The organism is Pseudomonas sp. GW456-L13 (genome assembly GCF_017350115.1).
Lineage (GTDB): Bacteria > Pseudomonadota > Gammaproteobacteria > Pseudomonadales > Pseudomonadaceae > Aquipseudomonas > Aquipseudomonas jessenii.
The window spans coordinates 1,748,644-1,835,000 of record NZ_JACNAS010000002.1 but is presented as its reverse complement, the minus strand read 5'-3'; the positions used below and the strand labels follow the sequence as shown (position 1 = coordinate 1,835,000).

At 59.1% G+C, this 86,357-nt stretch carries 92 protein-coding genes, 4 tRNA genes and 2 rRNA genes (2 of these 98 only partly in view); 77 read left to right on the top strand and 21 right to left on the bottom strand.

The genetic code is table 11. The features are described from left to right. From J4D25_RS22550 to bfr, 51 genes are all read left to right on the top strand, one after another. Positions 1-475: ribosomal RNA gene (locus tag J4D25_RS22550) — 23S ribosomal RNA — on the top strand (it extends 2,417 nt beyond the left edge of the window). Positions 476-633: 158 nt separating this feature from the next. Next, positions 634-749: ribosomal RNA gene (gene rrf / locus J4D25_RS22545) — 5S ribosomal RNA — on the top strand. A gap of 137 nt (positions 750-886) precedes the next feature. After that, complete coding sequence (birA, locus tag J4D25_RS22540) at positions 887-1,846, top strand: bifunctional biotin--[acetyl-CoA-carboxylase] ligase/biotin operon repressor BirA (protein ID WP_057713096.1); 960 nt, start codon at positions 887-889, stop codon at positions 1,844-1,846. Beyond that, positions 1,836-2,585 (top strand): pantothenate kinase, encoded by a 750-nt coding sequence (locus J4D25_RS22535; protein ID WP_057713097.1) that lies wholly within the window; start codon positions 1,836-1,838, stop codon positions 2,583-2,585. Before birA ends, J4D25_RS22535 begins: the two co-directional genes overlap by 11 nt. Before the next feature lie 7 nt (positions 2,586-2,592). After that, entirely contained in the window at positions 2,593-3,033 is a 441-nt protein-coding gene (locus J4D25_RS22530) for a hypothetical protein (protein ID WP_057713098.1), read from the top strand. A 143-nt stretch (positions 3,034-3,176) separates the two neighbouring features. Next, a tRNA-Tyr gene (locus J4D25_RS22525) sits at positions 3,177-3,261 on the top strand. Between the two features lie 24 nt (positions 3,262-3,285). Further along, positions 3,286-3,359: transfer RNA gene (locus J4D25_RS22520), tRNA-Gly, on the top strand. Between the two features lie 26 nt (positions 3,360-3,385). After that, positions 3,386-3,461, top strand: a tRNA-Thr gene (locus tag J4D25_RS22515). Positions 3,462-3,635: 174 nt separating this feature from the next. Beyond that, a tRNA-Trp gene (locus J4D25_RS22510) sits at positions 3,636-3,711 on the top strand. A gap of 45 nt (positions 3,712-3,756) precedes the next feature. Beyond that, entirely contained in the window at positions 3,757-4,125 is a 369-nt protein-coding gene (gene secE, locus J4D25_RS22505) for a preprotein translocase subunit SecE (RefSeq protein ID WP_007984402.1), read from the top strand. A 9-nt stretch (positions 4,126-4,134) separates the two neighbouring features. Beyond that, entirely contained in the window at positions 4,135-4,668 is a 534-nt protein-coding gene (gene nusG, locus J4D25_RS22500) for a transcription termination/antitermination protein NusG (RefSeq protein WP_007984405.1), read from the top strand. A gap of 117 nt (positions 4,669-4,785) precedes the next feature. Further along, positions 4,786-5,217, top strand: a complete 432-nt coding sequence (gene rplK / locus J4D25_RS22495) for a 50S ribosomal protein L11 (RefSeq protein WP_007933726.1) — start codon at positions 4,786-4,788, stop codon at positions 5,215-5,217. Beyond that, on the top strand, positions 5,217-5,912 hold the full coding sequence (gene rplA / locus J4D25_RS22490) for a 50S ribosomal protein L1 (protein ID WP_003186095.1): 696 nt from the start codon (positions 5,217-5,219) through the stop codon (positions 5,910-5,912). Before rplK ends, rplA begins: the two co-directional genes overlap by 1 nt. Before the next feature lie 198 nt (positions 5,913-6,110). Next, positions 6,111-6,611: a 50S ribosomal protein L10 gene (gene rplJ, locus J4D25_RS22485; RefSeq protein WP_007970413.1), complete on the top strand. Its 501-nt coding sequence runs from the start codon at positions 6,111-6,113 to the stop codon at positions 6,609-6,611. 75 nt (positions 6,612-6,686) lie between these two features. Then, the gene (gene rplL / locus J4D25_RS22480; RefSeq protein WP_007970414.1) at positions 6,687-7,052 is read left to right on the top strand and encodes a 50S ribosomal protein L7/L12; all 366 of its coding nucleotides are present in this window, start codon (positions 6,687-6,689) and stop codon (positions 7,050-7,052) included. Between the two features lie 220 nt (positions 7,053-7,272). Continuing rightward, positions 7,273-11,346, top strand: coding sequence for a DNA-directed RNA polymerase subunit beta (gene rpoB / locus J4D25_RS22475; protein ID WP_007984407.1), 4,074 nt, complete (start codon positions 7,273-7,275; stop codon positions 11,344-11,346). A 64-nt stretch (positions 11,347-11,410) separates the two neighbouring features. Further along, positions 11,411-15,610, top strand: a complete 4,200-nt coding sequence (rpoC, locus tag J4D25_RS22470; RefSeq protein WP_008053876.1) for a DNA-directed RNA polymerase subunit beta' — start codon at positions 11,411-11,413, stop codon at positions 15,608-15,610. Positions 15,611-15,826: 216 nt separating this feature from the next. Then, entirely contained in the window at positions 15,827-16,198 is a 372-nt protein-coding gene (gene rpsL, locus J4D25_RS22465) for a 30S ribosomal protein S12 (RefSeq protein ID WP_003186084.1), read from the top strand. Positions 16,199-16,306: 108 nt separating this feature from the next. After that, on the top strand, positions 16,307-16,780 hold the full coding sequence (gene rpsG, locus J4D25_RS22460) for a 30S ribosomal protein S7 (RefSeq protein ID WP_007994653.1): 474 nt from the start codon (positions 16,307-16,309) through the stop codon (positions 16,778-16,780). 30 nt (positions 16,781-16,810) lie between these two features. After that, positions 16,811-18,916 carry an elongation factor G gene (fusA, locus tag J4D25_RS22455; protein WP_057713099.1) on the top strand — a complete coding sequence of 702 codons (2,106 nt, stop codon included), beginning with the start codon at positions 16,811-16,813 and terminating at the stop codon, positions 18,914-18,916. 30 nt (positions 18,917-18,946) lie between these two features. Next, complete coding sequence (tuf, locus tag J4D25_RS22450) at positions 18,947-20,140, top strand: elongation factor Tu (RefSeq protein WP_008053875.1); 1,194 nt, start codon at positions 18,947-18,949, stop codon at positions 20,138-20,140. A 157-nt stretch (positions 20,141-20,297) separates the two neighbouring features. Then, a complete protein-coding gene (gene rpsJ / locus J4D25_RS22445) occupies positions 20,298-20,609 on the top strand; it encodes a 30S ribosomal protein S10 (RefSeq protein WP_003186070.1) in 312 nt (103 codons plus the stop codon). Positions 20,610-20,689: 80 nt separating this feature from the next. Then, the gene (gene rplC, locus J4D25_RS22440) at positions 20,690-21,325 is read left to right on the top strand and encodes a 50S ribosomal protein L3 (protein ID WP_007955641.1); all 636 of its coding nucleotides are present in this window, start codon (positions 20,690-20,692) and stop codon (positions 21,323-21,325) included. A gap of 12 nt (positions 21,326-21,337) precedes the next feature. Beyond that, positions 21,338-21,940 (top strand): 50S ribosomal protein L4, encoded by a 603-nt coding sequence (gene rplD, locus J4D25_RS22435; RefSeq protein ID WP_003228735.1) that lies wholly within the window; start codon positions 21,338-21,340, stop codon positions 21,938-21,940. Then, positions 21,937-22,236, top strand: coding sequence for a 50S ribosomal protein L23 (rplW, locus tag J4D25_RS22430; protein WP_002555488.1), 300 nt, complete (start codon positions 21,937-21,939; stop codon positions 22,234-22,236). Before rplD ends, rplW begins: the two co-directional genes overlap by 4 nt. 14 nt (positions 22,237-22,250) lie before the next feature. Further along, entirely contained in the window at positions 22,251-23,075 is an 825-nt protein-coding gene (rplB, locus tag J4D25_RS22425; protein ID WP_008018194.1) for a 50S ribosomal protein L2, read from the top strand. 16 nt (positions 23,076-23,091) lie between these two features. After that, positions 23,092-23,367, top strand: coding sequence for a 30S ribosomal protein S19 (gene rpsS / locus J4D25_RS22420; protein WP_002555486.1), 276 nt, complete (start codon positions 23,092-23,094; stop codon positions 23,365-23,367). An 11-nt stretch (positions 23,368-23,378) separates the two neighbouring features. After that, a complete protein-coding gene (gene rplV / locus J4D25_RS22415; RefSeq protein WP_003103908.1) occupies positions 23,379-23,711 on the top strand; it encodes a 50S ribosomal protein L22 in 333 nt (110 codons plus the stop codon). A gap of 13 nt (positions 23,712-23,724) precedes the next feature. Next, positions 23,725-24,411 carry a 30S ribosomal protein S3 gene (gene rpsC / locus J4D25_RS22410; protein WP_007970424.1) on the top strand — a complete coding sequence of 229 codons (687 nt, stop codon included), beginning with the start codon at positions 23,725-23,727 and terminating at the stop codon, positions 24,409-24,411. A gap of 12 nt (positions 24,412-24,423) precedes the next feature. Next, positions 24,424-24,837, top strand: a complete 414-nt coding sequence (rplP, locus tag J4D25_RS22405; RefSeq protein WP_003228729.1) for a 50S ribosomal protein L16 — start codon at positions 24,424-24,426, stop codon at positions 24,835-24,837. After that, complete coding sequence (gene rpmC, locus J4D25_RS22400) at positions 24,837-25,028, top strand: 50S ribosomal protein L29 (RefSeq protein ID WP_002555481.1); 192 nt, start codon at positions 24,837-24,839, stop codon at positions 25,026-25,028. The genes rplP and rpmC overlap by 1 nt, the downstream gene beginning before the upstream one ends. Positions 25,029-25,030: 2 nt before the next feature. Then, complete coding sequence (rpsQ, locus tag J4D25_RS22395) at positions 25,031-25,297, top strand: 30S ribosomal protein S17 (protein ID WP_003176419.1); 267 nt, start codon at positions 25,031-25,033, stop codon at positions 25,295-25,297. A 23-nt stretch (positions 25,298-25,320) separates the two neighbouring features. Further along, positions 25,321-25,689, top strand: coding sequence for a 50S ribosomal protein L14 (gene rplN, locus J4D25_RS22390; protein WP_002555479.1), 369 nt, complete (start codon positions 25,321-25,323; stop codon positions 25,687-25,689). An 11-nt stretch (positions 25,690-25,700) separates the two neighbouring features. Next, positions 25,701-26,015, top strand: coding sequence for a 50S ribosomal protein L24 (gene rplX, locus J4D25_RS22385; RefSeq protein WP_003176416.1), 315 nt, complete (start codon positions 25,701-25,703; stop codon positions 26,013-26,015). A 22-nt stretch (positions 26,016-26,037) separates the two neighbouring features. Further along, complete coding sequence (gene rplE, locus J4D25_RS22380) at positions 26,038-26,577, top strand: 50S ribosomal protein L5 (protein WP_003210069.1); 540 nt, start codon at positions 26,038-26,040, stop codon at positions 26,575-26,577. A gap of 13 nt (positions 26,578-26,590) precedes the next feature. After that, positions 26,591-26,896 (top strand): 30S ribosomal protein S14, encoded by a 306-nt coding sequence (rpsN, locus tag J4D25_RS22375; RefSeq protein WP_003176414.1) that lies wholly within the window; start codon positions 26,591-26,593, stop codon positions 26,894-26,896. A gap of 209 nt (positions 26,897-27,105) precedes the next feature. After that, on the top strand, positions 27,106-27,498 hold the full coding sequence (gene rpsH / locus J4D25_RS22370) for a 30S ribosomal protein S8 (RefSeq protein ID WP_003186040.1): 393 nt from the start codon (positions 27,106-27,108) through the stop codon (positions 27,496-27,498). A 12-nt stretch (positions 27,499-27,510) separates the two neighbouring features. Next, a complete protein-coding gene (gene rplF / locus J4D25_RS22365; protein ID WP_003176412.1) occupies positions 27,511-28,044 on the top strand; it encodes a 50S ribosomal protein L6 in 534 nt (177 codons plus the stop codon). Positions 28,045-28,054: 10 nt separating this feature from the next. Beyond that, positions 28,055-28,405 carry a 50S ribosomal protein L18 gene (gene rplR, locus J4D25_RS22360; protein ID WP_003186037.1) on the top strand — a complete coding sequence of 117 codons (351 nt, stop codon included), beginning with the start codon at positions 28,055-28,057 and terminating at the stop codon, positions 28,403-28,405. Between the two features lie 3 nt (positions 28,406-28,408). Next, positions 28,409-28,909: a 30S ribosomal protein S5 gene (gene rpsE / locus J4D25_RS22355; RefSeq protein ID WP_003186035.1), complete on the top strand. Its 501-nt coding sequence runs from the start codon at positions 28,409-28,411 to the stop codon at positions 28,907-28,909. 2 nt (positions 28,910-28,911) lie between these two features. Next, positions 28,912-29,088, top strand: a complete 177-nt coding sequence (rpmD, locus tag J4D25_RS22350) for a 50S ribosomal protein L30 (RefSeq protein ID WP_003176408.1) — start codon at positions 28,912-28,914, stop codon at positions 29,086-29,088. Between the two features lie 3 nt (positions 29,089-29,091). Continuing rightward, a complete protein-coding gene (gene rplO / locus J4D25_RS22345) occupies positions 29,092-29,529 on the top strand; it encodes a 50S ribosomal protein L15 (protein WP_003228720.1) in 438 nt (145 codons plus the stop codon). Beyond that, positions 29,530-30,858, top strand: coding sequence for a preprotein translocase subunit SecY (secY, locus tag J4D25_RS22340; RefSeq protein WP_003210064.1), 1,329 nt, complete (start codon positions 29,530-29,532; stop codon positions 30,856-30,858). A gap of 24 nt (positions 30,859-30,882) precedes the next feature. Continuing rightward, positions 30,883-30,999: a 50S ribosomal protein L36 gene (rpmJ, locus tag J4D25_RS22335; RefSeq protein WP_002555468.1), complete on the top strand. Its 117-nt coding sequence runs from the start codon at positions 30,883-30,885 to the stop codon at positions 30,997-30,999. 130 nt (positions 31,000-31,129) lie between these two features. Continuing rightward, on the top strand, positions 31,130-31,486 hold the full coding sequence (gene rpsM / locus J4D25_RS22330) for a 30S ribosomal protein S13 (RefSeq protein WP_009045849.1): 357 nt from the start codon (positions 31,130-31,132) through the stop codon (positions 31,484-31,486). 30 nt (positions 31,487-31,516) lie between these two features. Further along, positions 31,517-31,906: a 30S ribosomal protein S11 gene (rpsK, locus tag J4D25_RS22325; protein ID WP_002555466.1), complete on the top strand. Its 390-nt coding sequence runs from the start codon at positions 31,517-31,519 to the stop codon at positions 31,904-31,906. Positions 31,907-31,924: 18 nt separating this feature from the next. Then, entirely contained in the window at positions 31,925-32,545 is a 621-nt protein-coding gene (rpsD, locus tag J4D25_RS22320) for a 30S ribosomal protein S4 (protein WP_003176404.1), read from the top strand. A gap of 22 nt (positions 32,546-32,567) precedes the next feature. Then, entirely contained in the window at positions 32,568-33,569 is a 1,002-nt protein-coding gene (locus tag J4D25_RS22315; protein ID WP_007970428.1) for a DNA-directed RNA polymerase subunit alpha, read from the top strand. A 42-nt stretch (positions 33,570-33,611) separates the two neighbouring features. Continuing rightward, complete coding sequence (rplQ, locus tag J4D25_RS22310) at positions 33,612-33,998, top strand: 50S ribosomal protein L17 (RefSeq protein ID WP_007970429.1); 387 nt, start codon at positions 33,612-33,614, stop codon at positions 33,996-33,998. 237 nt (positions 33,999-34,235) lie between these two features. Next, positions 34,236-35,690 carry a catalase gene (locus J4D25_RS22305; protein WP_057713100.1) on the top strand — a complete coding sequence of 485 codons (1,455 nt, stop codon included), beginning with the start codon at positions 34,236-34,238 and terminating at the stop codon, positions 35,688-35,690. Positions 35,691-35,838: 148 nt separating this feature from the next. Continuing rightward, positions 35,839-36,303, top strand: coding sequence for a bacterioferritin (gene bfr, locus J4D25_RS22300; RefSeq protein WP_008053867.1), 465 nt, complete (start codon positions 35,839-35,841; stop codon positions 36,301-36,303). 66 nt (positions 36,304-36,369) lie between these two features. On the opposite strand, the gene uvrA is transcribed toward bfr, so the two are convergent. Further along, on the bottom strand, positions 36,370-39,204 hold the full coding sequence (gene uvrA, locus J4D25_RS22295) for an excinuclease ABC subunit UvrA (protein WP_057713101.1): 2,835 nt from the start codon (positions 39,202-39,204) through the stop codon (positions 36,370-36,372). Between the two features lie 191 nt (positions 39,205-39,395). Between uvrA and J4D25_RS22290 the strand changes: the two genes are divergently transcribed. From J4D25_RS22290 to J4D25_RS22280, 3 genes are all read left to right on the top strand, one after another. Then, the gene (locus J4D25_RS22290) at positions 39,396-40,793 is read left to right on the top strand and encodes an MFS transporter (protein WP_057713102.1); all 1,398 of its coding nucleotides are present in this window, start codon (positions 39,396-39,398) and stop codon (positions 40,791-40,793) included. Positions 40,794-40,802: 9 nt separating this feature from the next. Further along, positions 40,803-41,321 carry a single-stranded DNA-binding protein gene (locus J4D25_RS22285; RefSeq protein ID WP_007984430.1) on the top strand — a complete coding sequence of 173 codons (519 nt, stop codon included), beginning with the start codon at positions 40,803-40,805 and terminating at the stop codon, positions 41,319-41,321. A gap of 162 nt (positions 41,322-41,483) precedes the next feature. Next, the gene (locus tag J4D25_RS22280) at positions 41,484-42,356 is read left to right on the top strand and encodes an AraC family transcriptional regulator (RefSeq protein WP_057713103.1); all 873 of its coding nucleotides are present in this window, start codon (positions 41,484-41,486) and stop codon (positions 42,354-42,356) included. 30 nt (positions 42,357-42,386) lie between these two features. Here J4D25_RS22280 and J4D25_RS22275 read toward each other — a convergent pair whose 3' ends face one another. Both J4D25_RS22275 and J4D25_RS22270 read right to left on the bottom strand, forming a co-directional pair. Next, positions 42,387-42,887, bottom strand: a complete 501-nt coding sequence (locus tag J4D25_RS22275; RefSeq protein WP_057713104.1) for a YkgB family protein — start codon at positions 42,885-42,887, stop codon at positions 42,387-42,389. A 221-nt stretch (positions 42,888-43,108) separates the two neighbouring features. Continuing rightward, positions 43,109-43,669, bottom strand: coding sequence for a cysteine hydrolase family protein (locus J4D25_RS22270; RefSeq protein WP_057713105.1), 561 nt, complete (start codon positions 43,667-43,669; stop codon positions 43,109-43,111). 101 nt (positions 43,670-43,770) lie between these two features. On the opposite strand from J4D25_RS22270, the gene J4D25_RS22265 reads away from it, so the two are divergent. The 3 genes from J4D25_RS22265 (at position 43,771) to J4D25_RS22255 (ending at position 46,921) form a co-directional block, all read left to right on the top strand. After that, positions 43,771-44,763, top strand: a complete 993-nt coding sequence (locus J4D25_RS22265) for a GlxA family transcriptional regulator (protein ID WP_057713106.1) — start codon at positions 43,771-43,773, stop codon at positions 44,761-44,763. Positions 44,764-45,063: 300 nt separating this feature from the next. After that, entirely contained in the window at positions 45,064-46,173 is a 1,110-nt protein-coding gene (locus J4D25_RS22260; RefSeq protein WP_057713107.1) for a DUF3182 family protein, read from the top strand. After that, entirely contained in the window at positions 46,163-46,921 is a 759-nt protein-coding gene (locus J4D25_RS22255; protein WP_057713108.1) for a S9 family peptidase, read from the top strand. The genes J4D25_RS22260 and J4D25_RS22255 overlap by 11 nt, the downstream gene beginning before the upstream one ends. A 139-nt stretch (positions 46,922-47,060) precedes the next feature. Here the strand turns inward: J4D25_RS22255 and J4D25_RS22250 are convergent, their stop codons facing one another. The 5 genes from J4D25_RS22250 to J4D25_RS22230 form a co-directional block, all read right to left on the bottom strand. Continuing rightward, positions 47,061-48,047: a lysylphosphatidylglycerol synthase domain-containing protein gene (locus J4D25_RS22250; protein ID WP_057713109.1), complete on the bottom strand. Its 987-nt coding sequence runs from the start codon at positions 48,045-48,047 to the stop codon at positions 47,061-47,063. Then, positions 48,034-49,326: a cardiolipin synthase ClsB gene (clsB, locus tag J4D25_RS22245; RefSeq protein WP_057713110.1), complete on the bottom strand. Its 1,293-nt coding sequence runs from the start codon at positions 49,324-49,326 to the stop codon at positions 48,034-48,036. The genes J4D25_RS22250 and clsB overlap by 14 nt, the downstream gene beginning before the upstream one ends. Then, positions 49,323-50,120: an endonuclease/exonuclease/phosphatase family protein gene (locus J4D25_RS22240; RefSeq protein ID WP_057713111.1), complete on the bottom strand. Its 798-nt coding sequence runs from the start codon at positions 50,118-50,120 to the stop codon at positions 49,323-49,325. Before J4D25_RS22240 ends, clsB begins: the two co-directional genes overlap by 4 nt. Further along, positions 50,117-50,719 carry a DUF72 domain-containing protein gene (locus J4D25_RS22235; RefSeq protein WP_057713112.1) on the bottom strand — a complete coding sequence of 201 codons (603 nt, stop codon included), beginning with the start codon at positions 50,717-50,719 and terminating at the stop codon, positions 50,117-50,119. Before J4D25_RS22235 ends, J4D25_RS22240 begins: the two co-directional genes overlap by 4 nt. A gap of 203 nt (positions 50,720-50,922) precedes the next feature. Next, entirely contained in the window at positions 50,923-52,134 is a 1,212-nt protein-coding gene (locus J4D25_RS22230; protein WP_057713113.1) for an MFS transporter, read from the bottom strand. A gap of 354 nt (positions 52,135-52,488) precedes the next feature. Here J4D25_RS22230 and J4D25_RS22225 point away from each other — a divergent pair, with 354 nt between their 5' ends. Further along, the gene (locus J4D25_RS22225) at positions 52,489-54,618 is read left to right on the top strand and encodes a mechanosensitive ion channel family protein (protein WP_057713114.1); all 2,130 of its coding nucleotides are present in this window, start codon (positions 52,489-52,491) and stop codon (positions 54,616-54,618) included. Between the two features lie 152 nt (positions 54,619-54,770). On the opposite strand, the gene J4D25_RS22220 is transcribed toward J4D25_RS22225, so the two are convergent. Then, positions 54,771-59,078: a DEAD/DEAH box helicase gene (locus J4D25_RS22220; protein ID WP_057713115.1), complete on the bottom strand. Its 4,308-nt coding sequence runs from the start codon at positions 59,076-59,078 to the stop codon at positions 54,771-54,773. 355 nt (positions 59,079-59,433) lie between these two features. Here J4D25_RS22220 and J4D25_RS22215 point away from each other — a divergent pair, with 355 nt between their 5' ends. Both J4D25_RS22215 and J4D25_RS22210 read left to right on the top strand, forming a co-directional pair. After that, positions 59,434-60,318, top strand: a complete 885-nt coding sequence (locus J4D25_RS22215; RefSeq protein ID WP_008053852.1) for a sugar nucleotide-binding protein — start codon at positions 59,434-59,436, stop codon at positions 60,316-60,318. Next, positions 60,311-61,240 (top strand): NAD-dependent epimerase/dehydratase family protein, encoded by a 930-nt coding sequence (locus tag J4D25_RS22210; protein WP_057713116.1) that lies wholly within the window; start codon positions 60,311-60,313, stop codon positions 61,238-61,240. Before J4D25_RS22215 ends, J4D25_RS22210 begins: the two co-directional genes overlap by 8 nt. A 184-nt stretch (positions 61,241-61,424) precedes the next feature. On the opposite strand, the gene J4D25_RS22205 is transcribed toward J4D25_RS22210, so the two are convergent. The 5 genes from J4D25_RS22205 to J4D25_RS22185 form a co-directional block, all read right to left on the bottom strand. Beyond that, positions 61,425-62,123: an OmpW family protein gene (locus J4D25_RS22205; RefSeq protein ID WP_057713117.1), complete on the bottom strand. Its 699-nt coding sequence runs from the start codon at positions 62,121-62,123 to the stop codon at positions 61,425-61,427. 221 nt (positions 62,124-62,344) lie between these two features. After that, the gene (locus J4D25_RS22200; protein WP_057713118.1) at positions 62,345-62,863 is read right to left on the bottom strand and encodes a DUF3299 domain-containing protein; all 519 of its coding nucleotides are present in this window, start codon (positions 62,861-62,863) and stop codon (positions 62,345-62,347) included. Between the two features lie 11 nt (positions 62,864-62,874). Next, the gene (locus tag J4D25_RS22195; protein WP_057713119.1) at positions 62,875-64,140 is read right to left on the bottom strand and encodes an ABC transporter permease; all 1,266 of its coding nucleotides are present in this window, start codon (positions 64,138-64,140) and stop codon (positions 62,875-62,877) included. A 1-nt stretch (position 64,141) separates the two neighbouring features. Further along, positions 64,142-64,852, bottom strand: coding sequence for an ABC transporter ATP-binding protein (locus J4D25_RS22190; RefSeq protein ID WP_057713120.1), 711 nt, complete (start codon positions 64,850-64,852; stop codon positions 64,142-64,144). Between the two features lie 135 nt (positions 64,853-64,987). After that, the gene (locus tag J4D25_RS22185) at positions 64,988-65,578 is read right to left on the bottom strand and encodes a DUF2796 domain-containing protein (protein ID WP_057713121.1); all 591 of its coding nucleotides are present in this window, start codon (positions 65,576-65,578) and stop codon (positions 64,988-64,990) included. Positions 65,579-65,713: 135 nt separating this feature from the next. Between J4D25_RS22185 and J4D25_RS22180 the strand changes: the two genes are divergently transcribed. After that, entirely contained in the window at positions 65,714-66,055 is a 342-nt protein-coding gene (locus J4D25_RS22180) for a hypothetical protein (RefSeq protein WP_057713122.1), read from the top strand. A 103-nt stretch (positions 66,056-66,158) separates the two neighbouring features. Here the strand turns inward: J4D25_RS22180 and trxA are convergent, their stop codons facing one another. From trxA to J4D25_RS22165, 3 genes are all read right to left on the bottom strand, one after another. After that, positions 66,159-67,031 (bottom strand): thioredoxin, encoded by an 873-nt coding sequence (trxA, locus tag J4D25_RS22175; protein WP_057713123.1) that lies wholly within the window; start codon positions 67,029-67,031, stop codon positions 66,159-66,161. 183 nt (positions 67,032-67,214) lie between these two features. Then, entirely contained in the window at positions 67,215-67,868 is a 654-nt protein-coding gene (locus J4D25_RS22170) for a methyltransferase (RefSeq protein ID WP_057713124.1), read from the bottom strand. Then, positions 67,865-68,329 carry a YbaY family lipoprotein gene (locus J4D25_RS22165; protein WP_057713125.1) on the bottom strand — a complete coding sequence of 155 codons (465 nt, stop codon included), beginning with the start codon at positions 68,327-68,329 and terminating at the stop codon, positions 67,865-67,867. The genes J4D25_RS22170 and J4D25_RS22165 overlap by 4 nt, the downstream gene beginning before the upstream one ends. Before the next feature lie 127 nt (positions 68,330-68,456). On the opposite strand from J4D25_RS22165, the gene nrdR reads away from it, so the two are divergent. The 12 genes from nrdR to J4D25_RS22105 all read left to right on the top strand — a co-directional run bounded on the left by nrdR (position 68,457) and on the right by J4D25_RS22105 (position 77,262). Then, entirely contained in the window at positions 68,457-68,921 is a 465-nt protein-coding gene (gene nrdR, locus J4D25_RS22160) for a transcriptional regulator NrdR (protein WP_003228656.1), read from the top strand. Then, entirely contained in the window at positions 68,918-70,051 is a 1,134-nt protein-coding gene (ribD, locus tag J4D25_RS22155) for a bifunctional diaminohydroxyphosphoribosylaminopyrimidine deaminase/5-amino-6-(5-phosphoribosylamino)uracil reductase RibD (protein ID WP_057713126.1), read from the top strand. The genes nrdR and ribD overlap by 4 nt, the downstream gene beginning before the upstream one ends. A 47-nt stretch (positions 70,052-70,098) precedes the next feature. Next, complete coding sequence (locus tag J4D25_RS22150) at positions 70,099-70,764, top strand: riboflavin synthase (protein WP_008018158.1); 666 nt, start codon at positions 70,099-70,101, stop codon at positions 70,762-70,764. A gap of 16 nt (positions 70,765-70,780) precedes the next feature. Further along, positions 70,781-71,872, top strand: coding sequence for a bifunctional 3,4-dihydroxy-2-butanone-4-phosphate synthase/GTP cyclohydrolase II (gene ribBA / locus J4D25_RS22145; protein ID WP_007970163.1), 1,092 nt, complete (start codon positions 70,781-70,783; stop codon positions 71,870-71,872). Positions 71,873-71,963: 91 nt separating this feature from the next. Further along, positions 71,964-72,440, top strand: a complete 477-nt coding sequence (gene ribE / locus J4D25_RS22140) for a 6,7-dimethyl-8-ribityllumazine synthase (protein ID WP_003228649.1) — start codon at positions 71,964-71,966, stop codon at positions 72,438-72,440. Next, the gene (nusB, locus tag J4D25_RS22135) at positions 72,437-72,937 is read left to right on the top strand and encodes a transcription antitermination factor NusB (protein ID WP_057713127.1); all 501 of its coding nucleotides are present in this window, start codon (positions 72,437-72,439) and stop codon (positions 72,935-72,937) included. Before ribE ends, nusB begins: the two co-directional genes overlap by 4 nt. Positions 72,938-72,960: 23 nt before the next feature. Then, positions 72,961-73,926, top strand: a complete 966-nt coding sequence (gene thiL, locus J4D25_RS22130; protein WP_057713128.1) for a thiamine-phosphate kinase — start codon at positions 72,961-72,963, stop codon at positions 73,924-73,926. Beyond that, the gene (locus J4D25_RS22125; protein ID WP_007970166.1) at positions 73,923-74,426 is read left to right on the top strand and encodes a phosphatidylglycerophosphatase A; all 504 of its coding nucleotides are present in this window, start codon (positions 73,923-73,925) and stop codon (positions 74,424-74,426) included. Before thiL ends, J4D25_RS22125 begins: the two co-directional genes overlap by 4 nt. Before the next feature lie 53 nt (positions 74,427-74,479). Further along, positions 74,480-75,220, top strand: a complete 741-nt coding sequence (locus J4D25_RS22120) for an ABC transporter substrate-binding protein (RefSeq protein ID WP_057713129.1) — start codon at positions 74,480-74,482, stop codon at positions 75,218-75,220. A 163-nt stretch (positions 75,221-75,383) separates the two neighbouring features. After that, on the top strand, positions 75,384-76,001 hold the full coding sequence (gene ribA / locus J4D25_RS22115; protein ID WP_008053837.1) for a GTP cyclohydrolase II: 618 nt from the start codon (positions 75,384-75,386) through the stop codon (positions 75,999-76,001). Then, positions 75,998-76,417 carry a hypothetical protein gene (locus tag J4D25_RS22110; RefSeq protein ID WP_057713130.1) on the top strand — a complete coding sequence of 140 codons (420 nt, stop codon included), beginning with the start codon at positions 75,998-76,000 and terminating at the stop codon, positions 76,415-76,417. The genes ribA and J4D25_RS22110 overlap by 4 nt, the downstream gene beginning before the upstream one ends. Beyond that, positions 76,417-77,262, top strand: coding sequence for a cobalamin-binding protein (locus tag J4D25_RS22105; protein WP_057713131.1), 846 nt, complete (start codon positions 76,417-76,419; stop codon positions 77,260-77,262). The genes J4D25_RS22110 and J4D25_RS22105 overlap by 1 nt, the downstream gene beginning before the upstream one ends. A gap of 95 nt (positions 77,263-77,357) precedes the next feature. On the opposite strand, the gene J4D25_RS22100 is transcribed toward J4D25_RS22105, so the two are convergent. The 4 genes from J4D25_RS22100 to J4D25_RS22085 all read right to left on the bottom strand — a co-directional run bounded on the left by J4D25_RS22100 (position 77,358) and on the right by J4D25_RS22085 (position 82,515). Then, positions 77,358-79,241 (bottom strand): TonB-dependent receptor domain-containing protein, encoded by a 1,884-nt coding sequence (locus J4D25_RS22100; RefSeq protein WP_057713132.1) that lies wholly within the window; start codon positions 79,239-79,241, stop codon positions 77,358-77,360. Between the two features lie 157 nt (positions 79,242-79,398). After that, positions 79,399-81,297, bottom strand: a complete 1,899-nt coding sequence (gene dxs / locus J4D25_RS22095) for a 1-deoxy-D-xylulose-5-phosphate synthase (RefSeq protein WP_057713133.1) — start codon at positions 81,295-81,297, stop codon at positions 79,399-79,401. A 91-nt stretch (positions 81,298-81,388) separates the two neighbouring features. Further along, positions 81,389-82,276 carry a (2E,6E)-farnesyl diphosphate synthase gene (ispA, locus tag J4D25_RS22090; RefSeq protein ID WP_057713134.1) on the bottom strand — a complete coding sequence of 296 codons (888 nt, stop codon included), beginning with the start codon at positions 82,274-82,276 and terminating at the stop codon, positions 81,389-81,391. Beyond that, positions 82,273-82,515 (bottom strand): exodeoxyribonuclease VII small subunit, encoded by a 243-nt coding sequence (locus J4D25_RS22085; RefSeq protein ID WP_007970180.1) that lies wholly within the window; start codon positions 82,513-82,515, stop codon positions 82,273-82,275. The genes ispA and J4D25_RS22085 overlap by 4 nt, the downstream gene beginning before the upstream one ends. Before the next feature lie 409 nt (positions 82,516-82,924). On the opposite strand from J4D25_RS22085, the gene J4D25_RS22080 reads away from it, so the two are divergent. The 4 genes in view from J4D25_RS22080 to J4D25_RS22065 are tightly spaced (at most 39 nt apart) and all read left to right on the top strand, a layout consistent with a single transcriptional unit that may run on beyond the window. Beyond that, a complete protein-coding gene (locus tag J4D25_RS22080) occupies positions 82,925-83,713 on the top strand; it encodes a YfaP family protein (RefSeq protein WP_057713135.1) in 789 nt (262 codons plus the stop codon). A 39-nt stretch (positions 83,714-83,752) separates the two neighbouring features. Further along, positions 83,753-85,465: a DUF2138 domain-containing protein gene (locus J4D25_RS22075; protein ID WP_057713136.1), complete on the top strand. Its 1,713-nt coding sequence runs from the start codon at positions 83,753-83,755 to the stop codon at positions 85,463-85,465. Continuing rightward, on the top strand, positions 85,462-86,100 hold the full coding sequence (locus tag J4D25_RS22070; RefSeq protein WP_057713137.1) for a DUF1175 domain-containing protein: 639 nt from the start codon (positions 85,462-85,464) through the stop codon (positions 86,098-86,100). The genes J4D25_RS22075 and J4D25_RS22070 overlap by 4 nt, the downstream gene beginning before the upstream one ends. After that, positions 86,097-86,357: the 5' end (the start) of an alpha-2-macroglobulin gene (locus J4D25_RS22065; protein ID WP_079246708.1), read on the top strand. Its footprint extends 4,299 nt past the window's final position; 261 of the gene's 4,560 nt are visible here — the first part of the coding sequence; it begins with the start codon at positions 86,097-86,099; its stop codon lies off the right edge, out of view. Before J4D25_RS22070 ends, J4D25_RS22065 begins: the two co-directional genes overlap by 4 nt.

Genomic DNA, 86,357 nt, shown 5'->3' with positions numbered 1-86,357 from the left:
ATAAAAGGTACTCCGGGGATAACAGGCTGATACCGCCCAAGAGTTCATATCGACGGCGGTGTTTGGCACCTCGATGTCGGCTCATCACATCCTGGGGCTGAAGCCGGTCCCAAGGGTATGGCTGTTCGCCATTTAAAGTGGTACGCGAGCTGGGTTTAGAACGTCGTGAGACAGTTCGGTCCCTATCTGCCGTGGACGTTTGAGATTTGAGAGGGGCTGCTCCTAGTACGAGAGGACCGGAGTGGACGAACCTCTGGTGTTCCGGTTGTCACGCCAGTGGCATTGCCGGGTAGCTATGTTCGGAAAAGATAACCGCTGAAAGCATCTAAGCGGGAAACTTGCCTCAAGATGAGATCTCACTGGGACCTTGAGTCCCCTGAAGGGCCGTCGAAGACTACGACGTTGATAGGTTGGGTGTGTAAGCGCTGTGAGGCGTTGAGCTAACCAATACTAATTGCCCGTGAGGCTTGACCATATAACACCCAAGCAATTTGCTTACTTCGAAAGAAGCATCAGATTGCGGTGTGTGAAGACGAAAGAACCGAAAGTTCGACGCTCACAAAACACCGAAAGCTGTCACATACCCAATTTGCTGAAGCGAGGCCAACCGGCCACGACTCAGTACCCGAATTTCTTGACGACCATAGAGCGTTGGAACCACCTGATCCCATCCCGAACTCAGCAGTGAAACGATGCATCGCCGATGGTAGTGTGGGGTTTCCCCATGTGAGAGTAGGTCATCGTCAAGATTAAATTCCGAAACCCCTATCTGCGTATGCAGGTAGGGGTTTTGTTTTTGTCCGCGGGAAAGTCACGGCTACTGGATTTCTATGCAATCGCTCGGTGCGTGGCTATCATGCGGGCCTCATTGTGAGGCGAGACCTGCATGCTGACGTTGTTAAAGCTTCTTAAAGATGGCCGATTCCATTCGGGTCAAGCATTAGGTGCTGCCCTGGGCGTCAGCCGTAGTGCTGTGTGGAAGCAGCTTCAGCATTTGGAAGCTGAGCTGGGTTTGTCTATTCATAAGGTTCGTGGGCGCGGCTATCAATTGTCCGCGCCATTGGCGCTGCTCGATCCTGCCGAGATAAGCGCTCAGGCGCTTTCTTGCAACTGGCCCGTCCGGGTTTACGATTCAATCGACTCCACTAATGCCGAGGCGCTGCGCGCTATTGAGCGTGGGCAAGCGGCGCCGTTTGTGGTGCTTTCGGAGCGGCAGACAGCCGGGCGTGGGCGACGTGGTCGCAAGTGGGTTAGTCCATTCGCAGAAAACGTCTATTACAGCCTGGTGCTACGCATTGATGGTGGGATGCGTCAGTTGGAGGGCTTGAGTCTCGTCGTTGGGCTCGCTGTCTTGCAGACGTTGCGTGAACTCGGTATTGCAGCCGCTGGATTGAAATGGCCTAACGATGTCCTTGTAGGTCAGAAAAAAATCGCGGGGATACTGCTCGAGTTGGTTGGTGATCCTGCAGATGTGTGTCACGTGGTCCTGGGAGTGGGAATCAATGTGAACATGCAGTCCGCTGACGAAGTGGACCAGCAATGGACATCCCTGCGGCTCGAGTCAGGCAAATTGTTTGATCGCAACCAATTGGTCGCGGTGTTGGGGGAGATGCTGCAGCGATACCTGGCTCGTCACCAGGCGGGTGGTTTTTTGGCCATCCAGTCGGAGTGGGAGCAAAATCATCTGTGGCAGGGGCGAAGCGTGTCGTTGATTGCCGGTGTCAATCAAATTGATGGTGAGGTACTTGGTATCGATGGCCAAGGCGCCTTGCGCCTGAAGGTGGATGGTGTGGAGAAAGTCTTCAGTGGTGGTGAGTTGAGCCTGAGGTTGCGTGATGATTCTTGAGCTCGATTGTGGGAATAGTTTCATCAAGTGGCGTGTGCTTGCCGTTGATGCCGGGCGGGTGCTTGGTGAGGGAGTCGTCGATTCCAATCTCGCATTGCTGGAGGGGTTGGGGGGGCTCAAAGGGCTTACCCTCACGTTTTGCCGGCTGGTGAGCGTCAGGACCGCGGAGGAAACCGCTGCGCTTACGTCTTTGCTCAGGGATACCTTTGATGTGCCGGTTGTGTGCGCAACGCCAGCGCGCGAAATGTCAGGTGTGCGCAATGGGTATGAGGAGTTTGAGCGGCTGGGTCTGGACCGGTGGCTTGCAATGCTCGGAGGCTTTCATCTGGCTTCGGGTGCGTGCCTGGTGCTCGACTTCGGTACGGCGGTGACTGCTGACTTTATCGCGGCGGATGGAGAGCACCTGGGTGGTTTCATCTGTCCGGGGATGCCGTTGATGCGAAACCAATTGCGCACCCACACTCGCAAAATTCGTTATGGGGATCTGGCGGCCGAGCAGGCTCTGGAAAGTCTTGTCCCGGGGCGCGCGACTGTCGAGGCTGTAGAGCGTGGCTGTCTGTTGATGTTGCGCGGCTTCGTAATGACTCAGCTCGAGTTGGCGCGCAGCTATTGGGGTGAGGACTTTGTCGTATTCCTCACCGGGGGGGATGCGAGCCTGGTTACTGAGGCCGTGCCTCAGGCCAGGGTTGTTCCGGACTTGGTGTTTGTCGGATTGGCCATGGCCTGTCCCTTGTCCTGAGGTTTTTATGCGTTGGTTGTTTCTGCTGCTGCTTGTCCTCAATGGCTTCTACTACATCTGGCATCAACAAGAGGCTCCTCTGCGCGCGAAGGATGTCACGCCTTTGAGTCTGTATCGCGGGTCTCAACAAGATATCCGCTTGTTGAGCGAAGCAGGTGACGTCTCCAAGGATAAGGGTAAGGCTGTCTCGACAGACAATGGCTGCCTTTATCTGGGCGGCTATACGCGCCAGGAGGCCGCGCAGGCGGTTGAGCGTCGTTTGAGCGGGATGGAGGTCAAGTATCAGTCTCTGCCGAAAGCTGCGACCGAAGGGGCAGGGTATTGGGTGCGTATCGCGCCGGAAAGCCGGCGTTGGCTGGACGATTTGCAGCTGCTAAACCTTTCTAAAGAATTCAATGAGTTAAAACATAAAATAATGCCGTGCGAGGGGGTTGCACCCATCGAATAGTTTGCATAGAATGGCGCCCGCTCCACAGCGAACACCGGAAACGGTTAACGGTGTGAAGCGAGGTCAACGCAGCTAAGCTCAGGTTTTTAATGAGAAAAATGCTTGACAGAAGGCTGGCATGATGTAGAATGCCGGCTCGCTTAGGAGGGGTTCCCGAGCGGCCAAAGGGATCAGACTGTAAATCTGACGTCTACGACTTCGAAGGTTCGAATCCTTCCCCCTCCACCATTTTTAGCGAGAGCTGTAAGCCTCGCGGGTATAGTTTAGTGGTAGAACCTCAGCCTTCCAAGCTGATGATGCGGGTTCGATTCCCGCTACCCGCTCCAAGTTTACAGGTTTTGCACAGTGTTACGCTCTTGTAGCTCAGTTGGTAGAGCACACCCTTGGTAAGGGTGAGGTCAGCGGTTCAAATCCGCTCAAGAGCTCCATATAACAAGGCAGATATGAAAATATCTGCCTTTGTTTTAGGTGGTAGTGGTTGCGCCTGATTGTGTTTCTGAAGGTTGCCGGTGTCGAGAATGCCGGCGTTGCAACCAGGATTGCCTGGTAAGTGTTGTAAAGTCTTTTTCGGGTCGGCATAATGGTCGGCCTGATTTTGTTTTAGGTCAGTAGCTCAATTGGCAGAGCGACGGTCTCCAAAACCGTAGGTTGGGGGTTCGATTCCCTCCTGACCTGCCAGATTCACTCGGTGTGTCTGGCTTTCTTTTCACAGGATCTTCATAGATGACTCCTAAAGCTGAAGCTCAAGGCTCTCGTTTCGACCTCCTCAAGTGGCTTGTAGTAGTCGCTCTGGTGGTTGTTGGCGTTGTTGGCAATCAGTACTTTTCTGCTTCGCCGATCCTGTACCGCGTACTCGCATTGCTTGCTATTGCTGCTGTAGCTGCCTTTGTAGGCCTGCAGACGGTCAAGGGCAAGTCTTTCTTTGTACTGGTTAAGGAAGCGCGCACCGAAATTCGTAAAGTCGTTTGGCCAACTCGCCAAGAAACCACGCAGACCACGTTGATCGTTGTGGCTGTTGTCCTGGTTATGGCGTTGCTGTTGTGGGGGCTTGATTCCCTGCTCGGCTGGCTTGTTTCCTTGATCGTCGGCTAAGGGTGTCCCGTGGCTAAGCGTTGGTATGTTGTGCATGCTTACTCCGGTTACGAGAAGCATGTAATGCGCTCGCTGATCGAGCGCGTAAAGCTGGCCGGTATGGAAGATGGCTTCGGCGAGATTCTGGTTCCCACTGAAGAAGTGGTTGAAATGCGCAATGGCCAGAAGCGCAAAAGCGAACGCAAATTCTTCCCTGGCTATGTGCTGGTGCAGATGGATATGAACGAGGGTACTTGGCACTTGGTCAAGGATACTCCTCGGGTGATGGGTTTCATCGGCGGTACTGCTGATAAGCCTGCGCCAATCACCGATAAAGAAGCAGAAGCCATTCTGCGTCGCGTTGCCGATGGCAGCGACAAGCCAAAGCCGAAGACGTTGTTCGAGCCGGGTGAGTCGGTGCGTGTCAACGACGGTCCGTTTGCGGACTTTACCGGTGTTGTTGAAGAAGTTAACTACGAAAAGAGCCGGATTCAGGTCGCAGTGCTCATTTTCGGTCGCTCTACTCCGGTGGAGCTCGAGTTCAGCCAGGTCGAAAAGGTCTAGTTGAACAAAAATCCCAACCCCGCAGCCGTAGGCTGTGGGGTTTTGTCGTCACTGGGATAAACGCGCAAGTAACCGGGGAGCCTCTCGAGGCGTTCGAACCCGTAATTGGAGTGCCTCATGGCCAAGAAGATTACCGCTTACATCAAGCTGCAAGTGAAGGCCGCTCAGGCTAACCCAAGCCCACCTGTTGGTCCTGCTCTGGGTCAGCACGGCGTGAACATCATGGAATTCTGCAAGGCTTTCAACGCCCGTACTCAGGGTCTTGAGCCAGGTCTGCCGACTCCAGTGATCATCACTGTCTACAGCGACCGTAGCTTCACTTTCGAAACCAAATCCACCCCTGCTTCGGTTCTGCTGAAGAAGGCGGCCGGTCTGACCAGCGGTTCCGCTCGTCCGAACACCGTTAAGGTTGGCACCGTGACCCGTGCTCAGCTGGAAGAAATCGCGAAAACCAAAAACGCGGATCTGACTGCAGCTGATATGGAAGCAGCCGTGCGTACCATCGCCGGTTCTGCTCGTAGCATGGGCCTTAACGTGGAGGGTGTGTAATGGCTAAGCTGACCAAGCGTCAAAAGGCTATCGCCGGCAAAATCGAAGCAGGCAAGGCCTACAACTTTGTAGACGCTGCTGCCCTGCTGGCCGAGCTGTCGACTGTCAAGTTCAGCGAGTCGTTCGACGTAGCTGTAAACCTGGGTGTTGACCCGCGTAAATCCGACCAGGTCGTTCGTAGCGCTACTGTGCTGCCACACGGCACTGGCAAGACCGTTCGCGTTGCTGTGTTCACCCAGGGTCCAGCTGCTGAAGCCGCTCTGGCTGCCGGCGCTGACCGCGTAGGCATGGACGACCTGGCTGCCGAAATGAAAGGCGGCGACCTGAACTATGACGTAGTGATCGCATCCCCGGATGCAATGCGCGTTGTAGGTCAGTTGGGTCAGATCCTCGGTCCACGTGGCCTGATGCCTAACCCTAAAGTCGGCACCGTAACCCCAGACGTAGCTACCGCGGTTAAAAACGCCAAGGCTGGTCAGGTTCGTTATCGCACCGACAAAAACGGCATCATCCACACTTCCGTTGGCAAGATCGGCTTCGACGCCGTCAAGCTGAAGGAAAACGTTGAAGCCCTGATCGCTGATCTGAAGCGTATCAAGCCAGCTTCCTCGAAAGGCATTTACGTCAAGCGCGTTACCCTGAGCACCACTATGGGCCCAGGTCTGGTCATCGACCAAAGCTCGCTCGACGCGTAAGACACAGATTGGTGCAAGCGATTGCGCCAATTGAAAAATTGGGGTCCCTGCCTGGCGGGGGCTATCCAAGACCGTAGGCGACGCAAGTCTTAAACCACAAGCCTACGCAGATGGTGCTCCCGGTTCCTTACCGAATCAGACACCAAAACGACATCCGGTTTCGACCAGATGAAACGGTAACAAGCAGGAGTTAAACCCGTGGCAATTAAACTCGAAGACAAGAAGGCCATCGTCGCTGAAGTCAACGAGGCTGCCAAAGTCGCTCTGTCCGCTGTCGTGGCTGATGCCCGTGGCGTAACAGTAGGCGCGATGACCGGACTCCGTAAAGAGGCTCGTGAAGCTGGCGTTTACGTACGTGTTGTACGTAACACCCTGCTCAAGCGCGCTGTTGCGGACACTGAATTCAGTGTCCTCAACGACGTGTTCACTGGCCCTACCCTGATTGCGTTCTCCAAAGAACATCCAGGCGCTGCTGCTCGGATCTTCAAGGAATTCGCAAAGGGTCAGGACAAGTTCGAGATCAAGGCAGCTGCGTTCGAGGGCAAGTTCCTCGCAGCTAACCAAATCGACGTACTGGCAACTCTGCCGACCCGTGACGAAGCAATTTCTCAGCTGATGAGCGTGATTCAAGGCGCTACCAGCAAGTTGGCTCGTACTCTGGCGGCAATTCGCGACCAGAAAGAAGCTGCTGCAGCCTAAGGCTCGTCAACTTCTCGCGTTTTTTGTTTTTTTCGATGGTCGCGTAGGCCGTCCCCAATATCAGGAATTAGATTCATGTCTATCTCTCAGAACGATATCCTTGAAGCAGTTGGCAACATGTCCGTAATGGAAGTTGTTGAGCTGATCAAAGCTTTCGAAGAAAAATTCGGCGTTACCGCTGCTGCTGCATCGGCTGGTCCAGCTGTTGCTGCTGCCGTTGCTGAAGAGCAAACCGAATTCAACGTCATGCTGACCGAAGCTGGCGAGAAGAAAGTTAACGTGATCAAGGCTGTACGTGAACTGACCGGTCTGGGCTTGAAAGAAGCCAAGGCTGTAGTTGACGGCGCACCTGCCATGGTTCTGGAAGCTGTTGCCAAAGACGCAGCTGACAAAGCCAAAGCAGCTCTGGAAGAAGCAGGCGCTAAAGTCGAGCTGAAGTAAGCATCGACTTTGCTCCTCCAGCCCGAGCGTTAAGCGACAGGCTGATGGCTGGTGGCTCTTGCCACCGGCCTTTTTCCGTTATTGGCAGCCGACTGGGTCGGTGCTGATAACGTGCTGTAACCACCCGATGCGGTGGCGCAAACCATGGGGTTTGCACGATTTTCTGGCTGCTCCCGTCGGGAGGGGCCAAACAAGCAGGTGACCAAGCTGGGGAACGCTGATGGCTTACTCATATACTGAGAAAAAACGTATCCGCAAGGACTTTAGCAAGTTGCCGGACGTCATGGATGTGCCGTACCTCCTGGCCATCCAGCTGGATTCGTATCGTGAATTCTTGCAAGCGGGAGCGACTAAAGATCAGTTCCGCGACGTGGGCCTGCATGCGGCCTTCAAATCCGTTTTCCCGATCATCAGCTACTCCGGCAATGCTGCGCTGGAGTACGTCGGTTATCGCCTGGGCGAACCGGCATTTGATGTCAAAGAATGCGTATTGCGCGGTGTAACTTACGCCGTACCTTTGCGGGTAAAAGTGCGCCTGATCATTTTCGACAAAGAGTCGTCGAACAAAGCGATCAAGGACATCAAAGAGCAAGAAGTCTACATGGGTGAAATCCCCCTGATGACTGAGAACGGTACCTTCGTAATCAACGGTACCGAGCGTGTAATCGTTTCCCAGCTGCACCGTTCGCCAGGCGTGTTCTTCGACCACGACCGTGGCAAGACGCACAGCTCCGGTAAACTGCTGTACTCCGCGCGCATCATCCCTTACCGCGGTTCGTGGCTGGACTTCGAGTTCGACCCGAAAGACTGCGTATTCGTGCGTATCGACCGTCGTCGCAAGCTGCCTGCCTCGGTACTGCTGCGCGCGCTGGGCTATACCACTGAAGAAGTGCTGGACGCGTTCTATACCACCAACGTATTCCACGTGAAGGGCGAGACCCTGAGCCTGGAGCTGGTGCCTCAGCGCCTGCGCGGTGAAATCGCTGTCCTCGATATTCAGGATGACAAAGGCAAGGTTATTGTCGAGCAGGGTCGTCGTATCACCGCTCGCCACATCAACCAGCTGGAAAAAGCCGGGATCAAAGAGCTGGATGTGCCTCTGGACTACGTCCTGGGTCGTACAACCGCCAAGGTCATCGTGCACCCGGCAACCGGCGAAATCCTGGCAGAGTGCAACACCGAGCTGAACACCGAGATCCTGGCCAAAATCGCCAAGGCTCAGGTTGTTCGCATCGAAACTCTGTACACCAACGATATCGACTGCGGTCCGTTCGTCTCCGACACCCTGAAGATCGACTCCACCAGCAACCAACTGGAAGCGCTGGTCGAGATCTATCGCATGATGCGTCCTGGCGAGCCGCCAACCAAGGACGCTGCCGAGACCCTGTTCAACAACCTGTTCTTCAGCCCTGAGCGCTATGACCTGTCTGCGGTCGGCCGGATGAAGTTCAACCGTCGTATCGGTCGTACCGAGATCGAAGGTTCGGGCGTGCTGTGCAAGGAAGACATCGTCGCGGTACTGAAGACCCTGGTCGACATCCGTAACGGTAAAGGCATCGTCGATGACATCGACCACCTGGGTAACCGTCGTGTTCGCTGCGTAGGCGAAATGGCCGAGAACCAGTTCCGCGTTGGCCTGGTACGTGTTGAGCGTGCGGTCAAAGAGCGTCTGTCGATGGCTGAAAGCGAAGGCCTGATGCCGCAAGACCTGATCAACGCCAAGCCAGTGGCTGCGGCGGTGAAGGAGTTCTTCGGTTCCAGCCAGCTGTCCCAGTTCATGGACCAGAACAACCCGCTGTCCGAGATCACCCACAAGCGTCGTGTTTCTGCACTCGGCCCTGGCGGTCTGACTCGTGAGCGTGCCGGCTTTGAAGTGCGTGACGTACACCCGACTCACTACGGTCGTGTATGCCCGATTGAAACGCCGGAAGGTCCGAACATCGGTCTGATCAACTCCCTGGCCGCTTATGCGCGCACCAACCAGTACGGCTTCCTCGAGAGCCCGTACCGTGTGGTGAAAGACGCTCTGGTCACCGACGAGATCGTGTTCCTGTCCGCCATCGAAGAAGCCGATCACGTGATCGCTCAGGCCTCGGCCACGATGAACGACAAGAAAGTCCTGATCGATGAGCTGGTAGCTGTTCGTCACTTGAACGAATTCACCGTCAAGGCGCCGGAAGACGTCACCTTGATGGACGTATCGCCGAAGCAGGTAGTTTCGGTTGCTGCGTCGCTGATTCCGTTCCTCGAGCACGACGACGCCAACCGTGCGTTGATGGGTTCGAACATGCAGCGTCAAGCTGTACCAACCCTGCGCGCTGACAAGCCGCTGGTAGGTACCGGCATGGAGCGTAACGTAGCCCGTGACTCCGGCGTTTGCGTCGTGGCTCGTCGTGGCGGCGTGATCGACTCCGTCGACGCCAGCCGTATCGTGGTTCGTGTTGCCGACGACGAAGTTGAAACCGGTGAAGCCGGTGTCGACATCTACAACCTGACCAAGTACACCCGCTCCAACCAGAACACCTGCATCAACCAGCGTCCGCTGGTGCGTAAGGGTGATCGGGTTCAGCGTAGCGACATCATGGCCGACGGTCCGTCCACCGACATGGGTGAACTGGCACTGGGTCAGAACATGCGCATCGCGTTCATGGCATGGAACGGCTTCAACTTCGAAGACTCCATCTGCCTGTCCGAGCGTGTTGTTCAGGAAGACCGTTTCACCACGATCCACATCCAGGAACTGACCTGTGTGGCCCGTGACACCAAGCTTGGCCCAGAGGAAATCACTGCCGACATCCCGAACGTGGGTGAAGCGGCTCTGAACAAGCTGGACGAAGCCGGTATCGTTTACGTAGGTGCTGAAGTTGGCGCAGGCGACATCCTGGTCGGTAAGGTCACTCCGAAAGGCGAGACCCAGCTGACTCCGGAAGAAAAACTGCTGCGTGCGATCTTCGGTGAAAAAGCCAGCGACGTTAAAGACACTTCCCTGCGTGTACCTACCGGTACCAAAGGTACTGTCATCGACGTACAGGTCTTCACCCGCGACGGCGTTGAGCGTGATGCTCGTGCCCTGTCGATCGAGAAGTCCCAGCTGGACGAGATCCGCAAGGACCTGAACGAAGAGTTCCGTATCGTTGAAGGTGCTACTTTCGAACGTCTGCGTTCCGCTCTGGTCGGCCACAAAGCCGAAGGCGGCGCCGGTCTGAAGAAAGGCCAGGACATCACCGACGAAGTTCTCGACGGTCTTGAGCACGGCCAGTGGTTCAAACTGCGCATGGCTGAAGATGCTCTGAACGAGCAGCTCGAGAAGGCCCAGGCCTACATCGTTGATCGTCGCCGTCTGCTGGACGACAAGTTCGAAGACAAGAAGCGCAAACTGCAGCAGGGCGATGACCTGGCTCCAGGCGTGCTGAAAATCGTCAAGGTTTACCTGGCAATCCGTCGTCGCATCCAGCCGGGCGACAAGATGGCCGGTCGTCACGGTAACAAGGGTGTGGTCTCCGTGATCATGCCGGTTGAAGACATGCCGCACGATGCCAATGGCACCCCGGTTGACGTCGTCCTCAACCCGTTGGGCGTACCTTCGCGTATGAACGTCGGTCAGATCCTTGAAACCCACCTGGGCCTCGCGGCCAAAGGTCTGGGCGAGAAGATCAACCGCATGGTTGAAGAGCAGCGCAAGGTCGCCGAGCTTCGCAAGTTCCTGCACGAGATCTATAACGAGATCGGCGGTCGTCAGGAAAGCCTTGATGACTTCTCGGACCAGGAAATCCTGGATCTGGCTCAAAACCTGCGTGGCGGCGTTCCAATGGCCACTCCAGTGTTCGACGGTGCCAAGGAAAGCGAAATCAAGGCCATGCTGAAACTGGCGGACCTGCCAGAAAGCGGCCAGATGCAGCTGACCGACGGCCGTACCGGCAACAAGTTCGAGCGCCCGGTTACCGTTGGCTACATGTACATGCTGAAGCTGAACCACTTGGTAGACGACAAGATGCACGCTCGTTCTACCGGTTCGTACAGCCTGGTTACCCAGCAGCCGCTGGGTGGTAAGGCGCAGTTCGGTGGTCAGCGTTTCGGGGAGATGGAGGTCTGGGCACTGGAAGCATACGGTGCCGCTTACACTCTGCAAGAAATGCTCACAGTGAAGTCGGACGATGTGAACGGCCGTACCAAGATGTACAAGAACATCGTGGATGGCGATCACCGTATGGAGCCGGGCATGCCCGAGTCCTTCAACGTGTTGATCAAGGAAATTCGTTCCCTCGGCATCGATATCGATCTGGAAACCGAATAACACGTGACGCGAATCGAGAGCGGGGCAGGATTGCCCGCTCTCTGCTCCGCCAGGAGGAAAGGCCTTGAAAGACCTACTGAATTTGCTGAAAAACCAGGGTCAAGTCGAAGAGTTCGACGCCATCCGTATCGGATTGGCATCGCCTGAGATGATCCGTTCGTGGTCGTTCGGTGAAGTTAAAAAGCCGGAAACCATCAACTACCGTACGTTCAAACCTGAGCGTGACGGCCTGTTCTGCGCCAAGATCTTTGGCCCGGTAAAGGATTACGAGTGCCTGTGCGGTAAGTACAAGCGCTTGAAGCACCGTGGTGTGATCTGCGAGAAGTGCGGCGTTGAAGTCGCGCTGGCAAAAGTTCGTCGTGAGCGCATGGCGCACATCGAACTGGCCTCGCCAGTTGCCCACATCTGGTTCCTGAAATCGCTGCCGTCCCGTATCGGCTTGCTGATGGACATGACCCTGCGTGATATCGAACGCGTTCTCTACTTCGAGAGCTATGTCGTTATCGATCCAGGCATGACCACCCTTGAAAAAGGTCAGCTGCTCAACGACGAGCAGTACTTCGAAGCGCTGGAAGAGTTCGGCGACGATTTCGATGCCCGCATGGGTGCCGAAGCTGTCCGCGAACTGCTGCACGCTATCGACCTGGAGCACGAGATTGGCCGTCTGCGTGAAGAGATTCCGCAAACCAACTCCGAAACCAAGATCAAGAAGCTGTCCAAGCGTCTGAAGTTGATGGAAGCCTTCCAGGGTTCCGGCAACCTGCCAGAGTGGATGGTGCTGACCGTTCTGCCGGTTCTGCCGCCAGATCTGCGTCCACTGGTCCCGCTGGATGGCGGTCGCTTCGCGACTTCCGACCTCAACGATCTGTATCGTCGAGTGATCAACCGTAACAACCGCTTGAAGCGCCTGCTGGATCTGTCCGCTCCGGACATCATCGTGCGCAACGAAAAGCGTATGTTGCAGGAAGCCGTCGACGCACTGCTCGACAACGGTCGTCGTGGCCGCGCTATCACCGGTTCCAACAAGCGTCCTCTGAAATCCCTGGCTGACATGATCAAGGGTAAGCAGGGTCGTTTCCGTCAGAACTTGCTCGGTAAGCGTGTTGACTACTCCGGCCGTTCGGTAATTACCGTAGGTCCGACCCTGCGTCTGCACCAGTGCGGTCTGCCGAAGAAAATGGCTCTCGAGCTGTTCAAGCCGTTCATTTTCGGCAAGCTTGAAATGCGTGGTCTCGCTACCACCATCAAGGCTGCCAAGAAGATGGTCGAGCGCGAACTGCCAGAGGTTTGGGACGTTCTCGCTGAAGTGATTCGCGAACACCCGGTTCTTCTCAACCGTGCACCGACCCTTCACCGTCTGGGTATCCAGGCGTTTGAACCGGTACTGATCGAAGGTAAGGCTATCCAGCTGCACCCTCTGGTCTGCGCCGCGTACAACGCCGACTTCGACGGCGACCAAATGGCCGTGCACGTACCGCTGACGCTGGAAGCCCAGCTTGAAGCGCGTGCGTTGATGATGTCGACCAACAACATTCTGTCGCCAGCCAACGGTGAGCCAATCATCGTTCCGTCGCAGGACGTTGTATTGGGTTTGTACTACATGACTCGTGAAGCGATCAACGCCAAGGGCGAAGGTCGTGTGTTCGCGGATCTGCAGGAAGTTGACCGTGTGTTCCGTGCCGGCGAAGCCGCACTGCACGCCAAGGTCAAGGTGCGGATCAACGAAACCGTCAACGACCGTGATGGCGGCAGCGTGACCAACACCCGTATCGTCGACACCACTGTCGGCCGTGCGCTGTTGTTCCAGGTTGTGCCAAAAGGTCTGTCGTACGACGTCGTCAACCTGCCGATGAAGAAAAAGGCGATCTCCAAGCTGATCAACCAGTGCTACCGCGTGGTTGGTCTGAAAGAGACCGTGATCTTCGCTGACCAGTTGATGTACACCGGTTTTGCCTATTCGACTATTTCCGGCGTTTCCATCGGTGTTAACGACTTCGTTATCCCGGACGAAAAAGCCCGCATCATCGGTGCAGCCACCGACGAAGTGAAAGAGATCGAAAGTCAGTACGCCTCCGGCCTGGTAACCCAGGGCGAGAAGTACAACAAAGTGATCGACCTTTGGTCCAAGGCGAACGACGAAGTTTCCAAGGCGATGATGGCCAACCTCTCGAAAGAGAAAGTCATCGACCGTCATGGCGTCGAAGTCGACCAAGAGTCTTTCAACTCGATGTACATGATGGCCGACTCGGGTGCGCGGGGTTCCGCAGCACAGATTCGTCAGCTGGCCGGTATGCGTGGTCTGATGGCCAAGCCGGACGGTTCCATCATTGAAACGCCGATTACCGCGAACTTCCGTGAAGGTTTGAGCGTACTCCAGTACTTCATCTCCACTCACGGTGCTCGTAAAGGTCTGGCGGATACCGCGTTGAAAACGGCGAACTCGGGTTATCTGACTCGTCGTCTGGTAGACGTGGCGCAGGATCTGGTTGTAACCGAGATCGATTGCGGCACCGAACACGGTCTGCTGATGACTCCGCACATTGAAGGCGGTGACGTTGTGGAGCCGCTGGGTGAGCGCGTATTGGGTCGAGTTATCGCCCGTGACGTATTCAAGCCAGGTACCGAGGACGTCATCGTTCCTGCCGGCACTCTGGTAGACGAGAAGTGGGTCGAGTTCATCGAGCTCAACAGCATCGACGAAGTGATCGTGCGTTCGCCGATCAGCTGCGAAACCCGTTTCGGTATTTGCGCCAAGTGCTACGGTCGCGATCTGGCTCGTGGTCACCAGGTGAACATCGGTGAAGCGGTCGGCGTTATCGCTGCCCAGTCCATCGGTGAGCCAGGTACCCAGCTGACGATGCGTACGTTCCACATCGGTGGTGCGGCAAGCCGGACCTCCGCAGCCGACAGCGTTCAGGTGAAGAATGGCGGTACCGTCCGTCTGCACAACCTGAAGCATGTTGAGCGAGTGGATGGTCACCTGGTTGCCGTGTCCCGTTCCGGTGAGCTGGCCATCGCTGATGACTTCGGTCGTGAGCGTGAGCGTTACAAGCTGCCGTACGGTGCCGTGATTTCGGTTAAAGAAGGTGACAAGGTCGAAGCTGGCGCCATCGTGGCCAAGTGGGATCCGCACACTCACCCGATCGTTACCGAAATGAAAGGTACCGTGACCTACGTGGGCATGGAAGAAGGCATCACGATCAAGCGTCAGACTGACGAATTGACCGGTATGACCAACATTGAAGTACTCGACGCCAAAGATCGTCCAGCTGCCGGTAAAGACATCCGTCCTGCCGTGAAGATGGTCGACGACAACGGCAAGGATCTGTTGCTGCCAGGAACTGACGTTATCGCTCAGTACTTCCTGCCAGCCAACGCCCTGGTCGGTGTAGCGGATGGTGCGAAGATCGCGATCGGTGATGTTATCGCTCGTATCCCGCAAGAGACTTCGAAAACTCGAGACATCACCGGTGGTCTGCCGCGTGTTGCCGACTTGTTCGAAGCCCGTCGTCCGAAAGAAGCGTCGATTCTGGCTGAAGTCAGCGGCACCATCGCGTTCGGTAAAGAGACCAAGGGCAAGCGCCGTCTGGTTATCACCCCGAACGACGGTAGCGATCCGTACGAAGAGCTGATTCCGAAGTGGCGTCACCTGAACGTGTTCGAAGGCGAACAGGTAAACCGCGGCGAAGTTATCTCCGACGGTCCGAGCGATCCACACGACATCCTGCGTCTGCTGGGTGTGAGTGCGCTGGCCAAGTACATCGTCAACGAGATCCAGGACGTTTACCGTCTGCAAGGCGTGAAGATCAACGACAAGCACATCGAGACCATCCTGCGTCAGATGCTGCGTAAAGTTGAGATCGCTGAATCCGGCGATTCCAGTTTCATCAAGGGCGACCAGATGGAATTGACTCACGTACTGGTAGAGAACGAGCGTCTGAGCGGCGAAGACAAGTTTGTCTCCAAGTTCACTCGTGTTCTGCTGGGTATCACCAAGGCGTCGTTGTCCACCGAATCGTTCATCTCGGCGGCTTCCTTCCAGGAAACCACTCGCGTACTGACCGAAGCGGCGGTAACCGGCAAGCGCGATTACCTGCGCGGCCTGAAAGAAAACGTGGTCGTGGGTCGTCTGATCCCGGCTGGTACCGGCCTGGCTTATCACAGCGAGCGTAAGCGCCGCCGTGATGCAGACAAGCCGTTGCGCGTCAGCGCCAGTGAAGTGGAAGCTGCACTGACCGAAGCGCTGAACTCGAGCGGTAACTGAGTTCTGCGGTAAATGAGTGTGAGGCCCTGGTCACTCCGTTCATCGAATCGAGACAAATTGTCGAGATTGGATGAGCGGGGAGGGCGGGGCCTTGCCTTGACTGGGGACAAGATCCTCTTTAGACTCTTGTACCCCTAAATTTGGCGGGAACTCGTTCCTGCCATTTTGCTTTTCTTGCAAGACAATAGCGTCGCAAGACAACAGTGGAGCTAGTAGATGGCAACTATCAACCAGCTGGTACGTCAGCCGCGTAAGCGTATCGTCGAGAAATCCGACGTGCCTGCGCTGCAGAACTGCCCGCAACGCCGTGGCGTGTGCACCCGTGTGTACACCACCACGCCGAAAAAACCTAACTCGGCACTGCGTAAAGTATGCCGTGTGCGCCTGACCAACGGTTTCGAGGTTTCCTCGTACATCGGCGGTGAAGGCCACAACCTGCAAGAGCACAGCGTGGTACTGATCCGCGGCGGTCGTGTAAAAGACTTGCCAGGTGTTCGTTACCACACCGTTCGCGGTTCGTTGGATACTTCCGGTGTTAAAGGTCGTAACCAGGGTCGTTCGAAGTACGGTACCAAGCGTCCGAAGTAATCGGCCGTTTTGCAGTTTTTCATTTTATTGAGTCGATAAGAGTAAGGTCGGGCACGCATCCATAGGAGCTGTCCCGGGCTAACCTGAAGACCGTTTGAGGGCTTATCAATGCCAAGACGTCGCGTAGCAGCCAAGCGTGAGATTCTGGACGATCCGAAATACGGAAGCCAAATCCTCGCCAAATTCATGAACCACGTAATGGAAAGCGGCAAGAAAGCCGTTGCCGAGCGTATCGTTTATGGTGCCCTGGATACCGTGAAGGCTCGTAAGGCCGGCACCGATCCCCTGGAACTCTTCGAAAAAGCACTCGACGCCATCGCTCCGCTGGTCGAAGTGAAGTCGCGCCGCGTTGGTGGTGCTACTTACCAGGTTCCGGTCGAGGTTCGTCCTTCCCGTCGTAACGCTCTGGCAATGCGCTGGTTGGTAGACTACGCCCGCAAGCGCGGCGAGAAGTCTATGGCTCTGCGTTTGGCTGGCGAACTGTTGGACGCTGCCGAAGGTAAAGGTGCTGCAGTTAAGAAGCGTGAAGACGTTCACCGTATGGCTGAAGCCAACAAGGCTTTCTCGCACTACCGCTTCTAATTTTAGCGTCACTAATTTTGCGAGGGCTTTATGGCTCGTACAACACCGATTAATCGCTACCGTAACATTGGTATCGTTGCACACGTGGATGCTGGTAAAACCACCACCACTGAGCGCGTCCTTTTTTACACTGGCAAAAGTCACAAAATGGGCGAGGTGCATGACGGCGCCGCGACCACAGACTGGATGGTGCAGGAGCAGGAGCGTGGTATTACCATTACTTCTGCTGCCATTACCGCCTTCTGGCAGGGTTCCGCCAAGCAGCACAAAGACCAGTACCGTTTCAACGTCATCGATACCCCGGGCCACGTAGACTTCACCATTGAAGTTGAACGTTCCCTGCGTGTACTCGACGGCGCGGTCGTTGTGTTCTGCGGTACTTCCGGCGTTGAGCCTCAGTCCGAAACCGTATGGCGTCAAGCCAACAAGTACGGTGTTCCACGTATCGTTTACGTGAACAAGATGGACCGTGCCGGTGCGAACTTCCTGCGCGTGATCGCTCAGATCAAGCAGCGTCTGGGTCACACTCCGGTGCCTATCCAGCTGGCTATCGGTTCCGAAGACAACTTCCAGGGTCAGATCGATCTGATGACCATGGAAGCTGTTTACTGGAACGATGCCGACAAGGGTATGACCCCTCGTCGTGAAGCCATCCCTGCTGAATTGCAGGAACTGGCTGAAGAGTGGCGCAACAACATGGTTGAGGCTGCGGCCGAAGCCAGCGAAGAACTGATGAACAAGTACCTTGAAGGTGAAGAACTCACCGTCGAGGAAATCAAGGGTGCTCTGCGTCAGCGTACTATCGCTGGTGAGATCGTTCTGGCTGTTTGCGGTTCTTCCTTCAAGAACAAGGGTGTTCCCCTGGTTCTCGACGCCGTTATCGACTACCTGCCGGCTCCAACCGACATTCCTGCCATCAAGGGTACTGACCCGGATGACGAGGAAAAGCAGATGGAGCGTCATGCAGACGACAACGAGCCGTTCTCGGCTCTGGCGTTCAAGATCGCTACCGACCCATTCGTGGGTACCTTGACTTTCGTCCGTGTTTACTCGGGCGTGTTGGCCTCCGGCGACGGCGTGATCAACTCGGTCAAAGGCAAGAAAGAGCGCGTGGGTCGTATGGTGCAAATGCACGCAAACGCCCGTGAAGAGATCAAGGAAGTACGCGCTGGTGACATCGCGGCCCTGATCGGCATGAAGGACGTCACCACTGGTGAAACCTTGTGCAACGCTGACAAGCCAATCATCCTGGTTCGCATGGACTTCCCGGAGCCGGTTATTTCGGTTGCCGTAGAGCCTAAGACCAAGGATGACCAGGAAAAAATGGGTATCGCTCTGGGCAAACTTGCTCAGGAAGACCCGTCTTTCCGCGTCAAGACTGATGAAGAGACTGGTCAAACGATCATCTCTGGCATGGGCGAGTTGCACCTGGACATCCTGGTTGACCGGATGCGCCGTGAGTTCAACGTCGAAGCCAACATCGGTAAGCCTCAGGTTTCGTATCGTGAGCGCATCACGAAGAATTGCGAAATCGAAGGCAAGTTCGTTCGTCAGTCCGGCGGTCGTGGCCAGTTCGGCCATTGCTGGATCCGTTTTGCTCCTGCTGACGAAGGTCAGGAAGGTCTGCAATTCGTGAACGAAGTAGTGGGTGGTGTGGTTCCTAAGGAATACATCCCGGCTATCCAGAAGGGTATCGAAGAGCAGATGAAGAACGGCGTAGTTGCCGGCTATCCGCTGATCGGCCTGAAGGCTACCGTGTTTGATGGTTCTTACCACGACGTCGACTCGAACGAGATGGCGTTTAAGGTGGCTGCTTCCATGGCGACCAAGCAACTGGCCCAGAAGGGCGGTGGTGAGTTGCTCGAGCCGATCATGGCGGTAGAGGTTGTTACGCCTGAAGACTATATGGGTGACGTGATGGGCGACCTTAACCGTCGTCGCGGCATGATTCTGGGTATGGAAGACACGGTCTCCGGTAAGGTGATCCGTGCTGAAGTTCCGTTGGGCGAGATGTTCGGTTATGCGACCGACGTTCGTTCGATGTCTCAGGGTCGCGCAAGCTACTCTATGGAATTCAAAAAATACAATACAGCTCCGTCGCACATCGTCGAAACTGTAACCAAAAAACAAGGCTGATTCAGTCCTTTAGGCAAGGAGTTAATTGTCGTGGCTAAAGAAAAATTTGATCGTTCCCTACCGCACGTCAACGTTGGCACCATCGGTCACGTTGACCACGGTAAAACCACTCTGACCGCAGCTCTGACTCGCGTTTGCTCCGAAGTTTTCGGTTCCGCAATCGTTGATTTCGATAAAATCGACAGCGCGCCAGAAGAAAAAGCTCGTGGTATCACCATCAACACCGCGCACGTCGAGTACAACTCGAAGATCCGTCACTACGCTCACGTTGACTGCCCAGGTCACGCTGACTATGTGAAGAACATGATCACCGGTGCTGCCCAGATGGACGGCGCGATCCTGGTTTGCTCGGCCGCTGATGGTCCGATGCCACAAACCCGTGAGCACATCCTGCTGTCCCGTCAGGTAGGCGTTCCGTACATCGTGGTTTTCCTGAACAAGGCTGACCTGGTAGACGACGCTGAGCTGCTGGAACTGGTCGAGATGGAAGTTCGCGACCTGCTGTCCACCTACGACTTCCCGGGCGATGACACTCCAATCATCATCGGTTCGGCTCGTATGGCGCTGGAAGGCAAAGACGACAACGAAATGGGCACCACTGCCGTTCGTAAACTGGTTGAAACCCTGGACAGCTACATCCCAGAACCAGAGCGTGCTATCGACAAGCCATTCCTGATGCCAATCGAAGACGTATTCTCGATCTCGGGTCGTGGTACTGTTGTGACTGGTCGTATCGAGCGCGGTATCGTTCGCGTTCAAGATGCACTGGAAATCGTTGGTCTGCGTGACACCACCACCACCACCTGCACCGGTGTTGAAATGTTCCGCAAGCTGCTCGACGAAGGTCGTGCTGGCGAGAACTGCGGCGTTCTGCTGCGTGGTACCAAGCGTGACGACGTTGAGCGTGGCCAGGTTCTGGTTAAGCCAGGTTCGGTTAAGCCGCACACCAAGTTCACCGCAGAAGTTTACGTTCTGAGCAAGGAAGAAGGCGGTCGTCACACTCCGTTCTTCAAAGGCTACCGTCCACAGTTCTACTTCCGTACTACTGACGTGACTGGTAACTGCCAGCTGCCAGAAGGCGTTGAAATGGTAATGCCAGGTGACAACATCCAGATGGAAGTTACCCTGATCAAGACCATCGCAATGGAAGACGGCCTGCGTTTCGCTATCCGTGAAGGCGGTCGTACCGTCGGCGCTGGCGTCGTAGCCAAAATCATCGAGTAAGCATCTCTTTTGAGATAGCTTCGATGCTTTGAAAGGCCCCCGCTCAGCGGGGGCTTTTTTATTGGGTTGACACCCATCTGGGGCGTCTATAGAATTGCGCCTCCTTTTAACGGGCGTATTGCGCCCGGTGGGAATAGCAGCCGGAGTCTGAAATCCAATGCAAAATCAGCAAATCCGTATCAGGTTGAAGGCTTTCGACCATCGCCTGATCGACCAATCAACCCAGGAAATCGTGGAAACCGCGAAACGTACTGGTGCTCAAGTGCGTGGTCCAATTCCACTGCCTACCCGTAAAGAGCGGTTCACCGTTCTGGTCTCCCCGCACGTCAACAAAGACGCGCGTGACCAGTACGAGATCCGTACTCATAAGCGCGTTCTGGACATCGTCCAGCCAACGGATAAAACCGTTGATGCTCTTATGAAGCTTGATCTTGCGGCCGGTGTGGAAGTGCAGATCAGCCTCGGCTAAGACTCGGTCTTAGTCGTGTAACGCTCTGAAATGGGCGGCCATAGCGGGTGAAAGCCCCGTACACTCATGAGGTTTACAACATGACTATTGGTGTAGTCGGTCGTAAAGCGGGTATGACCCGTATTTTCACCGAAGAAGGTGTCTCCATTCCGGTCACGGTCATTGAGATCGAACCGAATCGCGTCACCCAGTTCAAAACTGAAGAGACCGATGGCTATCGTGCAGTGCAAGTCACTGTCGGCGAGCGTCGTGCTTCGCGTGTAACAGCAGCTCAGGCTGGCCACTTCGCTAAAGCGAACGTTGCCGCTGGTCGTACCGTAATGGAATTCCGCCTTGAAGAAGGCGAGTACCAGGCCGGCGATCTGATCAACGCTGAAATCTTCGCCGCTGGTCAACTGGTTGATGTAACCGGTCAGTCCAAGGGTAAAGGCTTCCAGGGTACGATCAAGCGTTGGAATTTCCGCGGGCAAGATAACACCCACGGTAACTCCGTATCCCACCGCGTTCCAGGCTCTATCGGCCAGTGCCAGACTCCTGGTCGTGTATTCAAGGGCAAAAAAATGTCCGGTCATATGGGCGCTGAGCGCGTGACCGTGCAGTCCCTCGAAGTAGTGCGCGTGGACGCTGAACGCAATCTGTTGTTGGTCAAGGGCGCTGTTCCTGGCGCTACTGGCGGCAACTTGGTTGTACGTCCAGCAGCCAAGGCTCGCGGTTAAGGGGAAGCTGACATGCAATTAAATGTAAATGACGCTCAAGCGATCGAAGTTTCCGAACTGACATTTGGCGGCGAATTCAACGAGACGCTGGTTCACCAAGCAGTCGTAGCCTACATGGCTGGCGGTCGTCAGGGTTCCAAGCAGCAAAAGACCCGTTCCGACGTTCGTGGTGGCGGTAAGCGCCCATGGCGTCAGAAAGGTACTGGCCGTGCTCGTGCCGGTACTATCCGTAGCCCAATCTGGCGTGGCGGCGGTACCACTTTCGCAGCTCGTCCTCAGGATCACTCCCAGAAGCTGAACAAGAAGATGTACCGCGCAGCAATGCGTTCCATCCTTGCTGAGCTGGTGCGTACTGATCGTCTGGTCGTGGTTCAGGATTTCGCCGTTGAAACGCCGAAAACCAAAGACCTGCTGGGCAAACTGAACAACATGAGCCTGACCGATGTTCTGATCGTGTCCGACGCTGTTGATCAGAACCTGTACCTGGCTGCTCGTAACCTGCCACACGTAGATGTACGTGACGTGCAAGGTTCCGATCCAGTTAGTCTGATCGCATACGACAAGGTGTTGATCACCGTGTCGGCCGTGAAGAAATTCGAGGAGCTGCTGGGATGAACCAGGAACGCGTATTTAAAGTTCTGCTTGGCCCGCACGTTTCCGAGAAGGCTACGGTTCTGGCAGACAAGAAAGGCCAGTTCGTTTTCAAGGTTGCTACCGACGCAACCAAGCTGGAAATCAAGAAGGCCGTCGAAAGCCTGTTCAGCGTGAAAGTAGAGCGTGTTACTACCCTGAATGTTCTGGGTAAGAGCAAGCGCACTGCTCGCGGTCTGGGCAAGCGTAATGACTGGAAGAAGGCAGTTATCTCCCTTCAGCCAGGCCAAGATCTCGATTTCAGCAGCAGTGCTGAGTAAGGAAGGGGTGCATCATGGCAATCGTTAAATGCAAACCGACTTCCCCTGGCCGCCGTTTTGTGGTCAAGGTGGTCAACCAGGAGCTGCATAAAGGCGCTCCTCACGCACCGCTGCTCGAGAAGAAATCGAAGACTGGTGGTCGTAACAACAATGGCCGTATTACCACTCGTCACATCGGTGGTGGTCATAAGCAGCATTACCGTATGGTCGATTTCCGTCGCAACGACAAAGATGGCATCGTCGCCACTGTCGAGCGTATCGAATACGATCCAAACCGTACTGCTCACATCGCACTGCTCTGCTACGCAGACGGCGAGCGCCGCTACATCATCGCCCCTAAAGGCGTGAGTGCTGGCGACACGCTGATCGCAGGCGCTCTGGCTCCAATCAAGCCAGGTAACGCTCTGCAACTGCGCAACATTCCAGTCGGTTCTACCGTACACGGCATCGAACTGAAGCCAGGTAAAGGCGCACAGATCGCTCGTTCCGCTGGTGCTTCGGCTCAGCTGATCGCTCGTGAAGGCGTGTACGTTACCCTGCGTCTGCGTTCCGGTGAAATGCGTAAAGTCCTGGCTGAATGCCGTGCGACCCTGGGCGAAGTCTCGAACTCCGAGCACAGCCTGCGTTCGCTGGGTAAAGCTGGTGCCAAACGCTGGCGTGGCGTTCGCCCAACCGTTCGTGGTGTTGCCATGAACCCGGTTGACCACCCACATGGTGGTGGTGAAGGTCGTACCTCTGGTGGTCGTCATCCGGTATCGCCATGGGGCTTCCCGACTAAGGGCGCGAAGACTCGTGGTAATAAGCGTACCGACAAAATGATCGTCCGTCGTCGCAAGTAAATAGAGGGATACGACAGTGCCACGTTCTCTGAAAAAAGGTCCTTTTATCGATCTTCACCTACTGAAGAAGATCGAAGTGGCGGCGGAAAAGAACGATCGCAAACCGGTGAAAACCTGGTCGCGTCGTTCGATGATCCTGCCACAAATGGTCGGTCTGACCATCGCAGTACACAACGGTCGTCAGCACGTCCCAGTTCTCGTGAACGAAGACATGGTCGGCCACAAACTGGGCGAGTTCGCCGGTACCCGCACTTATCGCGGGCACGTGGCAGACAAGAAAGCCAAGCGTTAAGGGGTTAGGAAATGGAAGTAGCCGCTAAGTTGTCGGGCGCTCGAATCTCCGCCCAGAAAGCCCGCTTGGTCGCCGACCAGATCCGCGGGAAGAAGGTGGGCGAAGCGCTCAACCTGTTGGCTTTCAGCAGTAAGAAAGCCGCCGAGATCATGAAGAAAGTGCTGGAGTCGGCCGTAGCCAACGCCGAGCATAACGAAGGCGCAGACGTTGATGACCTGAAGGTCAGCACTGTTTTCGTCAACGAAGGGCGTTCGCTGAAGCGCATCATGCCACGTGCCAAAGGCCGTGCTGATCGCATCGTCAAGCGGTCTTGCCATATCACTGTCAAGGTTGCTGACAAGTAACGGAGTCGAAGAGATGGGTCAGAAAGTACATCCCATTGGCATTCGCCTGGGAATCGTCAAGGAGCACACCTCCGTCTGGTACGCAGACGGTCGGACTTATGCGGACTATTTGCTCGCAGATCTGAATGTGCGTGAGTACCTCCAAGACAAACTAAAAAGCGCGTCCGTAAGCCGTATCGATATCCATCGTCCGGCCCAAACTGCACGCATCACCATCCACACCGCTCGTCCAGGTATCGTTATCGGGAAGAAAGGTGAAGATGTTGAGAAACTGCGTCAGGACCTGACCAAGCAAATGGGTGTGCCTGTGCACATCAATATCGAAGAGATCCGCAAGCCGGAGCTCGACGGTATGCTGGTTGCGCAGAGCGTAGCTCAGCAGCTGGAGCGTCGCGTAATGTTCCGTCGCGCTATGAAGCGCGCAGTACAGAACGCCATGCGCATTGGTGCCAAAGGCATCAAAATCCAAGTGAGCGGTCGTCTCGGCGGTGCTGAAATCGCACGTACTGAATGGTATCGCGAAGGTCGTGTGCCATTGCACACCCTGCGTGCCGACATCGACTATGCCAACTACGAAGCTCACACCACTTACGGTGTGATCGGTGTAAAGGTTTGGATCTTCAAAGGCGAAGTAATTGGTGGTCGCCAAGAAGAACTGAAACCACAAGCACCAGCGCCTCGTAAAAAAGCTGCTAAGTAAGGGGTACGCCAAATGTTGCAACCAAAGCGTACGAAGTTCCGCAAGCAGATGACTGGTCACAACCGTGGCCTGGCATTGCGCGGTAGCAAAGTCAGCTTCGGCGAGTTCGCGCTGAAGTCTGTTGCTCGTGGTCGTCTCACCGCTCGTCAGATCGAGTCAGCGCGTCGTGCTCTGACCCGTCACGTAAAACGTGGCGGCAAGATCTGGATCCGTGTATTCCCGGACAAGCCGATCTCCAAAAAACCTCTCGAGGTTCGGATGGGTAAAGGTAAGGGTAACGTGGAATACTGGGTTGCCCAGATTCAGCCAGGCAAAGTCCTGTATGAAATCGAGGGTGTTTCTGAAGAGCTGGCGCGTGAGGCTTTCGCCCTGGCTGCTGCAAAGCTGCCGCTCGCCACCTCCTTTGTTAAACGGACGGTGATGTGATGAAAGCGAATGAACTTCGTGAAAAATCCGCACAGCAGCTGAACGAGCAACTGCTCGGCCTGCTGCGCGACCAGTTCAATCTGCGTATGCAGAAAGCAACTGGCCAGTTGGGGCAGTCTCATCTGCTCTCGCAAGTTAAGCGTGACATCGCTCGCGTGAAGACTGTGCTCAACCAGCAGGCAGGTAAGTAATCATGGCTGAAGCCGAAAAAACTGTCCGTACGCTGACTGGCCGTGTTGTCAGCGACAAGATGGACAAAACCATCACCGTTCTGATCGAGCGTCGCGTTAAGCACCCGATCTACGGTAAATACGTTAAGCGTTCGACTAAGCTGCACGCGCACGACGAAACCAATCAGTGCCACATCGGCGACAAAGTCACTATTCGTGAAACTCGTCCTTTGGCCAAGACCAAGTCTTGGGCGCTGGTTGATGTTCTCGAACGCGCTGTGGAAGTCTAAGGACTAGGGGTCGGAGAAATTATATGATTCAGACTCAATCCATGCTCGATGTGGCCGATAACAGCGGCGCTCGCCGCGTTATGTGCATCAAGGTGCTGGGTGGCTCCCATCGTCGTTACGCTGGTATCGGTGACATCATCAAGGTTACCGTCAAGGAAGCAATTCCTCGCGGTAAAGTGAAAAAAGGCCAAGTGATGACTGCTGTTGTAGTCCGCACTCGTCACGGCGTACGTCGTGCTGATGGCTCCATTATCCGCTTTGATGGCAACGCTGCTGTTCTGTTGAACAACAAGCAAGAGCCGATCGGCACCCGTATCTTTGGGCCAGTGACCCGTGAACTTCGTACTGAGAAGTTCATGAAGATCGTCTCGCTCGCCCCAGAAGTGCTGTAAGGAGATCCGACATGCAAAAGATTCGTCGTGACGACGAGATCATCGTGATCGCCGGCAAAGACAAAGGTAAGCGCGGTAAGGTGCTTAAGGTTCTCGCTAACAACCGTTTGGTTATTGGTGGTCTGAACCTGGTCAAGCGTCATACCAAGCCTAACCCGATGTCGGGCGTGCAGGGCGGTATCGTCGAAAAAGAAGCTCCACTGGATGCTTCTAACGTCGCCATTTTCAACGGCGAAACCAACAAGGCTGACCGCGTTGGTTTCAAAGTAGAAGACGGCAAGAAAATTCGTGTCTTCAAGTCGACCCAAAAAGCGGTTGATGCTTGAACACTGCTAGGTAGATGAGACCATGGCACGACTAAAAGAGATTTACCGGAAGGAAATTGCTCCGAAACTTAAGGAAGAACTTAAGCTTTCGAACGTGATGGAAGTTCCGCGCGTTACCAAAATCACCCTGAACATGGGTCTGGGCGAAGCGATCGGCGACAAAAAAGTCATCGAGCACGCTGTTGCTGACCTGGAAAAGATCACCGGCCAGAAAGTCGTTGTGACCTACGCTCGCAAATCCATCGCTGGCTTTAAAGTCCGTGAAGGTTGGCCGATCGGCGTCAAAGTGACCCTGCGCCGTGAGCGTATGTACGAGTTCCTGGATCGTCTGCTGTCGATCTCCCTGCCTCGGGTTCGCGACTTCCGCGGCCTGAATGCCAAGTCCTTCGATGGTCGTGGCAACTACAGCATGGGCGTGAAAGAGCAGATCATCTTCCCGGAAATCGACTACGACAAGATCGATGCTCTCCGCGGTCTGGACATCACCCTGACCACCACTGCCAAGAACGATGATGAAGGCCGCGCTCTGCTGCGTGCGTTCAAATTCCCGTTCCGCAACTGATTGGAGTAGGACCATGGCCAAGATGAGCATGAAAAACCGCGAGCTGAAGCGTCAGCTCACGGTTGCCAAGTACGCCAAGAAGCGTGCAGCACTGAAAGCTATCATCGTTGATCTGAACGCAAGTCCAGAAGCGCGTTGGGAAGCTACAGTAGCCCTGCAGAAGCAGCCACGTGACGCAAGCGCTTCGCGCATGCGTAACCGCTGCCGCCTGACCGGTCGTCCACACGGCGTTTACCGCAAGTTCGGCCTCGGCCGTAACAAGCTGCGTGAAGCTGCCATGCGTGGTGACGTGCCGGGTCTGGTTAAAGCCAGCTGGTAAGTACTGTCAAAGTCTCGGTGTCCAGGATCGCAAGATCCTGACCGCCGGTGGCCTTGAATCTGGATCAAGCCCCTTTTGGGGCTTGATTCATTTCCGGGGTGTGTCTAGAATACCCGGCTCGCCTGAGCCCGTGTTTTTCATGCTCGGAGATTCTCGGCGACACGTAATAGCCGCAAGGCTAATTTTTTTGTATTAGGAGCGTCTAGCCCATGAGTATGCAGGACCCGTTAGCGGACATGCTAACTCGTATCCGTAATGCCCAGATGGCTGAAAAGTCCGTCGTAAGCATGCCATCTTCCACGTTGAAGGTAGCTGTTGCCAAAGTCCTGAAGGACGAAGGTTACATTGCGGGTTATCAGATCAGCAGCGAAATCAAACCACTGCTGTCCATCGAGCTGAAGTACTTCGAAGGCCGTCCGGTTATCGAAGAAGTGAAGCGCGTTAGCCGTCCAGGCCTGCGTCAGTACAAGTCCGTCGATGATCTGCCAAAAGTTCGTGGCGGTCTCGGTGTGTCTATCGTCTCCACCAACAAGGGTGTGATGACTGATCGTGCTGCGCGCGCTGCCGGTGTCGGCGGCGAAGTTCTTTGCACTGTGTTCTAAGGGGGGATAAGCATGTCTCGCGTCGCTAAGAACCCCGTTAAGCTGCCAGCCGGTGTCGAAGTAAAATTCGCAGGCCAACAGCTTTCGGTGAAGGGTGCCAAGGGCACTCTCGAACTGAACATCCACTCGTCCGTTGAGATCGTTGAAGAAGCTGGTGAGCTGCGTTTCGCTGCTCGCAATGGCGATCAACAGACTCGCGCGATGGCTGGTACCACTCGTGCGTTGGTAAACAACATGGTCCAGGGCGTAAGCCAAGGCTTCGAGCGCAAGCTCCAGCTGGTCGGTGTTGGTTACAAAGCGCAAGCAAAAGGCACAGTGCTGAACCTGGCTCTTGGCTTCTCGCACCCAGTGGATTACGAACTGCCGGAAGGCATCACCGCTGAGACTCCTAGCCAGACCGATATCCTGATCAAGGGCATCGACAAGCAGCTGGTAGGTCAAGTGGCCGCCGAGATCCGCGACTTCCGTCCACCAGAGCCGTACAAAGGCAAAGGTGTGCGCTACGCGGACGAAGTCGTCCGTCGTAAAGAAGCCAAGAAGAAGTAGGGCATAGCAAATGACCGACAAAAAAGTTACTCGACTGCGTCGCGCTCGCAAAGCACGCCTGAAAATGCACGAACTCGAAGTCGTGCGTCTCTGCGTGTTCCGCTCTTCGCAGCACATCTACGCCCAGGTCATTTCGGCCGACGGCAACAAAGTCCTGGCAAGCGCCTCGACTTTGGATAAAGAACTGCGTGATGGTGCCACCGGCAACATCGACGCGGCCACTAAGGTTGGCCAGCTGGTCGCTACGCGTGCTAAGGCCGCTGGCGTCTCGCAAGTGGCTTTCGACCGCTCTGGCTTCAAGTACCACGGCCGCGTTAAAGCGCTGGCTGATGCTGCTCGTGAAGCTGGGCTGGAGTTCTAAGTTATGTCAAATAACGACCAAAAGCGCGACGAAGGCTACATCGAGAAGCTGGTTCAAGTTAACCGCGTAGCCAAAACCGTTAAAGGCGGCCGTATCTTCACCTTCACCGCGTTGACCGTGGTTGGTGATGGTAAGGGCCGTGTTGGCTTCGGCCGTGGCAAGTCGCGTGAAGTGCCTGCTGCGATCCAGAAGGCAATGGAAGCTGCTCGCCGCAACATGATCCAGGTTGATCTGAACGGCACCACCCTGCAGTACGCAATGAAGTCCGCTCACGGCGCTTCGAAGGTGTACATGCAGCCTGCTTCTGAAGGTACCGGTATCATCGCTGGCGGCGCTATGCGTGCTGTCCTCGAAGTTGCTGGCGTTCAGAACGTTCTGGCCAAGTGCTACGGCTCGACTAACCCTGTAAACGTGGTTCACGCCACTTTCAAGGGTTTGAAAGCAATGCAGTCTCCTGAATCCATTGCCGCCAAGCGTGGCAAAAGCGTCAAGGAGATCTTCTGATCATGGCTACCGTAAAAGTAACGCTGATCAAAAGCATGACCGGCCGCATCCCTAACCACAAACTGTGCGTTAAGGGTCTGGGTCTGCGTCGCATCGGTCACACTGTAGAAGTCCAGGATACTCCCGAGAATCGCGGGATGATCAACAAGGCTTACTACATGCTGCGTGTCGAGGGTTAATCGATGAAACTCAATGATCTGAGTCCAGCGCCGGGTTCCCGTCGCGAAAAGCATCGTCCGGGCCGTGGTATCGGTAGCGGTTTGGGTAAGACTGGTGGCCGTGGTCACAAAGGTCAGACCTCCCGCTCCGGTGGCACCATTGCTCCAGGCTTTGAAGGCGGTCAACAGCCGCTGCATCGTCGCCTGCCGAAGTTCGGTTTCGTTTCCCTGAAAGCCATGGATCGCGCAGAAGTGCGTTTGTCCGAGCTGGCTAAAGTGGAAGGCGACATCGTCACCGTGCAGTCCCTGAAAGATGCCAACGTGATCAATGTCAACGTACAGCGTGTGAAAATCATGCTGTCCGGTGAAGTGACTCGCGCTGTCACTATCGGCAAGGGAATCGGCGCCACCAAGGGTGCGCGTGCGGCTATCGAAGCAGCTGGCGGCAAGTTCGAGGAATAAATGGCTAAGCAAGGTGCTCTCTCTGCGCTCGGCAAAGGCGGTATGTCTGAACTCTGGGCTCGTCTGCGTTTTCTGTTCCTGGCGATTATCGTCTACCGAATAGGCGCACACATCCCGGTTCCAGGTATCAACCCGGACCGACTCGCGGACCTGTTTCGACAGAATGAGGGGACCATTCTTAGCTTGTTCAACATGTTTTCCGGCGGCGCGCTGGAGCGGATGAGCATCTTTGCACTGGGGATCATGCCGTACATCTCGGCATCGATCATCATGCAACTGATGACCGCCGTCAGCCCGCAGCTGGAGCAGTTGAAGAAGGAAGGTGAAGCTGGCCGTCGCAAGATCAGCCAGTACACCCGCTACGGCACTGTCATCCTCGCCCTGGTTCAGGCTATCGGCATGTCCGTTGGCCTGGCGGGGCAGGGTGTTGCGTTCACTGGTGACTTTGGCTTCCATTTCGTCGCGGTATCCACGTTTGTGGCTGGTGCGATGTTCATGATGTGGCTGGGTGAGCAGATTACTGAGCGTGGTGTTGGCAACGGTATCTCGATGTTGATTTTCGCAGGTATCGTCGCCGGTCTTCCGAGAGCGATCGGGCAGTCTTTCGAGTCTGCACGTCAGGGTGATATCAACATCTTCGCCCTGGTTGCCATCGGTTTGCTGGCAGTAGCGATTATCGGTTTCGTGGTGTTCATTGAGCGTGGTCAGCGTCGTATTGCTGTTCACTACGCCAAGCGTCAGCAGGGCCGCAAGGTCTTCGCTGCGCAGACCAGCCACTTGCCGCTGAAGGTGAACATGGCCGGTGTTATTCCGGCTATTTTCGCGAGCAGCATTTTGCTGTTCCCGGCTTCGTTGGGTGCCTGGTTCGGTCAGTCTGAAGGTATGGGCTGGTTGCAGGACATCTCGCAGTCGATCGCTCCTGGTCAGCCGTTGAATATTCTGCTGTTTAGTGCAGGGATTATTTTCTTCTGCTTCTTCTATACGGCGTTGATGTTCAATCCGAAAGACGTAGCGGAAAACCTGAAGAAGTCCGGTGCCTTTATTCCGGGCATCCGTCCAGGTGAGCAGTCTGCGCGCTACATTGATGGCGTTCTGACTCGCTTGACCATGTTCGGTGCTCTTTACATGACGGCCGTCTGCCTGTTGCCCCAGTTCCTGGTGGTTGCAGCCAACGTACCGTTCTACCTTGGCGGGACCTCGTTGCTGATCGTCGTCGTGGTTGTGATGGACTTCATGTCCCAAGTACAATCGCACCTCGTTTCGCACCAGTACGAATCCCTGATGAAGAAAGCCAACCTGAAGGGTTACGGCAGCGGCATGCTGCGCTGACCCATAAGGTTCGAGGAGTTGGTGATGAAAGTTCGTGCATCGGTGAAAAAGCTGTGCCGTAACTGCAAGATTATTCGCCGCGAAGGTGTTGTTCGAGTAATTTGCAGCGCGGAACCGCGTCACAAACAGCGCCAAGGCTGAGTGTGATTGTGCTTCAAGCCCGGCAGCTAGTGCGCTGCCGGGTTGATTATTTGTTATTACAGCGATATTATCTCGCGCCCTATTTCTTGGCTTCCGGGGCGTAGGTAGCTGTCAATTGGAGTCCCACTGAATGGCCCGTATTGCAGGCGTTAACATTCCAGATAACAAGCATACTGTTATCTCGCTGACCTACATCTATGGTGTTGGTCGCACTACTGCACAGAAAATTTGTGCAGAGACTGGGGTAAACCCAGCAGCAAAGATCAAAGATCTGAGCGACGAGCAAATTGAACAGCTGCGTGGCGAAGTGGCGAAGTTCACCACTGAAGGTGACCTGCGTCGCGAAATCAACATGAAAATCAAGCGCTTGATGGACCTCGGTTGCTATCGCGGTCTGCGTCATCGTCGCGGTCTTCCAGTACGCGGTCAGCGTACCAAGACCAACGCGCGTACCCGTAAAGGTCCGCGTAAGCCGATCCGCAAGTAATCGCCCCAGCGAATCGACAGGAATTTAATCATGGCAAAACCTGCTGCTCGTCCTCGTAAAAAAGTTAAAAAGACAGTGGTTGATGGCATCGCCCACATCCATGCATCTTTTAACAACACCATCGTGACCATCACCGACCGTCAAGGTAACGCTCTTTCCTGGGCTACCTCCGGTGGTTCGGGTTTCCGCGGTTCCCGCAAGTCCACCCCGTTTGCTGCTCAAGTAGCTGCTGAACGTGCTGGTCAAGCTGCGCTGGAATACGGCCTGAAAAACCTCGACGTCAACGTCAAAGGTCCAGGTCCAGGTCGTGAATCCGCAGTCCGCGCTTTGAACGGCTGTGGCTACAAGATCGCCAGCATCACCGACGTGACGCCAATCCCGCACAACGGGTGCCGTCCGCCGAAGAAGCGCCGCGTGTAATCCAGGAGATTGTAAAGAATGGCTCGTTACATTGGTCCAAAATGCAAACTCGCTCGTCGCGAAGGCACCGATCTCTTCCTGAAGAGCGGCGTGCGCGCGATCGAATCGAAGTGCAACATTGAAGCAGCACCTGGTATCCACGGCCAACGCCGCGGTCGCCAGTCCGACTACGGCACCCAACTGCGTGAAAAGCAGAAGGTCCGTCGTATCTACGGCGTTCTCGAGCGTCAATTCAGCGGCTACTACAAAGAAGCTGCTGGCAAGAAAGGTGCAACCGGTGAAAACCTGCTGCAACTGCTCGAATGCCGTCTGGACAACGTTGTATACCGTATGGGCTTTGGTTCGACTCGTGCCGAATCCCGTCAGCTGGTATCGCACAAGTCGATCAGCGTAAACGGTCAGACCGTTAACGTTCCGTCCTACCAGGTTCGTGCTGGTGACGTGGTCGCTGTTCGCGAGAAAGCAAAAAATCAACTTCGCATTGTCCAAGCTCTCGATCTGTGTGCCCAACGTGGCCGCGTAGAATGGGTAGAAGTAGACACTGAGAAGAAGTCGGGCGTTTTCAAGAACGTTCCAGCTCGCAGTGATCTGTCCGCCGACATCAACGAAAGCCTGATTGTCGAGCTCTACTCCAAGTAAGGGCTAGAAAATAGGTGCATCCATGCAGATTTCGGTAAATGAGTTCCTGACACCCCGCCACATTGATGTGCAGGTTGTCAGTCCAACCCGCGCCAAGATCACTCTCGAGCCTCTCGAGCGTGGCTTTGGCCATACCCTGGGCAACGCGCTGCGCCGCATCCTGTTGTCCTCAATGCCCGGCTGTGCAGTAGTCGAGGCCGAGATTGACGGTGTGCTCCACGAGTACAGCGCCATCGAAGGTGTACAGGAAGACGTAATTGAAATCCTGTTGAACCTTAAAGGTCTGGCTATCAAGCTGCACGGTCGTGACGAAGTTACGCTGACCTTGTCGAAGAAGGGTTCGGGGGTGGTTACCGCTGCCGATATTCAGCTGGATCATGATGTCGAGATCGTTAATCCCGATCACGTAATCGCTAACCTGGCGTCTAACGGCGCCCTGAACATGAAGCTCGTAGTAGCTCGTGGTCGTGGTTATGAACCGGCAGACTCGCGTCAGAGCGATGAAGACGAAAGCCGCAGCATCGGTCGCTTGCAGCTTGACTCTTCGTTCAGCCCGGTTCGCCGTATCGCATACGTGGTGGAAAACGCCCGTGTCGAGCAGCGTACTAACCTGGACAAGCTGGTTATTGATCTGGAAACCAACGGTACTCTGGATCCTGAAGAGGCAATTCGCCGCGCTGCAACCATCCTGCAACAGCAGTTGGCTGCGTTCGTCGACCTCAAGGGTGACAGTGAGCCAGTGGTTGTCGAGCAGGAAGACGAGATCGATCCGATCCTGCTTCGCCCGGTTGACGATCTGGAACTGACTGTACGTTCGGCTAACTGCCTTAAGGCGGAAAACATCTACTACATCGGTGACCTGATTCAGCGTACCGAAGTAGAGCTGTTGAAGACTCCGAACCTGGGCAAGAAATCCTTGACTGAAATCAAGGACGTTCTGGCCTCCCGCGGTCTGTCCCTCGGCATGCGCCTCGACAACTGGCCGCCTGCAAGTCTTAAGAAGGACGACAAGGCGACTGCCTGATCGTCGTAATCACCGAACGTAGTGTTTGGTAAGGAATGAACCATGCGTCATCGTAAAAGTGGTCGTCACCTGAGCCGCACCAGCTCGCACCGCAAGGCCATGTTCCAAAACATGGCGGTGTCGCTGTTCGAGCACGAGCTGATCAAAACTACTCTGCCAAAAGCTAAAGAACTGCGCCGCGTTGCCGAGCCGCTGATCACTTTGGCCAAGACAGATAGCGTTGCTAACCGCCGTCTGGCTTTCGACCGTACTCGTTCGAAAGCTATCGTTGGTAAGCTCTTCAACGACCTGGGCAAGCGTTACGCTACCCGTGAGGGTGGCTACCTGCGCATCCTCAAGTGCGGTTTCCGCGCTGGCGACAACGCGCCTATGGCGTACGTCGAGTTGGTTGATCGTGCTACTGCTGGCGAAGCTGTATCTGCCGAGTAAGACGTCAGTCTGAAACAAAGAACCGGGCCTAGTGCCCGGTTTTTTGTGCCTGTAAGAAACGCGCCCTCTGTACAAGCGCCTCCCGCGTCCTCGTCGTCATTATGTGATGGGGATGATCATTAGTTTTTATCTATCGATGTCTGCAAGTTAATGAATTTGTAGCTGTCATATTGATGATCAATACTCCTTCTCAGCCGATAGCCGGCAGTTCAAGACCGACAGAGGAAGGAAGATCGCATGAGCCAAAACAAAACGCTTACCACCGCCAGTGGCGCTCCTGTTGCCGATAACCAGAATTCCCGTTCCGCCGGCCCTCGTGGCCCGCTGCTGCTCGACGACTTTCACCTGATCGAGAAGCTTGCCCACTTCAACCGTGAAAACATCCCTGAGCGCCGTGTACACGCCAAAGGCTCGGGTGCCTACGGTACGTTCACCGTGACGCGCGATATCACTCAATACACCAGCGCGAAGCTGTTTGAGACAGTCGGCAAGCAAACCCCGACTTTCCTGCGGTTTTCCACCGTGGGTGGTGAGCGGGGTTCGGCTGATACCGAGCGTGATCCGCGCGGGTTCGCCTTGAAGTTTTATACCGAGGAAGGCAACTGGGACATCGTCGGCAACAACACCCCCGTGTTCTTCATTCGCGATCCACTGAAGTTCCCGGACTTTATCCACACCCAGAAGCGTTTGCCGCAAAGCAACCTGAAGAGTGCCCAGGCGATGTGGGACTTCTGGTCGCATTCGCCCGAGGCGCTGCACCAGGTCACCATCCTGTTCTCCGACCGGGGTATCCCTGATGGATACCGTCACATGCATGGCTTCGGCAGCCACACTTACAGCCTCATCAACGCTCAAGGTGAGCGTCACTGGGTGAAGTGGCACTACAAGACCAGGCAGGGGATCAAGAACCTTGCTTCAGCGGAGGCTGCGCGCCTGGCGGGCACTGATCCGGATTACGCCCAGCGCGACCTGTTCAATGCCATCGAGCAGGGTGATTTCCCGAAATGGCGCGTATGCGTCCAGATCATGAGCGAAGCTCAGGCAGCGGCGCACTACGAGAACCCCTTTGATGTCACCAAGACCTGGTCGCAGAAAGAGTTTCCACTGATTGAGGTCGGAGAGCTGGAGCTCAATCGCAATCCGCTGAACTACTTTGCTGAAGTCGAGCAAGCGGCATTCGGTCCCAGCAACATGGTCCCAGGTGTTGGCTTATCGCCTGACCGCATGCTGCAAGGTCGAGTATTCGCTTACGCGGATGCTCACCGCTACCGTGTTGGCACCAATCACCAGCAATTGCCGGTTAATGCGCCTCGCAGTCCGGTGAACAGCTACCAGCGTGATGGTTCGATGGCGTTTGGCAGTAACGGCGGTGCGGCACCCAACTACGAGCCGAACAGCTACGTTGATTCGCCGAAGCAAGCGCCTCGCTATGCGGAGCCGCCATTGGAACTGAGCGGTGCGGCTGATCGCTACGATCACCGCGAGGATACCGACTACTACAGTCACGCCGGCGCGTTGTTCCGCTTGATGACTGGGGAGCAGCAATCATTGCTGGTTAGCAACATTGCCGGTGCGATGGCGGGTGTATCGAGTGATGTGGTTGATCGCCAGTTGCAGCATTTCTACAAGGCTGACCCGGCGTATGGAGAAGCAATCGCAAAGCTGCTCAACGTACAGCTTAACGAAGTCTAAATGAGAAGCAGAACCGCCCTTATTTGGGCGGTTTTTGCGTTATTTCAGCCGGTTTTCTCAGAATATCTTCGCTTTTATTGCGTCTTGCGAGTGACGATAAGGGCATGTTGGTTCAAACTACAACTTTAAAGCAGGGAGATGTAGGGCGATGCAAGGCCACCCAGATGTGATCGATTACCTCAACACGTTGCTGACCGGCGAACTGGCCGCGCGTGATCAATATTTCGTCCACTCGCGGATGTATGAGGACTGGGGTTTCACCAAGCTCTACGAAAGAATCAACCACGAGATGGAAGAGGAAGCAGGGCACGCTGATGCCCTGATGCGCCGGATTCTGATGCTCGAAGGCACGCCGCGCATGCGTCCGGACGATCTCGACGTCGGCACCACGGTGACAGAGATGCTCGAAGCGGATTTGCGCCTGGAATACAAAGTACGGGCTGCGTTGTGCAAGGGCATCAAGCTCTGCGAACAACACAAGGACTACGTCAGCCGCGAAATGCTGCGGGTTCAATTGCATGACACCGAAGAAGATCACACCTACTGGCTCGAGAAGCAGTTGGGTCTGATCAAGTTGATCGGGCTAGAGAACTACCTGCAATCCCACACCTGATTGCTGCGAATACAAAAAAGCCCCTGTCACTGATGAAGTGATAGGGGCTTTTTCATGGGGGGGCGGTCAAGCCCGATCGCGCTCCAGCAGCGGCTTGAGGTAATAACCGGTATGGGATTGCTTCATCTCTGACACTTCTTCCGGGGTGCCGACGGCAATGATCTGACCGCCCTTGGAACCACCCTCCGGCCCCAGGTCCACCAGCCAGTCAGCGGTCTTGATCACGTCCAGGTTGTGTTCGATCACCACCACGGTGTTGCCGTGGTCGCGCAGGCGATGCAACACGTCCAGCAGTTGCTGGATATCCGCGAAGTGCAGACCGGTGGTGGGTTCGTCGAGGATGTACAGGGTCTTGCCGGTATCGCGCTTGGACAGCTCGCGGGACAGTTTCACCCGTTGGGCTTCACCGCCGGACAGCGTGGTCGCCGATTGCCCCAGCTTGATGTACGACAGGCCGACGTCCATCAATGTTTGCAGCTTGCGCGCCAGGGCCGGTACGGCATCGAAGAACACCCGTGCTTCCTCGATGGTCATCTCGAGGGTTTCGTGGATGCTCTTGCCCTTGTACTTGATCTCAAGGGTTTCGCGGTTGTATCGCTTGCTCTTGCACACGTCGCAGGGCACGTAGATGTCCGGCAGGAAGTGCATCTCGACCTTGATCAGGCCGTCGCCCTGACAAGCTTCGCAGCGGCCACCCTTGACGTTGAAGGAGAAACGCCCCGGACCATAGCCCCGGGAGCGGGACTCCGGTACGCCAGCGAACAACTCGCGGATCGGCGTGAACAAACCGGTGTAGGTCGCCGGGTTGGAGCGCGGTGTACGGCCGATCGGGCTCTGGTCGATGTCGACGACCTTGTCCAGGTGCTCCAGGCCCTTGATGCTGTCGTGTACGGCCGCTTCGAGGGTAGTGGCGCCATTCAGCGCCGTGGCGCTCAAAGGGAACAGGGTGTTGTTGATCAGCGTCGACTTGCCGGAGCCGGACACGCCGGTCACACAGGTCAGCAGGCCGATCGGAATCTCCAGGTCGACATTGCGCAGGTTGTTGCCGCGCGCGCCCTTGAGCGACAGCGTCAGCTTCTTGTTGCGCGGTGTACGTTTGGCCGGGACTTCGATCTTCACCCGACCCGACAGGTATTTACCCGTCAGCGAGTCCGGGTGAGCCATGACCTCGGCCGGTGTGCCTTCGGCGACGATATGCCCGCCGTGCACGCCAGCGCCCGGGCCGATGTCCACCACGTAGTCGGCCAGGCGGATCGCGTCTTCGTCGTGCTCGACCACGATCACCGTATTACCGATATCGCGCAGGTGCTTGAGGGTGCCCAGCAACCGGTCGTTATCGCGCTGATGCAGGCCGATGGAGGGTTCGTCGAGGATGTACAGGACGCCCACCAGGCCGGCGCCAATCTGGCTCGCCAGACGAATACGCTGGGCCTCGCCACCGGACAAGGTGTCCGCGCTGCGATCCAGCGACAGGTAGTCGAGGCCGACGTTGACCAGGAACTGCAGGCGCTCGCGGATTTCCTTGAGGATCTTGTCGGCAATTTCGCCACGTCGTCCGGTGAGCTTGAGCCCGCCAAAATAATCGGACGCATCGCCGATCGGCAGGTTGGTCACTGCCGGCAGGGTTTTCTCGCCGACCCACACATGCCGCGCTTCACGCCGCAGGCGGGTGCCACGGCAATCCGGGCACGACTGGGTGCTGAGGAACTTGGCCAGTTCTTCGCGCACCGATGCCGATTCGGTTTCGCGGTAACGGCGTTCCAGGTTCGGCACGATGCCTTCGAACGGGTGCGAGCGTTTGACGATATCGCCACGGTCGTTCAGGTATTTGAAGTCGACGTTTTGCGAACCGCTGCCGTGCAGGATGAATTTCTGCTGATCGGCCGGTAATTCGTTGAACGGAACTTCCAGGCTGAACTTGTAGTGCGAGGCCAGCGAGCCGAGCATCTGGAAGTAATAGACGTTACGCCTGTCCCAGCCACGAATCGCCCCTTCGGCCAGGGTCAGTTCGCCATTGACCAGGCGCTTGATGTCGAAGAACTGCTTCACCCCCAGACCATCGCAGGTCGGGCAAGCGCCGGCCGGGTTGTTGAAGGAGAACAGCTTGGGTTCCAGTTCGCTGATCGCGTGGCCGCAGATCGGGCAGGCGAAGCGTGCGGAGAAGATCATCTCTTCGCCCGGCTCGTCGTCCATCGGCGCCACCAGGGCGATGCCGTCCGCCAGTTTCAGCGCGGTCTCGAAGGATTCGGCCAGGCGTTGTTGCAGGTCGGCGCGAACCTTGAAGCGGTCGACCACGACATCGATGGTATGTTTTTTCTGCTTGTCGAGCTTGGGAGCTTCGTCCAGCTCATAGAGCTTTCCATTGATTCTGGCGCGGACAAAACCCTGCGCGCGCAGCTCTTCGAAAACCGACAGGTGCTCGCCTTTGCGCTCGCGGATGACCGGCGCCAACAGCATCAGCTTGCTGCCCTCCGGTTCGGCGAGGACCAGGTCGACCATCTGGCTGACGGTCTGCGCTTCAAGCGGGATGTCGTGATCCGGGCAACGGGGAATACCCACACGTGCATAAAGCAGGCGCAGGTAGTCGTAGATTTCGGTGATAGTGCCGACCGTCGAGCGCGGGTTGTGCGAGGTCGACTTCTGTTCGATGGAGATCGCCGGCGACAGGCCTTCGATGGTGTCGACGTCGGGCTTTTCCATCATCGACAGGAACTGCCGGGCGTAGGCCGATAGCGATTCGACGTAGCGGCGCTGACCTTCGGCGTACAGGGTATCGAAAGCCAGGGACGACTTGCCAGAGCCGGACAGGCCGGTGATGACGATCAGCTTGTCCCGTGGCAGGGTCAGGTCGATGTTCTTCAGGTTGTGGGTTCGAGCCCCACGAATCAGGATCTTGTCCAAGGTGGCCTCGCTCGGCGGGCGTCGAAAACGTAGGAGTATACGGCCAAATACTGGATGGATGCACACTATCGAATGCTGCTATTGCTGCCTTGCATGAAAGCTCTGTCATCTACACGCGGCAAAGCGTCGCGATATACCCTGCCAATCGATGGGACTGGTAGAATCGCCGCCGGTTCACATGAGGTTTTTCCATGCACGATCCCCACAGCGAGCGCATGAGCGGCAGCGAGACCCGAGCGGCAAGCGGTCTGGCCCTGGTGTTCGCCTTCCGTATGCTTGGCATGTTCATGGTGTTGCCGGTTTTGGCGACCTATGGGATGGACCTGGCAGGAGCGACCCCGGCCCTTATCGGGCTGGCGATTGGCGCTTACGGCCTGACCCAGGCGATTTTCCAGATTCCATTCGGTTTCATTTCCGATCGCATCGGCCGTCGCCCGGTGATTTACATCGGGTTGATTATCTTCGCGCTCGGCAGTGTGCTGGCGGCCAATGCCGATTCGATCTGGGGCGTGGTCGCCGGGCGAATCCTGCAAGGTGCCGGGGCGATTTCAGCCGCGGTCATGGCCTTGTTGTCAGACCTGACCCGGGAGCAGCATCGGACCAAAGCCATGGCCATGATCGGCATGACCATCGGTCTGTCGTTCGCCGTCGCCATGGTGGTCGGCCCGTTGCTGACCCGCGCTTTTGGTCTGTCCGGGTTGTTCCTCGCCACGGGCGGCATGGCGCTGCTCGGCATTGTGATCGTCATGTTCATGGTGCCGCGCTCTACCGGGACATTGCAGCATCGCGAGTCCGGTGTTGCGCGCCAGGCATTGATGCCGACGCTCAAGCACCCGGACCTGCTACGGCTGGACCTGGGTATTTTTGTGTTGCACGCGATGTTGATGTCCAGCTTCGTCGCCTTGCCGCTGGCGCTGGTCGAGAAAGCCGGGCTGCCCAAAGAGCAGCACTGGTGGGTGTACCTGACCGCGTTGCTGATTTCTTTCTTCGCCATGATCCCGTTCATTATCTACGGCGAGAAGAAACGCAAAATGAAACGAGTTTTACTCGGTGCCGTCGTGACGCTGATGTTCACTGAGCTATTCTTCTGGCAGTTCGGCGACAGCTTGCGGGCTCTGGTGATCGGTACGGTGGTGTTCTTCACCGCGTTCAATCTGCTGGAAGCTTCGTTGCCATCGCTGATCAGCAAGGTTTCACCGGCCGGCGGCAAGGGCACGGCGATGGGGGTTTATTCCACCAGCCAGTTCCTCGGGTCGGCATTGGGCGGCATTCTTGGCGGTTGGCTGTTCCAGCATGGCGGTCTGTCGGTTGTGTTCCTCGGATGCGCCGGTCTGGCTGCCCTCTGGCTGGCCTTTGCTGTTACCATGCGCGAACCTCCCTACGTCACGAGCCTGCGCTTGCCGTTGTCGCCCGAGGCGATCCGCGAAGCGGGTCTGGTCGAGCGCCTGAAGGCGGTCGTAGGGGTAACAGATGCAGTCATCGTCGCAGAAGAGGCGGCGATTTACATCAAACTGGACACCGAACTATTGGATCGCACCACCCTTGAGCGCCTGGTGAACAACCCGGCCGGGGCAGCGTGCGTAGCCTAGGAGAACGTTATGGCCCGTGGGGTTAACAAAGTCATATTGGTCGGCACTTGCGGCCAGGATCCCGAAGTTCGCTACTTGCCTAACGGTAACGCCGTGACCAACCTGAGTCTGGCGACCAGCGAACAGTGGACCGACAAGCAAACCGGTCAGAAAGTTGAAAAGACCGAATGGCACCGTGTGTCGATGTTCGGCAAGGTTGCAGAAATCGCTGGCGAATACCTGCGTAAAGGTTCTCAGGTCTACATCGAAGGCAAGCTGCAGACCCGCGAGTGGGAAAAAGACGGTATCAAGCGTTACACCACCGAAATCGTGGTCGACATGCAAGGCACCATGCAACTGCTGGGCGGCCGTCCACAGGGCGACCAGCAGGGCCAGGGCGGTGGTAACAACTACCAGCAGTCCGCGCCACGCCAGCAGGCTCCACGTCCACAGCAGTCGGCGCCGCAACAGTCGCGCCCGGCTCCACAGCAGGCCGCTCCTCAGCCGGCTCCGGATTTCGACAGCTTTGATGACGATATCCCGTTCTGATTCTTTCACCAAAGAATAGAACCTGAAAAAGCCCGGCCTCCCTATGGATGCCGGGCTTTTTGCATTTTTACCAGGGCATTCCTCGCCGGGATCGAGGATCGTCCAGCCGTCAGCGCGCAGTGATACTCTGCTATGGGTCCAGACCCTGTGCAGAGTTGCCCTATGGATCGCCTGTCTACGTTGTTGTCACAGTTCGGCGTGCGCGCGAACCTGTTCTACAGCGGCATGCTTTGCGGCGTGGCGGCCTACGATGGCACCGACCAGCGCGGTCATATTCACCTGCTGCAGGCCGGCTCTGTCACGTTGAAAGGCCCAGGGAGGAGTGAGTTGTTGATCACTCGCCCCAGCCTGATTTTCCTGCCACGCCCCAGTCGACATCAGCTCATCGCCAGTGAGACTGAAGGTGCTCAGCTGTTATGTGCGTCGATGCTGTTCGATGGCGGCGCCAGTAATCCGATATCTGCTTCGCTCCCCGATCTTCTGGTGTTGCCCCTGGATGAGCTGCCGTTGCTGGCCGACACCCTGAGATGGCTGTTCGGTGAAGCTGGCGCCGGGCATTGCGGCAGGGAGGCCGTGCTTGATCGTTTGTTCGAACTGTTGATCATCCTGCTGTTCCGGCATTTGCTCGACCACCATCAGTTGAGCACCGGCATGATGGCCGGGTTGGCCGATGTGCGGCTGTCGCGCTCGCTGATACAGATGCACAACCAACCTCAGCGGGCCTGGTCAGTGGCCGAGTTGGCAAATGAATCGAACATGTCCCGCGCCGCTTATGCCGTGCATTTCCGCGCGGTCCTGGGGCAAACACCGTTGGATTATCTTCTGAGCTGGCGGATCAGTCTGGCGCAGAAGCGCCTGCGGGAGGGGCGGCCGATTACGCTGATCGCCGATGAGGTGGGCTATGAAAGTCCGTCGGCCCTTGCCCGTGCGTTTCGCCGCAAGACCGGCTGCAGTCCACGGGACTGGATGAAATCCCTGACCCTTGAGGGCCGCGTACTGGCGGGTGATGGCGATGACCTGAATGCATCGAGCTGATTCAGGCCATCGGCGGGTGAAGTTGTCAGCTCAAGGGGTTTCCAGTCGGGTCAGCGAATGGCCCGCCACGAACAGGGAGGCGGCAAGCAAGCCGATGTCCTTGAGCAGGAACTGGCCTGGCGCGACCGAAATGGCCGGGAAACCAAGGCCGGGCTCAATCACGCCGGGAGTCGAGAACATAAAGCTCAAGGTGGTGAAAAACAGCCCGGCCGACAAGGCGCCCCCGATCAAGGAAAGCTTTGGCGACAGCAGGCGACCCGCAATCAGTACACCGATGGAGATCTCCAGAACGCCAAGCAAACTGGAAAACAGATCGACACTGAAAATGTTATAGACCCATCCCAGGAAGGGACTGTTGCTCACCAGCGGCACCAGCCCCTCTGCTTCATAGTGGGTGAATTTCATTCCCCCGAACCAGAAGTAGATAACGGCGAGGGCGAAGTAAATGCCGTAGGTCCCTAGCGCCATGGTGGTGAGTCCGAGGGATGTTTTTTTCGACAGGCTGTCAGTGCTGATATTCATGCTGTTCATTGTTCAGGCTTCCAGTGAGTTATCCAGAAAGTGGCATGGGTGAAAGCAACATCCCCCGCGTATGCGTTGGGAGTGGAGTGATTGTTGGCTTCGGCATGACTTTTCAGGATTCTGGCGGTATTGCGTTTGATGCAGATCGTCCAGACTCACCGGCAATTAAAAGCCCATGGCAGGTGAGGCCATGGGCTTTTTCATTTTTGCTGTCTTGTCCCGAATAAGGTTTACAGCTTCCGGCTTCTTGTCAGGTACTCGTTGGTCGAGACCACGCTGGCATAGGCAAACGCCAGGGCCGCCATGAACGCCGCATGAACTTGCGCCGCCGGAACCGTCACGCCATTGAACTCCAGGTCACGGGTGGCGCAGGCGTCGTGGATCACGGTGACCGTATAGCCAAAATCCGCCGCCGCCCGGGTGATGCCGTCGACGCACATGTGGCTCATGCTGCCCACGACCACCAGTTCCTTGATGCCTTGTTCGTCGAGGATCGATTTCAGTTCGGTTTCGCGGAACGAGTTGACGAAGTGTTTGAGCACCACCGGTTCGTCGGCACGGTTGAGCACTTTCGGGTGCAACTTCGCGCCTTCGGAGTTCGGGGTGAAAAACGGCGCATCTTCAGAGGTGAATTCGTGGCGAATGTGCACCACTGAATCCCCCGCGTCGCGGAAGGCCTTGATCAGGCGGACGGCGTTGTCGGCGGCGGCGTCGGCACCGACCAGCGGCCACTTGCCTTGGGGGAAGTAGTCGTTCTGGATATCGACTACGATGAGCGCTTGCTTGGCCATGACTGTTTCCTCGAAGTGTGTGTTGGTGTGGAATGAAGTATTGGCTCTGGCAGGCGATCCGAGGATTGGCCGCACCGACAATAGAAGGGGGAAAACTGACAATGGACGCAGAAAGGGCAATCGCCGAACTCGGTGTACTGATCTATCCCGGCGCGCAGATGGCGGCGGTGCATGGTTTGACGGATTTGTTCGGGGTGGCCAACCGGATCGCCGCCGAACATCAGTCTGCGCAGTTGCCGCTGTTGCGGGTCAGCCATTGGCAGGTCGAGGGTGATCAGGCGCCGGTTCGGGTCTTCGACAGCCATCCTGGCCCGGAGCGCGCCCTGGTGGCCGTGTTGATTCCGCCATCGATCGGCGGTTTTTCCGAGGGCCAGGCGCCAAAAGGGTTGATTCGCTGGTTGCGTGAGCAACATGCCAGCGGCGCGACACTGGGCGGGGTTTGCGTGGGCTCTATCCTGTTGGCCGAAAGCGGTCTGCTCGACGGTCGTAGCGCCACCACTCACTGGACCTCGGCCAAAGCTTTCGCCGAACGTTATCCGGCGATCCGGCTCAAGGCCGATACGCCGATTGTCGATGACGGCGACCTGATTACCACCGCCGGGCTGATGGCCTGGTCGGAACTGGGTCTGCGCCTGGTCAACCGGTTGCTGGGGCCTAGCATCGCCACCAACACCGCGCGTTTTCTGGTGGTGGAACACAGCGATAGCGCCAGTGAGTGCGGCAGCAACTTTGCGCCGATCCTCAGTCATGGCGATGCGACGATCCTCAAGGTGCAACACTGGCTGCAAAGCACCGGAGCGACCGATGTGTCGCTGGCGGCGATGGCCGAAAAGGCAGGGCTGGAAGAACGCACCTTCCTGCGACGCTTTCGCGCGGCCACCGGGCTCAAACCCACCGAATACTGCCAGCACCTGCGAGTTGGCAAGGCCCGGGAAATGCTTGAGTTCACCAACGGCACCATCGACCACATCGCCTGGACCGTGGGTTATCAGGACCCCGGGGCGTTTCGCGCAACGTTCAGGAAAATCACCGGGTTGGCGCCGAGTGATTATCGGACACGGTTTGGGGTGAACTCTGGATCGGTCGCACGGTAGTCGCATCACCTCGATTCCCTGTGGGAGCGAGCTTGCTCGCGATAGCTGTGTGTCTGCTACATAAATGTTGAATGTCATTCCCTCATCGCGAGCAAGCTCGCTCCCACAGGGTCGGGCGTGTGGGCTGGAATCGTGCAAAATGCCGGAGTATCAAAGGGCGTCGTGCAGAATAAAACAGGCCACATGCCATCACTTCCTGCGCAACGGGCTGATTTAAAACCCCTTTTCCCTCAACGGGCCTTGGCCTGATCTCTGCACCCCTTCAGCTACATTCATCAAACGTCGATTGAAGGGGGATGCATGACCCCGGCAAACTGCAGGAAACTGGTGGTCGCCCATTCGGTGCTCGCCGACGCGCCAGTGCACGAAGTTGAAACCAACCGCGCACTGGCCCGCTGGCTGGCGCAGATACTGGGGCTCAAGTACGGCGGCAGCTACGACCCGCAACTGCATGCAGGGCGAGACCTCTACCTGTTGCCGACCCAGACCCTTGTGGGCGCTGCGGCTGCCCGGCAACTGGGGGTCAAGGGCCCGGAGGATTTGTGGGGCGGTTATGTCGACCACGACTTCATCTGCACCAAAGCCATCAGTCACGGATTGCTCAACCACCATGCCCATGCGCCGCGAGGCTGGGCTCCGTTGTTTTCCGAGCGGGTGCGCAGCGTGGTGCTCGACGGTCTCAGCGTGTTCTCCCTGAAGGATGCGCGCCCGGCGGCGGAGCATTTGCTGTACACCGGGCCGATCCGTCTGAAACCGATTCATGCCTGTGCCGGACGTGGTCAGGAAGTGATCAAAAGCCTCGACGAGTTCGATGAGCTGCTTGCCCAGCCCGAGGCCGAGGCGATGTTCACCGAAGGCGTGGTGCTCGAACAGGACCTGGACCAGGTGATCACCCACAGCGTCGGCCAGAGTTTTATCGGCGCAAAGGTACTCAGTTATTGCGGTGATCAATACTTGACCGAGGACGCTCAGGGTGAACAGGTGTATGGCGGGTCCAACCTGCTGGTGGTGCCAGGCGGCTATGACGAATTGTTGAAGCTGGATCTGCCGGAAGACGTGCAACTGGCGATCCGCCAGGCACAGGTGTTCGACAGCGCGGCGGATGAAGCCTACCCAGGTTTCTATGCCTCGCGGCGCAACTACGACATCGCCCAGGGCGTCGGCAGCGATGGCCGGCCACGCAGCGGTGTGCTCGAACAGTCCTGGCGCATGGGCGGTGCCAGCAGCGCCGAGGTCGCGGCCTTGCAGAATTTCGTCAACGATCCGGGGATCTGCGCGATTCGTGTGTCTTCGGTGGAAACCTACATCGACCAGCCGCTGCCGGCGGACGCCATCGAGGTGTACCGCGGGCCGGCGCAGGCCAGTGACTTTCTCCTCAAGTACGTGACGGTTAAACCCTATGACGGCTAGAAGCGAATCCATTCAGATCGACATCGACGACGAACAAATGAGCGGGACCTTCCTGAGTCCCAAATCGAAAGTCCCCGGCGTGCTCTTTGTGCACGGTTGGGGCGGCAGCCAGGAGCGGGATCTGGAACGCGCCAAAGGTATCGCCGGGTTGGGGTGCGTGTGCCTGACCTTTGACCTGCGCGGGCACACCGGTGGCACCGGCATTCCATTGTCCCGGGTGACCCGGGAAGACAATTTGCGCGACCTGCTGGCGGCCTATGACCGCTTGCTCGCGCACCCGGCCCTCGATACCTCGGCGATTGCCGTGGTCGGCACCAGTTACGGGGGTTATCTGGCCTCGATTCTGACCTCGCTGAGGCCCGTGCGCTGGCTGGCGCTGCGGGTGCCGGCGCTGTATCGAGACGAGCAATGGCACGCGCCGAAACGCGACCTGGACAAGCTGGATCTGCGTGATTACCGAAGCACCCTGGTGCGTGCCGACAGCAATCGTGCCTTGCACGCCTGCTCGCAATTCACCGGGGATGTCCTGTTGGTGCAGTCCGAGACCGACGACTACGTGCCCCATTCAACGATCATGAGTTACCGCGCGGCGTGCCAGCAGACTCACTCGCTGACCCATCGCATTATCGATGGCGCCGACCATGCGCTGAGCGACCCGGTTTCGCAGCAGGCCTACACCTCGATCCTTGTCGGCTGGATTACCGAGATGGTGGTGGGGGAGCGTTTGAGCATTATTCAATCATCCTGATATTGGGGTGTTCTTGCGGGCCCCTTCGCGGGCAAGCCCGCTCCCACAAGGATCGAGGGTGTACATGGAATCTGCATCCACCAACAGACACTGTGGGAGCGGGCTTGCCCGCGAAGGCGTCCTCACAACCGGCACAAAATCACTTGGGGTTCTTCGCAATCCGCAATGACTTGGCCTTGGCTTCCACCAGCAGGTACATCACCAGGGCAATCAACAACGGCAGGATGAAATAAATCGCCCGATAGGCCAGCAGTCCCGCAACCAGGCTGCCCCGCGAAGCCTCGTGTTGCAGCAGCGCCACAAACACGGCTTCCAGCACGCCGAGCCCGGCCGGGATGTGAGTGATGACCCCGGCGATGGCGCTGATCAACAGCACGCCCAGCACCAGTGGATAGTCCAGTTTGTTCGGTAGCAAGGTGAAGATCACCGCTGCCATCAGCGACCAGTTCAGGGCACCGAGGGCCAGTTGCAGCACGGCCATGCGCGGCGACGGCAGGTCAATCTCCACACCACGAATCACCCATTCCCGACGTTTGGCCAACCGGCACGCCACCAGGTATCCGGCGCTCAGCAGCAATAACAAAACCCCCACGCCTTGCAGCGCGCTACTGCTGAGCTTCCAGCCCGGCGGCATGCGTACCAGCCCGCTGCTGAACATGGCGCCGGCAATGACCATGTAACCGAACCAGTTGGTCGCCAGGCTCAGACCGAGGATTTTCGCGATGTTGCTCTTGCTGACCCCGAGCCGCGAATACAACCGGTATCGCATGGCGATGCCACCGACCCAGGCGCTCAGGTTCAGGTTGAAGGCGTAGCTGATGATCCCCACGGGCAAAATCTGCTTCCAGGTCAGGTTCTGGCGGATGTAGGTGCGGCCGATCAGGTCGAAGCAGGCGTACACCAGAAAACTCACCAGGGTCAGCCCCGAGGCAATGATCAGTGTGCGCACCTTGAAATCGGCCAGGGTATCGAACACTTCGTTCCATTCGATGCGCTGGGCGAGCATCGTGAACAGCACGATCAGCATCAGGAAAAACAGCATCGTCAGCGGTCGTTTCCAGCGGTTCCAGTGCGTCTTCCCAGGGCTTTTGGCGTGAGTTGCCGTGTGGGGCTCAGTGCGGTTCATGGTCAGCGGCCCCGGTCGGAGGAGGAATGTGTTTCAGGCGAGGTTTATGCGCCGGCAACCAACCGGCCCACGCCGGGAAATGCCGCAGGCAGTGAAACACCAGAAAACCGACGGTCATGTGCCAGACACGCCCGCGTGGCGCGATGTCGTGAGACATGATCTTGCAATGGTTGTCGCTGAGGTCTTCCAGGCGATCGAACAGAACTCGATTGAAGCCACGGTCGCGGATCAGCACGTTGGCTTCCAGGTTCATCGACAGGCTCAACGGGTCGAGGTTACTGGAGCCTACGGTGCTCCAGTCTTCATCCACCAGTGCGACCTTGCCGTGCAGCGGACGGTCGCAATATTCGTAGATCTTCACACCGGATTTGAGCAGGTAATCGTAGGTCATGCGCGCCGCAAGCCTGGCCACCCGCATGTCTGGCTGGCCCTGCAGGATCAGCCGCACATCCACCCCTCGGCGGGCCGCGTTGCGGATCTCGCGCAGCAAGCGGAACCCGGGAAAGAAGTAGGCGTTGGCGATCACCACCCGGCGCTGCGCCTGGCGCAATACCTGGCGGTAAACCTCCTCGATGTCGGTCTGGTGTTCCCCGTTGTCGCGGTACACCAGCCGCACCTGGCCATCGTGGTCGCTGAAGGCCAGTTCCGAACGCCGCTGCCGACGGCGGTGCCACCAGTATTTGGCGCGCGCCGGGCGACCGCATTGCATCAGGGCAAAGTGATGGATGTCGGCAACCGCCGGACCCTGAACTTCCACGGAATAATCCTGTTTGGCCTCGGGGCCGAAGTCGGCCAGATGATCGGCGGAAAAATTGATCCCGCCAACGAACGCGACGGTGCCATCGACCACCACGATCTTGCGGTGCAGGCGCCGGAACCAGTTGGTGCGGATGCCCAGGCGTTTCGGTGCCGGATCGAACATTTGCAGGTGCACGCCGGCCGCGGTCAGGGCGTTTAGGAACCCGGTACTCAGTTCGCCGCAGCCGAAGCCGTCGAGGCTGACGGTGGTGCGCACACCACGCTGGGCGGCTTCGATCAGAATCTGTTGCAGCTCATTGCCGACCTTGTCCTCGAACAGAATGAAGGTCTCCAACAGGATTTCATTTTGCGCCCGGCGCAGGGCTTCAAACACCCGGGGAAAATACGCCTCGCCATTTTCCAGCAACTCGACCCGATTGCTGCCTTGCCAGCCGTATTCGACATCGACCGCTGTCGGCTCGCGGGTGGGCGGAGCGGGGATGTGTTCCAGCGTGTTTTTTTCCATCAACTGGCTGCTCATAGCTCGATCTCCACCGACAGCGGGGCGTGGTCGGAAAGGTGCGACCAGGGCCGGGAGGTCAGCACTTGCGGATGGCTGGCCTTGAGGTTGCGTACGTAGATGCGGTCCAGGCGCAATGCCGGCAAGCGCGCGGGGAAACTGCGCGCCGGTTTGCCATGGTGCTCGGCGAAGACTTCGCGCAAACCGCTGGGTGTGAGCAATGCATCGGCGCGCTGGCGCCAATCGTTGAAGTCCCCGGCGACAATCACCGGGGCGTCGCCGGGCAGGGCGTCCAGGCGCTGGGCGAGCAGCTTCAGTTGCGCGGTGCGATGGGTTTCGCGCAGCCCCAGATGCACGCAAATCGCATGTACCTCCTGGCCGTCACCGGGCAAGCGCAATACGCAATGCAAAAGCCCGCGGTTCTCGTGGCCGCTGATGGACACGTCGAGGTTGTCGTGGCGGATGATCTGGAACTTCGACAGCAGCGCATTGCCGTGATCGCCCGCCGGATACACTGCATTGCGGCCATAGGCGAACTGCGGCCACAGGCTGTCGGCAAGGAATTCGTATTGCGGCATCGCCGGCCAGTTGGTGTAGCGCCTGGGGTGCTGTTCGTGGGTGCCGTGGACTTCCTGCAAAAACACCACATCGGCAGATACGCTGCGCACCGCTTCACGTAGTTCCGGCAGGATGAAACGCCGGTTGAGTGCGGTGAAACCTTTATGGGTGTTGACCGTCAGCACGGTGAAGCGTTGCACTGTCGTGTTGATGGGGGTCTGCTCGTCCGTGACGCCGACCGGCTCTGGAATGCTCATGGCAACAGGCTCTCGGCCGCAGGCTCACCGGGGACGGTGGCGAGGTTTTTTTCGAGGTGCAGGCGTTGCAGCAAGTGGCGTGCATCAAAGGGGGCGCGGACTTTGATGTCGTTATCGAAATAGCAGAACACCTCCCGGGATTTGCACGCCTTTGGCTTCTGCCGGGGTGCGATCAATTGTGGATTATCCGGTTGTTGGCCGTGATGCCAGGCTTCGATTCGTTCGCCCCAGCGTTTTAGTGCCTGCGGGGTGTAACCGCTGGCATAGAGTGCTTCGGCGCCATGCAGACGCAGGTAGACGAAATCGCTGGTGATGTCTTCGCGATACGGCCATTTACCTGCGGTGTCGGCGATGACCAGGGCCGTGTTGTAGCGCTTGAGCAAGCGGACGAACAGCGGATCGACAAAGCTGTCATGGCGGATTTCCACGGCATAGCGTTCGGGGCGCTGCAGTGCGTAGAACGATCCATTGATTTCGATGCTGTTGACCGCCCGCGAGGCGAATTGCAATTCGCGCTTGTGGGTCAGGCCAATGGGGTAGAAGTCTCCCCGCCAGGGCGTGTAGCGCCAGCCTGAAATACCGATATGAATCGCCGCCATGTCGCCTCCGGACTACCTCCCCATGTCTTTGGGTGACTGCGCTGCGGCGGCAAAAGTTTCGATGGGGCTACGGACGGTAAATTTTCTACGGAACAACACCGAACAAGTGTGGGAGCGAGCTTGCTCGCGATGGCGGTTTATCAGTCACATCCATGTTGAATGGACCGCCGTCATCGCGAGCAAGCTCGCTCCCACAGGGGTTATCAGTGGGCAGTAATAACGCGGGCAGAGCCCTCAGCCGGTTCGGCATACACCGGGCCGAGGCGATCAAGACGTCCACTCCACGCGGTCAATGCCAGCGCCACCAACACCACCAGGCCACCGATCCATGCAGTGTGAATCAACCCCATGTGGGCGACGATCAGGCCACCGCCCCACGCGCCACCGGCAATGCCGAGGTTGAACGCCGCGATGTTCAGGCCGGACGCCACGTCCACCGCCTGCGGGGTGTGATGCTCAGCCTGACGCACCACATACACCTGCAACCCCGGCACGTTGCCGAATGCCACGGCGCCCCAGACCAGCACGGTGGCCAGCGCGAGCCAAGGATTACCGGCGGTGAAAGTCAGTACGAACAACACGGCGGCGAGCAGGGCAAAGATGATTTTCAGGGCGCTGATCGGGCCGCGCTTGTCCGCCAGTTTGCCGCCCCAGATGTTGCCGATGGCCACGGAGATGCCGTAGACCAGCAACACCAGGCTGACGGTGCTGGCGCTGAAGCCGGAGAGGTCCTGAAGAATCGGCGCGAGGAAGGTAAAGGCAATGAACGACCCGCCGTAGCCGACGGCCGTCATCGCATACACCAGCAGCAGGCGTGGTTGCTTGAGCACCTGCAATTGCTGCAACAGCGATGCGGGTTTGCTGTGGGCGATGTTTTTCGGCACGTAGACCAGGCTGCCGATGAAGGCGATCACGCCCAGGGCCGAGACGGCGAGGAAGGTTTCACGCCAGCCGAAATGCTGGCCGATGAATGTCCCCAGCGGCACGCCGGTGACCAGCGCCACGGTCAGGCCGGTGAACATGATGGCAATCGCGCTGGCGGCTTTTTCCTTCGGCACTAGACTGGTGGCGATGGTCGAGCCGATCGAGAAAAACACCCCGTGGGCCAGGCCGGTGACGATCCGTGCGAGGATCAACGACTCGTAACTCGGTGCTTGCCACGCCAGCAGGTTACCGAGGGTGAACAGCACCATCAGCGACAACAGCAGCAATTTGCGCGGAACCTTGCCGGTGAGGGCGGTCAGCACCGGGGCGCCGACGGCAACGCCAAGGGCATACAGGCTGACCAGCAGGCCGGCGGATGGCAGACTGACGCCGAGGTCGGCGCCGATGGTGGGTAACAGGCCAACGATGACGAACTCGGTCGTCCCGATGGCAAAGGCGCTGAGGGTCAGCGCGAGCAAGGCAATGGGCATGGCTGCAACTCCGGTGCAATGATGTGATGGAGCGCAGTGTCGGGATTTGGCTCGGTCAGAAAAATACAGGGATGGACATTTGATATTTGCGTGCAGATCAAATATCGCGAGGACGGATGCATACTTGTGGCGAGGGGGCTTGCCCCCGTTCGGCTGCGAAGCAGTCGTAAACCCATTGAATGCGGCGCATCAGATGAATTCGAACGGTAGGTTTTGGGGGCGCTTCGCCCCCCAACGGGGGCAAGCCCCCTCGCCACAGGAGAAATCACTGTCCTGCTATCTGCGGGCAATATCCGAACTTGCCCGACATTTCTCGATCAGTTCCTTACCGACACAGCCAAAGGAGCGGGTGTTTTGATCAGGCTCAAGACCGCGATACTGCTGGGAGCGTTGCTGTTTGTGGGTAGCGAGCAACTGGAAGCCGCCGCGATACCGGGGCTGCCGGCCACCGCGACCGCCGCGACTCCGCCGGCCCACCCTGAACCGCTGGTGCAAGGCGGATTGCTGGGGGCCATCAGTTCAAGCATCGACGAGGTCCAGACCAAACTCGATCTCAACGAAAACTTCCTCGACGTCTGGCGCCTGCGTGCCGACCTCGCGGCCGATGAAGTGGATCAGTTGGTCAATAAGCCATCGGCCCGTTCGCCCTGGCGCGTCGCCGGCGATTTCCTGCTGCTGACCTGCGTGTGGGCGGCCGTGTTTGCCTGTCTTTGGCTGCTTGGGCGGATGGTCGCCAGGCGCCTGTGCGAGCACCGTCTGCTGCTCAGTCGCGAACGGGGCCAGGCGTTGCTCGGTTACGTGTTGCCCTACACCCTTCCGGCGGTGATCAGTCTGCCGTTGACGATTTATGCCAGCCAGCTTTTGCCGATATCGGCGGGACGGGCGCTGGCGTTGTGTTTTGCCTATGCCACCAGTGCCGGGATCTTTGCCGCGTCATTGGTGCTGTCGCTGGTGGTGATGTTCAATGCCGGACACAAGCGGCGGGCGGTGCAGATTATTCGACAACACAGCCCACGACCGCTGTTCGGCATCGGTTTTCTGGTGGCCCTGAGCGATGCCCTGACCAGCCCGCAGATCGCCCATCAACTGGGCAGTAATCTCACCAGCAGCATCGCCGTGTTCACTGGATTGGCAGCGTCGATTTCCTTCGGCTTGCTGGTGATCCGCATGCGTCGCCCGGTCGCCCATGTGATCCGCATCCTGCCGCTGGCCCAGCGCCTCAGCCAGCCGGCGTTGCGTGAAACCCTGCGGATATTTTCCGGGCTCTGGTATTGGCCGATTCTGTTGATGGTCCTGGTTTCGATCATCAACCTGATCGGCGCCGGGGTGGACAACCAGAGAGTGCTGCGCAGCGCCTTGTTCACCACGGTGCTGCTGATCGCCACGGTGTTTCTCAGCACCACGCTGCATCATCTGTTCAAGACGCGCAGCGAAGCGGACCTGCGCCGCGGCAGCGCCTACAAGGAGCGCTTTCTCAATTTGTCACATGCCTTGTTGCGCATCGCCATGGCCATCGTGTTCATCGATATCCTCGGGCGGATCTGGGGCGTGTCGCTGTTCGAATTCGCGGTGACCAATGCCGTGGGCCGGGCGATCAGTGATTCCCTGGGCCACATCGGTCTGATCCTGCTGGTGACCTGGATGGTCTGGGTGGTGCTCGACACGGCGATTCAGGAAGCCCTGAAACCGCCAACCAACAAGCGCTCGGCGCGCCAGCCGAGTACGCGGGTGAAAACCATCCTGCCGCTGCTGCGCAACGCGATCAAAATCATCCTGGTGGTGATTTGCGCGATCACCACCATGGCCAACCTGGGGATCAACGTCGCGCCATTCCTGGCAGGTGCCGGGGTCATCGGCCTGGCGATCGGCTTCGGCTCCCAGCAACTGGTGCAGGACGTGATTACCGGGCTGTTCATCATCATCGAAGACACCCTGTCCATCGGTGACTGGGTGGTGCTCGATTCCGGGCATGCCGGCACCGTCGAAGGCCTGACCATCCGTACCTTGCGCCTGCGCGATGGCAAGGGCTTCGTGCACTCGGTGCCGTTCGGGCAGATCAAGGCCGTGACTAACCAATCGCGGCAATTCGCCTATGCGTTTTTCTCGGTGCAATTCACCTACGACACCGATGTCGACAAGGCCATCGAACTGATCCGCGAGGCCGGGCACTCCATCAGCAACGACCCGTTCCTGCGCTACAACCTGCAAGGGCCGCTGGATGTGTTTGGCGTCGACAAGATGGACCTCAACGGTGTGGTGCTGACCGCGCAATTCCGTACGGTGTCCGGTGGTCAATACGCGGTGAGCCGGGCTTTCAACCAGCGTTTGAAAAAGCTTGTGGATAACTGCCCGTGGGTGAACTTCGCGCAAACTTATCCACAGCAGGCATTGGTGCCCAGGCATGCTGTCGAGCCACTGAGGGAGGGAGATGCCGCACCGGAGCATTCGGCGGTGTTGATGCCGGAGCGGCCGCGGTCTCAATAGTCAGTTTTGTACTTGAGGCTTTCAGTGGCTGGTCTGGCCCCATCGCGAGCAAGCTCGCTCCCACAGTGATCTCTGTTGTGCCGAAAATTTGTAATCACAGAAGATCCCCTGTGGGAGCGAGCTTGCTCGCGATGGGGCCGGTCCAGACGACATTAATGCCGGATAAGCTTACTGCGCACTTCAGCCATCGCCCGTTCATCCAGCTCCAGCCAGAACTGCTGCTTGCCGGCAATCTCGGCAGCAACCGCCAACCCGTCGCGATATACCAGCCGATTGCTCGCCAGTGCCGGGACTTTCGCGCCGGGCAATAGCGTGCCGGCGAGGTTCAGCGGATCGACCCCGCACACCGCGACCAGGCTGCCGTCATGGGGCCGAAGCCGCACCTCCCGCAACAAGGGGATCGCCTCGGGCAGGGCGAATTGCTCGCCCGCCAGGCCACTGACAAAACGCCCGCCACGAATCTCGCCGCGAGCCTCCAGGCGATGGAAAGTACGCAGCAGTTCGCGCCAGCTCGGCAGCCAGTCCGCTTCACGCTCCAGCAAACGCCAGAACACCACGCCGTAACGGCGCAGCAAGGTCATGGCGATGTGCTCAAGGGTATCGGCAGGCGTCCGCTGGTTTTGCACCACCGGCGCGACAGGCGTGCGTCGCAACAGGGCCCAGCGCCCGGCGTCGTCCATACCACCGATAAATGCCCCGCGCCCGCGTCGACTGTTGCGAGGCTGGCGCTTGCTGGCCGGGGTGATCAGTGCGCGCAACCCGGCGAAGCTGTCGGCGTTCACCAGCCCCGCGCCCACCAGTTCCTGTAAGGCGATCTCCAGTTCCGAACGCAGCAGATGGGCCTCATGGATCAGTTCATCGAAAAACAGCGCGCCATGCTGGTTGAGGGCGGCGTGGACCTTTTGTGTTTTCGGCGACAGTTCGCTGACCGGCGTCTGTTCGGTCAAGCCGCTCCAGAGGCCGACCCGGTTGCGCGGCAGCAACACAATCGGCGTGCTGCGCAGCGCGGTGCTGGCGCTTTTGTTGTGCGCAGTCAGGCGCGTCCACACCAGTCTGCCGCTGCGGCACAGCTCATCGAGCCAGGTCGCTGAGTAGTCCTTGATCCGCGCCGGCAGGATGTCGCTGTCCCAGGCTGAAGCGGCAGCAGGGTAGCCTTCCAATTGCGCGACGACGGCTGGCAGTACCGCGGCGCCCTGACCCTGGCTTGCGCTCGACACATGCTGCCAGTCGAACAGGAAGCGCATGAAATCCTGCAACGCCACCGGTTCGATTTCCCGGCGCAGGCGCTTGACCGTATAGCGGTGAATCCGCGCCAGCAAATGCCGCTCGCACCATTCTTCCCGGGTGGCGCCCGGGGTAAAGCGACCGCGCAGCACGTAGCCTTCGCGTTCCAGTTGCGCCAGGGCCTGGTTGACCTGCGCAGCGGGCAAGCCGAGTGGTTCGGCAATGCGCTCGAGCGCCAGCGGCCCGAAAGCGCTGAGCCGCGCGCGGATCAGTTCGAGGATGGCGTCGTCGGCTTCCCAGACCTCGTCGAAGTCCGGCAGCGCTTGCAGCGACGGCGTCAATTCGGCCTGGGGATAAATCGCCCGCAGGCAGGTCAGGCGCTCCAGCGCCAGCCACAGCGATTGCCTGGCGTTGATCTGCAAACGGCTCGCGCGGCCACTGTCGGCCAGGGTCTTGAGCCAGTCGAACCACTGCGGATTGGCGCCGGCCTCGGTATCGGTGATGCACGCCAGGCTCATCAAGGCCTCGTGCATTTCGTCGACCCCGCAGGGCGCCGGCCAGGCTTCGTTGCGCACGGCGGCAATCGCCTCGGCGTCCAGGGTGCCGAGGTCGTCGGTGGATTGCGGGTCGCTCCAGCGCCGATTGAGCACTGCCTGGGTTCTACGTTCCTCCAGCGGTGCATCGTCGAGAAAGGTATAGGGCCGGGCGCTGAGAATCTCCGCCGCCAGCGGTGAAGGCGCCGGCAAATCGCGGCTGATCAGGCGAATGTCGCCGCGTTCCATGCGCCGCAACAAGGCCAGCCAGCCTTGGCTGTCCATGGCTTCGTGCAGGCAATCGTCGAGGGTCTGTTCCACCAGCGGATGGTCGGGAATCTCCCGTTCGCCGGCGAGATTTTCCACGCAGGCGATCTGATCGGGAAACACGCTGGCGATCAGGTCTTCGCTTTTCATCCGCTGGATCTGCGGCGGGACTTTGCGCCCGCCGCTGTAGCGCGGCAGCGCCAGGGCCACGCCGGCATTCCAGCGCCAGCGCACGCCGAACAGCGGCGCGTCGAGCACGGCTTGAATCAGGATGTGTTCGGCACTGTTGCTGTGCAAGTAGCGCCAGACGTCGTCCAGTTCAAAACTGTGGCTGGTGGACAGCGACAGCACGATGGCGTCTTCGCTGGCGGCGGCCTGCAATTCGAAATTGAAGGTGCGACAGAAACGCTTGCGCAGGGCCAGGCCCCAGGCGCGGTTGATGCGGCTGCCGAACGGCGTGTGAATGACCAGTTGCGTGCCGCCGGACTCGTCGAAAAAGCGCTCCATCAGCAGCGTGTCTTGGGATGGCAGGGCACCCAGCGTTTGCCGCGCACGGGCCAGGTAATCCACCAGTTGTCCGGCGCTGGCGATGTTCAAACCCAGGGTCTCGGTCAGCCAGTCGAGCGCTGGTTGCAAGTCACCTGGCGCAGCCCCCAGCAGGTCATCGAGTTGTGCCTGCAAGCGCGCCACCGCCGAGGACAATTCGGCACTGCGCCCCGGTGCTTCACCGAGCCAGAACGGAATGGTCGGCGGCTGGCCCTGGGCATCCTCGACCCGGACTTTGCCGGTTTCCACCCGCAGGATCCGATAGGACGTGTTGCCTAACTGGAAGATATCCCCGGCAATGCTTTCCACGGCGAAGTCTTCGTTGATGGTGCCGATGTTCAGCCCTTGAGGCTCCAGCAGCACGCTGTAGTCGGCGTTGTCCGGAATGGTCCCGCCACTGGTCACCGCCGTCAGTTTCGCGCCCCGGCGGCCGCGCAGGGTGCGGCTCACAGCGTCGCGATGCAGGTAGGCGCTACGGATGCCCTGACGACCGTTGTAACCCTCGGCGAGCATGTGCAGCAGCGCCTGATAGTGTTTGTCGTCGAGTCCGGCGTAGGGCGAGGCGCGGCGCAGCATCTCCAGTAGCGCTTGTTCCGGCCACTCCTGGCAACTGACCTCGGCGATGATCTGCTGCGCCAGCACGTCCAGCGGCGCTTGCGGGATCAGCAAGGTATCGAGTTCGCCCCGGCGCACGCAGTCGAGTAGCGCGGCGCATTCGATCAGGTCGTCCCGGGTGGTGGCGAACAAACGACCCTTGGGCGTGCCGCCGACCTGGTGCCCGGAGCGGCCGACCCGTTGCAGAAACCCGGCAATCGAACGCGGCGAGGCGATCTGGCACACCAGGTCGACGTCGCCGATGTCGATCCCCAGTTCCAGCGACGCCGTGGCGATCAGCACTTGCAGGTCACCGCGCTTGAGTCGCTGCTCGGCATCCAGGCGAAATTCCTTGGCCAGGCTGCCGTGGTGGGCGGCGACGGCATCCTTGCCCAGGCGCTCGCTCAGGTGCCGGCTCAGGCGTTCGGCCAGACGTCGGGTGTTGACGAAGATCAGCGTGGTCCGGTGTTCCCGGGCGAGGGCGGCGAGGCGGTCGTAGACCAACTCCCAGACATCGTTGGCCATCACGGCCGATAGCGGCACGGGCGGTACTTCGATGTCCAGGTCGCGGGGGCGGGCGTGGCCGATGTCGACGATCTCGCACGGGCGGTCGCGACCGACAAGGAAGCGCGAGACGGCTTCGATGGGCTTTTGCGTGGCCGACAGCCCGATGCGCAGCAGTGGCTCCGGGCAGAGGGCTTGCAGGCGTTCAAGGCTCAGTGCCAGGTGGCTGCCGCGTTTGCTGGCAGCCATGGCGTGGATCTCGTCGACGATCACTGTTTGTGCGGTGCCGAGCATCTGCCGGCCAGAGTCGGAACCGAGCAGCACATACAGGGATTCCGGCGTGGTCACCAGAATGTGCGGTGCGGTCTTGCGCATTGCCGAACGATCTTTTTGCGGTGTATCGCCGGTGCGCACGGCGGTGCTGATCTGCAGTTCGGGCAGGCCCATCACGCGCAATTGCTCGGTAATGCCGGCCAGCGGGTTTTGCAGGTTGATCTGGATGTCGTTGGACAGGGCCTTGAGTGGCGAGACGTAGACCACCAGGGTTGCGTCGGGCAAGCCTTCGGGGCTTTCCAGGCCGCGGTGCACCAGGTCATCGATGACGGCGAGAAAGGCGGTGAGGGTCTTGCCGGAACCGGTGGGCGCGGCGACCAGGGTTGAGCGGCGCTGGCGGATCAACGGCCACGCCCGGGCCTGGGCGGCGGTGACCGCCGGGAACGTGTGGCTGAACCAGGCGCTGACGGCAGGGTGGAAGCCGCTCAGGGCACTGTCTGCGGGAATGGGCAGGTTCATGCAGCAAGTTATGCGGGTGGGTGGGCCAAGATGCAAGTACCGCTTGGGGATCTCTGTTGACTGACAGGACCCCATCGCGAGCAAGCTCGCTCCCACAGAGGGGCGGCTTACACAAAACCATTGTGGGAGCTAGCTTGCTCCCACAGGGGGGCGGTTTACACAAAGCCATTGTGGGAGCGAGCTTGCTCGCGATGAGGCCAGTGACAGCACCACAAATCCCCCGGATCTACACTTTACGGGTGACGGTTGCGCACTAAACCCGCAAAATGCAACGATTCCGGCAATTATCAACGACATCGCCTGGGCGCGATGTCGATAAAGCCATCGTTTCAATCAGACTGGGCCTGCTGACTCTATGCGAATGCGCCTTATGTTACTGGGCGGCGGAAATGCCCTTGGGCAGGCGCTGATTCGCCTCGGTGCGGAGGAAGACATCGGTTTCCTCGCCCCCCGCCCGCCCGAAGACGGCTGGGATGCCGCGAGCCTGACACAACTGCTCGACGACACCCGTCCCGATGCATTGATCAACCTTGCCTACTACTTCGACTGGTTTCAGGCCGAGGCGGTGAGCGAATCGCGCCTGGCCGGCCAGGAGCGCGCGATCGAGCGTCTGGCGGAACTGTGCCAGCACCACAACATCGTCCTGCTGCAACCCTCCAGCTATCGCGTGTTCGACGGCTCCCGCGCCACCGCCTACAGCGAAAAAGACGAACCGGTGCCCCTGGGCTTGCGGGGTCAGGCGTTGTGGCGGATCGAGCAAAGCGTGCGCGCCACCTGCCCGCAACACGTGCTGCTGCGTTTCGGCTGGCTGCTGGACGACAGCCCGGACGGTGCCCTTGGCCGCTTCCTCGCCCGTGCCGAACAACCCGAAGAGCTGCTGATGGCCGACGACCGACGGGGCAATCCGACGCCGGTCGACGATGCCGCCCGCGTGATCATTTCAGTGCTCAAGCAACTCGATTGCGCGGCGCCGCTGTGGGGCACCTACCACTACGCCGGGCATGAGGCGACTACGCCGCTGGCGCTGGGGCAGGCGATTCTGACCGAAGCCCGCAGCCTGCATCCGCTGGCCATCGAAGCCCCGACCGCCCAGGCCCACGCCGCGCGTCCGGATGCCGCCGAAGAACCGCAACACGCGGTACTGGCCTGCAAAAAAATTCTGCACACCTTTGGAATCAAACCACGCGCCTGGCGTGCGGCGCTTCCCGGTCTACTGGACAGGTTCTATCGCCATGGCTGACAACCCCGTTTTGATCACCGGTGGTGCCGGTTTCATTGGTTCACACCTGACTGACGCCCTGCTTGCCAGGGGCCATGCTGTGCGGATTCTCGATGACCTGTCCACCGGCAAGCACAGCAATCTGCCGCTGGATAATCCCAGGGTCGAACTGATCGTCGGCGACGTGGCCGATGCGGCTTTGGTTGCCCAGGCGATGGCCGGATGCAGCGCTGTGGCGCACCTGGCCGCCGTGGCTTCGGTGCAGGCCTCGGTGGACGATCCGGTGCGCACACACCAGAGCAATTTCATCGGCACGCTGAACGTCTGCGAAGCCATGCGCCAGACCGGGGTCAAACGCGTGCTGTTTGCCTCCAGTGCGGCGGTGTATGGCAACAATGGCGAAGGTGAGTCGATCGACGAAGACACGCCCAAGGCGCCGTTGACGCCTTATGCGGTGGACAAGCTGGCCAGCGAGCAATACTTCGACTTCTACCATCGCCAGCATGGGCTGGAACCGGTGATTTTCCGCTTCTTCAACATCTACGGCCCGCGCCAGGATCCGTCCTCGCCATACTCCGGGGTGATCAGCATTTTCAGCGAGCGTGCACTGAAGGGCTTGCCGATCACGGTGTTCGGCGATGGCGAGCAGACCCGGGATTTTGTCTACGTCGAAGACCTGGTCGACTTGCTGGTGCAGGCCATCGAAATGCCCCAGGTCGAAGTCGGTGCGGTAAACGTTGGCTGGAACCAGGCGACGACCCTCAAGCAAATGCTCGAAGCGCTCGAAGCCGTGGTCGGCAAGTTGCCACCGGTGAGCTACGGCCCGGCGCGCTCCGGCGACATTCGTCATTCACGGGCGAACAACCGGCGCCTGTTGGAACGCTTCAGTACCACAGAGCAGACACCGATGCGCGTGGGGCTGGCGCGGTTGCTGGGGCGATAGATCGCTTCCCTGCGGAAATGAAAAAGGCGCCTTTTTACAGGCGCCTTTTTCACGGCCGGAATTTACTTTCAGCTTGTGTAATTCCTGTGGCGAGGGGGCTCACCCCCGTTCGACTGCGCAGCAGTCGCCGTCATTTTTAAGTCTGCTCACCACCAAGCCTCATTCACCACCACGTGAACGTTCTTTAGAACTTGTAACCCAGACCCACCATGTAGATGAACGGGTCTACATCGACGTCCACCCGTGCCCGGGTGCCTGGTGCGATCGAGTTGTTCTCGACGGTGGCGCGGGTATCGATGTCGATGTAGCGCACCTGGGCGTTGATCATGATGTTATCGGTCAGCATGTAGTCAGCACCGACCTGCCACGCCAGACCCCAGGAGTTTTCCGCCTTGAAGTTGCTGAAGCCGGCGGCCTGGGCCTGGCTGCCAACGTGTTCGTCGTAGATATAGGTGTAGTTGATGCCGCCGCCGACGTACGGCTGGAAGGCCGACTTCGGGTCCAGCGGGTAGTACACCAGGCTCAAGGTCGGTGGCAGGTGCTTGAGGGTGCCGAGTTTGCCGTTGGCCGCGCTCAGGGCCGTGCCCTTGAGTTTCACGTCATGCTCGAACGGTGTGGCCGCCAGCAGTTCGATACCCAGGTGGTTGGTGAGCATGTAGGCGAAGTTCAAGCCCAGTTGCGTGTCGCTGCTCATGGTCGCCTTGCCGCCCAGGTCGGCGCCCGCCAGCGGGCCTTGATCGACCTTGACGCTGGAGCTGTCGGCTTCCGGGTTGACGGTGATGGCGCCGGCGCGAAGGAGGATGTCACCGGCTTCGAAGGCATTGGCGAGCGGGGCTGCGAGCGCAAGGGCAACCAGCGAAGCGCTGAGCATGGACTTGTTCATGGGGGCTCCAGAGGACGTTAAAAATGTTCGATGTCCAATGGTAAGCCGGCTAACTATTCGGTCTTTTGATGCAGCTCAATGAAAGTGGCAAGGACTGGAATTTGTGATGTTTCTGATGGCCTCATCGCGAGCAAGCTCGCTCCCACAGGAGGCATGTGATCCCCTGTGGGAGCGAGCTTGCTCGCGATGGCGGACTGACAGTCGACACAAAACGACCTGATTCACTCCGGCAGTTCATACAGATAAATCTTGTCCGCCTCCATCTGATACCCGGCATCCGCCAACTCGCTGGTGGACGCCTTGACCTGCAACGCGCCTTCGATCCAGTAAGGCTGATACAACTCGTCCAGCTTCACGCCGACTTCGCTCTTGACGTGCACGATCTGGTTCGACGGCGGTGGCGGCACATGGATGCAGGCGCCGAAATACGGCACCAGCAGAAACTCCGTGGTACGGCCTTCCTCGCTCACTTCCAGCGGCACGATGTAACCCGGCAGGCGAATGTTCTGGCCGTCGAGGGTCTTGACCACCGGTGCGTTGGGCATGTCCTGCTTGGCTGCTGGCGCCGACTCTGCAGAGAGCGTGCTGCTCATCTGCGACAGATCATGCAACGGCGTCATGTTCGGCACTTCTTTCGGCGCGTCGGGCGGGATCATCTCCGACCAGGCCAGGTCTTTTGGCTGGGCCGCCCACAGGGGCAGGGCGACCAGCATCAACAGCGCAAGTACAGCGCGGGGCATTTTCAACGTCCTCATAAACGGATCGACAAGCCATCGGCCAGGGATTGGCGATAGGCGCGCCAGGCCGGCACGCTGCCCATCAGCAACGCGGCGATCAGGATGCCACCGAGCAGCGTCCATTCATACTCGCTCGGCCAGGACAGCGGCAGGAACAGGCCGTAGTTGGCTTGCACATAACCTTGGGCCGCCGCGATGCACACATACAGCAACGCCACGCCGGCGATCACGCCCGACAGCGCCAGGGCAAAGGCTTCGAGTACCAACAGCGTCGCGATGTGCCAGGGGCGTGCGCCCACCGAGCGCAGGATCGCCATTTCCCGACGGCGCTCGTTGAGGCTGGTGAGAATCGCTGTGAGCATGCCGATCAACCCGGTCAGCACCACAAACAGCGATACCACGAACAAGGCTTTTTCCGCGGTGCCCATCAGACTCCACAGCTCTTGCAACGCTACGCCTGGCAGGATCGCCAGCATCGGCTCGCCGCGGAATTCGTTGATTTCCCGTTGCAGGGCAAAGGTCGAAATCTTGTTGTTGAGGCCGAGCATGAACGCGGTGATCGCTTGCGGCGTGAGGTCCATGTTGCGCGCCTGATCAGCCGTGATGCGGCCCTCGCCCCGGGCCGGCACGCCGTTATGCCAGTCGATGTGAATCGCTTCCATGCCACCGAGGCTGATGTGCAGTGTGCGGTCCACCGGTGTGCCGGTGCGCTTGAGAATGCCGACCACAGTGAACGGTTTGTCGTCGTGCTTGACCAGGCTGATCGCCGCCACGCCGTGGGCCAGCACCAGTTTGTCACCGAGTTTGTAGTGCAGTGCATCGGCCACTTCGGCACCGAGCACCACTTCGAACGGGTCAGTGGCAAAGGCGCGGCCATCGCTCAGTTGCAGGTGTTGCTGGCGCCCGTACTGGTAATGCTCGAAGTAGGCTTCGGTGGTGCCCATCACCCGGTAGCCGCGATGGGAGTCGCCGAGGGACATCGGGATCGCCCACTTCACTTTCGGGTTGCTGGCGAAGTGTTCGAAGCTGTCCCAGCGGATGTTGTTGGTGGCGTTGCCGATGCGGAACACCGAGTACAGCAGCAGGTTCACCGAGCCTGAGCGGGCGCCGACGATCAGGTCGGTGCCGCTTATTGTGCTGGCGAAACTGGCCTTGGCTTCGGTGCGCACGCGCTCCACTGCCAGCAACAGGCACACCGACAGGGCGATGGCGAACGCGGTGAGGATCGCAGTGAAACGACGGTTAGCCAGGCTGGCCATGGCTAGACGAAACAGATACATCTCAGACCTCGGACGGGGTAGCGGCGCGATTGAGTTCGGCCAGCGACAGGTTGTGGTCGAACAGCGGCGCCAGGCTCTGGTCGTGGCTGACGAACAACAGGCTCGAGCCGGCTTCGCGGCACTCGGCGAACAGCAGGCGAATGAAGTTCTCGCGGGCGTCGTAATCGAGGGCTGAGGTCGGTTCGTCGGCGATCACCAGTTCCGGTTGACCGATCAGTGCGCGGGCGGCGGCGACCCGTTGCTGCTGGCCGATGGACAACGAATCAGCGCGGCGACCGAGGATGTTTTCATCCTTCAAACCCAGATGGGCGAGCAGTGTGGCGGCGGCTTTGTCGACGCTGCCGTGACGTTGTTTCGCCCGTTCGGCGCGCAGTTTCGAGAAGTGGCAGGGCAGTTCGACGTTTTCACGCACCGACAGAAACGGCAGCAGGTTGAACTGCTGAAAGATGTAGCCGGTGTGATCGACGCGGAAGTGGTCGCGGGCGCCGGCCGAGAGTTGCGTCAGCTCCTGGCCGAGCAGGCGGATGCTGCCGCGATCAGGCTTTTGCACGCCGCCGAGCAGACCGAGCAGGGTGGTCTTGCCGCTGCCGCTCGGGCCTTTGAGGAACAGGGTTTCGCCGCGCTCCAGGCGAAACGCGGGGATGTCCAGCAGCGGCGGGTGACCGGGCCAGCTGAAGCCCAGGTCGGACAGTTCGATGAGTGCTTGGGTCATGTGAAACCGGTCTGGTTGGTGGTGAACCCTTGTAGGAGCGAGCCTGCTCGCGAAAAACCTGAGAGCACCGAGGTGAATCAGGTTGCCCGCGTTATCGTTGGCGTCCATCGCGAGCAAGCTCGCTCCTACAGTGGGTCAGAATTTCAGCGCGGCAGCCTTGTCCGTCACTTCAACGCCTTGCTGCCCGCTCGGGCCGATCAGTTGTACCTGAATTTTCCGGGTGGCCGGGAAGCTGGTGAATATATTCGCCAGGTCCAGCGACTTCAGGGCCGCCGGTGTGGCGCAGGTGAACTGATAACGCGCGTGGATTTCGGTGTGATCATGGTGATGTTCGTGGCCGTCTTCGTCCTTGGCGTCTTCATCGTGATCATCGTCGGCATCGGGTTTATCACCGAACAACGGGCTTTCCAGTTCCTGGTTTTCCACCACGCAACCCGCGGCTTTTGGCAGGTTGAACAGGGCCAGCGGTTGCTCCAGTCGGGCGCGGGCGGCGGCGACTTTGGCTTTGTCTGCGTCGCTGGTGGCGACGTGCTCGAACCCCACCAGGTTCATGGCCGGGCTTTCCAGTTCCAGCTCCAGGGTCTTGCCGTCCAGCGCCGCATTCAGGCGTCCCACGCCATGTTCGTGGGCACCCAGGCTGCCATGCTCATGATCGTGTTCGTCGGCGGCATGGGCGACAGCCAGCGGCAACATGGCAAACGGCAGGGCGAGAAGCAGACGACGCATGGCGAGTCTCCGAAAAGTAAAATGAAGAAATTGTTATGTAATCTTATAACGTAATTGCGCAGAGTTTGACTGTCTGCTTGGCGTTGCACAAGTCCCATGGGAGCATGCAGGGAAGAAATGTGCGGGAGCAGACCCATGTTGCGAATTCGCGGAAGCATCGGCGACTGGCCGGTGGATTTGACCCTGGAGATGGACGACGCGGACTGGGCGCGACTAGGGGCGCAGTTGCAGGTGGAAAAACCCCCGGTCAGCGTGCCAGCGGCGAAACCGTTGAACCAGGATGATGCGCTGTGGCAGATCGCCCGGGATTTGCTGCGCAAGGCCGGGCAGCTCAGCGGGCCGGACCTGCTCGATCAACTGGAAGGATTGACTGGCAGCGCGGCGGCGGGCAAGCGTCTGTTGGTGCGCTTGCGCCATAGTTCGGACGTGAAGGTGGAAAGCGGCGGGGATACACCGCTGTATCGCTGGTTGGTGTAGGAGCGAGCTTGCTCGCGATGGGCGTCAACGATAACGCGGGAAACCTGATTCACCTCGGTGCTCTCAGGTTTTTCGCGAGCAAGCTCGCTCCTACAGGGTCGATTTAGTACAGCGCAGCAAACAACTTGCGGCGGTACGTGCTGACCAACGGATGATCGTTGCCCAGCAATTCGAACACCTGCAACAAGGTCTTGTGCGGCAAGCCTTCGCTGTAGCTGCGGTTGCGGGTGAACAACTTCAGCAATGCATCCAGCGCGGCGTCGTACTGCTGACGGGCCAGTTGCTGGATCGCCAGTTGATAGACCGCCTCATCGTCCAGCGGGTCTTTCGCCAGTCGGGCCTTCAGGTCGGCGGCATCCGGCAAGTCCCTGGCCAGCCCGAGAAACTTGATCTGTGCCTTGGCGCCGGCCAGCGCGGCCTTGTGCTCATCGCTCTTGACCGCATCCAGCACGGTTTGCGCTTCGCCCAGTTCACCGCGCTCGGTCAGGCAGCGGGCGTACAGGATCAGTGCCTTGGCGTTGGTGTTGTCTTCACCCAGGATCACTTTGAGCTGCGCTTCGGCATCGGCGAAACGGCTGTCGTCGAACAGCGCCTGGGCCTGTTCGAACGGATCGGCGGCGGCCGGTGGCGGCATCTGCACATGGGGTTCGAGCAGGGCACGCACGGCCGACTCCGGCTGCGCACCGGCAAAGCCATCGACAGGCTGGCCGTCCTTGAACAGCACCACGGTCGGCAGGCTGCGGATGCCGAAGCGGGCGACGATGTCTTGTTCGATGTCACAGTTGACCTTGGCCAGCAGCAACTCACCCTGATAGCTCTCGGCAATGCTCTGCAGCATCGGCATCAGCACTTTGCAAGGTGCGCACCATTCGGCCCAGAAATCCACCAGCACTGGCTTGTGGAAGGAGTTCTCGATCACCGACTGGTCGAAATCGGCAGTCGTGGCGTCGAAGATGTACGGCGTTTCCTGACTCATGGGCAATCTCGTAAAAGCGTGAATGGGGCAACTATACGACTTGGTGGGGGCGCGCCGGAAGCGGGGTGGCCGTTAGAGATGTTTCGTCTGACAGGACGTCATCGCGAGCAAGCTCGCTCCCACAGGGGATTTGTGGACGACGCGGGTCCAGTGCAGGAGCGAGCTTGCTCGCGATGCCTTTAGCTAGCGCTGCGCGTGGTACAGGCTCACATGCCGAAACTCGTGGGGCTCGGCCAGATCCGGCAGGGTCATGGCTTCGAGCATTTCGATGCGCCGGTACAACGGATGACGGAAATCCCTGACGCGTGAATCCGCCACCAGCGCCTCTCGGCCGCGACTGAGGAACTGGTCGAGCAGCGGCAGGTTGGCCCGGTCGTACAGTACATCCGCCACCAGGATCAGATCGAAGCGATCGGCCTCGGCGAAAAAGTCCGTCGAGTAATTGAGCTGTACGTTATTGAGCTCGGCATTGGCCCGACACGCGGCAATCGCCAGCGGGTCGAGGTCGCAGGCCAGTACTTCGAGCGCCCCGGCCTTCGCCGCCGCAATCCCCGCCACCCCGGAGCCGGCACCGAAATCCAGTACCCGCTTGCCTTCGACCCAATGGGGGTTTTCGGCCAGATAGCGGGCCACGGCCAGGCCGCTGGCCCAGCAGAAACTCCAGTACGGCGGCTCATGCAGGATGCGCCGGGTCTCTTCCGGGCTGAAGGCGCGGTCCATGTTGTCGCCGTCGATCAGCCACAACTTCAGGTCGGTCCCTGGTAACTCACAGGCGACCAATTGCGCATCACCGAGCAGTTCACCCAACGCCTTTTGCAGGTCGAACGGTGCACTCATGGGGCTTTGACGAATTGCAGTTGGCCCAGGGCCTGGGTGGTCGGCTGGGTAATCAGTTGCGACGGCAGGTGCAGGATCAACTGCCCGGACTGACTGGCGCGGCCTCGCAGTTCAACGCGGGCCCCGGCCGGGAAGGATTCCGGATTGAAGCGCAGGTGAAACGGCAGAACCTGGTTGTTGCCGATCAGGCTGGAGCTGGCGAGCAATTGTTGCGGGCGGTCCTTATCGTCGATCACCAGCAATGCCAGTTCGACTTCAGCGCCAGCTGGAACGCCTTGCAAGGTGCCGCTCAGTTCACGCTGATGGGCGGGCAGAGGGCCGAGTGCGGCCGCCTCCCGGGCTTTCTTCTGCGCTTGCTGCGGCACCGGGCCAGGCGTTGGCGGCTGGGGCTTGGGTGCATCGCTGCTGCAGGCCACCAGCAGGCTGAAAACACTGAGCAAAATGAGCGGACGTAACGACATTGGTGGCTCCATAACGCTGAATTCCATGGATCAAGTGATCATCCCGTCTGTATACCGCAAACCCTATGGCTTGTCTTGCCACGGGGATGCGCTACCATGGCCCTCCCTTTTTTTGTTGCCTGCCACCATGCACTGTCCCTTCTGCGGTGCCAACGACACCAAGGTCATCGACTCGCGTCTGGTCGCCGAGGGCGAACAGGTGCGCCGCCGGCGTGAATGCCTGGCCTGCGGCGAGCGTTTCACGACGTTCGAGACGGCTGAACTGGTGTTGCCGCGCCTGATCAAAACCGACGGCAGTCGCCAGCCGTTCGACGAAGAAAAACTCCGCGCCGGCATGCAGCGCGCGCTGGAAAAGCGCCCGGTGAGTGTCGAGCGCCTCGAATCGTCGCTGGTGCACATCAAACACAAACTGCGCGCCACCGGCGAACGCGAGGTCAAATCCCTCGTGGTCGGCGAACTGGTGATGGCCGAGCTGCAGAAGCTCGACGAAGTCGCCTACATCCGCTTCGCTTCGGTGTATCGCCGCTTCCAGGACCTCAACGAGTTCCGCGAAGAGATCGATCGCCTGGCCCGTGAACCGGTGAAAGAATGACCACTTGCGCCGAACAAGCCATCCTCGACGCCCATTTCATGGCCCGTGCCCTGGAACTGGCGCGCAAGGGGCATTACACGACGCACCCCAATCCGCGGGTCGGTTGCGTGATCGTGCAGGGCGGGCAGATTGTCGGCGAAGGCTGGCACGAGCGCGCCGGCGAGCCCCACGCTGAAGTCCACGCCCTGCGCGCGGCTGGTGAGCAGGCTCGTGGCGCCACCGCTTACGTGACGCTTGAACCTTGCAGCCATCACGGCCGTACGCCGCCCTGTGCCGATGCACTGGTCAATGCCGGTGTGGCCCGCGTGGTCGCGGCGATGCAGGACCCGAACCCGGAAGTCGCCGGTCGCGGTCTGCAACGCCTGACACAGGCCGGTATCGCCACCGAAAGCGGCGTGCTGGAAGGCGAGGCGCGCAAGCTTAATCAAGGCTTTCTGAAACGCATGGAACACGGCTTGCCGTTCGTGCGGGTCAAGTTGGCCATGAGCCTCGACGGGCGAACCGCCATGGAAAGCGGCGAAAGCCAGTGGATCACCGGCCCGGCGGCGCGCTCGGCAGTGCAGCGTCTGCGCGCGCAAGCCAGTGTGGTACTGACCGGTGCCGATACGGTGCTGGCGGACCACGCACGGTTGACCGTGCGCGCCGATGAGTTGGGGCTGGATGCAGAGCAAACAGCCTTGGTCATGAGCCGTCCGCCGCTGCGGGTGTTGGTCGACGGCCGCCTGCGGGTGCCGCTGGATGCACCGTTCTTCAAGGCAGGCCCGGCGCTGGTCGCCACCTGCGTGGCGGTTGAAGAACAATATGCCAACGGTCCGGAGTGCCTGATCGTGCCGGGCTACGACGGTCAGGTCGATCTGCGTCAACTATTGGTTGAACTCGCAACCCGTGGCGTCAACGAAGTGCTGGTCGAGGCCGGCCCGCGCCTGGCAGGTGCCTTTGCCCAACTCGGTCTGGTGGACGAGTTCCAGATTTTCATTGCCGGCAAGTTCCTGGGTTCCTCGGCGCGGCCGCTGCTGGACTGGCCGCTTGCGCAAATGAAGGATGCGCCGGAACTCAAAATCACCGAAATTCGTGCCGTTGGCGATGACTGGCGAGTCATTGCGATTCCTTCGCCAGCCGCGAGCGTATAATTTCTGGCCATCGCTACAGCGTTGGCTTTGTTCTCGAGGAGAACCTCATGTTTACCGGCATCATCGAATCCATCGGCAGTATTCGTGCATTGACCCCAAAGGGCGGTGATGTGCGGGTTCACGTCGAAACCGGCAAGCTCGACCTGAGCGATGTCAAACTGGGCGACAGCATCGCGGTCAACGGCGTGTGCCTGACTGCCGTTGAATTGCCGGGCAATGGCTTTGCGGCGGACGTCAGTCGTGAAACCCTCGACTGCACCGCCATGAACGACCTGAAAAGCGGCAGCCCGGTCAATCTGGAAAAAGCCCTGACCCCGACCACTCGCCTCGGCGGGCATCTGGTCAGCGGTCACGTCGACGGCGTGGGCGAAGTGGTTGCCCGTACCGAAAATGCGCGCGCCGTGGAATTCCGCATCCGCGCGCCAAAGGACCTGGCGAAGTACATCGCCCATAAAGGCTCGATCACCGTCGACGGCACCAGCCTCACCGTGAACGCAGTCGATGGCGCCGAGTTCCTGCTGACCATCATTCCCCACACCCTGAGCGAAACCATCATGGCGTCGTACCAGCCAGGCCGCCGGGTGAACCTGGAAGTGGACTTGCTGGCCCGTTACCTGGAGCGTCTGCTGCTGGGCGACAAGGCCGCAGAGCCGACTGCCGGCAGCACCATTACCGAAAGCTTTCTGGCCGCCAACGGCTACCTCAAATCCTGACCCAAGGGGGTGCCTTGTGGCGCTCAATAGCATCGAAGAACTGGTTGAAGACATCCGCCAAGGCAAGATGGTCATCCTCATGGATGACGAAGACCGCGAGAACGAAGGCGACCTGATCATGGCCGCCGAGTGCTGCAAGCCCGAGCACATCAACTTCATGGCCAAGCACGCCCGTGGCCTGATCTGCATGCCGATGAGCCGCGAGCGCTGCGAACTGCTCAAGCTGCCGTTGATGGCGCCGCGCAATGGTTCCGGTTTCGGCACCAAGTTCACCGTATCGATCGAAGCGGCCACCGGCGTGACCACCGGCATTTCCGCCGCCGACCGTGCGCGCACCGTGCAGGCTGCTGCCGCCCGTGATGCCAAGGCTGAAGACATCGTCAGCCCGGGCCACATCTTCCCGCTGATGGCTCAGGCCGGCGGCACCCTGGCCCGCGCTGGCCACACCGAAGCGGCGTGCGACCTGGCACGCATGGCTGGTTTCGAGCCGAGCGGGGTGATCTGCGAAGTGATGAACGACGACGGCACCATGTCCCGTCGCGCCGAGCTGGAAGCCTTTGCCGCCGAACACGACATCAAGATCGGCACCATCGCCGACCTGATTCACTACCGGATGATCCACGAACGTACCGTTCAGCGGATTGCCGAGCAGCCACTGGACAGCGAACTGGGCCAATTCAACCTGGTGACCTATCGTGATTCCGTGGAAGGCGATGTGCACATGGCACTGACCCTGGGCAACGTGTGTGCCGAAGAGCCGACCCTGGTTCGCGTGCACAACATGGACCCGCTGCGTGACCTGCTGATGGTCAAGCAACCGGGCCGCTGGAGCCTGCGCGCCGCCATGTCCGCGGTTGCCGAGGCTGGAAGCGGCGTGGTGCTGTTGCTCGGTCACCCGCTCGATGGCGACGTGTTGCTGGCGCATATTCGCGAAACCGCCGATCACGCGGCCGTGAAAAAACCGACCACCTACAGCACTGTCGGTGCCGGTTCGCAGATCCTGCGCGACCTTGGCGTACGCAAAATGCGCCTGATGTCGGCACCGATGAAATTTAATGCGATATCCGGTTTCGATCTGGAAGTTGTAGAATACGTGCCCTCCGAATAATGACCGGTTGTTCCCGGCCTTGAATTCGCGGCAAATAAATCACTGAGGGGCGCGTAGAAGACGCGTCCCGGCTCTTTAAGAGATCTAACGAATGACCCTGAAGACCATCGAAGGTACCTTCATCGCCCCTAAAGGCCGCTACGCTCTGGTAGTGGGCCGTTTCAACAGCTTCGTCGTTGAAAGCCTGGTCAGCGGTGCAGTTGATGCCCTGGTTCGCCACGGCGTGAGCGAAAGCGACATCACCATCATCCGCGCACCTGGCGCCTTCGAAATTCCGCTGGTTGCGCAGAAAGTCGCCCAGAAAGGCGAATTCGCGGCAATCATCGCCCTGGGCGCGGTCATTCGTGGCGGCACTCCGCACTTCGAATACGTGGCTGGCGAGTGCACCAAGGGCCTGGCCCAGGTGTCCATGGAGTTCGGCGTTCCGGTCGCTTTCGGCGTCCTGACCGTTGATTCCATCGAGCAAGCCATCGAACGTTCCGGCACCAAGGCCGGCAACAAAGGTGCTGAAGCTGCCCTGTCCGCTCTGGAAATGGTCAGCCTGCTGGCGCAGTTGGAGGCCAAGTGATTAGCGACGAAAGCGATCGTTTCAACCCGCGCGATCCAAAGCCTGCGGATGCCGGCAAGCCATCGAAAAGCGCCAAGCGCCGCGAAGCCCGTCAGCTCGCGACCCAGGCCCTGTACCAATGGCACATGGCCAAGCAGTCGCTGAACGAGATCGAAGCGCAGTTCCGGGTCGATAACGATTTCAGCGATGTCGACGGCGCGTACTTCCGCGAAATCCTGCACGGGGTTCCGCAGTTCAAGACCGAAATCGACACCGCGCTCACGCCATGCCTGGACTTGACCATCGAAGAGCTGGACCCGGTTGAACTGGCCGTTCTGCGCCTGTCGACCTGGGAACTGCTCAAGCGCGTCGACGTGCCGTACCGCGTTGTGATCAACGAGGGTATCGAACTGGCCAAGGTCTTCGGTTCCACCGACGGCCACAAGTTCGTCAACGGTGTGCTCGACAAGTTGGCCCCGCGTCTGCGTGAAGCTGAAGTGAAGGCGTTCAAGCGCTGATTGGCGTTTGGACAGGATACCTGATGGGCGAGTTTGAGCTGATCCGCAATTTCTTCGCCGCCGCGCCTTGTGCGCAGGGCGGCGAAGGCGTTGCCCTCGGGATTGGCGATGACTGCGCCTTGCTGGCTGTTCCCTCCGGGGAGCAGATGGCGATTTCTACCGATACGTTGGTGGCCGGCGTGCATTTCGCCGATCCCTGCGATCCGTTTCTGCTCGGTCAGCGCTCGCTGGCCGTGGCCGTCAGCGACCTGGCCGCCATGGGCGCCACCCCGATTGCCTTTACCCTTGCCCTGACCTTGCCGACGGTGACCGCCGATTGGCTGCAAGCCTATGCCCGTGGTTTGAACCAGATGGCGCAAAGCTGCGGCGTGGCGCTGGTGGGCGGTGACACGACCCGCGGGCCGCTGAGCCTGACCATGACCGTGTTCGGGCACGTGCCGGCCGGTCAGGCGCTGACCCGCAGCGGTGCGCAACCGGGCGACCTGCTGTGTGTCGGCGGCAACCTGGGCAATGCCGCCGGTGCCTTGCCCTTGGTGCTCGGCCAGCGCACGGCCGAAGCACGCATTGCCGAGCCGTTGCTGGCGCATTACTGGTCGCCGCAACCGCAGCTCGGTTTGGGGCAGGCGCTACGGGGCAAGGCCACTTCGGCGATGGATATCTCCGACGGCCTGCTCGCTGACTGCGGGCATATCGCGCTGGCGTCGAAGGTTGGTATCGAAGTCGAGCGGGATCGTTTGCCACTGTCGCAGAGCCTGGTCGACTTTCTTGGCCAATCGGACGCACAGGTTGCGGCCCTGAGCGGCGGCGACGACTACGTCCTGGCCTTCACCTTACCGTCCGTCGAGTTGCCGCTATTGCTGGCCGATGGCTGGCCGATCCATGTGATTGGTCAAGTGGTGACGGGGCAGGGCGTGAAGCTGCTGGACGCCGATGGCAAAGACATCACCCCGCAAACCCGGGGTTATCAACATTTTCGGGAGTCACCGTGACAGATCATCCCAAACAGGTCCCGGCGGAATTCGTACCGCCGTCGGTCTGGCGTAATCCATGGCATTTCCTGGCGTTCGGCTTTGGCTCGGGCACCTTGCCAAAGGCGCCCGGCACTTGGGGGTCGTTGGTTGCGCTGCCCTTTATTCCGTTGTGGCAGATGCTGCCCGACTGGGGTTACTGGCTGATGCTGGGCATCACCATGCTGTTCGGCTTCTGGCTGTGCGGCAAAGTGGCCGACGATTTGCGGGTACACGATCATGAAGGCATCGTCTGGGACGAAATGGTCGGGATGTGGATCACCCTGTGGCTGGTGCCGGAAGGCTGGCAGTGGTTGCTGGCGGGTTTCCTGATGTTCCGCTTCTTCGACATCCTCAAACCATGGCCGATACGCTGGATTGACCGGCACGTACATGGCGGCGTCGGCATCATGCTCGATGATGTCCTGGCAGGGGTGTTCGCCTGGTTGGCGATGCAGGGACTGGTGTGGTTTTTCGCCTGACCGGGGATTTCCAGGCGTTGATCATGAGAGCTGTTTATCGGGGGAAGCGGGGGATGACTGTACGCGGATTGATGGTGATGGCGTTCGCGATGTTTTGCTCTTGTGTTCAGGCGGGAGGAGGGGGGGCTACGCCGCCGTCGGTGATTCATCTGGCCAGCGAAGAGTGGGAAGGCTACACCGCCGCTGACGGTCATGGACTGGGTTGGGACGTGCTACGGCAAGTGTTCGAGCCGGCGGGCGTCAAGGTCGACATCCGTACCGAGCCCTACGTACGTTCGCTGGGCCTGGCCGAACGTGGCGAGGTCGATGCCTGCGTCGGCTCCTATCGTGACGATTCTGAGGGTGTGCTCTATCCCCATTGGAACTTCGACACTGATCACATCTATGCCCTGGGCCTGGCCAGCAGTCCGGTACCCACCCCGCAAACCCTGGGCAATTATCGACTGGCCTGGGTTCGTGGCTACGACTACCAGGATTACTTGCCCAATGTGCGCCACTTCGACGAAGTGCAGCGGCGTACCGGCATCGAGTCGATGCTGATCCACAATCGTGCCGACTTTTACATCGATGCCCTGACCGAAGTCGATGAGGTCATCAAGCGCGCCAAGGATCCGTCCCAACTGCGGCGCACCCATATCGCCGAGTTGCCGCTGTACCTGTGCTTTGCCAAGACCCCGAAGGCACGCACGTTAATGGCCCTGTTCGACCAGCGCATGGAGCAACTGGTGAAAAGCGGCGAGTTGAAACCGATTTTTGAACGCTGGAAACAGCCTTATCCGTTTGAAGATAATTGACCCCGATTCAAGGACTGATACTGAACCTTGTGGGAGTGTCTTCAGGGCGTATATCAAACATTTTGATAGTTATCGCCGATAATTCAGCCTAAGCGTCCTCCGGAACCTGCTGTTACAATGCCGGCTCTGCGAATCTTCAGACTTTTAGATCAGGAGCACACCGGTGCCTGTCGTTTTTGTCGCCGCTTCCAAGCTGCCAACGCCTTTTGCGCAATTCACCATGCATGGCTTTCTCGATGAAGCCACCGGCCGCGAGCACGTTGTGCTGAGCCTGGGTGAATTCGACGATGGTGCCCCGGTACTCGGCCGGCTGCACTCCGAATGCCTGACGGGCGATGCCCTGTTCAGCCAGCGTTGCGACTGCGGCTCGCAACTGGAGGCCGCCTTGCAAGCCATCGCCCGCGAAGGTCGTGGCGTATTGCTCTACCTACGACAGGAAGGCCGGGGCATTGGTCTGCTGAACAAGATCCGCGCCTATGAGCTGCAGGACGGTGGCGCCGACACCGTTGAAGCCAACGAGCGCCTGGGCTTTGCCGCCGACCAGCGTGACTACGCCATGTGCCTGCCGATGCTGGAGCACCTGGGCGTGAAGTCACTGCGCCTGATGACCAACAACCCGCGCAAGGTCAAAGCCTTGACCGACATGGGTATCGTGGTCGCCGAGCGCGTGCCGCTGCACACCGGCCACAACCCGCATAACCGACTCTACCTGGCGACCAAGGCCAGCAAGCTCGATCATATGATGGGCAATGAGCATCAGGGCGAGGTAGACCGGGCGTGACCCGCGGTCAGGTGCGGCGGCGACTGTCCGTCAACTGGTGGCAATACCTGGCACTGGCCTTGTTGCCCCTGTTTGTGATCAACGCGGTGTTCGGCCAGAGCGAAGCCATTCTGCCGGTGCTGGCGATGCCGTTGTTCATCGCCGGAGTTGCCTCGATGTTTGTCAGCCTGAAGTTTTTCGGCGCCTACAAACACGCACTGATCGCCACCCAGAAAGCCCTCGATACCCCTGAAGAACCTGCTGCCTGGATCAGTCTGGCGGCCAAGCGGCGCACGGCATTCCTGGCTGCCGGGCTGCCGGCCTGGATCGCTGCCCTGGCGGTGTTCGTCGGTCTCGAAGCCGTGCCGCTGATGCTGCTGGCACTGTCGACCGCCGTGTTGTTCTACCTCTACCGTATTCCGCGTCAACTCGGTTGATGCGCGCGCTCTGGCTGGCGGTGTTGCTGCTGGCCGCCAGTGGCTCGGCCGTCGCGGTCGAACGGGTTGTCAGCCTCGCACCGTCGCTCTCTGAAATCGTCGTTGAACTGGGCTCCGCCGACCTCCTGGTCGGTGTGCTGGACGCCGGTGAGCGACCTGCCGAACTCAAGGATCTGCCCTCCGTTGGCCGCTATGGCCAGCTGGACATGGAGCGCTTGCTCAGCCTGAAGCCCGATCTGTTGCTGCTATGGCCCGGTAGTGTCGGCCCGGCCCAGCGTGACCAGCTCAAGCGACTGAATATTCCCACCTACGTCGCCGAACCCCGCAGCCTGGACCAGCTCACGGTGCAGATCGAAGCCATTGCTGCTCAGCTGGATCGGCCTGAACGCGGAATTTCATTGGCCAGCGATCTACGCCAGCGGCTGGATGAATTGCGCCAGCGCTATCGCCGGGACAAGCCGTTACGAGTGTTCTATCAGGTCTGGGATCGGCCGCTGTATACGGTTGGCGGCGAGCAGATCATCAGCGATGCGCTGGAGGCCTGCGGTGCGCAAAACGTGTTTGCCGACCTGAAGCTGCCGGCACCGCAAGTCAGTGTGGAGGCGGTGTTGCAGCGTAATCCCGAGGTGATTCTGGCCAGCGATCAGGCGCAGCTTGATGCGTGGAAAGCCTGGCCACAGGTGGCGGCGGTGGCACAAGGGCAATTGCGCCTGGTGACGGACAAGGGCCTTGAGCGGCCGAGTGGGCAGATGATCGAGGCAACGGCAAAGCTTTGTCATTTGATTGCGCCCTGTGGCGAGGGGGCTTGCCCCCGTTCGGGTGCGCAGCACCCGCAATCAGATTAATGCGATGTACCTGAGAAATAGGGGTATAGGATTTTGGGGCTGCTTCGCAGCCCAACGGGGGCAAGCCCCCTCGCCACAAATGATCGAGTCTGGCTTTAGATCTCTGGTGTCCAGGTCACCCCAAACATCCACGCCCGACCTTCCTCGCGATACCCATACTGGCTACCTTGGTAGCTGTACAACGCCCGGCTGTAACCCTTGTCCAGCAGGTTGTCGACCTTCAGTTCCAGCTTGATTTCACGATTGAGCTCCCAGCTGCTGCGCAACCCCAACAGGGCATAACCACCCAACGGCTGTTGATTGTTCAAGTCGTCATAGCTGCTGCTGACCGCTTGCCAGCTGGCGCCGAGGCCCAGGCGATCGAACTGTCGGTCCAGGTCCAGGCTCAAGGTGCGCCGCGCACGACGGGCCAGGGTGTGGCCCGTATCACGGTCGCGTGGGTCGATGATCGCCACGCCAAGGTTGCTCTGCCAGCCGAACAGTTCCTGCTTCAGCGCTGCTTCGAAGCCGTTGATCCGTGCCGAGGCGACGTTTTCGGGGCGTGAGTTGCTGCCGAAAATGATCGCGTCTTCAAGGTCGGTGCGATACAGCGACGTCTCCAGGCGACTGCTCTCGGTCAATTGGCTGCGCCATTGCAGCTCATAGCTCTTGGATGTTTCGGGTTTCAAATCCGGGTTGCTGAAATCCGGGTAATACAGATCATTGAACGTCGGCGCGCGGAAGCCTTCGCTATAGGTCAGCAGCACTTCGTTGTCCGGGTTCAGCGGCACGGTGAAGGTGCCGCTCCAGGTGTTCTGGCTGCCGAACTGCTGGTTATCGTCGTGACGCAGACCCAACTCCGTAGAGAAACTGTCGGTCTGAAAGCGATGCTGGATAAACACGGCGCGGTTCCAGCGGCTGTCTTCGTCGAACGCTGTGGTGCTGTTGATCCGGTCTTCGTACCAGTCGCCACCGAGCATCAGGCTGTTGCGCTCGTTGAGTGTCAGATCGTTCTGCCAGTTGACCGAGTCGCGGTAAGTATTGAAAACACTGCGCTCATCGCTGAGCTTGTCGAGGGTTGTCTCGCGGTTTTCGCTGTGACCGAGTTCGACGCGGGTTTTCCATACCTCATTGATCTGTGCATCAATGTAGCTGCTGACGCTGCTCACATTGAAGTCGTTGTAGGGCTGCTGTTGATAGGACTTGTCCGTCACGTAATCGTAACGGCCGAACGGACTATCAAACTCGCTCTTGCCACGGTTATCCAGCACGTTGGCGCCGACTTCGACGTCTTCCGTCAGGGTGTGACTCAGGCTCAGGCTGAGGGATTTGTTGCGGTAGGCGTCGTGATCGCCATCACTGGGATACGACTCGTGGGTGCGATTGATCCCGGCGGTTTCATCGAGGCTGGCGCCGAGGTTGAAGCGGGTTCGCTCATCACCACCGGACAGGCCAAGGCTGCGCTCCCAGGTCTGATTACTGCCAAAACCGGTGTGCATGCGCGGTTGCAGGCCTTGTTCACCGCCGCGGCGGGTGAAGATCTGGATCACCCCGCCAATCGCATCGCTGCCGTAAATCACCGAGCGGGAGCCGCGCAGCACCTCCACGCGCTCGACCTGTTCGATATTGATGTGTTGCAGGTTGCTGTCGCCGGAGGTCGAACTGCCGATGCGTTGGCCATCCACCAGCACCAGGCTCTGGGCCGACTGGGTGCCGCGGATATAGACCCCCGGAATGCTGCCGCGCCCGCCGGACTGCGAGACTTGCACACCCGGTACTCGACGCAACAGGTCAGTGACGCTATCGGGTTGCAGGCGATCGATGTCGTCGCGGGTGAACACGGTGTTGGCGGCGCTGCTGTCATTGCGCGCTTCGACCTGGCGGTTGGCGCTGATCAACACGTCGGGCAGCTTCAGGGCCTGGTCGCGTTCGAAGGTGTCGGCCAGCAATTGACCGGCCGGCAGCAGGGTCAGCGTCAGGGCGAAGGGAGAGAGTTTCATGGGTAGTCCGTTGGTGCTTTGAGGCGAATACAGTTTTGATAGGCGCTGAAAACCACTGTGGGAGCGAGCTTGCTCGCGATAGCGGTGTATCAGTCAGCATCTGAGTTGACTGACAGTCCGCCATCGCGAGCAAGCTCGCTCCCACAGGGTTTTGCGTTTAGATGTTCAGCAGTTGCAGGCGCTCGCGGATTGAAGCCTCGATCCCAGCTTCATCCAGCCCGCACTCAGCCAGCATTTGCGCAGGCTTGGCGTGTTCGACGTAAATGTCCGGCAAGCCCAGGTGCAGCATCGACTTGAGGATGTTTTCGCGGGCGAGGAATTCGCTGACCGCGCCACCGGCGCCGCCCATGATCGCGTTTTCTTCGACAGTGACCAGTAGCTCGTGGCTACCAGCGATTTCGCGAACCAGTTCTTCATCCAGCGGCTTGACGAAACGCATGTCGACCACGGTTGCGTCCAGCGTCTCGGCGACTTTCAGGGCTTCGGCCAGTTGCACGCCGAACACCAGCAGGGCGACTTTGCTGCCCTGGCGGCGGACTACGCCCTTGCCGATCTCGATCGGTTCGAGGTCTTTCTCGATGGTCGCGTTCGGGCCGTTGCCGCGTGGGTAACGCACCGCTGCCGGGCCTTCGTACAGGTGGCCGGTGGTGAGCATCTTGCGCAGCTCGTTTTCATCGCTCGGGGTCATCACCAGCATGCCGGGGATGCAGCGCAGGAACGACAAATCGAAGCTGCCGGCGTGGGTCGGGCCGTCTTCGCCGACCAGGCCTGCGCGGTCGATGGCGAACAGCACGTCGAGGTTCTGTACGGCGACGTCATGCACCAACTGGTCGTAGCCGCGTTGCAGGAAGGTCGAGTAGATGGCCACCACGGGTTTGGCGCCTTCGCAGGCCATGCCGGCCGCGAGAGTGACGGCGTGCTGCTCGGCAATGGCCACGTCGAAGTAGCGCAGCGGGAAGCGTTCGCTGAAAGCGACCAGATCCGAGCCTTCCTTCATCGCCGGGGTAATCCCGACCAGACGCGGATCGGCCGCCGCCATGTCGCACAGCCACTCGCCGAACACACCGGAGTACTTGGGCCCGCTGGCCTTTTTCGGCGCGGCGGCCGGGGCGTCCAGCGGTTCGAGTTTGGTGATGGCGTGGTAACCGATCGGGTCGACTTCCGCCGGGGCGAAGCCTTTGCCTTTCTTGGTGACGACGTGCAGGAACTGCGGACCTTTCAGATCGCGCATGTTGCGCAGGGTAGCGATCAGGGTCGGCAGGTCGTGGCCATCGATGGGGCCGATGTAGTTCCAGCCCAGTTCTTCGAACAGCGTGCCGGGAACCAGCATGCCTTTGGCATATTCTTCGGTCCGGCGAGCGATTTCCCAGGCACCGGGCAGGCGCGACAGCACTTTCTTGCTGCCTTCGCGCATGCTCGCGTAGGTACGGCTGGAAAGGATCTTCGCCAGGTAGTTCGACAAGCCACCGACGTTGCGCGAGATCGACATGTCGTTGTCGTTGAGGATCACCAGCATGTTGGCGTCCACTTCCGGCGCATGGTTCAGCGCCTCGAACGCCATGCCCGCGGTCAACGCGCCGTCGCCGATCACAGCAATCGCCTTGCGCTCGCTGTTTTGCAGGCGGGCGGCAATCGCCATACCCAGCGCGGCACTGATCGAGGTGCTGGAGTGGCCGACGCCAAAGGTGTCGTACTCGCTCTCGGAGCGGCGCGGGAAGGCGGCGACGCCGTCCTTCTGGCGCAGGGTGCCCATGCGCTCGCGACGACCGGTGAGGATCTTGTGTGGATAAGCCTGATGACCCACGTCCCACACCAGCCGGTCGTCCGGGGTATCGAAGACGTAATGCAGCGCGATGGTCAGCTCGATCACGCCCAGGCCGGCACCGAAATGCCCACCGGTCTGGCCGACCGTGTAGAGCAATTCCAGGCGCAACTCATCGGCCAGGGTTTCCAGCTCGGCTTCGCCTAACCGGCGCAGGCCGTCCGGCGTGTTCGCGCGGTCGAGCAGGGGCGTGGTCGGGCGCTTGCGGGGAATCTCATGAAACGTCGTGGGCATCAGGCGAATCGTTATAGGTATAAAAGATGCGGCAGTTTACCTGATGCATCGTCCCCTGCCCACGCGTTGGTCTTTTTTGGCGGATTCGCCGTCAGCTGCGGCGATCGACGATATACCGGGCCAGATCACGCAACGGCTCGGCCGCTGCGTCAAACGGTCGCAGTGCGTGCAGGGCCTGGTCGCGCAGCTCCAGGGCATAGGCCTTGGCGGCGTCGAGGCCGAGCAGGGACGGGTAGGTCGGTTTGTCCCGGGCAATGTCGGCACCCTGCCGTTTGCCGAGGGTTTCGGTATCGCTTTCGACGTCGAGAATGTCGTCTTGCACCTGGAATGCCAGACCGATGGCCTGTGCATAAGTCTGCAGGGACTTGAGTTCGTCTTTCTCGGCGCGGCCGCTGGCCAGGGCGCCGAGTTTGACGCTGGCCTCGATCAGCGCGCCGGTCTTGTGCCGGTGCATGTACTCCAGGGCTTTCTGGTCGAGCTTCAGACCGACCGAGCCGAGGTCGATGGCCTGACCGCCAACCATGCCCGCCGGGCCTGCCGCCAACGCCAGGGCACTGACCATTTGCAGGCGGATTTCGGCATCCGACGCGCTCAGGCGTGGATCGAGCAGGGCGCTGAAAGCCAGGCTCTGCAAGCCGTCGCCGGCGAGGATCGCGCAGGCTTCATCGAATTTCTTGTGGGTGGTTGGCTGGCCGCGGCGCAGATCGTCATCGTCCATTGCTGGCAAATCGTCATGCACCAGCGAATAGGCGTGGATCAGCTCCACCGCACAGGCTGCGCCGTTGGCTTGCTCGGCCTTGCCGCCCAACGCTTCGCACGCGGCGTAGGCCAGCAGTGGACGCACGCGTTTGCCGCCATTCATCACGCTGTAGCGCATGGCTTCGTACAGCCGCGCCAGCTCGGGGCTCGGTGCGGTGAACAGGGTTTCCAGCGCTGCATTGACGCGGGCCTGGCTGGTGGCCGAGTACGCTGCAATCATTCTGGCTGATCCGCGTCGAAGGGTTCCTCGGCCAACTCGCCATCACGCTCGAGCAGCACCTGAACCTTTTGCTCGGCCTGGGCCAGCGCCGCCTGGCAATCGCGGGTCAGGCCAATGCCTTGCTCGAAAGCGGCCAGCGAGTCCTCCAGCGACAATTCGCCATTCTCCAGGCGCTCCACCAGCGTTTGCAGGTCGGCGAGGGATTGTTCGAAATCCAGTGCAGCTTTTTTGCGGGCCATGGCGGCGATTTCCGGTTGACGTTAAACCGGCGCGACACTAGCAGATAGGGGGGGTATGGGCAAATGAGCGGGGGATTTGGTGCTGCCCATTCCTGTAGGAGCGAGCTTGCTCGCGATGGTCGTTAACGATGACGCGTACTGTCTGATTTGACGCGGTGCCCTTGCGTTCATCGCGAGCAAGCTCGCTCCTACAGGGTGGAAGATGCTTTTCGGCTCACCGTCCACCCAGCGCTGTGATTCCTCCCGCAAATCCAGATGCGCCCGATTGTTAAAAAACACCTGCACGTCTAACCTTCGCGTCATATTCGACTCGGCAATCACGGGTCTTTCAGACGAAACGCAGTATCCACATCTGTAATGCGCTCAGGATCAGGCGCAAGGTTTCGTCATGCATGGCAGGAGGCGTCACATGCGCTCATTTCTTTTGCTGCTGATCGGGTTGGTCTGTGTGCCGGTTCTGGCCGCGCCAAGTGCCGAGGTGTCGGAGCCGGTGGGCGGCTGGCGCTTCAACGGGTTGCTGGACCGCACGGAAAACCCGCAAGTCGCCTATCCCACGCCACCGATTGATCGGGGCGTGCAGCGCAATCGCACGATGATCGAAGGTCGGCTCAAGGCCCTCGGCACTCAGCGCGGGCCGCACACGTTGGCGGTCAACGGCAATCCGCTGAACCTCTATACCGACGAACAAGGGCGTTTCGCCCGACCCTATGCGTTTGGCGCCGGTTCCAACAGCGTCGAAGTGCGCAGCGCCGAAGGCCAGTCTCTCAAGCGTGTTCAATTCTATGAAGCCAACAACCTTCGCACCCCGGTGCGGATTCGCGTGGTGCTGGGTTGGGACGATCCGAAAGCCGAACTCGACCTGCATATTGTCACGCCTGATGGCCAGCATGCCTTCTGGGCGCATTCGGCCTTGACCAATGGCGGCGGCCTCGACCCCGATGGCGTCGATGGCCCGGGTCCGGAAATGTTCACCATGACCGCACCGCTGCGTGGCACCTATCTGGTTTACGTGAACTATTGGGGCAACTTCGGCAGCGGCGGCTATAACTTCGATGAGACCAGCAACCAGAACGAGGTGATTACCTCGCAGATCAACCTGGTGCTCAACGAAAACACCGTCGATGAAAAACGCGAGACGTTCATCGTGCCCCTGCGCGCAATCGGCGACCTGCTGCTGGTCAAGACTTTCAACTACTAAGCATCCCCGCTCCACGGATGAACATCGGGTTTTGTGAACATGAGTGATAGCACTGTTACTCCGGCCGCTGGCGCACCCGCGGCCAAACCTCCCCTGCATTGGCCGACGCTGCTGATCGGAATATGCCTGGTCGTTGTCGTGGCCGGTGGGTTGGGGTGGTTCATGCACAAGCCCAAGGCCCCGGCCCCCGTGTTGGCCAGTGACAAGCTGGGCATGAGCCGCCCGGATGGCCTATTGGAAACCCACTCCCTGAGCCAGTTGCCCAAGGACTTGCTGGCGGTGCCGTTCCTCAAGGAAACCCTGACCGAAGATTTCGTCTTCTATTACGAAACCCATGCCGATCGCTTGGGCTTGATCGGCAGCTTGCGGCGGATCATCTACGAACACGACCTGAAACTGCAGGACACCTTGATCGAGCAGTTGTTCGATCAGCCTGCCGATGTAGCGTTGTGGCGCGGGGCGGATGGGCGGCTCAAGGATTTCCTGCTGGTGATGGATCGCGGCGGGCTGGCCAAGGTGCTGGAGCCGCTGGCCAAAGTGGCGCTGGGCGACTCGCAGTTGAGCAAGGTCGCTGACGTGAAGGTCGGTACCGACGACGTGGCGCTCTATCAACTCAACTACAACGCGAGCAAGGCGCTGCTGTTCGCGTCCCATGGCGACAAACTGGTGGTGTTGTCCAATCCGGCGAAACTCTACGACCCGCAAAGTGGCGCAACGGAAGAATCGGGCAGCGTGTCGACCACGGCCATTGCTGCGCTGCTCAATGGCGACAAACTGTTTCCCGAAGCCTTCGGCCTGGCACCTCGTGAGCCGCAAGTGAAACAACGCCTGTCGGTGAATGCCAGCGTGCTGGCCATGGGTTACCAGCGTTTCATCCCTAACTTCGCCGGCCTGCGTTTTGACATGGACGACAAGGGCTGGCACAGCTTCCTGGCCATGGATGAACTGGAGAATCAGCCAGACTTCGATTTCAAACCGATCTGGCAAGCCATGCCCATGGGCGCCAGCGCTTGCGTGGCGTTGCCGCTGGCGGCCGAACAACAGACTCCGCTGCTGGTGAAACTCGGTGCGCAGGAGAAGGTGGCCCAGGCATTGACCGAACACATGGCCGGCGCGGCAGGCCTGTGCTGGTATGCCGATTCGCGGTTGTACACGCCCTTGCTGGTGGCCAGCCTCAACGATGATGACAGCGGCAAACTCGATGGGGATTTGGGCAGCCTATTTGGCTCGATGGTCGGTGCCTACGAGAGCAAGGTCGAGGATGGCGCCTTCCCGGTGATGGAGAAACAGGCAGGCCAGAGCCACCAGTGGCAACGCCAGGTCAGCTCCAGTTTCGGTTCCTATGCGGCCAAGGAAGCTCAAGACCCCGATGCCATCACCGGCAAGGCGTTCATGAAAGTCAGCCTGGCGCGGCATGGTTCGACGTTGCTTTTTTCCCTCGATGACAAGTTGGTGGACAAGGCTCTTGGCACCCTCGACAAACGCTTCCCGCCGATGGCCGACGTGGTACCGAAAGACCTGCTGATGCCGGTCTATTTCGGCCCGGACTCCATGGCCCAACTGATGCAGCAGGAAACCCTCGACAGCCTGCCCCAGGACATGGAACCGGTGTTCTATAACGCCGCGCAAACCTGGCTGATCCCGAAGCTGCGCAAGTTCGGCGGCTACGGCAAATACGCCCTGACCTTGCCCGAAGGCAGCGAGCCAGACGGCCACTGGCAGTGGCTGCCGCTGGAGTGGAAAGCCCTGTGACGGCATTGATCCGAAGTCTCGGCCTGCTGGCGTTGTTGCTGAGCGCAGGTGCCCGCGCTGTCGAGGCACCGTCGCTCGACCCACAGCAATCCCAGGTGTTTCGTGCCTGGTTCGTGCGCATTGCCCAGGAGCAACTGAGCCAGGGCCCGAGCCCGCGCTGGTATCAACAAGACTGTGCCGGGCTGGTGCGCTTCGCCGCTAACGAAGCGCTGAAAGTCCATGACGACAAATGGCTGCGCAGCAATGGCCTGTCCAATCGTTACCTGCCGCCGGAACTGCAATTGAGCGACGCCCAGCGCGGTCTTGCCCAGCAATGGCAGCAGGGCGGCGGCAAGGTCGGGCCATACGTCAATGCGATCAAATTGATCCAGTTCAACAGCCATCTGGTCAGCCGCGATGTGTCTCAAGCGCGCCCTGGCGACCTGATGTTTTTCGACCAGGGCGACGACCAGCACCTGATGATCTGGATGGGCCGTTACATCGCCTATCACACCGGCACCAGCACCCCCACCGACAACGGCATGCGTTCGGCAAGCCTGCAGCAACTCATGACATGGAAGGACACCCGATGGATACCCGACGCAGCCAACCCCAACTTCATCGGCGTCTATCGACTGAATTTTCTTTCCCAATGACCGGTGCCTGCATGCTGCGTTTTCTGTCTTTGATGTTGGTATTGGTGCTGCCGTTCTCGGCGGTAAACGCCGAAGACTCGGTCCCGGCCAGCGGCTATGCGCCAGTGGCCGGCGAGAGTTTTTTCCTGCTGGCCGACAGCAGCTTTGCCAGCGATGAACAGGCGATGGTGCGCCTTGAAGCGCCGGGTCGCGACTATCGCCGGTTTCGCATGGAACCCTACGGCGGCGCCGATATTCGGGTGTATCGCATCGACAAG

What these genes read in the sequence shown, in the direction of transcription:
- rpmC (WP_002555481.1), top strand. Translation starts at nt 24,837, where the DNA reads ATGAAAGCGAATGAACTTCGTGAAAAATCCGCACAGCAGCTGAACGAG.
- J4D25_RS22220 (WP_057713115.1), bottom strand. Translation starts at nt 59,078, where the DNA reads ATGAACCTGCCCATTCCCGCAGACAGTGCCCTGAGCGGCTTCCACCCT.
- J4D25_RS22200 (WP_057713118.1), bottom strand. Translation starts at nt 62,863, where the DNA reads ATGCCCCGCGCTGTACTTGCGCTGTTGATGCTGGTCGCCCTGCCCCTG.
- rplA (WP_003186095.1), top strand. Translation starts at nt 5,217, where the DNA reads ATGGCTAAGCTGACCAAGCGTCAAAAGGCTATCGCCGGCAAAATCGAA.
- rplX (WP_003176416.1), top strand. Translation starts at nt 25,701, where the DNA reads ATGCAAAAGATTCGTCGTGACGACGAGATCATCGTGATCGCCGGCAAA.
- rpsQ (WP_003176419.1), top strand. Translation starts at nt 25,031, where the DNA reads ATGGCTGAAGCCGAAAAAACTGTCCGTACGCTGACTGGCCGTGTTGTC.
- J4D25_RS22265 (WP_057713106.1), top strand. Translation starts at nt 43,771, where the DNA reads ATGGACGCAGAAAGGGCAATCGCCGAACTCGGTGTACTGATCTATCCC.
- J4D25_RS22285 (WP_007984430.1), top strand. Translation starts at nt 40,803, where the DNA reads ATGGCCCGTGGGGTTAACAAAGTCATATTGGTCGGCACTTGCGGCCAG.
- bfr (WP_008053867.1), top strand. Translation starts at nt 35,839, where the DNA reads ATGCAAGGCCACCCAGATGTGATCGATTACCTCAACACGTTGCTGACC.
- rpoB (WP_007984407.1), top strand. Translation starts at nt 7,273, where the DNA reads ATGGCTTACTCATATACTGAGAAAAAACGTATCCGCAAGGACTTTAGC.
- J4D25_RS22080 (WP_057713135.1), top strand. Translation starts at nt 82,925, where the DNA reads ATGCGCTCATTTCTTTTGCTGCTGATCGGGTTGGTCTGTGTGCCGGTT.
- J4D25_RS22205 (WP_057713117.1), bottom strand. Translation starts at nt 62,123, where the DNA reads ATGAACAAGTCCATGCTCAGCGCTTCGCTGGTTGCCCTTGCGCTCGCA.
- rpsL (WP_003186084.1), top strand. Translation starts at nt 15,827, where the DNA reads ATGGCAACTATCAACCAGCTGGTACGTCAGCCGCGTAAGCGTATCGTC.
- rplC (WP_007955641.1), top strand. Translation starts at nt 20,690, where the DNA reads ATGACTATTGGTGTAGTCGGTCGTAAAGCGGGTATGACCCGTATTTTC.
- rplL (WP_007970414.1), top strand. Translation starts at nt 6,687, where the DNA reads ATGTCTATCTCTCAGAACGATATCCTTGAAGCAGTTGGCAACATGTCC.
- J4D25_RS22170 (WP_057713124.1), bottom strand. Translation starts at nt 67,868, where the DNA reads ATGAGTGCACCGTTCGACCTGCAAAAGGCGTTGGGTGAACTGCTCGGT.
- rplF (WP_003176412.1), top strand. Translation starts at nt 27,511, where the DNA reads ATGTCTCGCGTCGCTAAGAACCCCGTTAAGCTGCCAGCCGGTGTCGAA.
- J4D25_RS22305 (WP_057713100.1), top strand. Translation starts at nt 34,236, where the DNA reads ATGAGCCAAAACAAAACGCTTACCACCGCCAGTGGCGCTCCTGTTGCC.
- rplK (WP_007933726.1), top strand. Translation starts at nt 4,786, where the DNA reads ATGGCCAAGAAGATTACCGCTTACATCAAGCTGCAAGTGAAGGCCGCT.
- rplE (WP_003210069.1), top strand. Translation starts at nt 26,038, where the DNA reads ATGGCACGACTAAAAGAGATTTACCGGAAGGAAATTGCTCCGAAACTT.
- rplV (WP_003103908.1), top strand. Translation starts at nt 23,379, where the DNA reads ATGGAAGTAGCCGCTAAGTTGTCGGGCGCTCGAATCTCCGCCCAGAAA.
- birA (WP_057713096.1), top strand. Translation starts at nt 887, where the DNA reads ATGCTGACGTTGTTAAAGCTTCTTAAAGATGGCCGATTCCATTCGGGT.
- J4D25_RS22270 (WP_057713105.1), bottom strand. Translation starts at nt 43,669, where the DNA reads ATGGCCAAGCAAGCGCTCATCGTAGTCGATATCCAGAACGACTACTTC.
- J4D25_RS22275 (WP_057713104.1), bottom strand. Translation starts at nt 42,887, where the DNA reads ATGAACAGCATGAATATCAGCACTGACAGCCTGTCGAAAAAAACATCC.
- J4D25_RS22180 (WP_057713122.1), top strand. Translation starts at nt 65,714, where the DNA reads ATGTTGCGAATTCGCGGAAGCATCGGCGACTGGCCGGTGGATTTGACC.
- clsB (WP_057713110.1), bottom strand. Translation starts at nt 49,326, where the DNA reads ATGAGCAGCCAGTTGATGGAAAAAAACACGCTGGAACACATCCCCGCT.
- thiL (WP_057713128.1), top strand. Translation starts at nt 72,961, where the DNA reads ATGGGCGAGTTTGAGCTGATCCGCAATTTCTTCGCCGCCGCGCCTTGT.
- J4D25_RS22195 (WP_057713119.1), bottom strand. Translation starts at nt 64,140, where the DNA reads ATGTATCTGTTTCGTCTAGCCATGGCCAGCCTGGCTAACCGTCGTTTC.
- J4D25_RS22100 (WP_057713132.1), bottom strand. Translation starts at nt 79,241, where the DNA reads ATGAAACTCTCTCCCTTCGCCCTGACGCTGACCCTGCTGCCGGCCGGT.
- J4D25_RS22315 (WP_007970428.1), top strand. Translation starts at nt 32,568, where the DNA reads ATGCAGATTTCGGTAAATGAGTTCCTGACACCCCGCCACATTGATGTG.
- J4D25_RS22535 (WP_057713097.1), top strand. Translation starts at nt 1,836, where the DNA reads ATGATTCTTGAGCTCGATTGTGGGAATAGTTTCATCAAGTGGCGTGTG.
- J4D25_RS22290 (WP_057713102.1), top strand. Translation starts at nt 39,396, where the DNA reads ATGCACGATCCCCACAGCGAGCGCATGAGCGGCAGCGAGACCCGAGCG.
- rpsG (WP_007994653.1), top strand. Translation starts at nt 16,307, where the DNA reads ATGCCAAGACGTCGCGTAGCAGCCAAGCGTGAGATTCTGGACGATCCG.
- J4D25_RS22165 (WP_057713125.1), bottom strand. Translation starts at nt 68,329, where the DNA reads ATGTCGTTACGTCCGCTCATTTTGCTCAGTGTTTTCAGCCTGCTGGTG.
- rpmD (WP_003176408.1), top strand. Translation starts at nt 28,912, where the DNA reads ATGGCTACCGTAAAAGTAACGCTGATCAAAAGCATGACCGGCCGCATC.
- rpsE (WP_003186035.1), top strand. Translation starts at nt 28,409, where the DNA reads ATGTCAAATAACGACCAAAAGCGCGACGAAGGCTACATCGAGAAGCTG.
- rplQ (WP_007970429.1), top strand. Translation starts at nt 33,612, where the DNA reads ATGCGTCATCGTAAAAGTGGTCGTCACCTGAGCCGCACCAGCTCGCAC.
- J4D25_RS22280 (WP_057713103.1), top strand. Translation starts at nt 41,484, where the DNA reads ATGGATCGCCTGTCTACGTTGTTGTCACAGTTCGGCGTGCGCGCGAAC.
- J4D25_RS22235 (WP_057713112.1), bottom strand. Translation starts at nt 50,719, where the DNA reads ATGGCGGCGATTCATATCGGTATTTCAGGCTGGCGCTACACGCCCTGG.
- rpsJ (WP_003186070.1), top strand. Translation starts at nt 20,298, where the DNA reads ATGCAAAATCAGCAAATCCGTATCAGGTTGAAGGCTTTCGACCATCGC.
- J4D25_RS22240 (WP_057713111.1), bottom strand. Translation starts at nt 50,120, where the DNA reads ATGAGCATTCCAGAGCCGGTCGGCGTCACGGACGAGCAGACCCCCATC.
- secY (WP_003210064.1), top strand. Translation starts at nt 29,530, where the DNA reads ATGGCTAAGCAAGGTGCTCTCTCTGCGCTCGGCAAAGGCGGTATGTCT.
- J4D25_RS22150 (WP_008018158.1), top strand. Translation starts at nt 70,099, where the DNA reads ATGTTTACCGGCATCATCGAATCCATCGGCAGTATTCGTGCATTGACC.
- rplO (WP_003228720.1), top strand. Translation starts at nt 29,092, where the DNA reads ATGAAACTCAATGATCTGAGTCCAGCGCCGGGTTCCCGTCGCGAAAAG.
- rpsN (WP_003176414.1), top strand. Translation starts at nt 26,591, where the DNA reads ATGGCCAAGATGAGCATGAAAAACCGCGAGCTGAAGCGTCAGCTCACG.
- J4D25_RS22185 (WP_057713121.1), bottom strand. Translation starts at nt 65,578, where the DNA reads ATGCGTCGTCTGCTTCTCGCCCTGCCGTTTGCCATGTTGCCGCTGGCT.
- rpsH (WP_003186040.1), top strand. Translation starts at nt 27,106, where the DNA reads ATGAGTATGCAGGACCCGTTAGCGGACATGCTAACTCGTATCCGTAAT.
- J4D25_RS22210 (WP_057713116.1), top strand. Translation starts at nt 60,311, where the DNA reads ATGGCTGACAACCCCGTTTTGATCACCGGTGGTGCCGGTTTCATTGGT.
- J4D25_RS22260 (WP_057713107.1), top strand. Translation starts at nt 45,064, where the DNA reads ATGACCCCGGCAAACTGCAGGAAACTGGTGGTCGCCCATTCGGTGCTC.
- J4D25_RS22120 (WP_057713129.1), top strand. Translation starts at nt 74,480, where the DNA reads ATGACTGTACGCGGATTGATGGTGATGGCGTTCGCGATGTTTTGCTCT.
- J4D25_RS22105 (WP_057713131.1), top strand. Translation starts at nt 76,417, where the DNA reads ATGCGCGCGCTCTGGCTGGCGGTGTTGCTGCTGGCCGCCAGTGGCTCG.
- J4D25_RS22190 (WP_057713120.1), bottom strand. Translation starts at nt 64,852, where the DNA reads ATGACCCAAGCACTCATCGAACTGTCCGACCTGGGCTTCAGCTGGCCC.
- ribD (WP_057713126.1), top strand. Translation starts at nt 68,918, where the DNA reads ATGACCACTTGCGCCGAACAAGCCATCCTCGACGCCCATTTCATGGCC.
- rplR (WP_003186037.1), top strand. Translation starts at nt 28,055, where the DNA reads ATGACCGACAAAAAAGTTACTCGACTGCGTCGCGCTCGCAAAGCACGC.
- secE (WP_007984402.1), top strand. Translation starts at nt 3,757, where the DNA reads ATGACTCCTAAAGCTGAAGCTCAAGGCTCTCGTTTCGACCTCCTCAAG.
- J4D25_RS22530 (WP_057713098.1), top strand. Translation starts at nt 2,593, where the DNA reads ATGCGTTGGTTGTTTCTGCTGCTGCTTGTCCTCAATGGCTTCTACTAC.
- J4D25_RS22250 (WP_057713109.1), bottom strand. Translation starts at nt 48,047, where the DNA reads ATGAACCGCACTGAGCCCCACACGGCAACTCACGCCAAAAGCCCTGGG.
- rpsM (WP_009045849.1), top strand. Translation starts at nt 31,130, where the DNA reads ATGGCCCGTATTGCAGGCGTTAACATTCCAGATAACAAGCATACTGTT.
- rpsK (WP_002555466.1), top strand. Translation starts at nt 31,517, where the DNA reads ATGGCAAAACCTGCTGCTCGTCCTCGTAAAAAAGTTAAAAAGACAGTG.
- J4D25_RS22255 (WP_057713108.1), top strand. Translation starts at nt 46,163, where the DNA reads ATGACGGCTAGAAGCGAATCCATTCAGATCGACATCGACGACGAACAA.
- J4D25_RS22085 (WP_007970180.1), bottom strand. Translation starts at nt 82,515, where the DNA reads ATGGCCCGCAAAAAAGCTGCACTGGATTTCGAACAATCCCTCGCCGAC.
- dxs (WP_057713133.1), bottom strand. Translation starts at nt 81,297, where the DNA reads ATGCCCACGACGTTTCATGAGATTCCCCGCAAGCGCCCGACCACGCCC.
- rpmJ (WP_002555468.1), top strand. Translation starts at nt 30,883, where the DNA reads ATGAAAGTTCGTGCATCGGTGAAAAAGCTGTGCCGTAACTGCAAGATT.
- rpsC (WP_007970424.1), top strand. Translation starts at nt 23,725, where the DNA reads ATGGGTCAGAAAGTACATCCCATTGGCATTCGCCTGGGAATCGTCAAG.
- rplP (WP_003228729.1), top strand. Translation starts at nt 24,424, where the DNA reads ATGTTGCAACCAAAGCGTACGAAGTTCCGCAAGCAGATGACTGGTCAC.
- rplB (WP_008018194.1), top strand. Translation starts at nt 22,251, where the DNA reads ATGGCAATCGTTAAATGCAAACCGACTTCCCCTGGCCGCCGTTTTGTG.
- ispA (WP_057713134.1), bottom strand. Translation starts at nt 82,276, where the DNA reads ATGATTGCAGCGTACTCGGCCACCAGCCAGGCCCGCGTCAATGCAGCG.
- J4D25_RS22075 (WP_057713136.1), top strand. Translation starts at nt 83,753, where the DNA reads ATGAGTGATAGCACTGTTACTCCGGCCGCTGGCGCACCCGCGGCCAAA.
- rplD (WP_003228735.1), top strand. Translation starts at nt 21,338, where the DNA reads ATGCAATTAAATGTAAATGACGCTCAAGCGATCGAAGTTTCCGAACTG.
- fusA (WP_057713099.1), top strand. Translation starts at nt 16,811, where the DNA reads ATGGCTCGTACAACACCGATTAATCGCTACCGTAACATTGGTATCGTT.
- rplN (WP_002555479.1), top strand. Translation starts at nt 25,321, where the DNA reads ATGATTCAGACTCAATCCATGCTCGATGTGGCCGATAACAGCGGCGCT.
- rplW (WP_002555488.1), top strand. Translation starts at nt 21,937, where the DNA reads ATGAACCAGGAACGCGTATTTAAAGTTCTGCTTGGCCCGCACGTTTCC.
- ribE (WP_003228649.1), top strand. Translation starts at nt 71,964, where the DNA reads ATGACCCTGAAGACCATCGAAGGTACCTTCATCGCCCCTAAAGGCCGC.
- trxA (WP_057713123.1), bottom strand. Translation starts at nt 67,031, where the DNA reads ATGAGTCAGGAAACGCCGTACATCTTCGACGCCACGACTGCCGATTTC.
- rpsD (WP_003176404.1), top strand. Translation starts at nt 31,925, where the DNA reads ATGGCTCGTTACATTGGTCCAAAATGCAAACTCGCTCGTCGCGAAGGC.
- J4D25_RS22230 (WP_057713113.1), bottom strand. Translation starts at nt 52,134, where the DNA reads ATGCCCATTGCCTTGCTCGCGCTGACCCTCAGCGCCTTTGCCATCGGG.
- J4D25_RS22215 (WP_008053852.1), top strand. Translation starts at nt 59,434, where the DNA reads ATGCGAATGCGCCTTATGTTACTGGGCGGCGGAAATGCCCTTGGGCAG.
- nrdR (WP_003228656.1), top strand. Translation starts at nt 68,457, where the DNA reads ATGCACTGTCCCTTCTGCGGTGCCAACGACACCAAGGTCATCGACTCG.